89 protein-coding genes (1 of these 89 only partly in view) are annotated in these 115,343 nt (G+C 41.9%); 67 read left to right on the forward strand and 22 right to left on the reverse strand.

What is annotated here, in order from left to right:
* Window positions 1-717, forward strand: partial view of a putative Ig domain-containing protein gene (locus AC1DO4_RS13040; RefSeq protein ID WP_477416421.1) — the final stretch only. The gene continues 1,512 nt to the left of window position 1, outside the view; only the last 717 of its 2,229 coding nucleotides appear in the window; the start codon falls outside the window, past its left edge; the stop codon is at window positions 715-717.
* A gap of 204 nt (window positions 718-921) precedes the next feature.
* On the opposite strand, the gene AC1DO4_RS13045 is transcribed toward AC1DO4_RS13040, so the two are convergent.
* The 9 genes from AC1DO4_RS13045 to AC1DO4_RS13085 form a co-directional block, all read right to left on the reverse strand.
* Window positions 922-1,824, reverse strand: coding sequence for a YncE family protein (locus AC1DO4_RS13045; protein WP_477416423.1), 903 nt, complete (start codon window positions 1,822-1,824; stop codon window positions 922-924).
* Between the two features lie 168 nt (window positions 1,825-1,992).
* Window positions 1,993-2,820 carry a sterol desaturase family protein gene (locus AC1DO4_RS13050; RefSeq protein WP_477416425.1) on the reverse strand — a complete coding sequence of 276 codons (828 nt, stop codon included), beginning with the start codon at window positions 2,818-2,820 and terminating at the stop codon, window positions 1,993-1,995.
* Window positions 2,821-2,988: 168 nt separating this feature from the next.
* Complete coding sequence (locus AC1DO4_RS13055) at window positions 2,989-3,993, reverse strand: fatty acid desaturase (RefSeq protein WP_477402589.1); 1,005 nt, start codon at window positions 3,991-3,993, stop codon at window positions 2,989-2,991.
* A gap of 118 nt (window positions 3,994-4,111) precedes the next feature.
* Window positions 4,112-5,113 (reverse strand): YncE family protein, encoded by a 1,002-nt coding sequence (locus AC1DO4_RS13060; RefSeq protein ID WP_477416427.1) that lies wholly within the window; start codon window positions 5,111-5,113, stop codon window positions 4,112-4,114.
* Between the two features lie 55 nt (window positions 5,114-5,168).
* A complete protein-coding gene (locus AC1DO4_RS13065; RefSeq protein ID WP_477416429.1) occupies window positions 5,169-8,270 on the reverse strand; it encodes an efflux RND transporter permease subunit in 3,102 nt (1,033 codons plus the stop codon).
* A complete protein-coding gene (locus AC1DO4_RS13070) occupies window positions 8,270-9,223 on the reverse strand; it encodes an efflux RND transporter periplasmic adaptor subunit (RefSeq protein WP_477416431.1) in 954 nt (317 codons plus the stop codon). Before AC1DO4_RS13070 ends, AC1DO4_RS13065 begins: the two co-directional genes overlap by 1 nt.
* 2 nt (window positions 9,224-9,225) lie before the next feature.
* Window positions 9,226-10,461, reverse strand: coding sequence for a TolC family protein (locus tag AC1DO4_RS13075; protein WP_477416433.1), 1,236 nt, complete (start codon window positions 10,459-10,461; stop codon window positions 9,226-9,228).
* A 129-nt stretch (window positions 10,462-10,590) separates the two neighbouring features.
* Window positions 10,591-11,838 (reverse strand): sensor histidine kinase, encoded by a 1,248-nt coding sequence (locus AC1DO4_RS13080; protein ID WP_477416435.1) that lies wholly within the window; start codon window positions 11,836-11,838, stop codon window positions 10,591-10,593.
* Window positions 11,835-12,512, reverse strand: coding sequence for a response regulator transcription factor (locus AC1DO4_RS13085; protein WP_477402595.1), 678 nt, complete (start codon window positions 12,510-12,512; stop codon window positions 11,835-11,837). The genes AC1DO4_RS13080 and AC1DO4_RS13085 overlap by 4 nt, the downstream gene beginning before the upstream one ends.
* 189 nt (window positions 12,513-12,701) lie before the next feature.
* Here AC1DO4_RS13085 and AC1DO4_RS13090 point away from each other — a divergent pair, with 189 nt between their 5' ends.
* Window positions 12,702-13,115 carry an EamA family transporter gene (locus AC1DO4_RS13090; protein WP_477416437.1) on the forward strand — a complete coding sequence of 138 codons (414 nt, stop codon included), beginning with the start codon at window positions 12,702-12,704 and terminating at the stop codon, window positions 13,113-13,115.
* 240 nt (window positions 13,116-13,355) lie between these two features.
* Window positions 13,356-15,836: a TonB-dependent receptor gene (locus AC1DO4_RS13095; protein WP_477416439.1), complete on the forward strand. Its 2,481-nt coding sequence runs from the start codon at window positions 13,356-13,358 to the stop codon at window positions 15,834-15,836.
* A gap of 196 nt (window positions 15,837-16,032) precedes the next feature.
* Here the strand turns inward: AC1DO4_RS13095 and AC1DO4_RS13100 are convergent, their stop codons facing one another.
* Window positions 16,033-16,662, reverse strand: a complete 630-nt coding sequence (locus AC1DO4_RS13100) for a DUF47 domain-containing protein (RefSeq protein WP_477416441.1) — start codon at window positions 16,660-16,662, stop codon at window positions 16,033-16,035.
* A gap of 292 nt (window positions 16,663-16,954) precedes the next feature.
* Here AC1DO4_RS13100 and AC1DO4_RS13105 point away from each other — a divergent pair, with 292 nt between their 5' ends.
* The 9 genes from AC1DO4_RS13105 (at window position 16,955) to AC1DO4_RS13145 (ending at window position 26,789) form a co-directional block, all read left to right on the forward strand.
* Window positions 16,955-17,155 carry a hypothetical protein gene (locus tag AC1DO4_RS13105; RefSeq protein WP_477416443.1) on the forward strand — a complete coding sequence of 67 codons (201 nt, stop codon included), beginning with the start codon at window positions 16,955-16,957 and terminating at the stop codon, window positions 17,153-17,155.
* Window positions 17,156-17,256: 101 nt separating this feature from the next.
* On the forward strand, window positions 17,257-19,638 hold the full coding sequence (locus AC1DO4_RS13110) for an MG2 domain-containing protein (RefSeq protein ID WP_477416445.1): 2,382 nt from the start codon (window positions 17,257-17,259) through the stop codon (window positions 19,636-19,638).
* A gap of 264 nt (window positions 19,639-19,902) precedes the next feature.
* On the forward strand, window positions 19,903-20,421 hold the full coding sequence (locus tag AC1DO4_RS13115) for a DUF2911 domain-containing protein (RefSeq protein WP_477416447.1): 519 nt from the start codon (window positions 19,903-19,905) through the stop codon (window positions 20,419-20,421).
* Window positions 20,422-20,576: 155 nt separating this feature from the next.
* On the forward strand, window positions 20,577-21,668 hold the full coding sequence (locus tag AC1DO4_RS13120) for a DUF3810 domain-containing protein (protein ID WP_477416449.1): 1,092 nt from the start codon (window positions 20,577-20,579) through the stop codon (window positions 21,666-21,668).
* A 416-nt stretch (window positions 21,669-22,084) separates the two neighbouring features.
* The gene (locus AC1DO4_RS13125) at window positions 22,085-24,277 is read left to right on the forward strand and encodes a penicillin acylase family protein (RefSeq protein ID WP_477416451.1); all 2,193 of its coding nucleotides are present in this window, start codon (window positions 22,085-22,087) and stop codon (window positions 24,275-24,277) included.
* Between the two features lie 40 nt (window positions 24,278-24,317).
* Window positions 24,318-24,806: a hypothetical protein gene (locus AC1DO4_RS13130; RefSeq protein ID WP_477416453.1), complete on the forward strand. Its 489-nt coding sequence runs from the start codon at window positions 24,318-24,320 to the stop codon at window positions 24,804-24,806.
* Window positions 24,807-25,222: 416 nt separating this feature from the next.
* A complete protein-coding gene (locus AC1DO4_RS13135) occupies window positions 25,223-25,657 on the forward strand; it encodes a DoxX family protein (protein WP_477416455.1) in 435 nt (144 codons plus the stop codon).
* A gap of 148 nt (window positions 25,658-25,805) precedes the next feature.
* The gene (locus AC1DO4_RS13140; protein ID WP_477416457.1) at window positions 25,806-25,973 is read left to right on the forward strand and encodes a hypothetical protein; all 168 of its coding nucleotides are present in this window, start codon (window positions 25,806-25,808) and stop codon (window positions 25,971-25,973) included.
* 687 nt (window positions 25,974-26,660) lie between these two features.
* A complete protein-coding gene (locus tag AC1DO4_RS13145) occupies window positions 26,661-26,789 on the forward strand; it encodes a hypothetical protein (RefSeq protein ID WP_477406412.1) in 129 nt (42 codons plus the stop codon).
* Here the strand turns inward: AC1DO4_RS13145 and AC1DO4_RS13150 are convergent.
* Both AC1DO4_RS13150 and AC1DO4_RS13155 read right to left on the reverse strand, forming a co-directional pair.
* Complete coding sequence (locus AC1DO4_RS13150) at window positions 26,776-28,686, reverse strand: DUF3857 domain-containing protein (protein WP_477416459.1); 1,911 nt, start codon at window positions 28,684-28,686, stop codon at window positions 26,776-26,778. The two genes, AC1DO4_RS13145 and AC1DO4_RS13150, sit on opposite strands and share 14 nt — an antisense overlap.
* Window positions 28,686-30,665 (reverse strand): DUF3857 domain-containing protein, encoded by a 1,980-nt coding sequence (locus tag AC1DO4_RS13155; protein WP_477416461.1) that lies wholly within the window; start codon window positions 30,663-30,665, stop codon window positions 28,686-28,688. Before AC1DO4_RS13155 ends, AC1DO4_RS13150 begins: the two co-directional genes overlap by 1 nt.
* Window positions 30,666-30,797: 132 nt before the next feature.
* On the opposite strand from AC1DO4_RS13155, the gene AC1DO4_RS13160 reads away from it, so the two are divergent.
* Entirely contained in the window at window positions 30,798-31,844 is a 1,047-nt protein-coding gene (locus AC1DO4_RS13160; RefSeq protein ID WP_477416463.1) for an exonuclease domain-containing protein, read from the forward strand.
* Between the two features lie 349 nt (window positions 31,845-32,193).
* Here the strand turns inward: AC1DO4_RS13160 and queG are convergent, their stop codons facing one another.
* A complete protein-coding gene (gene queG / locus AC1DO4_RS13165; protein WP_477416465.1) occupies window positions 32,194-33,123 on the reverse strand; it encodes a tRNA epoxyqueuosine(34) reductase QueG in 930 nt (309 codons plus the stop codon).
* A gap of 156 nt (window positions 33,124-33,279) precedes the next feature.
* On the opposite strand from queG, the gene AC1DO4_RS13170 reads away from it, so the two are divergent.
* Window positions 33,280-33,645 carry a SpoIIAA family protein gene (locus tag AC1DO4_RS13170; RefSeq protein WP_477416467.1) on the forward strand — a complete coding sequence of 122 codons (366 nt, stop codon included), beginning with the start codon at window positions 33,280-33,282 and terminating at the stop codon, window positions 33,643-33,645.
* 25 nt (window positions 33,646-33,670) lie between these two features.
* A complete protein-coding gene (locus tag AC1DO4_RS13175; protein ID WP_477416470.1) occupies window positions 33,671-33,847 on the forward strand; it encodes a hypothetical protein in 177 nt (58 codons plus the stop codon).
* 3 nt (window positions 33,848-33,850) lie between these two features.
* Here AC1DO4_RS13175 and AC1DO4_RS13180 read toward each other — a convergent pair whose 3' ends face one another.
* Window positions 33,851-34,534, reverse strand: coding sequence for a hypothetical protein (locus AC1DO4_RS13180; protein WP_477416472.1), 684 nt, complete (start codon window positions 34,532-34,534; stop codon window positions 33,851-33,853).
* 60 nt (window positions 34,535-34,594) lie between these two features.
* On the reverse strand, window positions 34,595-37,396 hold the full coding sequence (locus AC1DO4_RS13185; protein ID WP_477416474.1) for an outer membrane beta-barrel protein: 2,802 nt from the start codon (window positions 37,394-37,396) through the stop codon (window positions 34,595-34,597).
* Window positions 37,397-37,532: 136 nt separating this feature from the next.
* On the opposite strand from AC1DO4_RS13185, the gene AC1DO4_RS13190 reads away from it, so the two are divergent.
* The 33 genes from AC1DO4_RS13190 to AC1DO4_RS13350 all read left to right on the forward strand — a co-directional run bounded on the left by AC1DO4_RS13190 (window position 37,533) and on the right by AC1DO4_RS13350 (window position 79,785).
* Window positions 37,533-38,099, forward strand: coding sequence for an acyl-CoA thioesterase (locus AC1DO4_RS13190; protein WP_477416476.1), 567 nt, complete (start codon window positions 37,533-37,535; stop codon window positions 38,097-38,099).
* Between the two features lie 150 nt (window positions 38,100-38,249).
* Window positions 38,250-40,157 carry a tetratricopeptide repeat-containing sensor histidine kinase gene (locus AC1DO4_RS13195; protein WP_477416478.1) on the forward strand — a complete coding sequence of 636 codons (1,908 nt, stop codon included), beginning with the start codon at window positions 38,250-38,252 and terminating at the stop codon, window positions 40,155-40,157.
* Window positions 40,158-40,403: 246 nt separating this feature from the next.
* A complete protein-coding gene (locus tag AC1DO4_RS13200) occupies window positions 40,404-41,483 on the forward strand; it encodes a fatty acid desaturase (protein WP_477416480.1) in 1,080 nt (359 codons plus the stop codon).
* Window positions 41,484-41,769: 286 nt separating this feature from the next.
* Window positions 41,770-43,254, forward strand: coding sequence for a hypothetical protein (locus tag AC1DO4_RS13205; RefSeq protein ID WP_477416482.1), 1,485 nt, complete (start codon window positions 41,770-41,772; stop codon window positions 43,252-43,254).
* Window positions 43,255-43,387: 133 nt separating this feature from the next.
* Window positions 43,388-44,299: a sugar phosphate isomerase/epimerase family protein gene (locus tag AC1DO4_RS13210; protein ID WP_477416484.1), complete on the forward strand. Its 912-nt coding sequence runs from the start codon at window positions 43,388-43,390 to the stop codon at window positions 44,297-44,299.
* Window positions 44,300-44,466: 167 nt separating this feature from the next.
* Window positions 44,467-45,021, forward strand: a complete 555-nt coding sequence (locus tag AC1DO4_RS13215) for a gluconate 2-dehydrogenase subunit 3 family protein (protein WP_477416486.1) — start codon at window positions 44,467-44,469, stop codon at window positions 45,019-45,021.
* A 3-nt stretch (window positions 45,022-45,024) separates the two neighbouring features.
* The gene (locus AC1DO4_RS13220; RefSeq protein ID WP_477416488.1) at window positions 45,025-46,740 is read left to right on the forward strand and encodes a GMC oxidoreductase; all 1,716 of its coding nucleotides are present in this window, start codon (window positions 45,025-45,027) and stop codon (window positions 46,738-46,740) included.
* A 184-nt stretch (window positions 46,741-46,924) separates the two neighbouring features.
* A complete protein-coding gene (locus AC1DO4_RS13225) occupies window positions 46,925-48,604 on the forward strand; it encodes a GMC oxidoreductase (protein ID WP_477416490.1) in 1,680 nt (559 codons plus the stop codon).
* A 23-nt stretch (window positions 48,605-48,627) separates the two neighbouring features.
* Complete coding sequence (locus tag AC1DO4_RS13230) at window positions 48,628-50,055, forward strand: Gfo/Idh/MocA family protein (RefSeq protein WP_477416492.1); 1,428 nt, start codon at window positions 48,628-48,630, stop codon at window positions 50,053-50,055.
* A 144-nt stretch (window positions 50,056-50,199) separates the two neighbouring features.
* Entirely contained in the window at window positions 50,200-50,766 is a 567-nt protein-coding gene (locus tag AC1DO4_RS13235) for a gluconate 2-dehydrogenase subunit 3 family protein (protein ID WP_477416494.1), read from the forward strand.
* A gap of 216 nt (window positions 50,767-50,982) precedes the next feature.
* Entirely contained in the window at window positions 50,983-52,134 is a 1,152-nt protein-coding gene (locus AC1DO4_RS13240; protein WP_477416496.1) for a Gfo/Idh/MocA family protein, read from the forward strand.
* 9 nt (window positions 52,135-52,143) lie between these two features.
* Complete coding sequence (locus AC1DO4_RS13245) at window positions 52,144-53,196, forward strand: sugar phosphate isomerase/epimerase family protein (protein ID WP_477416498.1); 1,053 nt, start codon at window positions 52,144-52,146, stop codon at window positions 53,194-53,196.
* A 106-nt stretch (window positions 53,197-53,302) separates the two neighbouring features.
* On the forward strand, window positions 53,303-54,610 hold the full coding sequence (locus tag AC1DO4_RS13250; protein WP_477416500.1) for an MFS transporter: 1,308 nt from the start codon (window positions 53,303-53,305) through the stop codon (window positions 54,608-54,610).
* Between the two features lie 176 nt (window positions 54,611-54,786).
* Window positions 54,787-55,227: a c-type cytochrome gene (locus tag AC1DO4_RS13255; RefSeq protein WP_477416503.1), complete on the forward strand. Its 441-nt coding sequence runs from the start codon at window positions 54,787-54,789 to the stop codon at window positions 55,225-55,227.
* Between the two features lie 30 nt (window positions 55,228-55,257).
* The gene (locus tag AC1DO4_RS13260) at window positions 55,258-56,508 is read left to right on the forward strand and encodes a nucleoside permease (protein ID WP_477416505.1); all 1,251 of its coding nucleotides are present in this window, start codon (window positions 55,258-55,260) and stop codon (window positions 56,506-56,508) included.
* 15 nt (window positions 56,509-56,523) lie between these two features.
* Window positions 56,524-57,414, forward strand: coding sequence for a hydroxypyruvate isomerase family protein (locus AC1DO4_RS13265; protein WP_477416507.1), 891 nt, complete (start codon window positions 56,524-56,526; stop codon window positions 57,412-57,414).
* A gap of 50 nt (window positions 57,415-57,464) precedes the next feature.
* On the forward strand, window positions 57,465-58,340 hold the full coding sequence (locus tag AC1DO4_RS13270; protein ID WP_477416509.1) for a sugar phosphate isomerase/epimerase family protein: 876 nt from the start codon (window positions 57,465-57,467) through the stop codon (window positions 58,338-58,340).
* Window positions 58,341-58,357: 17 nt separating this feature from the next.
* Window positions 58,358-59,128: a 3-keto-disaccharide hydrolase gene (locus AC1DO4_RS13275; RefSeq protein ID WP_477416511.1), complete on the forward strand. Its 771-nt coding sequence runs from the start codon at window positions 58,358-58,360 to the stop codon at window positions 59,126-59,128.
* A gap of 203 nt (window positions 59,129-59,331) precedes the next feature.
* Complete coding sequence (locus AC1DO4_RS13280) at window positions 59,332-60,114, forward strand: NIPSNAP family protein (RefSeq protein ID WP_477416513.1); 783 nt, start codon at window positions 59,332-59,334, stop codon at window positions 60,112-60,114.
* 299 nt (window positions 60,115-60,413) lie between these two features.
* On the forward strand, window positions 60,414-61,661 hold the full coding sequence (locus AC1DO4_RS13285) for an efflux RND transporter periplasmic adaptor subunit (RefSeq protein ID WP_477416515.1): 1,248 nt from the start codon (window positions 60,414-60,416) through the stop codon (window positions 61,659-61,661).
* 121 nt (window positions 61,662-61,782) lie between these two features.
* Complete coding sequence (locus AC1DO4_RS13290; RefSeq protein ID WP_477416517.1) at window positions 61,783-63,240, forward strand: TolC family protein; 1,458 nt, start codon at window positions 61,783-61,785, stop codon at window positions 63,238-63,240.
* 61 nt (window positions 63,241-63,301) lie between these two features.
* Window positions 63,302-63,967, forward strand: coding sequence for an ABC transporter ATP-binding protein (locus AC1DO4_RS13295; RefSeq protein WP_477416519.1), 666 nt, complete (start codon window positions 63,302-63,304; stop codon window positions 63,965-63,967).
* A 23-nt stretch (window positions 63,968-63,990) separates the two neighbouring features.
* Complete coding sequence (locus AC1DO4_RS13300; RefSeq protein ID WP_477416521.1) at window positions 63,991-65,214, forward strand: ABC transporter permease; 1,224 nt, start codon at window positions 63,991-63,993, stop codon at window positions 65,212-65,214.
* A 28-nt stretch (window positions 65,215-65,242) separates the two neighbouring features.
* A complete protein-coding gene (locus tag AC1DO4_RS13305) occupies window positions 65,243-66,427 on the forward strand; it encodes an ABC transporter permease (RefSeq protein WP_477416523.1) in 1,185 nt (394 codons plus the stop codon).
* 21 nt (window positions 66,428-66,448) lie between these two features.
* A complete protein-coding gene (locus tag AC1DO4_RS13310) occupies window positions 66,449-67,825 on the forward strand; it encodes a sigma-54-dependent transcriptional regulator (protein WP_477416525.1) in 1,377 nt (458 codons plus the stop codon).
* Window positions 67,809-69,155, forward strand: coding sequence for a sensor histidine kinase (locus AC1DO4_RS13315; protein WP_477416528.1), 1,347 nt, complete (start codon window positions 67,809-67,811; stop codon window positions 69,153-69,155). Before AC1DO4_RS13310 ends, AC1DO4_RS13315 begins: the two co-directional genes overlap by 17 nt.
* A 118-nt stretch (window positions 69,156-69,273) precedes the next feature.
* Window positions 69,274-70,944: an alpha-amylase family protein gene (locus tag AC1DO4_RS13320; protein ID WP_477416530.1), complete on the forward strand. Its 1,671-nt coding sequence runs from the start codon at window positions 69,274-69,276 to the stop codon at window positions 70,942-70,944.
* A gap of 541 nt (window positions 70,945-71,485) precedes the next feature.
* Window positions 71,486-72,796 carry a hypothetical protein gene (locus AC1DO4_RS13325; protein ID WP_477416532.1) on the forward strand — a complete coding sequence of 437 codons (1,311 nt, stop codon included), beginning with the start codon at window positions 71,486-71,488 and terminating at the stop codon, window positions 72,794-72,796.
* Window positions 72,797-72,802: 6 nt separating this feature from the next.
* Complete coding sequence (locus AC1DO4_RS13330) at window positions 72,803-73,732, forward strand: nucleoside hydrolase (RefSeq protein ID WP_477416534.1); 930 nt, start codon at window positions 72,803-72,805, stop codon at window positions 73,730-73,732.
* 95 nt (window positions 73,733-73,827) lie between these two features.
* Entirely contained in the window at window positions 73,828-76,035 is a 2,208-nt protein-coding gene (locus tag AC1DO4_RS13335; RefSeq protein ID WP_477416537.1) for an outer membrane protein assembly factor BamB family protein, read from the forward strand.
* 157 nt (window positions 76,036-76,192) lie between these two features.
* Window positions 76,193-77,245, forward strand: a complete 1,053-nt coding sequence (locus AC1DO4_RS13340; protein ID WP_477416539.1) for a hypothetical protein — start codon at window positions 76,193-76,195, stop codon at window positions 77,243-77,245.
* Between the two features lie 165 nt (window positions 77,246-77,410).
* Entirely contained in the window at window positions 77,411-79,369 is a 1,959-nt protein-coding gene (locus tag AC1DO4_RS13345) for a M1 family metallopeptidase (protein WP_477416541.1), read from the forward strand.
* 167 nt (window positions 79,370-79,536) lie between these two features.
* Window positions 79,537-79,785, forward strand: a complete 249-nt coding sequence (locus AC1DO4_RS13350) for a hypothetical protein (protein ID WP_477416543.1) — start codon at window positions 79,537-79,539, stop codon at window positions 79,783-79,785.
* Between the two features lie 6 nt (window positions 79,786-79,791).
* Here the strand turns inward: AC1DO4_RS13350 and AC1DO4_RS13355 are convergent, their stop codons facing one another.
* Window positions 79,792-81,072 carry a hypothetical protein gene (locus AC1DO4_RS13355; protein WP_477416545.1) on the reverse strand — a complete coding sequence of 427 codons (1,281 nt, stop codon included), beginning with the start codon at window positions 81,070-81,072 and terminating at the stop codon, window positions 79,792-79,794.
* Window positions 81,073-81,207: 135 nt separating this feature from the next.
* Here AC1DO4_RS13355 and AC1DO4_RS13360 point away from each other — a divergent pair, with 135 nt between their 5' ends.
* From AC1DO4_RS13360 to AC1DO4_RS13405, 10 genes are all read left to right on the forward strand, one after another.
* Window positions 81,208-81,849 (forward strand): hypothetical protein, encoded by a 642-nt coding sequence (locus AC1DO4_RS13360; protein ID WP_477416547.1) that lies wholly within the window; start codon window positions 81,208-81,210, stop codon window positions 81,847-81,849.
* A gap of 33 nt (window positions 81,850-81,882) precedes the next feature.
* Window positions 81,883-82,530, forward strand: a complete 648-nt coding sequence (locus tag AC1DO4_RS13365; protein WP_477416549.1) for a LamG domain-containing protein — start codon at window positions 81,883-81,885, stop codon at window positions 82,528-82,530.
* Between the two features lie 161 nt (window positions 82,531-82,691).
* Window positions 82,692-83,906, forward strand: coding sequence for a glycoside hydrolase family 88 protein (locus AC1DO4_RS13370; RefSeq protein ID WP_477416551.1), 1,215 nt, complete (start codon window positions 82,692-82,694; stop codon window positions 83,904-83,906).
* A gap of 23 nt (window positions 83,907-83,929) precedes the next feature.
* Entirely contained in the window at window positions 83,930-84,526 is a 597-nt protein-coding gene (locus AC1DO4_RS13375) for a TMEM175 family protein (RefSeq protein WP_477416553.1), read from the forward strand.
* Between the two features lie 180 nt (window positions 84,527-84,706).
* The gene (locus AC1DO4_RS13380) at window positions 84,707-85,351 is read left to right on the forward strand and encodes an RNA polymerase sigma factor (protein WP_477416555.1); all 645 of its coding nucleotides are present in this window, start codon (window positions 84,707-84,709) and stop codon (window positions 85,349-85,351) included.
* Window positions 85,352-85,441: 90 nt separating this feature from the next.
* Window positions 85,442-86,647 (forward strand): FecR family protein, encoded by a 1,206-nt coding sequence (locus AC1DO4_RS13385; RefSeq protein WP_477416557.1) that lies wholly within the window; start codon window positions 85,442-85,444, stop codon window positions 86,645-86,647.
* Between the two features lie 277 nt (window positions 86,648-86,924).
* Complete coding sequence (locus AC1DO4_RS13390; protein ID WP_477416559.1) at window positions 86,925-90,338, forward strand: TonB-dependent receptor; 3,414 nt, start codon at window positions 86,925-86,927, stop codon at window positions 90,336-90,338.
* Window positions 90,339-90,361: 23 nt separating this feature from the next.
* Window positions 90,362-91,867, forward strand: a complete 1,506-nt coding sequence (locus AC1DO4_RS13395; protein WP_477416561.1) for a RagB/SusD family nutrient uptake outer membrane protein — start codon at window positions 90,362-90,364, stop codon at window positions 91,865-91,867.
* Between the two features lie 86 nt (window positions 91,868-91,953).
* Complete coding sequence (locus AC1DO4_RS13400; protein ID WP_477416563.1) at window positions 91,954-94,239, forward strand: GH92 family glycosyl hydrolase; 2,286 nt, start codon at window positions 91,954-91,956, stop codon at window positions 94,237-94,239.
* 166 nt (window positions 94,240-94,405) lie between these two features.
* Window positions 94,406-95,200, forward strand: coding sequence for a PI-PLC domain-containing protein (locus AC1DO4_RS13405; protein WP_477416565.1), 795 nt, complete (start codon window positions 94,406-94,408; stop codon window positions 95,198-95,200).
* 1 nt (window position 95,201) lies between these two features.
* Here the strand turns inward: AC1DO4_RS13405 and AC1DO4_RS13410 are convergent, their stop codons facing one another.
* Window positions 95,202-95,816 (reverse strand): trimeric intracellular cation channel family protein, encoded by a 615-nt coding sequence (locus AC1DO4_RS13410; RefSeq protein ID WP_477416566.1) that lies wholly within the window; start codon window positions 95,814-95,816, stop codon window positions 95,202-95,204.
* Window positions 95,817-95,861: 45 nt separating this feature from the next.
* Complete coding sequence (locus AC1DO4_RS13415) at window positions 95,862-97,100, reverse strand: dicarboxylate/amino acid:cation symporter (protein WP_477416568.1); 1,239 nt, start codon at window positions 97,098-97,100, stop codon at window positions 95,862-95,864.
* Between the two features lie 121 nt (window positions 97,101-97,221).
* Between AC1DO4_RS13415 and AC1DO4_RS13420 the strand changes: the two genes are divergently transcribed.
* Complete coding sequence (locus AC1DO4_RS13420; RefSeq protein WP_477416570.1) at window positions 97,222-97,803, forward strand: HD domain-containing protein; 582 nt, start codon at window positions 97,222-97,224, stop codon at window positions 97,801-97,803.
* Between the two features lie 10 nt (window positions 97,804-97,813).
* Window positions 97,814-98,692, forward strand: coding sequence for a YitT family protein (locus AC1DO4_RS13425; RefSeq protein ID WP_477416572.1), 879 nt, complete (start codon window positions 97,814-97,816; stop codon window positions 98,690-98,692).
* A gap of 96 nt (window positions 98,693-98,788) precedes the next feature.
* On the opposite strand, the gene AC1DO4_RS13430 is transcribed toward AC1DO4_RS13425, so the two are convergent.
* From AC1DO4_RS13430 to AC1DO4_RS13445, 4 genes are all read right to left on the reverse strand, one after another.
* Complete coding sequence (locus AC1DO4_RS13430) at window positions 98,789-99,832, reverse strand: adenylate/guanylate cyclase domain-containing protein (RefSeq protein ID WP_477416574.1); 1,044 nt, start codon at window positions 99,830-99,832, stop codon at window positions 98,789-98,791.
* Window positions 99,833-99,835: 3 nt separating this feature from the next.
* Window positions 99,836-100,213 carry a response regulator gene (locus tag AC1DO4_RS13435; protein ID WP_477408579.1) on the reverse strand — a complete coding sequence of 126 codons (378 nt, stop codon included), beginning with the start codon at window positions 100,211-100,213 and terminating at the stop codon, window positions 99,836-99,838.
* A gap of 88 nt (window positions 100,214-100,301) precedes the next feature.
* A complete protein-coding gene (locus AC1DO4_RS13440) occupies window positions 100,302-101,687 on the reverse strand; it encodes a sensor histidine kinase (RefSeq protein WP_477416576.1) in 1,386 nt (461 codons plus the stop codon).
* 104 nt (window positions 101,688-101,791) lie between these two features.
* A complete protein-coding gene (locus AC1DO4_RS13445) occupies window positions 101,792-102,667 on the reverse strand; it encodes a helix-turn-helix domain-containing protein (protein WP_477416578.1) in 876 nt (291 codons plus the stop codon).
* Between the two features lie 148 nt (window positions 102,668-102,815).
* Here AC1DO4_RS13445 and AC1DO4_RS13450 point away from each other — a divergent pair, with 148 nt between their 5' ends.
* From AC1DO4_RS13450 to AC1DO4_RS13480, 7 genes are all read left to right on the forward strand, one after another.
* Window positions 102,816-106,046, forward strand: coding sequence for a DUF1553 domain-containing protein (locus tag AC1DO4_RS13450; protein WP_477416581.1), 3,231 nt, complete (start codon window positions 102,816-102,818; stop codon window positions 106,044-106,046).
* Window positions 106,047-106,052: 6 nt separating this feature from the next.
* Window positions 106,053-107,567 carry a DUF1501 domain-containing protein gene (locus tag AC1DO4_RS13455; RefSeq protein WP_477416583.1) on the forward strand — a complete coding sequence of 505 codons (1,515 nt, stop codon included), beginning with the start codon at window positions 106,053-106,055 and terminating at the stop codon, window positions 107,565-107,567.
* A gap of 194 nt (window positions 107,568-107,761) precedes the next feature.
* Window positions 107,762-108,871, forward strand: coding sequence for a twin-arginine translocation signal domain-containing protein (locus tag AC1DO4_RS13460; protein WP_477416585.1), 1,110 nt, complete (start codon window positions 107,762-107,764; stop codon window positions 108,869-108,871).
* A complete protein-coding gene (locus AC1DO4_RS13465) occupies window positions 108,868-110,202 on the forward strand; it encodes a DUF2231 domain-containing protein (protein ID WP_477416587.1) in 1,335 nt (444 codons plus the stop codon). Before AC1DO4_RS13460 ends, AC1DO4_RS13465 begins: the two co-directional genes overlap by 4 nt.
* 166 nt (window positions 110,203-110,368) lie before the next feature.
* Window positions 110,369-111,805 carry an alpha-L-fucosidase gene (locus tag AC1DO4_RS13470; protein ID WP_477416589.1) on the forward strand — a complete coding sequence of 479 codons (1,437 nt, stop codon included), beginning with the start codon at window positions 110,369-110,371 and terminating at the stop codon, window positions 111,803-111,805.
* A 206-nt stretch (window positions 111,806-112,011) separates the two neighbouring features.
* On the forward strand, window positions 112,012-114,060 hold the full coding sequence (locus AC1DO4_RS13475; RefSeq protein ID WP_477416591.1) for a BatA domain-containing protein: 2,049 nt from the start codon (window positions 112,012-112,014) through the stop codon (window positions 114,058-114,060).
* Between the two features lie 27 nt (window positions 114,061-114,087).
* Window positions 114,088-115,338 carry a dihydroorotase gene (locus tag AC1DO4_RS13480; RefSeq protein ID WP_477416593.1) on the forward strand — a complete coding sequence of 417 codons (1,251 nt, stop codon included), beginning with the start codon at window positions 114,088-114,090 and terminating at the stop codon, window positions 115,336-115,338.
* Window positions 115,339-115,343 lie beyond the last annotated feature (5 nt).

The raw sequence follows: 115,343 nt of genomic DNA on the forward strand, positions 1-115,343 counted from the left end.
AAGCCGGATTTAGCCGGATTGAAGAAGCCTTACCAGGTAATGCAGGCTTCATTGGGTAAAACAAACCGCGATATCATGTATAGCCTTTGCCAGTACGGCATGGGCAATGTATGGGAATGGGGCGCCGAAGTTAACGGCAACAGCTGGCGCACAACCGGCGATATACAGGATACATGGCAAAGTATGTCGAATATAGGTTTTAACCAGGGACCGGCGGCGCTGCATGCCCAGCCCGGTCATTTTAATGATCCGGATATGCTGGTAGTAGGTAAAGTAGGATGGGGGCCAAGCCTGCACAACACGCGCCTTACATTTGATGAGCAGTATACCCACATCAGCCTTTGGAGCCTGCTGGCATCGCCATTGCTGATTGGTTGCGATATGGGCCACCTGGATAGCTTTACGCTAAGCCTGCTTACCAATGATGAGGTACTGGCTATTGACCAGGATGCTTTGGGTAAAGGGGCCAGCCAATACATTAAAAAAGATGATTACCAGGTATGGGTAAAGGAACTAAAGGACGGTGGCAAAGCCATCGGCTTGTTTAATACATCAGATACATACCAAACCATCAGCCTTGATAAAAGTGACCCTGCAATAAGCGGCTATACCAAATTCAGGGATGCCTGGCAGCAAAAATATATTATTACTACCGGCAATACCTTAAGTGCCAAAGTTGCGCCGCATGGCGTATTGTTGCTGAGGGTGGAGAAATAATAGAATTTAATAAATATTAAAAATGGTTTGCCATATGTTGAAGGGGAAATGATACCGTTAAGGCCAAACTTACGAAGTTTCTAAACGGCGAAGCCCTCAACGAGGCCCAAAAACAATATTATTGCGAGTTAAACTTCGTAAGTTTTTGTGCAATCAGACAATCGCGCCATTGCAATGACGATTGTTTTTTATTTAGAGAAAAACCTACCGCGGGCTATCGTAATAATAAACAGGCGAAAATACACCCTCGCTTGTAGTATAATATCCTTTGCCGTCGGGTGTAAAACCTATGGCCTCGCCTTGCTTTTCGGCTATATAAGGTAGTTCACTTGGTTTTCTTACCATGGCATCCCACGCATGTTCATTGGACTGGCGGCGCCAGTAATAAACTTTCTCGTAGCTTTTTAATAGTATTTGCTGCCCGTCTTTGGAGATATCACCCGCCGTGATCCATTTAAAAGGTTTAAAGCCGGCGAAAAATAATGTTGCCCTTTTAGTCAGGGTAATTGTATCAATAGCAGCTAAATTTAGCGGCGATGTGTAAACACCCACCGAATCGCCACGCTTGCTGACTATGTATATTAGCTTTTCAACCGGGTCTACCATTAAAGTCTCCGCGTCTTTTGGCCCATCGGGATATCTTAAATGAAGGGCTTCAGGTATGGCATGGGTTGTTGTATCAACAGTCCATGCTTTGCTTTCCAGGAAACGGTAGATAGTAATACATTTCCTTGAATTATTATTATCACCTATGTCACCCAGGTAAACATAGCTTTTTCCTTTCTTCGGACCTGGTCCTACGGCAATATCCTCGCAATCCTGCACTCCAAAGCKTTTTTTTTTATCACCGTTAAAATAAATAGTAGTTTTTAGTTTTCCTTTGGAGTCTATAGAAAAAAAGCGACTTGTATCGCCACTGTCATTATGTACATAATAAGTATCCGGATTTATAGATGAAGCAGCAATACCGGATATTTCGTCCATTTGCTTGCTGTTAAGCGTCCCGCTAATATTTTTTTTATCAAGCAAGCGGTGCCGGGCATACGACCCTAAAAAAAGCAGCATGATCAGGGGCATCAGTATTTTTAATCTTTTTCTTCTGCTCATCAAAATCGTTAAGAATAATAACGCAAATAAATCATATTATTATGAAAATTGCATTAAATATATCGTATTTTTATGTATATGCGCAATAATGCTGCCAATAAGAATTTTCGTACGTTAATTTGACGGTTGTTAAACAAAAGTTGTATTTAGTGCATACTTGTTTAATGATCATCGCTGTTTTTGGGGATGATCGAACTTTTGGAAAGGGATTTTTAATACATTTAAAAATGTTCCGTTCAGGGTTTCGTCCATGTGGGTGTCAATGCCAAAAACGGTATCTTCTCTTTCTAAATTGGCGTAAGTGCCAAATATCCTATCCCATATGCTTAATACATCGCCATAATTACAATCGGTATAAGGTAATTGATAATGATGGTGTACATGGTGCAAATTGGGTGTAATAAATATAAGCCCCACAAATTTATTTAACCCTGGTGATAGCCTGAACTCGGTATGTGCAATGATGTTGGAGAAAGACTGAAAGGTTTGCCTTAAAATTAAAACCCCTATAGCCGGACCACAAATAAATACCCAAAGCATTAAAAAGCAGGTGCGGATACAGGTTTCGCAGGGATGCTCCCTTATGGTTGTTGATACATCTACCTTAAGATCGCTGTGGTGTACCAGGTGAAATTTCCATAGCGGTTCGGCCTTGTGCATGGTAACATGATAAATGTATTCGCACAGATCGAGCATCATAAATAGCGCTATGTAGTAAACCCAATGATTGGCATGAAAAGGTATTAAATTGATAAGCCCCCAATGGTGGGCGGTTGCCCAGCCCGATATTAAAACAACAAATGTTGTTAATAATAGCTGTATTGGTAAAGCGGTAAAAATAAATAGCGTATTGACTGATGAATGCTGCCATTTGGTTTTGATTCCATCATGTGATACCAGCATTTCGGCAAACCAAAGGCCTGTTATTACACCGGCGTACAAGAGTACCTGCGATAAATCTTCATGTTGAGAAAAAAATAAGCTCAGTTTGTGCATAGTTAAATTAATAGGGACTTAAAGGTAATAAATATGTTACCGCTATTTAAAGTCTATATTAATTCTTCATCATTTGTTCATTTTGCGGATACAAAAAGGGCCTTGGAGAAGGCCCTTTTTGTATTATCTTTTTGCTGATTTTATAAATCAATTATTTGCTTTAAGCTGTTATTTAATCATTTCCAGTTCTGCATCGGGTTTTGATACGTCTGTTAGTGCCACCCTTCCGCGATCTTTGCGCAGGATGCGGTTGAACAGGGAGATTTCACGATCAAAAAGAAACTGGAAAAATAACTTTGTCCATGAAGTATGGTAATACAGTGTATCATAATATTCAGGAGCGGTTTTCCGTATCAGGGGAAGTTTGTTCCATGGGATAGAGGGAAAATCATGATGTTCGTTATGAAAGCCTACGTTGAAGGCTACCACGTTAAGGTTACCATAGTAGCTATAAGTTTCCTGCTCAACACTATGAGTAAGGTAGTGCTCCTGTACCCAGCGTGCGCCAAGCGGGTGCAAACCTACAGAGAACGAAAAACTTAACAATAAAAAGGCAACTGAATGCCAGCCCATAAAGTAGGCTATAGCTGTAGTGAAAATCACTTGTAAAACAAAATTGGTAACTATCCAGCCATCAATAGGATGGATCTCCCGGAGCCTTGATAAACGAAACAACTGGAATACCGGGAAAAATAACAGCCAAAGCGCTTTGCCCAAAAACGAATTGCTGATTAGCTTGGCTTCCCATTTATTGGGCAAATCGGCATCCAGTTCATGAACCCCCTGGAAAGAGTGGTGCTTGATGTGGTATTTCTCGAAAGATATAGCGCTTGGCAATATTTGCGGTAAATTGGCAAACATAGATGCCCAGCGGTTGGCATTGCGGTTTTTAAACAGTAGCTGATGGGTACATTCGTGGATCATTACAAATAAGGCATGATCGGCAAAGGCACCTAATAAATAGGCCGCGCCAAAAACCCACCACCATGATTGATCGCGCAGAAACCATGCTAAAACCACTTGGAATGCCACTAAACCAATAATAGCAAAAACGGTATTGGGGTTTTTACCTATCAGCTGGCGTAATTGCGGAAACTGCTTTAAAATTTTTTTTGTACGGATACGATGTGGTTCAGACTCCTGGGAATAAACAAAATCAGTTCTCTTAATCATATGATATATAAACGTTAAAGATATCAATAACGTTTTAAAAATATCATTTTGTGGTCAAAATAAAAATTTTATATAAAATCTTCATGCTGTTTTCATGAAGATTTTATATAAAATTTATTTACTGTAGCTTGTAAACCAGTACTTTAAATGTATTAGGCAAGGCTTTGCGCGTGCCAGCTTCAAATTCGGCAACGCTTAAATAAATTTTATGGGTTTGGGTATCCAAAGCAAGGGTTCTGGCACGTACCGGAGTTTTTAGCACTTGTACAACACTGTATTCATCAGCCGATTTTTGTTTGATAATGGTAGTTGTACCATCGCCGCATGAGCAAAATATCAGTTTGGTTTCGGGGTCGTAGGCTACGGCATCAACACCCGCGCCAATGGGTAGGGTGGCGGTTACTTTACCTGTATTGATATCAACTACACTGACACCTTTATTTTCGCGGCAAACGGTAAACAGGCGCTGGTTGCCTGCATCCAATGCTAAACCCGTAGGGCCGCCACATGGCGCAAGCGGATAGTTTTTTATCACTTTAAGCGATTTACTGTCGATAACGTTCAGGCTGCTTTTATCTTCCAGGTTGTTGTAGATCTTACCCTTGCCATCCGATACTGCAAATTCGGGAGCACCGCCTAAGGCAACGGTACCTACCTGTTTCAAGGTTTTTGGATCTATAACAGATGAATTATTGCTTTCGCCATTAAAGCTGAAAATACGATCGGTATAAGGATCGTACATAATAGCATCCGGGCCGTTTGCATCTGTAAGGGCAATAGTAGCAATGGTTTTTAGTGTTTTTAAATCAAATGCTACAACCGCGGTTGATTTGCCATCGGTAATAAAGCCACGGTTTAGTTTATTTACAATGGCAATGCCATGCACGCCTTTCATATTATCAATTGAACCAACCGGCTGCTGGGTAGCCAGGTCGATAACATTTACCTGTGTACCATGTGATACGTATAAACGGTGGTTTACCTTATCAATAGCCAGGTAATCATAGCCGCCATCACCAGGCAGGGATATGGTTTTATCGGCTACATAAGTTTGGGCTTTTAGCGCAAAAGGTACTAAACCAATTGCCATTAATGCGAGAACTAAAATTTGCTTTTTCATTTTTAGGTTTGCTTTTTGCAATGAAATTATATCAAAAATCTGTAGAAATATTGTGTTATCCGGGATGATCTGTATGTTGTTCAACAACTATTGAAGTAAAGCCATTGCGGTATAAAATGCGCATCATACTTGGTAAAACAATTAAAAGCAATGGCAGCGCAACTAAAAAGCCGCCAATAACCGCAATGGCCAATGGCTGATGTAACTGGGCCCCGGCGCCAATACCTAAAGCCAGTGGGGTTAATGCAATTATAGCGCCTAATGCCGTCATTAATTTGGGTCTTAAGCGCGTTGATATCGAATAAACTATGGCTTCATTCACGCTTTTTTCTCTGGCGCTTTCCCTGAATTGTAAAAAGGTAAATATGGCATTTTCGCCTATGATGCCAACTATCATGATCAATCCGGTATAGCTGCCTACATTTAACGGCGTATTGGTGATATACAGCGCCAGGAAGCTTCCCGAAATACCCAAAACTGCCATTGCCAAAATTAATATTGCAATTCTGAACTGCTTAAACAAAAATAGTATCACCCCAAAAACCAACAGGCTCGAAGTGATGAGGATGATGAGCAACTCTTTAAATGATTGCTGCTGCTCGGCATACGCGCCGCCGTATTCTACATGGTAGCCCCTGGGTAAGTTTACCTTTTCGGCTATGTTTTTTTGTATGGCCGGTATTACTGTACCTAAGTCACTGTTCTCTAACCTGGCGGTGATAACGCCCATTGATTGCAGGTCCTGCCGTTCAATTTCGGCATCGCCGGCACTTATTGCAACGGTAGCCAGCTGACTTATCGGAATTAAATTACCGTTACCTAAAAATATATCCAGGTTTTTAATACCGGCTATATTTAATGACCTGTTGCCCGGATAAACCATACGGATAGGGGATAGCTGCTGAGTTTCGTACAAATTGCCAACCACATTGCCATCCAGGGCAGTTTGGGCCTGGAACTGCAGGGCGGCCGGTGTAATATTATACTGCGCCAGCTTTTTATAATCGGGTATAATACTTACCGAAGGGCCCGCGATCACAATACCATCAAACACATCGGCAGTGCCTTTAACCGCGGTAACTTCGGCTGCAATTTGTTTTGAAAGGTTTTGAAGGATATGCTGATCATTGCCAAAAACCTTAATTTCGATAGGCTGGGTGGAACTCATAAGGTCTCCTAACATATCGGTTATAACTTGTCCAAAATCTACCCGTAAGGCAGGTTGTGTTTTTTCAATTTCACTTCTTATGTCACTGGTTACCTCATCGGTTGTTTTTTCACGACTTTTTTTCAATTGAATAAGGTAGTCGCCGGTATTGGGTTCTGTGATAAAGAAACCCATTTGTGTTCCTGTACGGCGGGAGTAGGTTGCCACATCGGGATGTTTGGTGATGATCTTCTCTACCTCCCTTAACATGCGGTCGGTTTCCTGCAGCGAGGTGCCCGGCGGCGAACTATAATCCAGCACAATACTTCCTTCGTCCATAGACGGTAAAAAGCCCGTTTCTAATTTTGAAGGAATAAAAATGATCACCGCAATCAACGCCATCATGATAACAATGCTGATTATTGGCTGCATAATAAAAAAGGAAACCCAGCGCTGCCTTTTTACTTCATGCGTTTCTTCTTTCACATTTGCCGAATGCGCGTGTTGGTTACGGGTGAGGAACAGGTATATAACAGGCAAACCTATCCAGGTTACAAAAAACGAGCAGATAAGGGTAATGATCATGGTATTGGTCATTACCTTAAAATAGGCCCCGGCAACACCCGTCATCAGCAAAAAGGGAACAAAGATAACTATGGTACTTATAGATGAACCAAGCATTGCCGGGAACAGGTAATCGATAGCTTTTTTAAGCAGCCTGCTGGTTGGTTCTTCAGGGTGCTCTTCATGTGTGCGATGGATTTGCTCAACCACAACAATGGCATCATCAATGATGAGCCCTATTGCCGCGGCTATTGCACCCAGCGTCATGATATTGAAGGTGTATCCAATTATATAAAGCACAATGAGCGTGAGGCAAAGGGTAACAGGAATTGTAATTAAAATAGCGGCACTGGCTTTAAATGACCTGAGGAAAATAATAGCTACAACTATTGCCAGCAACAAGCCTATCCAAACACTATCGGTAACACTTTTAACCGAATCGTTTACAAAATCGGCCTGTACATAGTAGGGTTTTATAGTAACATCTTTGGGGAGTATTTTTTGCAGGGCCACAACCTTTGCCGCCATATCTGTAGATAAAGATATCAAATTGGCATTGGGTTGTTTTATCACCGCAATTAATACCCCATCGTGTCCGTTAGCGTTTATTTTGGTGTACTCAATTCCCTCACTTATTTGTACTGATGCAATATCCTTCACCTGGATAACCCTTTTGCTATTATTGCTGATCACCATATTCTCCAGCTGATCTTTAGCAGTTACTGTTGCATCGGTTACGGTGAGATACAGCATTTTATAATCAGACAGGTAACCTTCGGATTTTATGAAGTTGGTTTGGCTTAATGCGCTGCTGATCATGTCGGGCGTCAATGACAAGGCTGTCATTTTTTCGCGGTTAAGCACAAGCCAGTATTCTTTTGTTTTGCCGCCAATAACCCTTATTTCGGATACGCCGTTTATTTGTGATAAAAATGGTTTTACTGTAAATGTGGCTAATTGCTTTAACTCAATCGGCGATCGTTCATGACTCTCCAGGGTGTACCCGCTTACCGGTAAAATGGAAGGGTTCATTTTTTCCACAGATATATTTACTTCCGGCGGCAGGGTATTTTGAATTTTTGCTATCTGCGATTCTATTTGTTGCTTGCTGAGGTCAATATCAGCATTCCAATCCATATATGCCGAGATCTCGGCACTTCCCCGGCTGGTGGTGCTTCTTACTAATTGCAGGGCGGGTACCTGTTTTATCGCGTTTTCTAACGGTTTGGTTACCGTTATCATCATTTTGTTTACAGGCTGCAAACCGGCATCGGCAATTACCTTGATTTTAGGAAAAGTGATCTCGGGAAAAAGTGAAGTCTGAAGCTTTGTGTAGGCAAATATGCCCCCCATTAAAATAAGCGACAATACCAGCAGCAAGGGCTTACGATAAAAAATAAAAAAATTCTCTACCCTGTCTAATTTCGTTTTTGCAACTTTAGCCATTACAGTACAATTTTAACTTTAGCTGTATCTGCCAAACCATAGTTGCCACTTATAACTATTTTATCCAGGGCAGAAAACTTTGGGGATAGTATTTCTACCTTGCCACCGCTTTCAATCCCCTTTTTAACAGGTGTTTTAACTGCAGTGGTAGCATTAATCATTTTCATTACCCAAAACTCTGTTTGTGTTTCGTTTGACAGGATGGCCGAAGCCGGCAGGGATACGGTGTTTGTTTTAGTTGTTTTTACTATCCGTGCCCTGGCCACCAGGTTTTCGGGGATCTGGCTGGCCGAATTTACTTTGATTACGATGCCCTGTGTTTGCGATAGCGTATCAACAGCGGGCATAAATGATGTTACTTTCCCATTTAATTTTATCCCATCGGGCAGGGTTAGCAGTACATCCTGGTTGCCGGATACCGATGCGCGCAATTCATAAGGCAGCTGCATAATAAATGCAAAGCTTCCCCTGTCGCTTATCACGGCCAATTGTTCGCCATCCTGTACATAATCGCCTGGCTGGTGGTTTAGCTGGGTAATATAACCATGCTCGGCAGCTTTGATTTTATTTACGCCCGAAAATTTGAAGGTAGTATCAAGTATATTTATGCTATTGCCAATGCTTTGTGCTTCTTTGGTTTTTATGGTAAATAAAACCTGTCCTTTATTTACGTATTGACCAATTTGCGTATTTACCTTTTGTATGTAACCAATAGCGTTAGCTTTTACATAGTTTTTTTGAAGGAATGATGATGTGGCATTCAGCTCAATATAATCGGTAAGTGAGCTTTCATCAATTGTAGTTACCTGTACAGGTGTTACGGGTACAACTGCAGCAGTATCGCTTTCGGCATCGGCATCAGTATTACCTTTACATGAAGAATATACCGCAGCTATGGCTAAAATTATTAAAATGCTTCTTAAACGGGAACAGCCTGTTTTATATATTTTCATAATTATTTATTCCAGTAGTTTAATTGATTGATGAGCTGCAGCTTTGTTATGGTAGCTTGTGTAAGCAGGTTGGTTATGGTATAATAACTATTAACTGCCAGTATCAGATCGGCAATTTTTACATCGCCGGTTTGCATCAGCTGCGTATCAACCTTTATTAAACTTTCAGCATATTTTATCTGTTCTTTTACCTGGTTAACCAGGTTATCATTTTCGTTTATCTGCTGATTAAGCTGCGCGATTTGCTGACGGTATTGCGAATTAAAAAATGCTTTATAGTTTAAACGGGTCTCTTCTTCCAGTTTTAGCTTTTTGTATTGAAGTTTACGCTGGCCGCCATCATAAACAGGCATAGAAATACTAAAGCCAAAGCTGGTACCAAAGTGTTTATAGGCCTGGGCTGTAAAATCGGTATTATAACCACCATCGGCAAAAATATTGGCTTTTGGCCGGTAGCTGTAATCAATTAAGCTCCGGCTGTTAACAAGCCGCAAACTATCAGCTTTAAATTGCCTGAAAAATATACTCACCGAAGCATCTGGCGTTATTGTTTTTTGAATAACGGGCTCTTCCAACTCCACAGTTGCGGTATCAACAACACCGGCAATGTAATTAAGTGTAGCATAGTCATTTTTATATTGCAGTTGTGCCTGCAAAAGCTGTAGCTGCTGTTGCTTTAAAGTAACCAAAAAGGCAAGATATTCGCTTTGTTTGTAAACGTTGTTCCGGGTAAGCTTTTTAAGCAGTCCTTCCTCCTGGGTAAGTAATTTAACCACGTCGCGGTTAAATTTAACCTGCTGCAAACTGCCATAAGCGGTTATATACTGGCTGGTTACCGTCTTCTTTAAATCCTGTTCAGATACTGCCCCGCTATTGATGATAGAATCGCGCTGTAAATTTATTGCAGCCAACTGTGCATTTAAATATTGTTTGCCTATCAGCTGTTTGTTTACCCCCAAAAGGGCATTAAAGGTTTGTACATTAGTAATAGCTCCTGCATAGCCATAACCATTAACAACAGGTGCAAAATAGCCGTTGCTGTTTACATTTACCTGGGGTTTTAAACCAGCCCTTAATCTTAAGCTATCGAGTTGGCTTGCTGCAACCTGGTTCCTGAGATCCTTTAGCAGCGGACTGTTATTTTTTGCAAGTTCCAGGTAATGATCAAGCGTATATGTTTGTGCCCGGGCAGCAGTATAGGTAAATGTAAATAATATAAGGCCGAAAAACCACTTCATTAAACGGAGGTATAAATGCAATTTAAACATAGCTAAAGTATAGCATAATTCTGTAAAAATTTAGGATCGCTATAGGGGAATCACTTTTAAAAGACTTCAAGTCATGCCTAAGGATAGCTAAATGCCAATTTAAAATTTAACAATAAAAGTATGATGAGGGCTTTGGTATTGATAGCTAAGCGCGAACCCCAAATTCTCACAGATCTGTTTGCTGATGGTAAGCCCGAGGCCGCTGCCATCTGAGGTAGATGATTTATGGAAACGGGTAAATATTTTATCATCAGGCAGTGGGGCATTATTTCCGGTATTTTTGATGGTAAGGCTGCCGGGAGTTAATTTAATGATGATCTGGCCGCCTGCATGGTTATGCCTTACAGCGTTAATGATAAGGTTATTTAACAATATTTCAATTAAATACCTGCTTCCCAGGATCTCTTTATCCTCCAGGTCGGCCGTTACGGTTATCCTTTTATCAGCAAAAATATCTTCCAGTTGTACCAGCATTTCATCAATCAACTGTTCCAGGTTGATGTGCTGCTGATCGGTTAGCAGGCGGTTCTCAATTTTTACCAGCAGTAACAACGATTGATTAAGCCGGCTTAACCGTGCAACCGCGCTGTACAGATCGTTAAGCAGTTTGCTTTGCCTGTCATTAAAGTTTTCGGACTGTATTAATGTATCCAGTTTAGAGTTGATGACGGCTATAGGGGTAAGCAGCTCATGAGATGCATTTTCTGTAAAGGTTTTGAGTTCTTTGTAATCATATTTTGCCTTGGCTGTCATGGTTGCTGCGGCCCGATTTAGTTCTACAAATTCACTAATACGGGTGGTTGTTTGGGGTATCTCACGGCTATCGGTAATATTGAATAGTTTTATCTCGTGTAAAATAGAATAAAATGGTTGCCATAAACGGTTTAAAATTAACCGGTTAGCTATCACTAATACCAACAGTAAAAACAGAATAACGCCTATAGTAATGCCAAAAATGATCTGTATCAGGTCTTCCGTTTCCACTTTTGATTCTACAATGAGGATCTTATAATACTTGCCATTTACAGTAACCGAGCTTATCAATCCACGGCCTGATTCATATTCGTTTTCATCCCTGCGGTAACTGGTGTTGATAAATTCCCGCTTTACCGAATTAGGCTTTGCCTCACTAAAAGTGATCTGTTGATCTTTTGACTCAAATACCTGTGGTAATTGGTGATTAAGTTTTACATAATCAAAAACCTCTTCTTCTTCTACTTTTAAGGCCCTGTCGTTCTGGTCGTTCAGGATCCAGCTGATGGCCTGGTAGTAAATAATGCCGGTTATTACCATTACAATTACTGTGGTAATGATGTTTACGCGGTTATATAAGGTAAGCAGCTTCATTGGCTGGCAAATTTATACCCCATACCGTAAGCAGCCTGGATATAATCGTTAGCGCCGGCTTCCACCAGTTTTTTGCGGATGTTTTTGATGTGGGAGTAGATGAAGTCGAAATTATCGGCCAGGTCTATACCATCGCCCCAAAGGTGTTCGGCTATCGCGTTTTTAGAAACTACCTTCCCTTTGTTGGCGATAAAATAAATAAGCAGGGCAAATTCTTTGCGGGTAAATTTTAAAGGCTTATCATGTACGCTCACTGTTTTGGCCTGCAGATCGATGCTGATCTCGTTAAACACCAACAGGTTGCTGCCATTATACATTTTACGCCTGATGATGGCAGACACACGGGCCTTAAGCTCCGAAAGGTGGAATGGTTTTACAAGGTAATCATCAGCCCCAAGATCAAGGCCCTGCAACCGGTCATCGAGCGAGTTTTTGGCAGATATGATAAGCACGCCATCGGTAAAATTACTTTCTTTTATTTTTTTGAGTATGCTGATGCCATTGCCGCCGGGTAAGGTAATATCCAACAGGATACAATCATAGCGATATAGCTCAACCTTGGTGAGGGCGGCAGCATAGGTTGAGGCTGTTTCGCATATATTTCCGGCTTCCGAAAAATATTCCTCAATACTCTCGCGCAGGCCCTCTTCGTCTTCAATGATCAGTAATTTCATTATTAAATTTTAAGTGATGAGCTGTGCGTAATATTTGGATGAAGTTAAAATTAATGTTAAAATTCAAAGCTATAAACTCTTTTTGTACACATTTTGGATTTACAAACAGATGAATTTATTTTAAATGAAACAGAATGTATCCAAAATGGTAATCTACTTTTAACTTACATATAACTTATAACTAAAACCATGTGGTGGATTTACGCTTTACTATCGGCATTGTTTGCCGCGCTTACCGCAATATTTGCCAAAATAGGCATAAAAGGAGTTGATACCGACCTTGCAACTGCCATACGTACCGTAGTGATATTAATACTGGCCTGGGCTATTGTATTGTTTAAAGGCAGCAATAAAGGTATAGAAGGTTTAACCCGGGTAAACTGGACATTCCTCATCCTATCGGGCTGTGCAACCGGTCTTTCGTGGATCTGTTATTTCAGAGCCCTGCAATTGGGTAAGGTATCGCAGGTAGCCCCGGTTGATAAGCTGAGCGTGGCACTGGCCATTGTTTTAGCCGTTGTATTTTTGGGAGAACCACTCACATTAAAAAATGGTATTGGCGCATTACTTATAATTGCCGGCACCTTAGTGTTAATATTTTGATTAACAGAATATAGAATCACGCCTTAGATTACATAAAGTTTATCCTTCATCTTTTGTCTGAAAGTCCTGTGTCTGATAATCCTTCGTCTTAAAGTCCTTCGTCCTTTGTCTGAAAGTCCTTCATCCCTTATTGTAACAACTGTGTTGATAAATTAACCTTATTGTAACAAACACGCAAACATTCAGAATATATCCAAACTTTCTTTTCAAATTCGCCGCCAGATCACCTGTTCTAAGATAATGAAGGCGTATTATATATTATTTCTTTTTGTTCTGTTTACCATAATAAATGTACAAGCCCAGACTCCTGCGGGCAAGGGAAAAATCAGCGGAAAAATTACCGATGCTGTTACCAAACAAGGGGTTGATTATGCAACTATATCTGTTTATAAACAAGGTGCCGAATCGCCTTTTAATGGTATCAGCACCGATCCTAAAGGGAATTTTACAGTAGATAAGATCCCCCCGGGCGAATACAAAGTTACCGCCGATTTTTTAGGCTATCAGCGGGCCACTGTAGAGCATGTTATAATAAAAGATGGCACTGCCGTAAACTTGGGCGAAATTTTATTATCGCCCATGCCGCGCCAGCTAAAGGATGTAAACATTACAGCCACTGCGCCAACCGTTCAAAACAAGATAGATAAAATGGTTTACAACCCGCAAAACGACCTGAGCGCGCAGGGCGGGGTAGCTATTGATATATTAAAGAAGGTACCCCAGGTTACGGTTGATATTGATGGTAATGTTGAGCTGCAGGGCAACTCCAATATTCGCTTTTTGATAAATGGTAAGCCATCAAGTATTTTTGGCGCCAGCCTTGCCGATGCGCTGGCAAGTATCCCGGCCAGTCAGATAAAAAGCATTGAGGTAGTTACCAGTCCGGGCGCAAAGTACGATGCCGCAGGCACAGGGGGGATAATCAATATTATTTTAAAGGATAGCAGGGTTGAAGGTATTAACGGCAGTGTTAACCTATCGGCAGGTACCCGCCGCGAAAACGGATCTTTTAACCTCAACGTGCGTAAGGGGAATTTTGGTGTTAACGCCTTTTTTAGCGGCAATGCGCAAATCAACAGTAACTCGCCAAACACCAATAACCGTACATCCACCAATGACCTTGGCAATACAACAACATTTTTTCAGCAGGGAAGTAATAACTTCAGGCGTAATGGCTATCAATCGGGCTTAAATTTTACCTGGAACATCAGTAAGCACGATGACCTTACCGCAGCTGTAGGTTTTAATCATTTTGGTAACCATAACAAAGGCATCACCAACCAGGATCAGCGTATTGCTGATGCATCGGGCAGCCTGCTTTCTGATACCGCCAGCATCCGTAACTCCAGCAGTAAATTTAACGGAACTTCAACCGATGTGAGTTTAAGCTATAAAAAAACCTTTGAAAAAGAGGGGCAGGAGCTTGATGTATTGTATTCGTCGAGCTTTGGTAATAACAGTTTCAGCTCCTTTCAACGTACCGACTACACAAATGCGGGTATTTTACCCACAGGGATATCTAATAACAACCCGGGTAAAGACAGGGGAATGAATATTTCTGTTGACTATRCACAACCGGTAAGTAAAAACTTTACCATTGAAACCGGCGCCAAGCTCGATTTTAGCCATATCAACAACAACGTGGTTACCACTACTTTAGATACCACTGGCAATTTTGTGCCCAACGCCGGGCAAACCTATGGCTTTACTTACGATCGTAAAATATATGCTTATTACTTGTCTGCAAGTACATCGGTATTTAATAATTTCCTGGATATAAAGGCTGGGTTGAGGGACGAGTATACCATTACCACAGCCGATTTTAAGAATACCAATATCCCGAATTACAATATTTTAGTACCATCATTGGTATTTTCGCACAAATTTGATGAGTCGCAGTCGGTTAAACTAAGCTTTACCCGCCGGATAGAACGCCCTGATTACGGCGATCTTAACCCATTCCTCAATATCAGCGATACACATAACATTAATACAGGTAACCCCAATTTAAAACCAGAGCGTGGCGATAATTTTGAATTGGGTTACAATAAATCATTTGATAAGGGAGCAAACATCAACATCGCCGCTTTTTACCGAAGAAATACGGATGATATACAGCGGTTTACCACTTTTTACCAAACCCTTGTTTTAGATGGCATTACCTATACCAATGTATCGCTTACCCAACGCTATAATATAGGGTCCGAGATTCGTACCGGTATCAACATTTATGCATCATTGCCGGTTACCAAAGCGTTCAACCTGCGAACCAACATGATATTTTCTGACAGGACGAGTAACAATCCGGGCAGCCCAAGTGTGAGCGGTTTTGCTTATCGTTTAAACCTGAACGCTCAATACGATTTTGGCAATAACCTGAGCGCCGAATTTTTTGGAAATTATAACTCATCGCAAAAAGGAATCCAGGGAACCCAGCCTAAATTTGTTTTCTACAACTTCGCGATGCGTAAAATGTTCATGAATAAAAAGGCCAGTATAGGTCTTACCGCATCAAATCCGTTTGCTAAATATGTGGGCCAGCGCTCAACTACTTTTGGCAGTAATTTCAACCAGACTAATGTAAGATTAATACCTATCCAGTCATTCGGCATAAGCCTCAGCTATAAATTTGGTAAGCTCGATTTTAAGAAAGACAAGAGCAAAGAGAAAGAAGATAACGAAGGCAGGCAGGATGAAACGTCTGTTGATAAAGGGAAGTAAGCTTAAAGCATAAAGCTTCTTGCTTAGCAAGTGACAAAAAAAGCGATGGTAAAACCATCGCTTTTTTTTAGCCTTTAGCCTTTAGCCTTTAGCCTTTAGCCTTTAGCCTTTAGCCTTTAGCCTTTAGCCTTTAGCCTTTAGCCTTTAGCCTTTAGCCTTTAGCCTTTAGCCTTTAGCCTTTAGCCTTTAGCCTTTCTTACCCGTTCTTAATCAAAATGCTCTCAATTACCAGTGTAGCATCTTCGCAGCTATCGGTGGCTGTTTCCATTGCCATAAAAACATCAGTATATTTTATAAGCTGTATGGCATCGGTTTCGTTAGCCAGCAAATCGGCAAAGGCTTCGTTATAAACGGTATCTGCCTGGTATTCCAGTTTTTTAACATTATTGCAAAGCTCAAATATTTGTGCCGAATTGCTTAGGTTGTTCATGGCTTTAACCGCATCTTCAAGGCCTGTTGTTGTTTGCAGAATAATATCGGCCAGGTTAATGATAGGAGGGGTTATCTTAGGTACATCATACAGGTTTATCCTGCGGGCTGCCATGGCGATGCTATCAGCAACATCATCAATAGCGGCGGCCAGATCGCACATATCCTTGCGCTGAAACGGTGATATCAGCATCCTCCCGGATTCTGTAAATACCTGGTGGGTAATTTCGTAACTTTTTGTTTTTAGCTTATCAATATGATTAAACTGAAATTTTTGTTCGTAGGTATCGCTTGAGTTTACCGCAGTGTTAAGCAGCGTCGCCATTTCGGTAGCATTGGCAGCAGCGCGGTTAAATAAATCATAAAAAACCTGGTTTGAATTGGGGAATATCGACATTGACTTGAACTTTTTATGACTTTTTAAACAGCAATTAAGTTAAGAGCGTGTATGCTAAGTAATTAGCGCGCATTATGCACAAATATTTATGCGGCTAAATGTAGCCATTAATTTGGTGTGAAAAGTAATGCAATTGTTAACGCAGTGTTAATTAAATGTTATTAAATTATATAACGGTTGTATTAACAGATACGATACAATTACCCGGGTAAATAAATTATAATGTAACATTTGCCCGGTATTAAAACAATATCGCCGTTATGTTTATTATAACAGATATAAGCCAAGAGTCATGAAATCCGCTGATAAACATTATAAATTTATAAACAGTCAAACTGGTTATGCAATTTATTACCACTCATTAAGCAGCGACCTCAGCACCGAAGAGATCAAAAAACAATTGCAGGATGTAAAAAACCGTGTGGCAAGTCAAAATAGAATTTACTGCGAAACTGTTTATTGGGAGGAGATAAAAGAAAATGCTGATGCTTAACATAATAAATTCTGCACCTTTATTTTAATTTGCTTTTGTGCACAGAAATGTGGTACATTTAATTACCAGTTATAAACCCTTTTCTATTTGTCGTTTCCTGCATGAAAAAGTTATTATTTACACTTTTGTGTACAACATGCTTTTGTATCCCGGCTTTTTCGCAGGTGGCTAAGGAATCATTGTTGTTGGATGATGTTGTATCGCGTTTACAAACCTTATCAACAACCAAAGCCATTGAAAAAGTATACCTGCACTTTGACAGGACACTTTATAACGCCGGCGATACAGTGTTTTTTAAGGCTTACCTTACTCTTGGCGAACAACACCAGTTATCAAAACTAAGCGGCGTATTACATGTCGACCTCATGAATTCGAGCGATTCGCTGGTGCAAAATATATCCCTGCAAGCTGCCAATGGCATAGCCTGGGGCGATTTTGCGTTACCAAACAAATTGCCAAAAGGTATTTATCATATAAAAACATATACCAAATGGATGCTCAATAATGCCGACCCGGGGATTTTTGATCAGCCGATAGTAATTAACAGCGCTGTGCCTGCAACGCAGGTACTGGCTAACCGGCCGGCCACCATCAGCAACAATAAATTTGATATCCAGTTTTTTGCGGAAGGCGGAACTTTTGTAAACGATATACCTGCTAAACTCGCTTTTAAGGCCATGGGCCAAAATGGCCTGGGGGTGGATATAAAAGGTGTGGTTGTTGATAACCTGAACACCGAAGTAACTAAATTTGAAGCCAAACACCTGGGAATGGGTATTATTTATATTACCCCGGTTGAAGGCCGAAGCTATAAAGCAAAGCTTACTTATGCTGATGGCACAAAGGCCGTTGTTGATTTACCTAAGGCTGATAGCAAAGGGATGGCCTTGCTGGTAAACAATGATAAACCAGATAAGCTGATGATAGAAATAAATGTAAACCGGTCATATTATCTTGATAATAAAAATAAAGAAATTGGCGTGGTTATTTATTCAAACGGATCGGTGCGTTCACTTAAAACAACGCTTGATAACCAGGTGCTTGATATTAATCTGGATAAAAAAGATTTTCAAACCGGTATAGTACAGGTAACCTTGTTTTCGCAAGCCGGCGAACCTTTAAATGAGCGCCTTTCATTTATACAAAATAATGATCATATAAACTTACAAACCGTTTCTGATAAACCGGCTTACCCTACCAGGGGCAAAGTACACGTAACTGTAAGTGCAAAAAAGGATGTTAAACCGGTTACAGGTTACTTTTCGGCATCGGTTATTGATGCAACTAAAATACCTGTTAATGAAAGCGCCGAAACTACCATATTAACACACCTTTTATTAACATCGGCCTTACAGGGATTTGTTGAACAGCCCAATTACTACTTTTCCCATGCTACCGCTGATACCCGCGCAGATTTGGATATACTGATGCTTACGCAGGGATACCGCCGCTTTACCTGGAAACAATTGCTTGGTGATGATCCTCAAACAGCTGCAACTTACCCTGTTGAAAAAGGGTTGGATATATCGGGCACGGTGAAAACAACTGCAGGTGTACCTGTTGCTAACGGGAGCGTTACCTTGCTTACCCAAAACGGAGGCACCATGTTAAACCAGGTAACCGATGCCAACGGCAGGTTTAATTTTGCCAATTTGATTTACACCACCAATACCACGTTTGTAATTCAGGCTAAAACCGAAGGAGGGAAAAGCAATACACAGATCATAATGGATCAGCCCCGGAGAATAAATATTTCAACAGGTAATGGCCCAACGTTGGATAAGGGCGGTGCGGGTAATCCCGTGAGTATACCCGCTGTTGCAGCTACCTACCTGGCCGACGCAAGCGGGAAGTTATTAAAAGACGTAATTGTTAAAGATAAATTCTTGGATCCTGAGCATGCTACAATTAATCAGTTTAGTGATCAAACCGGGATATCGCGCGGCTTGGAGGGGCATTTACCCGGCGTTGCGTTAATGCGAGGGGTACCGTATTTAAGAGACAGAGTTGGTTTAACAGGAGCAGCCCCTATGCTGGTGATAATAGATGGCGTGCAATCCAGTTCAAATGTTGATGACTTAAGCGTATCCGATGTAGTAAGTGTTAAAATGCTTAAAAATGTTGATGCAGCTATTTACGGGTCGCAGGGGGCCAATGGTGTATTGCTAATTACCACGGCTAAAAATAAAACAGTGGCTGTAAATAAAAAGATTTCGCCGGGATTGCTTTCTTATGCCCCCAGGGGATTTTATAAGGCCCGCGTATTTTATTCGCCCACTTATGGCACATCGGCTACGCAAAGCAATAAGGCCGATGAGCGCAGTACCATTTACTGGAACCCTGATATTGTTACCGATAAAGACGGCAACGCCTCCTTTGATTTTTACAATGCTGATGGTAAAGGTAATTACCGGGTGGTGGTTGAAGGCATGGACGAAGATGGCAATATGGGCCGCAGTGTTTTCGCTTATAAAGTAGAGTAAAATTTATTAACAAAAAACCCCTGCCTTGCGGCAAGGGTTAAAAAAACCACAACAATTGTTTAACCTTTTGGCCATCTTAACCTTAAGGTCAATTCCTAACTGCAATATGGCTATCTTGTTAATATAACAATGCTGTTTATCAACTGTTTTTAATTGCTAAAACAATATTTTTTTAAACAATACCTAAGTTTTATTTGAACTTTGAATTGCTACCCAAACAAATTTCATCCTATATTTATACCAAACAAATCCATGAGAAGTATTATGAAAACATCTATTAAATTAAAAGCAGCATTGCTATTGGCATCTGCGCTATTTGTGAGCAGCCTTACATTTGCACAGGACAAAAAGCCGGCAAGTCCGCATGACAGCACAAGTGCTACTGTAGCCGGTTCACTAATCAAAATTAAATATGGCAGTCCTTACGTAAAAGGGCGTAAAGTACTGGGCGAACTGGTGCCTTTTGATAAGGTATGGCGCGCAGGAGCCGATTCGGCAACCAGCATTACTACCAGCAAAGCTATCAAAGTGGAAGGCAAAGCGCTTCCTGCCGGAAGATATGCTTTCTTCGTAATTCCATCTGCAAGTGGCACCTGGACACTTATTTTTGATAAAAACCCGAAACAATGGGGAGCCTATACTTACAAAGAAGCTAATGATCAGTTACGTGTAACGGTTAAAGGGAAAACCGTTCCTAAAAGCGAAAGCCTTAAATATACTATTACGCCAAAAGGCTTCAGCCTTAAATGGGATACTTTTGAGGTGCCTGTTTCAATAAAATAAGTATTTAAATTACCCAATTACATTAAAGCTCCTTCACCCGGAGCTTTTTTTGTATCCTGTTACTTGTATGAATAAAAAGCCGGGGAAAGACCGGAGGTTCTCTTCTATCTTAATTCTTATATCCCGGCTTTATTAATAAGCACTATATTTACTTAATGCGTAACCACATCAGCAAAAATCCCTTATTAAAAAGGATCATCGTTATATTGTTGCTGGCCTTAACTACTTTTATACTGATGCAGCTTGCCAGCCATCCCGCATTGGTTGAGCGTTATTATTCAAATGGATTTTACAAATTTATCTGCTGGATTTTTCACCCGGTATTAAACCTATTCCCTTTTAGTGTTGGCGATCTGTTATACATCGCAGTTATAGTTGCTTTAATTTGGGGGATAGTGAGGATAATTAAACTGTTGTTTAAAAAGCAGTTTAAAATTGCCGGTATGCATTTCCTCGGATGGATTATAGGTGTGCAGGTAGCTGTACTTATTTTTTATTTGTTTTGGGGGATGAATTATTTCAGGCCATCGGCAGCAGAGCGCCTTAACCTGAGAGATACCTCCTTCACTACAGCCGACCTGAAGGGTGTAACTAAATTACTAATAGATAGTGCCAACACCTGCCGCGCACGTATAACTGCTGCGGATTTGACTCAAGGCAACAGTGCCATTTATCAAACAGCTGTTAATGCGGTGAGTTCACTCTCTGCGGATTCTGTTAACTTCCGGGCTTTTCATCCGGGAGTAAAGCCTTCCATGATCAGCTTTTTAATGAATTATATGGGCACATCGGGCTATTATAATCCTTTTACAACAGAGGCGCAGATCAATTATGAAATGCCTGTGTTTAACCGGCCGTTTGTAGCTTGTCATGAAATGTCGCACCAGGTAGGTTACGGAGCCGAAGATGAAGCTGATTTTGCCGGGTTTATCATCGGCATAAAATCACGTGACCGCTTGCTGCGCTACTCGGCCTATCATTTAGCAGTTGATGAATTTATGCATACCCTAAGACGCAGGGATACCGTAGCTCATAAAGAATTAAKGGCAATGATATCTAAAGATGTACACCAGGATTTTGTAACCGAGCGTGCTTACTGGCTGGCTTACGAAAACAAGTTAAGCGCAATCAGCAGTATTTTTTATGATAATTTTCTGAAAGCCAATAATCAACCCCAGGGTTTGGGAACCTATAACCGTATGGTATTACTGGTTATGGCGTGGGAGAAAAAACAATGGGTTCATTAGTTCAGTGGTTCATTGGTCTTTGCAGGTGAGTAAACAAGAATTGCCAGGATTTAGGTTATTCACCAATGAACTAAAATAAAAAATGCGTTCCGTATCTCACCCCGGAACGCACTGCAATATCATCTCTCAAATGACATTGTATCAACTAAACCTCAGATCTCACGTAAATGAACATCCAAGCTCTTATATATTTACTGCAGTAATAACCAGTAAACAAAAAATTTATTACTTTGTGATTGTGCCAAAAACGCGGCAAAAAATTCGCGCTGCGTTTCAAAAATTATGAATAATTGAAAAGAAACGCAGGTGCAATGTAAATATTGTGTTTTAATGACCAAATTTACTTCATATTATTAATATATCATTACTAATTTTCAATCTAATTTGTTAGACGCAACGGTAAAATTATTGTTACCATGAAACATAATTTAATTTTCATTTTAATATTTTCTCCTTGTATTGTATTTGCCCAGGTATTTAACCTGGAGGAAATAAAACGGGCCGAAACACAGGCTAAAGCTGTAACAATTATTCGCGATAATTATGGCGTACCGCATATTTATGGTAAAACAGATGCCGATGTGGTTTTTGGGCTGATGTATTCGCAATGCGAGGATAATTTTAAAGGTATTGAGCGTAATTACCTTTACCAGCTTGGCAAACAAACCGAAGTTGATGGCGAAAATAACCTCGCTACCGATATACAACTCCAGTTGATAGCTGATACTGCCGACGCTATCAGGGATTATAAAAAAAGTGCGCCTGCTTTCAGGAAATTGATGGATGCCTTTGCCGATGGCATAAACTATTACCTGTATAAGCATCCCGAAATAAAACCTAAGGTATTTAAATATTTTAAGCCCTGGTATGCCTTAATGTTTACCGATGGCAGCGTGGCCGCAACCGAAACCGGCGGGATTAAGCTGGAAGAAACAAAAGCATTTTATGCAGATGGCGGCGAGAAGCTGGGCATCCTGATAAACCATCCCCCAAATAATTATGAATTTGTGAATGAACGGGAAACCGGATCAAACGGTTTTACTATATCGCCATCTAAATCGGCATCGGGTCATGCTTTATTGTACATTAACCCGCATGTGCCTTTTTATTTTCGCAGCGAAGTGGAACTGGTAAGCCAGGAGGGGCTGCATGCTTATGGCGCTGTTACCTGGGGGCAGTTTTTTATTTACCAGGGTTTTAACCAACATTGCGGCTGGATGCACACCAGCAGCTATGCGGATGTGGCCGACCTTTATGCCGAAAAGATGACCAAAAAGGATGGTAAGTGGTTTTATGAGTACGATGGGGCGCTTAAACCGGTAATCACCCGTAAGCTTGTCGTCAATATAAAAAACGGCGACAAAGTTGAGCAACGAACGATAACGGCCTATTACACACATCACGGGCCGGTATTGGGAAGCCGCGATGGTAAATGGTTAGCTTTAAAAGCCAATAACCGCTCATATAACGCCCTGCTGGAGTCATGGCAAATTACCAAAGCCAATACCCTTGCTGAGTATAAAAAGGCTATGGACCTGGTATCAAACGCAACAAACAACACTGTTTATGCCGATGATAAGGGCAATACCATTTTTTGGTACGGCAACTATATTCCCAAAAGAAATCCTAAATATGATTGGAGCCTGCCCGTTGATGGCAGCACACGTGCAACAGAGTGGCAAGGCGTTCATCAGCTTAAAGATATTGTTACAACTACAAACCCTGCTACCGGCTGGATCCAGAATTGCAATTCAACGCCGTATACTGCTGCCGGGGCAAGCAGTCCCGATAAAAGTAAATATCCCGTTTATATGGCGCCTGATGGTGAAAACTACAGGGCCGTAACTGCCATTAATATATTAAAAAATGCAGATCATCTTACGCTTGATGGCCTCATAGCCAAAGGCTACGATCATTACCTGGCCGCTTTTGATGATTTATTACCCGGTTTATTTAAAGCTTATGATAACGCCCCCGATTCGTTAAAAATCTCCCTTGCCGAACCTGTGAAGCTGTTGCGGCAATGGGATAAACGTACAGCCGTAAATTCGGTAGCCAGTTCGCTGGCCATTGAATGGGGTACTTTGATGTTAAAATTGCTTCCGCCGCCTAAAACAGACCAGCAAAGCACTTTTATAACGCAGCGGATAAAAACGCTTGCCGAACAAACTTCGGGCGATCGGCAACTTGTTCTTTTAACTGATGTTTTGAAAAACCTGCAAAGCCGCTTTGGCACGTGGCAGGTACAATGGGGTAATATGAATCGCTACCAGCGCCCTGCAGACGGCACAACGTTCGATGATAATTTACCCAGTATCCCGGTTGGTTTAACGGGCTCTGGATTTGGCCAGTTGCCGTCGTTCCAGAGCCGCACTATGAATACGTTGAAGCGGTATGGCTACTCGGGTAACAGCTTTGTAGCCGCTGTTGAATTTGGTCCAAAAGTAAAGGCTAAAAGTATCATGACAGGGGGGCAATCATTTGACCCGGCCTCAAAAAACTTTGGCGACCAGGCCCGGGGAATTATTGATGGCAGGTTTAAAGATGTTTTGTTTTATAAACAGGATGTGCTTAAACATGCTCAAAGAACTTACCATCCGGGTGATTGATTAATTGTTTAAAAAAGTATATTTGGATACAATAATAAAAATGAAGAAATACCTGTTTTTAGCATTACTATCGTTTTGCTGTGTTGATCTGTTCGGGCAAAGCATCACCATTAATGACCTTACCAATTTAACAAATCTATCAAACGGGGATGCCCATAATTATTTGGTTTTGACTAAAGGGTTTAAAAGAAAATATACCCAGGATGTTGATGGCAACACGGTGGAGAATTTAAATAAAATTGATATTGAGCATAAGGAAGAATCGGTTGCTATTGGTGTTGCCACCAAATTAAGTAGTGGTGCCACATTGCGTACAGTGTCTTATAAAACTGCTATCACCAAACATATTTTTAATTTAATAACCCAGGCAAAAAGTGCGGGCCTTCCTATGCGATTCCAGGGGGCCGATTCTGTAAACAATATTTATCTTTTTGATAACGACTTTTTTCATATCGTGATGCTCATCAGTCGTGATAATACATCTGGCTTTGTTGAGGTGAAGCAAAAAGAATATGTAGGATTTGATTAGTGTTTTGCGGGTGAATCACCTCCGGATCAGAAAAATTGCTTTAAAAAAAACACCACATCGTACCAATTTATTTCGGCATCCCATATGCAAGTAGGCAGGGATAGGTCGGCAAGAGGCAAGTCGACCTGGCAGGCGTGAATGAACAGCTCGTTTTCTATTATATGACCTGCCTATGGGTCCTTGTCTAATCGCGCAAAAACTTACGCAGTTTTTAAGACTACGTAAGTTTGCTCCTAACGGTATCAAGTCAGTTCTCCGGTGTTTTATAACTCCCTGAAAATTTGATAAATACCTCCATAATAATTTGCAATTGTAACAAGTTTATTACTATATTTATATAGTGCAAAAAAGCCATTTTAACCCAATAAGACCGCTGTTTGCCTAAAACCAATTTAACTGTTAAAAGGAGGCTTGTGATGAACGTGGTTCATAAAATTGAAAACTGGGGCGATACACATCACCCTAAAATCCTCGATATCGTACGTATAGCGCTTGGTATATTCCTGCTGTTAAAAGGTATCGCCTTTATGCAGAATACAGCGTACCTGAGGCACTTGATTGAAGGCCAGGATATAATAGATCTTTCGCCCGATGTGCTGATGGTTTTAGTTTATTATGTAACCTTTGCCCACATGGTTGGCGGTATACTGATAGCCCTTGGTATATACACCCGGATGGCATCCATCATCCAGATCCCGATTGTTATAGGCGCGGTATTTTTAACCAGTATTTTTAAAGAACCAATAAATACTTTAGCCTGGCCATCTATTACAGCCCTTGTCCTGCTTCTGCTATTTACCATCCTAGGCTCGGGGCCTATTTCTTTAGATAAATATCTGGCTGAGTGGTGAGTGGTCTATCAAATTGAGGGAGGCAATTTAGTCTTTTGTTCTTAATCTTTCCGTCTTTGCTCCTCATGATGTAACTAATTTATTTTCAGCGTGTCTTTTGGTTATCGATATGTATTTGTAAGTTTATATATCAGTAACTTAATTTGTTATGCCAGCTTTAAAACTTTGGCTATTCAGTTCAGATAAGCATTGCGCAATGCTTTTTGTGGTTGCTGTAACTGTGCTTGTTTCGGCCTGCGGAAGTATTAAGAAAACGGAAAAACCAGTGGTTAAACCCGATTATAACAATACCGCAAACAATATTCATAATACTTAGAAGCTGTATTAGAACCCAACAACACCATGTTATTGCGAGCGCAGCGCGGCAATCGCGAGTTGTGCAGATCCGCCCTGTAAAGCCTGCGATTGCTTCGGTCTTTATAATGACATTATCGTAAGTTGTTGATTATCAATGTTTGTTTTTTTTACACCTAAACCTCTTACCCGTCATTGCGAGTGGTAAAATCCGTGGACTCTGAAGGGGGAATGACGTATATCGCATGGCTACGAGTCGACTCACCCCGACGAGGCTACGCCCGTCTGCCCCTCTCTCCGCTTCGCGCATAGAGGGGCAAAAAAATAAAAAAATGAGCTTCACCCTCTATGCGGCGTAAGCCGGAGAGAGGGTCGGCCAGCGCAGCGTAGCCGGGGTGAGTCGTGGCCAGCGTTTAAGCGAATGTTTGTGTAAAACCAAACATGTCATGGGTAGGTACGAAGCAATTCCCAACTTAAAGAGCGACTGTGCAAATCCGATCTGTATCTTGGGGATTATTAATGTTGTGTTTTTGTTTTTATAGGTATTAATGAGCTCCCCGCGGTCGGTTATCTTCGTCGTATCTCCTCGCAACGACGGTCATGAGGCGGCTGGTCGGTACTCGTGTGACGATCTGTTTTTTATTTTTAGACAGCAACAACCGCATGGTTATTACAAACTGCATTAAAAAATGAATATTTTTGCAACCTTATGTCAAATCAAAAAGAAGAATACTCATTCTGGACAAAGTATAAAAAATTTGCAGGGAACGAAATTTTGCTGTACCTGGTCATGATCATTGGCATCATTCTCGGTATTGTAATATTTAGTTATTTTTAACCAGGGTTACGTTGCTGTTATCCGTTTCGCTTATCGCCTGGTAAAAGTCGACAAACTCCTGGTACAGATCTTTATTGTAAGTGCCATCAATTACCTGCAGCTTGCGTTTATATACCAGCTGATCGCCAATTATTAGGGTCGAAACAGAAAACTTTCCAAAGGGCTTTTCTATGGATATACTTGCCGGGCGCATATCAACATGGTAACCTTTAGGCAGGGTATACCTAATTTCATCTTCATCGGTATAGCCCCTGTTTATATATAAAGCGTTACGCCTGTTACGTACTTCGCGGGGTGTTCCTCCCGCCCGGTTAATGGCATTGGCTAAAAAATCTATCTTGCCGTTGTTTGCCGATCCATAATCGGGCGCGCTTAGCTTTATAGTTTCTGTAGCTACCGGGTTCAGGCTTTTATCCTGTTTAAATTCAAACTTTTCAATTTCGAGATTATTTATAGGGTATTCCTTTTGAAGGCTTTTTACCTGCTCTTTTGGGCCTTCCTGGATAATATATTCACGATTTTCATACTGCGTGCCTTTAAACGTGGTAAGCATATCGCCTGTTAACATCCCATCAGCATTTATGCTGAAACTGGCTTTGCAGTATTGCAGGTTATCCTGGGCTGTGTATTTAGGTGTATGCAGCAGTTTGCCGCCATCGGGTGTGCAGGCTAATACATAACGGTCATCAGTAAAATCACTTAAAAAGCCGAATGGTATTTTCTGGCTTGTGCATTCCAGGAAAGTGGTGTCGTTTTTAAACGGCAGGCACAGTATAACATGGTCAAACTGGTTCATGCTGGCAAAATCAATTAAAGGGCTTTGCTTGCGCGAGCCCGACTTAACAATACAATAGTAAGCATCGATATCAACCGCCTTAAGCAGCGCCTGGGTATAATTTACCAATGCTTTACAGTCGCCATAATTTTGCTGGTCCACATCGCTTGCCAAAAACGGCTGATAACCACCTATGCCAACCTGTACACTTATGTAGTGCGTTTTGCCCTGCATGTATTCATAAATTTTTTTGGCTTTCAATTTAGGATCGGTAATTCCATTGGTGATCTCCTTCATTCTATCGATAGTTGATACCGGGAGCGTTGTACGACTGGCCAGTAATTTATCATAGATCCATTTACCCATCCCGTTCCAATCATTAAATGATCCGGGTACGCCCAGGTATTCAAAGTTTTCGGGCGCTATTTTTACCCTGCTCAAATATTTATCGCCATTGGGGCTGTATGGCTCTTCCTTTATGGCTTTTAAATTTGTCAACTGCCAGGTGTACGTGCTCTCTCCCTGCTTATTGGTGCCTATAACTACCTTAACAGGAACATTTAACTCTTTATACCTGATCCTAAAACCGGGCTTACTGCTAAAAGTATAAGTGCTTTTTTCAACGGCAACACCTGTTGACGAGTTGGGTACCCAATCGGCGAAGTTGAGCGATTGCTTTGATTTTATGTCGTATTCATAAGCAACGGTATAGGGATAATCGGTAACTGCCGGGTTAAAATGTTTAACCTTGGTGTCATCAAATAGTGTCGACCGGCTCACCGCATCAACATCCTCAAAGTCGCTTTCAGAAAACTTACTTATTGGTTTGCCAAACTGGTTGTATACTATTCCCTTTATTCCTTTTATAATATTGGCTTTGTCATGAAACACAACTATTTCGGCTTCTTCGGCGCCATTTTTATTTAATATAGTTATAGCCTGTTTTATATGGTAAAAAGTATTATTCAAATCTTTTACTTCAATATTAAGCTCTTCATTGCGTACAACGGCGCCGGCGTAGGGCAGCAGATCTTTAGGTATCAGCGATACGTCATAGTTTTCCTGCGCACCTGCGCTTATGTTTAATGCCAGAATTGATAACAGCGTTACAAGTACTTTCATTATTTTTTCTTGAAAACCATATCGGCTTTTTCGGTAAGGATGATCTTATTATAAAGCTCTTTCAGGTAAGGATATTCTTCCGAAGTGTAAACAGGTTTGGTAAACTTTATTATGCTTGAGAATGTGAAAGCACTGCCAAGGCTGTCAAAATTACTTGCATACATACCACCGTTTCCGGGCATTTTAAATGCTACAGACTGTGGCGGCGTTTCAACTGTATAAGCATCGGGCAGGCGCATATTTAGTATTAAACGACTATCTGATGCCATTCCCCAGTCAACCGGATAGTCCCTTTCGGCAAGCTTAAATGGATTGGTTGTTATTTTATCCCATAAAAAGGGGTTAAATACCAGCCGGCTATGGTTCATGTTATCAAACGCATCAATTTCAACCTCAAAGGTTTCTCCAAGCGGCACATCCAGGCTATCTAGGTTTGAAATACTTGATTTCAGGATCTTTAGCTTTGGTAATTTTTCGTCCTGATTTTCTACATATTCATCAACCGAATTGAATTTTTTAATGGCTTTACGTTTTAAATAAGCATCGTAACCCGAATAATAATTAGTTATGGTGCCTTTAAGCTTACCATTATCAAGCAAAGTAAGATCAAGTGATTTTGTCGACGACTCCTTCTGTAACCCATTTAATTCAATCCAGTATGATGGTTTATCCAGACTGATAACCCGGCCTTTATCGTTAAGGCATTTGAGGGGGAGAAGGCCAAATGATAACAGCGGATCGGTAGCATCAAGCAGGTAACTTTTATCACCAATATTAACTTTGGCAATCATGTAATCAAAATCATTAATTACCGGGTAAAGCATGTTGATATTACCATTATTGCGGGTTGATAGTACAACCACTTCTGTGTTTAGGTCTGCTGCCCTTAACGCTGCAGCCAGGGCCAGGTTAATATCGCCAATGGTGCCAGTATGCGCCTCATATGCTTTTTTTATACCATCTGGACTGTAAATTGTTGTAATATCATTCCATTTAAACCATTTTTGCAGGTATGCGTAAATAGCTTTCGCTTTTTCCAGTTCATCTGTTTTTCCGGCAACCACTGTGGTTATCCTATCCTTCATCAGTTCTTTGCGCTTAAATTGAGAACCAAAAAACTCATCTGTTTTAAGCTGATGTTCAATATCTTTCCAGGTTTTTGAAACAACTGTTTTTACGCTGGTATACGGGTTGGTCCATTCAACCTCATCAAAGTAAATGGCGGCTAAAAAATTCTTAGGCGAGGTCATATAGTCTTCAGACACAAAAGCGGGGATATCCTTCATTTCATATGTGATGTGCGAGCAATCACATTTTGCGCCATGGGATGAAAAGCATTCGCGTTCAAGCTCCGAAGTGCTGTTTGATAGCTTTAAACTGCCACGCAGTGATGCATTAAAAACCCAGAAAGCGGGAATGTGCACCTCATATTTTGAATGCTCTTTTGGTATTTCATCCTGAAAATCCCAATTTCTAAACTCATTAAGGTAAGGCGATGTAAGCTTATACCTGAAATCGATAACACAACCCGGCCGTAAACCAGGTAAGGCAAATTTTACGGTGCTTCGGTATTTGTAATCTTTTACAGTATATACTTTTTTAACATCAAGGGGGGCGCTGCGCATAAGGCCATCATCGTCGCGATAGTATGTAGTGCCAACTATCTCGTCAACCTCTTCTGTTGTTTCGTTATTACTACTGTGATGTATAGGTATTTCAATAGTGCCGCTTTCAAGGCCTTTTGTATCAAATATTTTGATACGGGCATGGTAATTAAAAATCAGGCGCACATGGTCATCACTTACTACATCAATCCTGCTTTTGCCAAACTCATTTAAAAATAAGGCGTGGGCCGATGTATCTTTTGCATATTTTTTTTGGTCGAGGTCTTCGGTGGTTACACTTTCTTCAAAATCCTGGGCCTTTACAAAGTGTTGAATGCCAATAAATAAGATAATAATAAGTAGGTTTTTTTTCATACAATAATTGCAATAATTAGGGTGGTATCAATTTAATACATTAAAATGAATTATTAATTAAATTAAAAAATTTATTGTGCTGATTCTTTTTAGGACATTTGCGACCTTTACAGTATTACTGAATCATTTACAATGAAACTAAAATTAAAACGCCCGCTGGCCTTTTTCGATCTTGAAACTACGGGTACCAATATAGGAGCCGACCGGATAGTTGAAATATCAGTTATTAAGCTTCACCCCGATGGCAGTGAAGAGGTTAAAACATGGCGTGTTAACCCCGGTATTCCCATTCCATTGGAATCATCGTTGGTACACGGTATTTATGACGAGCATATACAGGACGAGCAGCAATTTAAAGCCCTGGGCAACGATATAGCCGAATTTATTGGTGATAGCGACCTGGCCGGGTACAACTCCAACAAGTTTGATATCCCGATGCTGATGGAGGAATTTTTACGCGCCGGCGTTTCGTTTACTTTGGATGAGCGCCATTTTGTGGATGTACAAAATATATTTCACCAAATGGAGCAGCGTACGCTTAAAGCCGCGTACCAGTTTTATTGTGACAAAAAGATAGAAAATGCTCACTCGGCCGAGGCTGATACCCGTGCCACCATGGAAGTGTTGCTGGCGCAGATTGAGCGTTATGAAAATATGCAATGGGAAGATAAAAAAGGCATTATTACAACCCCTGTTGTTGGTGATGTTGAGGCGCTGCATAAATTTACCAACCTGAGTAAACCTGTTGATTTTGCAGGCCGGATGGTTTACAACGAACAAGGAGAGGAAACGATAAACTTTGGCAAGCACAAAGGCAAACGGGTAGAGGACGTACTGAATGCCGAGCCAAGCTATTATTCATGGATGATGCAGGGCGATTTTCCGTTGTATACCAAACGCAAGCTCGAAGAAATTCACACCCGCTGGAACGCTAAGAAAAACGCTGAGCGCCAGGCAAAAAATGCTGCACAACATCAGCAACAACCAAAATCAGTTGAGCAAACGCAGGCGCCCAAGTCAGAAGTGCCAAAAACTGACTACCCTAAAAAGGAATTCCATAAACCGGATCATACCAAAACACAATATCCACCCAAACCTTTTAAAAAGAAAGACGAACCCGCTCAACCCGTTAATGATGATATGCTGGCACAACTGGCATTGAAATTTAAGAAAGGGTAGTTTGTTTAGATTTGAGATGTTAGACATGAGATTTGAGACTTTTTAATTAAATTTTTGTAAATTTGTATATAAACAAGCCGGGCGTTTATCCTGAAGGATAATCGCCCGGCTTATTTTAAGAATAAGAAGGCTCGTAAGATGCTATTTTAATAGTAACTATCTTATTTTAAGCTAAATAAGTATTATTAAAGCGCTATTAAAGGGTGCTCAAAGGTGTGTGGCAGGTATTGGTAAAGTGGTTCGAAAGGTGCGGGAAAGGTGCACGAACGGTGTGTTAAAAGAGATGTTTTTTGTTGGATATATTTCCACCAATTTCGCAGATAAATTCCCTGCAGATGACCGCTTGTATCTATGATTTCAGGAAATCTATATTTCTTTTTAAGCCGGTAAATTTGGTACGCTTTACAGCCGAGTTTTTGAATACCTTTTGAAAAACATCCTGGGTGATTTCCTGCCAGTCAGCAGCTTTTAGATCCAGCAGATCTGGGTGGGGGTTAAAAGCCGGTTCGTTGTTTAATATCGAGAAACGGTTCCAGGGACATACATCCTGGCAGATATCGCAGCCAAACATCCAGTTATCCATTTTGCCTTTAAATTCCGCGGGGATCTCGTTCTTAAGTTCGATGGTGAGGTATGAGATGCACCGGCTTCCATCAACCACGTAAGGGCCAACTATAGCATCGGTAGGGCAGGCATCAATGCAATTGGTACAGGTGCCACAATGGTCGGCAGTAGGGGCTATATCATATTCCAGTTCCAGGTCGATAATGAGTTCGGCTAAAAAAAAGAATGAGCCGTTTTTTTTGTTTAAAAGATTGGAGTTTTTACCTATCCAGCCCAGGCCGGCCCGTTTGGCCCAGGCCTTATCAAGCACCGGTGCCGAATCAACAAATACACGGCCTCCCACTTCGCCAATCTTCTCGTTAACAATCTGTAACAACTGCCTTAGTTTATCTTTTATAACAGTATGGTAATCTATCCCATATGCATATTTTGATATTTTGGGTGCCGAGGGATCAGTCTGTTTATGATCTGTATAATAGTTAATGCCTAATGAGATCACAGATTTTGCTCCATCCACCAGCAGGCGCGGGTCAAGGCGTTTATCAAAGTGGTTTTCCATGTATTGCATTTCGCCATGCATGTTCTTTTTTAGCCATGATTCTAAACGGGGAGCTTCTTCTTCAAGGAACCCGGCTTTTGATATTCCGCAAAACAAAAAACCAAGCTTTTGGGCTTCTTTTTTAATCAATTGGCTATATAGCGTCCTGTTTTGCATAACAAAAGCAAAGATACTATAAATTGGAAGCCCAAAAATGAACTTTTTGMCGGATAAATTACACCTGAAACCCTGTTGACGTATGAAAAAAGGCATTTTTTGCTAATTAATGGTGTGATTTTTGTGTCAATTATTATTAAGATACAGTATACATAAATGCTCGAACACTTAAAATATCTGCCGAAAAACATTTTAGGTATACATGCCGTCGGCGTGATGACTAATAAGGACTATAAAGCAGCCCTTGAGCCATTGCTTGACGAGCATATAAAAGAAAATGGAAAAATAAATTTTCTGCTGGTATTGGAGACTGTAATAAAAAACTTTGAAGCCGGTGCCTGGTGTGGAGATATTGGTATTGGCCTTAAATACTTTACCAAATGGGGCAAGCTGGCGATAGTTACCGATCAAAATGGGGTAAGGGAGTTTAGCCACCTGTTTAAATACATATTACCGGGTAAGTATAAGGGCTACCCTTTAGAAGATCTGGATGAGGCTGTCAAATGGATCACGGAGAAATAACAAAAAATAATTAACATATAAAATCATGAAACCCATCGATAATAAGAATGATGATTCGGATTTGCATAATGATGAAATAGGAGAAAATACCGGGGAAGATACCCTGCTTGCTGCGCAAGCCAAACTAAAACCCGGCGAAAAGATTGAATACGAGGTAGAATCATCAAACAAAGGAAAAGGCCCGGCAGGGGAGGATTTGTAGTTTTTAAAAAATCAAAGTCCCGTCATCATCAATAAAGCATTTTATTAGTAGCCGGCAGCCTATAGGTTCGCCATTCAGTGTTGCTGGTATAAATACCTTGTCTTCTTCGTTCAAAGCGTTGATATTCATGTTGAAGGTTTTTGAGAAGTTGCCGCTGTAAATGCTCACTTTAAAATAAGCCAGTCGGCCACCCGGGCTAACCAGTAATTCAATAACTGCGATAGAAACATCCCGGCTGATATCCATCAGGTTTGCCGGCAGCTTAAATAATTTTAAATAGGGAAGGTATCCATAGTATCTTCCACCTGCTTTAACCGGCTTGGTGGTATGATCGGTATCGGCCAGCTGTTTATCTACAAAATAACGCAGACTCGAGGTAGTATCCTCCGGAGCTTCATACAAAAGCTCCTTTTTGGTGTAATCGTAATTCTGCAGTAAACGGCCGGCAGGATCGTAAAAATGCCATATGCCAATTTTAAGATCCTTATGAAACTGACCGCTTGCTATCGCTATTTTTCTGTTATACACAGCCTGGTACAAACCCTGCCTTGTACTTTTGTCGCTTTTTAGCACATGCAGTTTCTCTGTAATATGATCATTAATTCTATGGCTGCGTTCAACAGTTTCCTGTGCATGTGCGGCATTCATAAAAAAAAAGAAAGCAATTAGCAGGATAATATTTTTCAAGTGTATTATTGATTTTGGGTAAATATATAACAGGTTGTTATCAATATCAAACCCATCGTGCTAAAATCGGTTTCTACCACCGCCACCGCCTCTTCTGCCGCCACCACCGCCATTGTAGCCATTACCACGAGGCCTGCTGCCCGCAAATTTTTGAAGCCTGATGGCAAATGATAGCATAAAATATCTGCCCAGCCTGTTGGTGCGGGTATCTATAATCTGGTTGCCTGCTATGCTGCGGGTTACACCTTTGTTTTCATCAAAAAGATCAAAGGCCGAAAATCGTATTGATGCGATATGTTTTTGCAGAAACTGGTATTCCAGGTAGGTGCTTAGCAGGGTGGGGTTGGCTTTTACAGTACTGCTAAAACCATGGTTGATGGTTTGCGTTAAATTGTATCCCAACACCCAGCTATAAAAAAAGTAGTTATGTCCATCCAGGCCCAAAGTCCAGGTACTGGCGTCGGTGTTTAATGACGATGGCAGGCTATAACGGGTGGTGTTGATACTGTAATTGCCGCTTACCTCGGTATCCATAATACTGTCAAGATCTATCCGCACTTTGGCTCCCTGGTTAAGTACCCAGTTTTTGCCGGTATTGCGCTCATTTTCAATATAGGATATATTATTACTGAAAGTACCGCCGCCGTTTAAGCTTACAGTAAATTTACGGTCAAGAAAAGGTTTCGAGAATGAGTAATTGCCATTAATGTTATAAAAACCATTGGTGTTTAGGTAATGCGTTTCTTGTATGGTATTATCATGCTGGGTTGCGGTACCGTTTGTTTGGGCGGTATTAAAAACGGGTTGGGTATTGGTTACAATTTTATCCTGGGTTTCTGAAAACGAGAGGTTTGTGAACAACGCGTTACCACTGGCTATATCAAACGCGTTGTAACGCAGGTTTAAATTATTGGTAAATTCTGGTTTTAGTTTCGAATTACCGTAAACCCTGTTCTGTGGGTTGGAGTAGTCGGGCTGATCCTGCAATTGGGTAAATGATGGTTGATTGTTCGATCCGCTGTAATTAACTGTAAAGGAATGGTTTTTTGAAAAGTTATAAATATATCTTGCGGTGGGTATAATATTAAAAGTGTTGGTAGTAGTATGCAGGGTAAGCGATTGGCCTTCAAGAGTTGATGGTTGTACAGCGATACCTAAAGTATAATTGTACTTTGCTGCTATACCACGGAGGTTTAACCCAAAACGATTGGTGATAAACTGGTAGTTATACAAAGTACTTAACGAATCAACATAAGTTTGTATGCCTGTTGCCGGATCAATACGATAATTGTACCGGTTATTATCCGTATTTGAATAGTTATAGGCATAATTAGCCTCCAGGTAAGTTGTTTTGCCGATGGGTTCGATATAGGATAAACGCACATTTGCCTTTTGCGAACTATTGTTGGAGTTGATTTGCTGGTAAAGCCGGGTTGTTACCGTATCCTGGTGAGTGGTATACTGATCATTAAGGTCCTGATCGCTTTTTGAAAGGGTTAAACCAGCGTTCACACTAAAATTACGACCCTTTTTATGGAATTTATGGTTATACAACACATTAACACTACCGCTTTGATTGCCTGAATTAGTTAAGGCCAGTTCATTACCTGTAACCAGGCTACTGTTGCGTGTATTGGTAAAAACATCGGTGCTTACATCATTAGATATGGCGTAGGAGTAACTTGGGTTAATTTTTAGATAATTAACCGTATCCATCTTATACTCCATATTAAAATCAAAACGGTGATTAATACCATGATTTTTATCATCACTATTATCGTTGTTAATCAGTGTGCCCGATTGAAACAGGTTTTGCTGCACAGTGGTGGTGTTTTGGTCTTTATCTTTATCAGCAAAGCTATAGCTGCCATAAACAGTCATTTTTTTACTCCAGTCGTCGCGGTAATTGCTACCGATGGACCGGTTAGTAGTAATGCCATTTGCCGTGCTCACCTGTGAGCTCGCGCCGCTACTAGCGCCGCCGCCCCGCCCGGCGCGACCGCCGCTGCCTCCTGCTCCGGCGAGGGTAAAGGAGTTGGTATTGGTGTTGTTTAAAGTGCCAATTAAAGCTATTTGCCTTGCGTCCATAAATGAATTTGCCGATAGGCGCGCCTGGTACCTGTCATCATCACCTATGCCCATACTGCCCTGGCCAAAATTGCCCCTGCTTTTTCCTTTTTGTATGGTAATGTTCAGGATTTTGTCGGGGTCGCCGGTTTTTATGCCTGTTAGGTTGGCCTGGTCGCCATAGTCGTCTATTACCTGTATGTTTTCCACAATATCGGCGGGCAGGTTTTGGGTTGCGGTTTGCACATCGCCTGTAAAATAATCCTTACCATTAACCCTTACCTTGGTTACCTGTTTGCCATGGGCGGTTACATTCCCATCCTTATCTACACTTACCCCCGGCAGTTTTTTAAGCAAATCCTCCACAGGTGATCCTTCGCGAACTTTATAAGCGCTGGCTTTGTATTCTACAGTATCTTCTTTAATGGTGATTGGGTTAACGGTACTTACTATACTAACGGTTTTTAAAAAATTGGTCTGAATAGCCAGTTTAACAGGATCGAGTTTTATCGGCCCGGTTTTGTTATCCATTACATATCGCCTAATCAACGTCTGGTATCCAATACCACTAAAAGTAAGTTTGAAGTTTTTGGAAATAACCGCCGGGAAACTGTATGTGCCATTAACAGCGCTGGCAGCAATCATGCTGTCTTTATCAGAAGTAAGCTTAATGGTTACACCGGGTACGGTACCTGTACTGTCAATTACGGTACCAATTACCGGGCGGCTTTGCTGGGCAAATAGTTGTGTAATTGATAGTAAAAGTGTAAAAGTGACCGATAGCTGTTTTTTCATAGTTTAGGAAAGCTACCCTATGGACCATTAAGGTTTAATGAAGTTTTATCATGTAATACTATTGTTGCAATAATGTAATACGCCTGTTGCATTAATAGTACGGGATGCTTAAACTTGTAACCACAATTCTTATTACATGACAGCCCACTCCGATCAATCTGATTATAAAACGGTAAGTTTTTCTGAAACTACTATTACCGAACTTATGATCCCTTCATATTCCAATTTTGGCGGAAAGATTCATGGGGGTATCCTGTTGTCGCTTATGGATAAGGTGGCTTATGTATGCGCCGCTAAACATGCAGGCAATTACTGTGTAACTGCATCTATTGATACGGTCGATTTTTTGCACCCTGTTGAGGTGGGCGAACTGGTATCATTAATGGCTTCGGTTAATTATGTAGGCAATACATCATTGGTAGTAGGTATCAGGGTTATATCAGAAAATATCAAAAATAGCTCTGTGAAGCACACAAACACCAGCTATTTTACCATGGTAGCCAAAGACGATAACAATAAGCCCGCTAAGGTTCCCGGATTGATATTAGAACAACGTGAGCAGGTAAGGCGATTTATAGAGGCACGCCGTCGTAAAGAAATTAAGCAAAGTTATATGAAGGAAGTGGAGCAAATAAAAATGCCCGATAATTATGAGCATTGTATTCAGATGCTTGAGGGAGAAAGATGTTTGGTGGCCGGATAAAGAATAAAGATTAAAAGAAGAAATCCTACCGTTCGTAAGCTAACGGCTCTGGATTCCACAGAACAGGTCGGCTACAGGCCGTACAGCCTTGCACGTGAGATGAAACAAGCTCCAGCATAACAAAGCATATACCCCCAACTCCCTAAATAAATGAGGCGAATTTTTAGCCAGTTACTATTGTTAGCGCTTATGTGTCGGGTAACCTATGCACAAAAACAAATTTCTAAAGAATTACCGGCAACTAACGCGGCTACAAAAATATATGTAGATAGGCTAAACATAACGGCAGATGATATATATGTACGTAATCCTGATTCTGCAAGGCGTATGGCCGAAAAAGCTTTGCTGCTCTCCGAAAAAATAAAGTACGATTATGGTATAGGTTATGGGTTTTTAAACCTGGGGCATGTGTATTGGTCACAGTCATATTATCCAATAAGCTTGTTCTATTTAAACAGGGCTTTAACTATGATTCCGAAAGACAGGCATGTTCTGTTAGCCGAGTGCTATAATTCTATTGGGCGTACCTTTCTCGAACTTAAAAACTACAATGAAGCTATCCGTAATTTAGATATTTCTTTAAAATATGCCGGCGCCAATACAAAGATGCTGGCAGAATTTTATAGTGAAAAAGCCTTGCTTTACATCAGAATGCATAATTATGATAAAGCAACAACAGCCAGCATGCTGGCTTTAAAATTTTGTAGCATGATTAATGACTTTGGAAATATAAATATTATATACACCCGCCTCAGCTCAATTCAACGCCTTCAAAACCAATTTGAACGATCAATAGCGTATGACGATACCGCTATCAGGATGAGCTTTAAAACCAATAACAAGCGGCTGCGCGCCAAAACATATATTGAATATGCGTATAACTACAACGGGCTTAAGCAATTTGATAAAGCAATTGAGTATGCGAAGAAGGGTGCTGCCCTATCAGATAGTATAGGTTTGATGGATGGGTTATCAGATGCATATAAAACCTTAATGTTCAGCTTTGAACAAAAAAAAGACCTGGCTAATGCGCTCGCCTATCAAAAAAAATACAGCACCGGGTTGAATAATCTTAACTCAACCAGCAAAATTCGCAATACCGAACTGATTCAGAATTATTTTGCCCTTAATACCCGGCTTAACGAGATTGAGACCATTCAGTATAAGGCCAGGGCAGATAAAGAAAAGATTCATTTTCAAAGTATCACTATCCTTACACTTATATCATCATTGGTTGCTGTGCTTATTGCTTTATACGTCACTTTTTACAATTATAACCAAAAGAGATTACTGAGTAATACACTGCACATGCAGCATGAGGCCCTGGTAGTTCAAAAAGACCTGATAGCCGAGCAATCCGCAAACCTTGAGGCAGTAAACAAGTTAAAAGATAAACTATTGGCCATTATAGGGCATGATCTGCGTACACCTTTTGCCAACCTCCGTAGTATTATAGGTTTGTTTGATAATAACAATTTAGACCTTGAAGATATGCATGGCCTGATGAAGAAAATGGAGCCGGTTATAAAAGGGGCCGAACTTACCTTATCCAATTTGCTGGAATGGGCGGGAAGCCAGATCAGGGGTATAAATATTAGTCCATCCGTTATCGATATATATTCCATTGGAGAAGAGATGGCACAAACCTATAGTTACCAGTTGCTCCAAAAAAACATCAGGTTTCACAATGCGGCTATTGCCGGCCACTGTGTAAAGGCCGATGAAAAGCATATTAAGGTGATTATGGGTAACCTCATCAGCAATGCAATAAAGTTTACCGATGATAACGGCGCTATTACCCTGAGCAGCACCGTTAACGATAGGGAACTCATTATCAGCATAAACGATACAGGTAAAGGTATTGCCACGGAACAGCAGCTCAAATTATTCAGCCTTAATTCGCGCTTTACAGAAAACGGTACTATGGGCGAAGTGGGCACAGGCATAGGCCTGTTTTTGTGTAAAGAACTGGTAGAATTTAATGATGGCCGCTTATGGGTAACATCCCAGGTTGGCAGGGGCAGTACCTTCAATTTTAGCCTTCCGTTGGCCGGCTAACAAAAAATATTCCACTTTTTGTTTAACTAATTAATAAGTTATTGTATCCTAAATAGTAAGTATTACGTAGAAATACTAAAATATATACTTTTTGATAAGTAATTTAATTATTAGGAAAGCGTTTTAAGGTTATTGGTGGATTTGGCAAACTCATCTAATTTCTATAAAATGATGAAATAGTAATTTTTTACTATCTTGTGACAATAATTTCATGCCGTATCAATTCAAATTAATCCTGATTATTTAATGGCTTTCTTAAACACAGTGCTCGAATCACCTTCATACGGTTGGGCAGATAAGGATGGTAACCTTATAAAACCTACCAATTCAGCAATAGTAAAAGAGTTTTTTTCCAGGCTTAATGTGTTTAAAGATAAAAAGAACTGGCTCTCGTTTTTAAGCTGGTTCCTGGTACTTTGCTTAGCGCCAATCCTGTTTTTGTTCATTTTTAAATATTTTAGTATCACCGGGCTCATAGTAGCTTTTGTTTACAGCATGATCATCATGGGTACACACGGCACCATATGGCACCACAGGTATTGTACGCACAATGCGTATACATTCCGTAATAAATTCTGGCGTTTTTTTACGCAGAATCTTACACTTAAAATTATCCCCGAAGAAATCTATGCCGTATCGCACCACGTGCATCATGCTTTATCTGATCAGCCCGGCGATCCTTATAACGCCCAGGGTGGTTTTTTGTATTGCTTTTTAGCCGATGTTAATCATCAGCCAATAGCCCGCAATATGAGCGAGGCGACCTACAAAAAATGTGTTAATTTAATGAAGCATGTTGGCGTAACACCAAATACTTATAAGCAATATCAAAAATGGGGTACCGTTGCCAACCCATACCGTACCATTGCGGGTATTATTCTTAACTGGGGTTTCTGGTTCACGGCATTTTACCTGTTGGGTGGCTTTCCGCTGGCTTGCGCTGTATTTGGCTCGGCTGGTGTGTGGGCTGTGGGCGTACGTACCTTTAATTACGAAGGCCATGGTAAAGGGCAGGATAAACGGCGTGAAGGTGTTGACCATAACCGGGAAGATATGTCGATAAATCAACTATGGCCGGGTTATGTTGCCGGCGAATGGCATAATAACCATCACCTGTATCCTAAAAGCGCTCGCTCGGGCTTTAAGCCTCATCAGTTCGATCTGGCCTGGTGTTATATAAAATTGATGAGCATGTTGGGTGCTGTAAGTTCATATCGTGATTCAAAAAAGGAATTTTTATTAACCTATTGTTCTAAAGCGCCGGTTGTACAGCTAACAGCGGTTAATTATGCCGAGGTTAAGCCCCTGATGGTAAGAGCGAAGTAATTTAAAAAAAGCCGTGCCGTATTATAGTGGCAGGCAAGTATATAGTGATAGCCCTAAATGTGGGCCGCTTTACTGTATTCATAACATTTAGCTGAATTTAAAAATGAGTGATACCAAAATGTCACTCATTTTTTTTTGAAAAGGCCTAAAAATGTTACATGTAGTACTTTTTTAATTACAAACGGAATTTATACCTTAGTAAGGCTAACTAATAGCGTAACTTAATCCCACCTAACAACTTATGCATATTAAAATATTCTGTTTGTCAGTTTGTTTGTCGTACCTGATGCTTTTTAATCAAGAAGTAAAGGCGCAGGGCCTGGGTATATTTGAAAACCAAACCGATGTAGGTACAGTTAAGCATAAAGGTGGCGCTCAATACAATGCCAAATTGCAGCAATATGAACTTACAGGTTCGGGAGAAAACATCTGGGCCACGCATGATGATTTTCATTTTGTGTGGAAACGCATGAAAGGCGATTTTATACTACGCACCAATGCCGCCTTCATCGGTAAAGGGGTGGAGTTACACCGCAAAGTAGGGTTGATGGTCCGCACAACACTCGATTCAAATTCAAAACATATCAACGCTGTTGTTCATGGTGATGGACTGACCTCATTGCAATACCGTAAAACCATTAGTGGTATTACCGAAGAGAAAAAAGCAAGTATCACGGCTGCCGATGTTATCCAGCTGGAACGTAAAGGCAATACCTACACCATGTCGGTAGCCCGCAAAGGCGATCTTTTTGTTACCGAAGAGGTGAGCGATCTTGATCTTGGCGATGAAGTGTATGTAGGTATTTTCATCTGCTCACATAATGATAATGTGAGCGAAAAAGCCACCTTTAGTAATGTACGTATAGTTACGCCTGCACCGGCGTCATTGGTGCCTTACAAACAATACCTTGGCAGCAGCATCGAACTGCTGGACCTGGAAACACAAAATAGTACCATAGTTTACCAATCGCCGCGTTCGTTACAGGCTCCAAACTGGATGAAAGATGGTAAATCGCTTATTTACAACAGCGATGGTTCATTATATAAATTTGATCTTAAAACCAATAAGCCTGTCGTTTTAAATACAAATCCGGCAAAAAATAATAATAACGATCATGTACTTTCTTTCGATGGTAAAATGTTGGTCATCAGCAGTGGTGATGGCGGGCCATCTATAGGGTATACGGTACCTTCATCAGGAGGAAATGCTAAAAGAGTGACTGCTTTGGGGGTTGGCGCAAGCTACATGCATGGCTGGTCGCCCGATGGTAAGTCCCTGGTATTTTGCGGACAACGCAATAAAGAGTTTGATGTATACCGCGTACCTTCTGACGGCGGACCCGAAGAAAGGCTGACCACAACCCCTGGTTTGGATGATGGCCCCGAGTATACTCCCGATGGTAAATACATCTATTTTAATTCTGTACGTAGCGGTTTGATGCAGATATGGCGTATGAAAGCCGATGGCAGCGAGCAAACACAGATAACCAATGACGATTATAACAATTGGTTTCCGCATATATCGCCCGATGGTAAATGGATAGTTTACATTACCTTCTATAAAAACGAAGTTGCCCCGGATGATCACCCTTTTTATAAACACGTATTTATCAGGATGATGCCGATAGGTGGCGGCCAGTCAAAAGTGGTGGCCTATTTATATGGCGGGCAAGGTACTATCAATACACCGTCATGGGCGCCTGATAGTAAGCATATTGCTTTTGTAAGTAACTCAGATCTTTTATTTCCTGTATTCCCGATAGGAAAGTAATTGTACAAAATAAAGTAGTAATATTGGGTTCGGGTTGCGGGTTACGAGGTTCGCGTAATTGAAACCAAATCACCAACTACATAACACGCAACACCAATCACGCAACACGAATCACGAACCAAAATAAATCAATATGCAAACCACACGCAGATCATTTTTAAAAACCGGTGCTTTAGCAGTTGCAGGCGCGGCCTTATTACCCGAAAGCCTGTTTGCCACAGAAAAGAAACTTCAAAGGGTAGGAGTACAGCTGTATAGCGTGCGCGATGCCATGAAAGTTGATCCGCAGGGAACGCTTAAAAAAATTGCTGATGCCGGCTATCATCACGTAGAGCATGCCAACTATATCGATCGTAAGTTTTACGGCTATACTGCAAAGGAATTTAAAAAGATATTGGACGATCTGGCGCTAAAAATGCCCAGCGGTCATACGGTAATGACGGCCCAGCACTGGGATGATTCAAAAAAAGATTTCACCGATGCATGGAAATATACAGTGGAAGATGCCGCTACCATGGGCCAGAAATTTGTAATAAGCCCATGGCTGGATGAAAAGGTAAGGACCGATACCGACGCCCTGAAACGTACGATGGAGCAGTTTAATAAATGCGGCGAGCTGTGTCAAAAATCATCAATGAAGTTTGGTTACCATAACCATAACTTCGAGATCAGTACCAAGGTTGGTGATATAACCCTTTACGATTATATTATCCAAAATACCGACCCTGCCTTAGTGGCGCAACAAATAGATATTGGTAACATGCTGACCACCGGTGGGCATGCGCTTGATTTTATTAATAAATATCCTGGTCGTTTTGAGTCAATGCATGTGAAGGATGAAATAAAAGTTCCTGTGCACGATGGCGATGATACTGAGAGCACCATTTTAGGCAACGGTATATTACCTGTTAAAGAAATATTAAAAGCAGCCAGTAAAAAGGGCGGGACTTCACTTTTTATCATCGAACAGGAAGCATACCAGGGCAAGGATCCGGTGGATTGTGTAAAAATTGATTTACAAATCATGAAAAAATGGGGTTATTAATAGTATTCGGGTAACTTGCCGCACTAAATTTAATCTCAAAGCCGTTACTTTTAAAACGGAAATTATTAAGTTTGAAAATCGTTTTTAAACCAAAGCAAACCGATAAGTTAAATTAACCTGTAAACCCCGCAGGTAATTAATCAGTGCTGCTAAAACAATTTACCTATATGCACAGGCGTACGGTCATAAAAAATCTGGCTTTAATTATTGGTGGTGCCGCTTTACTACCTGCCTGTGTGCGGGAAGAAGGTAAAGCATCCATTGCCCTTAAAAATGTTGAAATCAGTGCCGGCCAGGAAAAACTGGTGGGCGCTATTGCCGATACCATTATCCCCAAAACCAATACGCCAGGTGCAAGAGATTTAAGCCTGCATTTATTTGTGCTGAAAATGCTTGATGATTGTTATAAAAAGGCAGATCAGCAAGCGTTTATGAACGGCATGGAGCAGTTTAATGATGCTGTTAAAAAGAAATACGATAAATTATTTGCCGAATTAAGCGTTAAGCTGCGTGAAGAAATGCTGTTGAGCATTGAAAAGGATAAGGACCCTAAAAGTATTTCTATTCCGGCAGAATTAAAAACGTTTTATGGTATAGTAAAAGAACAAACGGTAAACGGCTATACGCATTCGCAATACTTCATGACCAAACAGGTAATTTATGAACTGATACCTGGCCGTTACAATGCACATTTTCCGTACAAACAAAAGCAAGCAGTATAAATAATGGCCAATTTAAATATAGATAGCGTTAAGGATAGAACATTTGATGCCATTGTTATAGGTTCGGGGATGAGTGGCGGCTGGGCTGCAAAGGAGTTTACTGATAAAGGCCTAAAAACCCTGGTATTGGAACGGGGCCGCGATGTAAAGCACAATAAGGATTACCCCACAACCAATATGTACCCCTGGGAGTTTGAGCACCGGGGCGAACTGCCCATGGCAGTACAGGAGGCCAACCCTATAGTTAACCGCTGCTATGCCTTTGGTGAGGATGCAGCCCATTTTTTTGTAAAAGATAAAGAGCACCCTTATGTTCAGGAAAAGCCATTTGATTGGATCCGCGGATACCAGGTAGGGGGGAAATCGCTGCTTTGGGCCCGCCAAACGCAGCGCTGGAGTGAGTTTGATTTTGAAGGCCCGGCCCGTGATGGTTTTGCGGTAGATTGGCCTATCCGTTATAAGGATATTGCACCCTGGTACAGTTACGTTGAAAAATTTGCCGGCATCTCTGGCAATAAAGATGGCATTGCCGAATTACCCGATGGTGAGTTTTTACCGGCTTTTCCGCTAAATAGTGTCGAGACTTATTTTAGTCAGCACGTTAAAAGTAAATACAGCAACCGCCATGTGATCAGCGCCCGTTGTGCGCACCTGTCAAAACCCAACCAGATCCATTTAGACCAGGGACGTGTGCAATGCCAGGAACGTATCCTTTGTCAGCGTGGCTGCCCCTTCGGCGGATACTTTAGTGCCAACGCGTCAACAATACCGTGGGCGCTTAAATCCGGTCATTGTACCTTGCGCCCGTTTTCTGTTGTGGAATCTATTATTTACGACGAAAAACAAGGCAAGGCTATCGGTGTGCGCATTGTTGATACAAATACAAAAGAAACTATTGAATACTACGCTAAAATCATATTTGTAAACGCCGCTGCCTTAAATACAAATTTGGTACTCCTTAACTCCACATCAAACCGCTTCCCCAACGGATTAGGTAACGATAGTGGAGTATTAGGTAAATATGTTGCCTTTCATAATTATTCGGCACATATCGGAGCAGAATATGATGGCTTTAAAGAGTGGACAACCGATGGCCGCAATCCTGCGGGTGGCGGTTACATTCCACGATTCCGTAATGTATATAAACAGGAAACAAACTTTTTACGCGGTTATGCATCCGGTTTTAGCGCATACCGTTATCAGCAACGCCCGTGGGATGGGGTTGGCAGTAGCTTAAAGGAAAATTTAGTTAAGGATAACCTGAGCGGCTGGAAAGTAGGATCGCACATGATGGGCGAAACTATCCCCAAAGAGAGCAATTATGTAGCTCTTGATAAAACACTGAAAGATCAGTGGGGCATTCCGCAGTTAAAGATCTCTGTTGAGTATGACGATAACGACGAGAAGATGAAAAAAGATTATGTTGAGCAATTAACAGAAATGTTCACCAGCGCGGGTTTTACCAATATAAAAGCCAGTACAGATAACAGGGCGCCGGGATTGGATATTCACGAAATGGGGGGTGCACGCATGGGTAATGATCCTAAAACATCGGTGCTTAATAAATGGAACCAAATGCATGCGGTTAAAAATGTGTTTGTAACGGATGGTGCTTGTATGACCTCAACCTCATGTCAAAATCCATCCCTCACGTACATGGCCTTTACCGCCAGGGCCGCAGATTATGCTGTGAGTGAAATGAAAAAGGGGAATATATAAGCCTCACCCAACCCTCTCCAAAGGAGAGGGCTTAAAAGTTTTTAGCTCCCTCTCCTTTGGAGAGGGCCGGGGTGAGGCCTCCTTCGTGTAAAAAAAACACACTGAAAATATTTGTAAAATAATTTTTATTCATACATTTAACGCAGTAACCAATTAATAAACAAAACAACTAATCATATATCGTATGTCTGCAAACACTTATGACGCTATAGTCATTGGCTCAGGAATTTCAGGCGGGTGGGCTGCCAAAGAACTAACACAAAAAGGTTTGAAAACCATCATGCTGGAGCGCGGCCGTGACATCAAGCATATAAAAGACTATGTGAACGCTAATAAAGATCCCTGGGAATTTCCGCACAGGGGTGGCCGTACACAAAAAATGATTGAGGATTATCCGGTGTTAAAACGCGATTATCCCTTGAACGAAGTCAATCTTGATTACTGGGCAAGTGATAAAGATAGCCCTTATACCGAAACAAAAAGGTTCGATTGGTTTCGTGGTTATCACGTAGGTGGCCGCTCATTAATGTGGGGCAGGCAATCATACCGCTGGGCCGATGTTGATTTTGAAGCCAACTTAAAAGATGGTATAGCTGTTGATTGGCCTATTCGTTATAAAGACATTGCGCCATGGTATAGCTATGCAGAGAAATTTGCAGGCATCTCTGGTAATAAAGATGGTCTTTCCATATTACCCGATGGCGATTTTATGCCGCCAATGGATTTAAACGTGGTTGAAAAAGACGTTGCAAAACGTTTAAAAGAATATTATAAGGATCTGCGCCCGCTGATCATTGGCCGTACAGCCAATATCACCCTGCCGCATAACGATCGTACAAACTGCCAGTATCGTAATAAATGTTGGTTGGGCTGTCCTTTCGGGGCATATTTTAGTACACAGTCGGCTACTTTGCCTGCAGCTATGGCAACCGGGAACTTAACAGTTCGCCCATGGTCTATAGTTACCAAAATATTGTATGATAAGGATACCAAAAAGGCAAAAGGAGTTGAAGTATTGGATGCCGAAACTAACCAAACCTATGAGTATTTTGCTAAGGTTGTATTCCTTAACGCTTCAACCATAAATTCGGCTTGGATATTAATGAACTCGGCAACGGATGTTTGGGATGGCGGTTTAGGCAGCAGCAGCGGCGAGCTTGGCCATAACCTGATGGATCATCACCTGGGAGTTGGTGCATCGGGCAGGATAGAAGGGTACGAGGATAAATATTACTTCGGCAGGCGTGCAAACGGCTTTTATATTCCGCGTTTCCGTAACCTTAATGGCGAAAAGCGTGATTACATCCGTGGCTATGGTTACCAGGGTGCTGCAAGCCGCGAAGGCTGGAGCAGGGATATTGCCGAACTGAACATTGGCGGCGCATATAAAGATGCCATTAGCGAACCAGGTTCATGGCAAATAGGCATGGGAGGTTTTGGTGAAACATTGCCATACCATGATAATAAGGTTACCATTGATAAAACTAAAAAAGATAAATGGGGCCTGTCTGTTGTAGCTATTGATGCCGAATTGAAGGCGAACGAGTTAAAAATGCGCATTGAGATAGAAAAGGATGCTAAAGAACTACTGGAAGCAGCCGGGGCTAAGGATGTGCAAACGCACAGCTCTAATCCGTATTTAGGTCGCGGTATTCATGAAATGGGTACGGCACGTATGGGCCGCGATCCAAAAACATCGGTACTTAACCAGTGGAACCAGGTTTGGGATGCCAAAAACGTATTTGTTACCGATGGTTCATGTATGACATCGGCTGCTTGCCAAAACCCATCGCTTACTTATATGGCGTTAACAGCCCGTGCTGCCAACTATGCTGTTGATGCTTTGAAGAAAAACGAGATCTAACAAAAACATCAAATATACTACCTATGTCTGAAGAAAAAGAAAACGTTGCCCCCAACCCATCGAGGCGGGATTTCATTAAAACCAGTTCGATAGCAGCCGCAAGTTTTATGATCGTTCCGCGGTTTGTGTTGGGCGGAAAGGGTTTTGTTGCGCCAAGTGATAAATTGCTGATTGCCGGTGTTGGCGCGGGCGGTAAAGGCCAAAGCGATATTGCTAACTTTTACAAAAGCGGAAAGGCTGAGATAGCTTTTTTGTGCGATGTTGATGATAGGCGTGCAGCAAAATCACGTGCCGATTTTCCGAAAGCAAAATATTATAAAGACTGGCGCGAGATGTTTGATAAGGAACATAAACACTTTGATGCCGTATCTGTCTCAACCCCCGATCATAACCACGCTATCATTACTTATCGCGCCATGCAGTTGGGCAAGCATGTTTACGTGCAAAAGCCATTGACGCACGATATTTGGGAAGCCCGTTTATTAACCGAAGCAGCTAAAAAATATAAAGTAGTTACGCAAATGGGTAATCAGGGATCGTCAAACGACGGTACCCGTTTACTTTCTGAATGGTACGATGCTGACCTGATTGGTGATGTACATACTGTTTACTGCTGGACAAATCGCCCGGTATGGCCGCAGGGCATTCAATGGCCTGCACCGCAGCCAAATATCCCTAAAGAATTAGATTGGGATCTGTGGTTGGGCACTGCACCAAAAAAAGACTATGTAGATAAACTTGTACCGTTTAACTGGCGTGGATGGTGGGATTATGGTACCGGCGCACTTGGCGATATGGGCTGCCACCTGGTAGAAGCACCTTTTAGGGTATTGGGCTTACAATATGCCAAGGATGTACAGGCAAGTGTTGGCAGTGTTTATGTTGATGAGTTTAAAGAAGGGCATTTTCCTGAAAGCTGCCCTCCGTCAAGCCATATTACCTTAACTTTCCCTAAAACCGATAAAACAAAAGGTGAGGTTACCCTGCATTGGATGGATGGTGGTATACAACCCGAAAGACCGGCAGAATTATTACCAAATGAAAAATTTGGCGACGATGGTAACGGATCATTATTTATTGGTACAAAAGGCAAAATGATAGCCAGCACCTATTCTGAAGAACCATTGCTGTTGCCAACTGAACGTACTAAAACAGCCAAAGCGCCTCAAAAATGGCAGCGTGTGCCTGGCGGTTCCAACGGTCACTATGCACAATGGGTTGAAGGTTGTTTGGCTGGTTACGGTAAAACCGAACTGAGTTCATCATTCGAGAAAGCCGGCCCGCTTACCGAGGCTTTGTTAATGGCCAACCTGGCTGTGCGCGGCCATGAACTTAAAGGAGGTCACATAAAATTAGTGTGGGATAATTCGGCAATGAAGGTTACCAATTTTGATGATGTTAACCAGTACATTAAACGCGAATACCGTCAGGGATTTGAGCTAAAAGCATAATTAATTGGTGAATTAGCGGGTTAGTGAATAGTGATTGAAGAATTTAAAAATTCAGATAATCAAAAATCATAAAACTCAATAACTCACAAAATCAACAAATAAAAGATTATTAATAGCTAATTCACTAAATCAATAATTAGAAAAATGAATAGAAGAGATGCAATTACCAGGGTTGGTTTAATACTGGGGGGCACGGTGATAGGCGCCGAGTTTTTCATTTCAGGATGTAAATCAACTTCTAAAAAGGTAAACGAACTGTTTGATGAAGACAATGTTGCTTTCCTGAATGAGGTTGGCGAAACCATTTTACCGGCTACTTCCTCTCCGGGCGCAAAAGCGGCCGATGTAGGCAGCTTTATGGCCTTAATGGTACAGGATTGTTATAAACCGGCAGATCAGAAGATATTTGTAAAAGGTATAGCCGATCTGGATGATGCCAGCAAGAAAAAGTTTGATAAGAAGTTTATGGAGGCTGATGCAAAGCAGCGCACCGAATTACTTACCGCGCTTGATGCCGAGCAAAAAGCGTATACCAAAACCAAAAAGCCGGAAGACCCTAACCATTATTTCAGGATGATGAAAGAATTAACCCTGCTGGGTTTCTTCACCTCGAAACCTGGTGCAACACAAGCCCTGCGCTATATTGCTGTACCCGGAAAATATGATGGTAATTTTCCATACAAAAAAGGCGATAAAGCCTGGGCAACCTAAAGAATTGGTTTGTGGTTGATTGGGTTGATTAGGTGAGTGGTTGAAATAAGGATTTGTATCCCTGTTAACTATTCACCTAATTAACCCAATCAACCATTCACTTTATAAATTGGTTTTAAGTTGAGCAGGCGGGTAGTTGCATTATGTAAACTGTTTCAGTTTTCGATAATTAACCACTCACCTAATCAACCCAATCAACCACTCACTTAAAAAACAATGAAATTAAGATTAGGAATGATCGGCGGTGGGCAAGGTGCGTTTATTGGCGCTGTGCACAGGATTGCTGCCCGCATCGATGGTGAATATGAACTGGTTTGCGGCGCTTTTAGCAGCAATGCCGAAAAATCAAAAGCAAGCGGTGTACTGCTGGGTTTACCTGCCGATCGCGTTTATAGTTCATACACCGAACTTATAGAAAAAGAAAAACAATTGCCCGAAGATGAACGTGTACAGGTAATTAGTATTGTTACTCCAAACCATGTACATTTTGATCCTGCTAAAGCTGCGTTAGAAAATGGTTTCCATGTGGTTTTGGATAAACCAATGACCTTTTCTTTGGCCGAGGCTAAAGAACTGGATAAAGTGGTGAAAGCAAGTGGCAAGCTATTTTGCCTAACCCATACTTACACCGGTTATCCAATGGTGAAAGAAGCCAAGCAACTGATAAAAGCCGGTAAGCTGGGTACCATCCGTAAAGTTTATGTAGAGTATCCGCAGGGATGGCTCAGTAGTTTTTTAGAGGGCGACGATAATAAACAAGCCTCGTGGCGTACCGATCCCGGTAAAAGCGGGATTGCTGGTGCTATGGGGGATATAGGTACCCATGCCTTTAATTTAGTCGAGTATATTACCGGTTTAGAGGTAACACAGATCTGTGCCGATATCAATGTTGTGGTACCGGGGCGTAAACTGGACGATGATGGTGCTGCTTTGTTAAAATTCAATAACGGTGCGAGTGGGGTGCTTACGGCAACTCAGATTGCTGCCGGTGAAGAAAATAATGTGAAAATAAGGGTTTATGGCGAGCAGGGTGGCTTGGAATGGCACCAGAGTGACGCGAACTCATTAACCCTGATGTACACTGATAAACCTATGGAAGTATGGCGCACAGGCGGTGGTTACACCAGCTCGTTTGCGCAGCATAATACACGCACACCTGCCGGTCACCCGGAGGGATACCTGGAGGCATTTGCCAACCTGTACCGTAACTTTGCTTTAACTGTGAAGGCTGGGTTAGAAGGCAGGGATGCTACACCCGAAGAAAAGGATTACCCCGGTATTGAAGAAGGCCTTCGTGGCATGGCATTTATTGAAAATGTGATTGCATCGGGTAAATCAGATAAAAAGTGGACCGAATTTTCTATCTAAATAAAAACTATGACTACCATTAAAGGACCTGCAATATTTATAGCACAATTTATAGGTGATACCGCACCTTTTAATAGCCTGGATTCTATTTGTAAATGGGCTGCCGGCCTGGGTTACAAAGGTGTTCAGCTGCCAACACTGGACGCCCGTTTTATCGACCTGCAAAAGGCTGCCGAAAGCAAAACCTATGCCGATGAGGTAAAAGGCATTGTAAACAGCCATGGATTGGAGATCACCGAACTTTCTACCCATTTACAGGGACAGTTAGTAGCAGTAAACCCGGTTTATGATACACTATTTGATGGTTTTGCGCCAGAGCAATTGCGTAATAACCCCGCCGAAAGGCAAAAATGGGCTGTTCAGCAATTAAAGTATGCTGCACAGGCATCAAAAAATTTAGGTCTGGCGGCGTCAGTTACTTTTAGTGGTGCGCTGCTCTGGCCAATGCTGTACCCATGGCCGCAACGCCCTGCCGGTATAGTTGATACCGCTTTTGAGGAGCTGGCCAAACGCTGGGTACCTATCCTTGATGTTTATGAGGATAACGGTATCGACCTTTGCTATGAAGTTCATGCCGGGGAAGACCTGCATGACGGTATTACCTTCGAGATGTTTTTGGATAAGGTAAAAGGCCATAAACGGGCTAACCTGCTGTATGATCCTTCGCATTTTATACTGCAATGCCTGGATTATTTAGAGTATATTGACCTGTATCACGAGCGTATAAAAATGATGCACGTGAAGGATGCAGAATTTAACCCTACCGGAAGACAAGGCGTTTATGGCGGCTACCAGAATTGGGTTGACCGTGCAGGCCGTTTCCGCTCGCTGGGCGACGGGCAGGTTGATTTTAAAGCGATATTCAGCAAGTTAACCCAATATGATTTCCCGGGATGGGCCGTGTTGGAATGGGAATGTGCGCTTAAACACCCTGAAGACGGGGCCCGCGAAGGCGCTGAGTTTATCAAAAATCACATCATTCGGGTTACCGAACGTGCTTTTGACGATTTTGCAGCATCAGGCGCCGATGACGCACTGAACAGGAGAACGCTGGGGATATAAGACATATAGTACAAAGACTTACGAAGTTTTTAGAACTTCGTAAGTCTATAAATACAAGTTGAGAAAAATGCCAATTAACCAATTATCATAACCTAAAATAATTTAAATGCAAACTATTAACCGTACACAGCTTTTCAGAGCCAGTTGCCTATCCTTGCTGGTAACATCATTGTCATTCGGCATCCGTGCCGGTATACTAAACGATCAGGGGGTAAGATTTCATTTAAATGGATCAGAATTGGGCACAATTGCAGCTACTGCTTTCTGGGGATTCCCATTGGCAATAATTGTAGGTGGTTTTATAGTGGATATCATCGGTATGAAAAAGCTGCTTGTATCGGCTTTTATTTTTCATTTGATTGGTATCTTGTTAACAATTTTTGCCAACGGATATTGGACATTATTCCTTTCAACGCTGATGATCGGGATTGCCAATGGTACGGTTGAAGCATCTTGCAATCCGTTAGTAGCCTCCATGTACACCGATAATAAAACCACAAAACTGAACCATTTTCACCTTTGGTTTCCGGCGGGGATTGTAATAGGAACCCTGGTTGTATTTGGGTTAGATAATACACTCGCAAATGGTGCATCTGAAAAACCTTACTGGGTCTCGCAGATAGAGATCGGTTTTATGTTGATACCAACATTAATCTATGGTTTCCTTTTCTCTAAACTGGATTTTCCGGTTACAGAACGGGTGTCGGCTGGTGTAAGTACAAAAGATATGTATAAAGCGCTTCTCAATCCTCTGTTTCTTTTTATGATTATATGCATGTTTGGTACCGCCATTACAGAATTATTTACAAATCAATGGACAGATGTATTGTTTAAAACAGTTACGCATAACGCCATTTTAATCCTCACTTTTGTCGCATCCGTCCAGGTTTTGGGTAGGGCTTTTGCCAGTCCTATAGTACATCGCCTTGCGCCGCAGGGAGTTTTACTTATCTCTGCAATTTTATCAGCTCTGGGAATCTACCTTATGATTCACTTACATGGTGATGCCATTTACCTTGCAGCCGTTGTTTTTGGATTGGGTGTTGCCTTCTTTTGGCCTTGTATGATTGGATTTGTAGCAGAAAACCTTCCTCGCACCGGTGCAGTAGGATTAAACCTAATGGGCGGAGCAGGTATGTTTGGTGTGTCAATTTACATGATATTTATGGGAGGATACTACGATGGAATAATGGCTCAAAAACTTCCTGCGGGCGCCAATATAGATGCTTATCGCTCGGCGGGAGCAGGAACAGATATGGCTAAGGCTTTTGATGCCGCCAGATCTGCGGCTGGCCCGGAAGTTCTTAATACTACGCTATTGATTCCCCTTGCATTAATAGTAGCCTTTACCGGATTGGTATTTTATATGCGTGCCAGGAAAAAAACTGCACCTTTGACTACAGTAGTGGCATAATAGTCGATTTTTTTAGAATAAAATTGTATTTTTCACGATAATTATCAACACAATTAAAAAACAGTATCACCCATCAAAATAATAAATAAAACAGATAAAATTTTGATGGGTTATACACATTAACCAACAAACTATTTACGTGAGGCGCAAGCTTCATAACATTAAAAAACTATTAAATGAAAAAGGCTTTTTTTATTCTTGGTATTTGTGCAGTAGTATCTGCTTGCGGAGGTAATTCATCAAACAAGGGAGGCAGTGATAGCACCGCAGCAGCAAATCAAACTGCAAAAGCAAGTAACTCTGATGCAGATACCAACGCTACTAAAACCGGCACCGAAGCGGCAGGCGGTTCAGCAGGCTCTGCAGCAGGCGAAAAACTATTAGCAAATAATGATTGCGGTACTTGCCACAAGGTTGATACCAAGGTTATTGGACCCGCTTTTCAGGATATTGCAAAAAAATATGATGCCTCACAGGCTAATATCGATATGCTGGCCAAAAAAATAATATCAGGCGGCAGCGGTAACTGGGGCACTATGGCAATGACCGCGCACACCGCACTTTCAGAAACTGATGCAAAAGAAATGGTACAGTATATCCTGTCGTTAAAAAAATAACCGGGATTAATTTTTTCTAACCCAATAATTATGACCGTTGGAATAAGGGTAAAGCTTTCTGCAATGATGTTCCTAGAGTTTTTTATCTGGGGGGCATGGTTTGTTACTATGGGTACCTATTTAACTGTAACGTTAAAGGCTACAGGTACACAAAATGCCGGAGCTTATGCAACGCAATCATTAGGCGCCATTATTGCACCCTTTGTTATCGGGCTTATTGCTGATAAATACTTTTCGGCGCAAAAAATATTAGGCGTTTTACACTTGCTTGGTGCAGCTTCGCTTTTTTATGCAACTACCATTACCGGTTTTGAAAAGTTTTACCCGAATATATTATTCTACATGATCATATACATGCCAACCCTGGCATTGGTAAACTCGGTTTCATTTAAGCAGATGCAAAACCCAAGTAAGGAATTTCCGCCAATACGGGTATTTGGTACTGCCGGGTGGATAATTGCCGGTTTGCTTATAGGTTATCTTGGATGGGAAAAATCAGGCTCGCTGGTACTTACGTTTAAAATGGCAGCGGGAGCTTCTTTAATATTAGGTTTGTTAAGTTTTACCTTGCCTGATACCCCTCCTGTTAAAAAAGGTCAGAAAACATCTTTTGGCGATATTATTGGGTTAGATTCTATAGGGTTACTTAAAAACAGGTCATACCTTACATTTTTCCTGGCATCAGTAGCTATCTGTGTTCCGCTGGCGTTTTATTATAATTTTACCAATCCTTTCTTAAATGAAGTAGGTGTAACAGCCGCCGCGGGTAAACAATCTATGGGGCAAATGTCCGAGCTATTGTTTATGGCCTTGATGCCCCTATTTTTTGTAAGGCTGGGCGTTAAAAAAATGCTTGCAGTAGGTATGTTAGCCTGGGTACTGCGTTATATACTTTTTGCTTACGGCGATGTAGGCTCCAATTATTGGATGCTGATTGCCGGTATTGTAATGCATGGTATCTGTTACGATTTCTTCTTTGTAACCGGTCAGATCTATACCGATAATTTAGCGGGTGAGCGTTTTAAAAGTGCCGCGCAGGGATTTATCACTTTGGCTACTTATGGCGTTGGGATGCTTATCGGCTCGTATATTTCGGGGCCGATAGTAGATCATTGGCAAACTTCAACTACTTCACACAACTGGCAAACCATATGGCTTATTCCGGCCGGAATTGCCGCTGTGGTGTTAATATTTTTTCTGTTGTTATTTAAAGATACAAACGATATAGCAACTAAACCTGGTTTGGATATACAGGAACCATCTGCACAAACCGAGATATAAACCCAATTAAAAAACATGGCATCAAATCAAAACAGACGATCGGCTATAAAAAATATAGTTACAGGCACTGCTGCTATCACAACAGCAGGTATGTTATCGTCATTTAAATCCGAAGAAAAAGAAATGAATGTTGATACTGCTTTAAAAGGTAATATTAATCATGCCGTATGCCGCTGGTGCTATGGCGATATGTCTGTAGAGCAGCTTTGTATAGCTGCAAAAGAAATTGGCATTAAAGGGATCGACCTGGTTGGACCTGCCGACTGGCCTACACTTAAAAAGCATGGCCTGTATTCGTCAATGTGCAATGGCGCCGAAATTAACCTGACGGATGGTTTTGGTGATACCCAATTTCATGCCCAGCTGCAAAAAAATTATTCGGAGATGATACCTAAAGTTGCAGCGGCCGGCTATAAAAACCTGATCTGCTTTAGCGGTAGTCGCCGGGGTAAGGATAATGAAACCGGCTGGAACAATTGCGTGGAAGGACTAAAACCATTGGTTGCCCTTGCCGAAAAACATAACATTGTTTTGGTAATGGAATTGTTGAACAGTAAGATTGATCATAAAGATTACCAGTGCGATAGGGTGGAGTGGGGAGCCGAACTTGCTAAAAGGATAGGTTCGGAACACTTTAAACTGTTGTTTGATATATACCATATGCAGATAGATGAGGGTGATGTGATCCGCAATATTCGCCAGTATCATCCCTACATTAATCATTATCATACCGGTGGTGTACCCGGCAGAAACGAGATAGACGAAACACAGGAGCTTTATTATCCGGCTATTATGAAAGCCATTGTAGAAACAGGGCATAAAGGTTTTGTGGCGCAGGAGTTTATTCCCAAACAAAAAGATAAGGTTGCCTCACTACGTAAGGCGGTTCATTTATGCGACGTTTAAACCTTATCTTCAAAATATACTCAAACAAAGCATAAACCAAACAGAAATACATGACAACCAGAAGAACATTTTTAGCGCAGGCCGGTCTACTTTCGGCAGGTGCTATGTTAGCGCCATCTTTATTATCGGCAAAAGAAAAAAACGGGGCAGGCCTGCAATTATATAGCTTGCGTGATCAATTACCTGCTGACGTAAAAGGTGTGATAGGTAAAGTTGCAAAGGCAGGTTACCAGGAAGTAGAAACTTTTGGTTATAATAAAGATACCGGCTATTGGGGCTTAAAAAGTAAGGATTTTGGTCAGCTATTGAGAGATAACGGATTGAGTAGTCCAAGTGGCCACTATGGTTTGGATTCGTATTTTGGCGAAGGGAAAACCGACGACCTGAAAATGTACATGGATGTGGCCAATGCCATTGGGCAAACCTATATTATTGTGCCATCATTAAACCATAACTTTATTAAAACGGTTGACGACTGCAAAGGTGTTGCCGAAAAAATGAATAAAGCCGGCGAAATTTGTAAAGCGGCTGGTTTAAAATTAGGCTACCATAACCATAATTTTGAGTGGGCACCGGTAGGTGATACTACTTTTTACGATGTGGTGCTTAACAACACCGATCCTAAATTGGTGAATATGGAAATGGATCTTTACTGGGTAGTACGTGCAGGCCAGGATCCACTGGCTATTTTTGAAAAGCATCCGGGCCGCTTCACTTTTGTGCATATTAAAGATAGGGATAAAACAAACCCTAACCTTAACACCGAAATAGGTACAGGTGATATCGATTTTAAGACAATTTTGGGTAAAGCCAAACTTGGAGGGGTGAAACACTTTATTGTTGAGCAGGAAAATTATACCAATATTGATCCTTATGTAAGCATCACGCAAAGTGCTGCATACTTAAAAAACACGCTTCACATTTAATAAAACCAATTATAAAAATGAGATACTCAATAATATTAACCACTATTTTAGCCGGGAGTTTTTTTATGGCTAACGCACAAACAGCGAAACCAGAGGATACCGAAACGTGGGAACCGATACCAAAAGTTGTTGTTCCGGGTAAAGTGTTGGGTGATGCCCCGTCAGATGCTATTGTTTTGTTTGATGGCAAAAACCTTGACGAATGGGTTTCTACCGAAGATAAAACGCCTGCCAAATGGTTGGTTAAAGGTGATGTACTTACCGTTAACAAAAGTGTTGGGAATATTGAAACCAAAAAAGCATTTACCAATTACCAGTTACACATTGAGTGGAAAGTACCTGCAAATATAACCGGTACCGGCCAGGCCCGTGGCAACAGCGGTATATTTTTAGCATCAATAGGTAAAGGAGATGCAGGTTATGAGCTACAGGTTTTAGATTCATATAATAACAAAACCTATGTTAATGGCATGGCCGGCAGTTTGTACAAACAGGTTATTCCGTTAGCAAACCCAGGCCGCAAACCAGGCGAATGGAATGTTTACGACGTAGTATGGACAGCTCCTGTATTTAATGAGGACGGCACACTAAAATCGGCGGCAAGGGCAACTGTATTTTTCAATGGTGTGCTTGTTGAAAACAACTTTGAACTGCTTGGCCCAACTCAATATATAGGCAAAGCTTCTTACGAAGGCAAAAAACATGGTGCTGCACCAATTAAACTACAAGCCCACGGAGATAAAAGCGAGCCGCTTAGTTTTCGTAATATTTGGGTAAGAGAACTTTAATATAAATTCTTTATTATTTAGAAAGCCTGCCGACTAATACCAGCAGGCTTTTTGTTTTATCAAGCAAATTGTTACGTTGTATATTGGAATAGGCATCACTTTATTTTTTATTTTCGAACGGGTTTGAAGGCTTTTTGTGCTTCATCCTTTGTCTTCACTTTCGACTCTATTTTCCATTATATTTACAAAACTTTAAGCCAATTATGAAAACATCACCTATCCGTATAATTACTTTTATTTTAGGGTTTTTACTCTTTGCTTCCGGCCTTTCGGCTTCTCCCAAAAGATATTATTACGAGCTTAAAATTTACCATTATAAAACCCTTGAACAGGGAACCAGGATAGAGCGTTATTTGAAGGACGCTTATTTACCGGCTTTACACAGAGCAGGTATACCCAATGTTGGCGTATTTAAACCTGTAAAACAGGATACTGCCGATATGCTTATTTACGTTTATACACCATTTACTTCGTTGGATAAACTTACCGGTATCGACAAAAAATTACAGGCAGATACGAAGTACTTTACCGATGGTGAAGACTATATGAATGCGGGCTACAAGGATGCACCCTATGCCCGTATTGAAATATTAATACTGCATGCCTTCCCTGGTATGCCAGCCCCGGCAGTACCCCAGCTTACAGGCAACAAAGCCGATAGGGTGTATGAGTTACGTAGTTATGAAAGCGCCACCGAAAAATACAACTACAACAAAGTACGTATGTTTAATGAGGGTGATGAAATAGGACTTTTTAAAAGACTTGGCTTTAACGCGGTTTTTTACTCTGAAGTGGTATCGGGCTCACACATGCCAAACCTAATGTATATGACTACCTTTAATAATAAGGATGACAGGGATAAGCACTGGGACGCATTTGGAAAAGACGCTTACTGGAAAACCTTATCAGCTAAGGCCGAGTTTCAAAACAATGTATCACATATTGATATCACCTTCCTTTATCCGGCCGATTATTCGGATTATTAGTAGTGATATGCTGTCTTAGATCAGAAAACAGCGTTTTCTGATCTTGTTTTTACCTCGCATCCGGATGTTTAACTCATATATTTGTCCGAAACGCAAAAAAGGCTGTGCTTTCTCTCTTTTAGTCCTTTGTCTAAAAGTCCTTGCTCCTTTGTCCAAAAATCTCCAAAAAAACTTGTTCATTATCACAAAATCTGTCCGATATCGATCACTTTTTCGAAATTATAAAATTGTAAATATCTAATAATCAAATTATTATAGTTGGTATAGCTCTTGCAAAACCTTATGCAAATTATATCACAATGGATAAGGAAATTACGCTCGAGGTATCATATCAAAAAAGGAAGAAAGGGGCATTGGTAGCTATTATAAGTATTGCGGTTTTGGTACTGCTGATAGTTGCACTTCGGGGATTCATCAAGTCATCAGTAAAAAAATCAGAGATTACCACCGCAGTTGTTGAGGTGGGAGATATAGAAAATACCCTTAATGCTACAGGTGAGGTTTTACCCGAATTTGAAGAGATCATCACCAGCCCGATAAACGCATCGATACAAAGTGCACTTATGGATGCCGGTAATAAAGTTCAACCAGGCCAATCTATACTCACATTAGATAAATCGGCCACACAAACAGAATTTGATAAACTCAATTTTACGCTTGAATCAAAACGCAACGAGATCAGCAAACTAAAGCTTGATCTTGGTAAAAGTTTTTATGATATCCAGTCTAACAACGATATCAAACAACTGCGCATCAGCAACCTTGCCGATGCTGTTGAAAATGCCAAACGCCTGTTTAAAGCAGGTGGTGGTACCCGTGAAGGGATAGAACAGGCCGAGCTTAATTTGAAAGTAGCCCAGTTAGAAAAGAAGCAACTGGAAAACGAGATCAAAAACAAGCAGAAAACAATGCAGATCGAGATCAGGGAAGCCCAGATAGCCGCTGATATCCAGGTTAACGATCTGAATGCTTTACGGCGTAAATTAAACCTGGCTAATGTAATTGCTACCCGGGCGGGTGTAATTACCTATGTAAACAAAAATATAGGCGCCAATGTGCATGAAGGAGAGACCCTGGCCCGTATTGCCAACCTGGGTAGCTTTAAAGTATCCGGCAGTATTTCAGATAACTCAATGGATCAGCTGCACAGTGGGATCCCGGTTATTATCCGCATCAATGATACTCAACTGCGCGGACACGTTACCAATGTATCCCCATCGGTACAAAACAGCATTATTTCATTCGATATTCAGTTAGATGATCGCGCAAACAAACAGCTTCGGCCAAATATGAAAGTGGATGTGTTTTTGGTGACGGCAACACATAGCAAGATCATGAGGGTGGCTAATGGTCCGGCGTTTAAAGGGCCGGCTGTTCAGGATGTTTTCGTGGTAAATAATGGAAAAGCGGAGAAGCGTACTGTGCACATCGGGCTCACCAATTTTGATTATGTAGAAATACAGGACGGTGTAAAACCCGGTGATGTAATTGTAACATCGGATATGACGGAATTTAAAAACTCGAAAGAAGTAACGATTACGAATTAAGTTAAAATAAGCCTCATAGGAAGTACGAAGCAATCCCACAGAGTGGATTTGCACAGCTACTCTGTAGGTAGGGGATTGCTTCGTGCCTCGCAATGACGATTGAAATATAAAGGAAAACAGAATGAAATTTTTATACTCCATATTATTATTAACCATTGGCACAAAGGCATTTGCAGATGGTAGCATCGATACGCTGCGGTTAACCTTGCAGCAGGTGGTGGAGATGGCTAAGGCCAATTCAATAGCCGCCAAGCAGGCAGCAACCGTGCGCGAAACCAAATATTGGGAGTACCGTACCTACAAATCAAATTACCAGCCACAGCTGGCGTTAAGCGGGATATTGCCCGGCTATAGCAAAACATTTACACAGGTGCAGCAGCCCGATGGTACTATCCAGTTTCAGCCTATACATAATGATAACTCATCGCTGGCATTAAACTTTAGCCAAAGTATTACAGCTACAGGCGGTACTGTTTATGGCACTACCCAACTACAGCGGTTTGACGATTTCGACAGGCATAATGTTTTATACAATGGTATCCCTTATGGTATTGGCTATACCCAGCCGCTCTTTCAATTCAATAGCCTAAAGTGGGACAAAAGGATTGAGCCCTTAAAATATAACGAGAGCAAGCAGACTTACATTGAGGCCCAGGAAAAGATTGCTATTGATGTGGAAGGTTTCTTCTTCGATTTGCTATTGGCTCAGGTGAACTTAAAAATTGCCGAAACCAATTATACCAACACACAAAAGATCATGAATATTGCCAATACCAAATTTGAGTTGGGCAAGGTTTCAAAAAACGAGATATTGCAATTGCAGCTGGAGCAGATCAATGCAAAAAAAGCGGTTGGTACCGCTAAGCGCGATATGGAAATAGCTACCCTAAACCTTCGTAGCTATACAGGGCAGGAGGGGGAAGAAAAGATAGTACTGGTAGTACCGCAACATATCAGCCAGATGCAGGTATCATCAGATAAAGTACTGGCCGAGGCTTTTGCAAACAGGTCTGATGCCATTGCGTTTTTACGTCGTGTTGCCGAGGCTAAGCGGGATGTTGCAAAAGCTAAAGGTCAAAATGGATTAACCGCTACATTAAATGCCAATCTTGGTTACTCAAACACAGCAACCACTATTCCGGGTGTTTATAAAAATCCGCAAAACCAGCAGGTATTGCAGGTGCAGTTGGCTGTACCTATATTGGACTGGGGGCGGTCAAAATCGCGCATCAAAACGGCTTTGGCTAACCAGCAATTTACCGAATATGCGGTAGAGCAGGATAAACAAACCTTTAAGCAGCAGATTGTAACCCAGGTGTCGCTTTTTAACGTGATGAAAGAGCAACTGGTATATACCGCCGAGGCCGACAGCATCGCATCCGAAAAATACCAGATAGCCCGCGAACGCTATGTTTTAGGAGATCTGAGCATCACCGACCTCGGCATAGCCTTCCGCGAGAATGACCAGGCCAAGCGCGATTATGTAGCATCGCTCCGGGATTTTTGGGGTGCCTATTACCAGTTACGCTACCTGTCGTTATACGACTTTGAAACCAACAAAAAGATCACTTATCAATAATTTAAATAGTTCAATAATTAATCAAACAACTCACTATTCACCATTCACAACTCACTTAAATATGATCCGTTTACAAAACATCGAAAAAGTGTACCGCACAGACACTATAGAAACCCTGGCCCTGAACAGCATAAGCCTTGATATTGCCAAAGGCGAATTTTTATCCATCATGGGCCCGTCGGGCTGCGGTAAAAGTACGCTGCTGAATATCATGGGTCTGTTGGATGCGCCATCAAAAGGGAATATAAAAATCGCCGATAAATCAACTGAAAAACTGAACGATAAGCAGTTGGCGCAGTTTCGTAACAAAACCCTGGGCTTTATTTTCCAAAGCTATCACCTGATAAACGACTTGCAGGTGTTAGATAATGTGGAACTGCCCCTGCTATATCGCGATACTACAGCCAAAGAACGTAAAATGCTGGCTACAGAAGCGCTGGAAAAAGTAGGTTTGGCAAACCGTGTTAAACATTTCCCAACCCAGTTGTCGGGTGGGCAAAGACAGCGTGTGGCCATAGCAAGAGCAATAGTGGGCAAACCCGACATTATTTTGGCTGATGAGCCAACCGGTAACCTGGATAGCGCCATGGGTAACGAGATTATGGAGATCCTGATCAATCTGAACCGCAACGAGGGCACCACGATAGTTATGGTGACACATGACGAGAATATGGCTCACAAAACCCACCGTTTAGTACGCTTATTTGATGGTTCGCAAGTTCAATAATTAACCGCCTAAAATTAAAAGTTATGCTTAAAAATTATTTTAAAATAGCCATAGCGGTGTTAAGGCGAAGGAAGTTCTTCACCTTTATCAGTTTGTTCGGTATTAGCTTTACGCTTACCATACTTATGGTGTTAACGGCCTTTATTGATAAGGTTATTGGCGATAACTACCCTGACAAAAAAAGGGACAGGTTGTTATACATTAACCGTATTGAACAGAAGGGCAAAGACGATATGACATCTGGCACCTTGTCGTACTATTTTCTGAGCCATTATACCGGGATGATGAAAACGCCGGTTAAAGTGGCTATATCATCCGGCTTTAACGGTACCAACACCTATGTGAACAATAAAAAGATAGCTGTAAGTTATAAATATACCAATGCCGATTACTGGGATGTAATGGATTATGATTTTACAGAAGGTAAACCATTTAATAAACAACAGGTAGATAATGCCGAGCGTGTTGCCATCATATCTGAAGATATGAAGAAACAGTATTTTGGAGATGTTGGGCCGGTTGTAGGTAAATACATTGAGGCTGATAACGTGAATTATCGTGTATTGGGCGTAGTTAAAAATGTGCCTGTAACGAGTTATATGTTTTTTAGCGACATCTATCTGCCTTACACCGTATCAAAAGCTGATTATAAAAGTAAAAGTTATGGCGGCGGTTATATGGGAGTGCTATTGGCGGCTTCAAAAGATGATGTACCCAAAATGCAGGCCGAATATGAGAGCATGATGAAAAGGGTGCCTGTTGAAAGTAAAAACTATCAACATTTATACAGCCATGCTAACAGTTTTTTCAGAAGTTATGTTGATACCGGTAATGAGTCTTCCTCCGGTGTATTCATCGTGGTTACAGCTATCAGCATCTTTGTATTCATATTTATGCTATTACCAACCTTAAACCTGGTAAATATCAACATTACACGTATTATGGAGCGCTCATCAGAGATTGGTGTGCGTAAAGCATTCGGAGCATCGTCAAAAACGCTTGTTTACCAGTTTATAGTCGAAAATTTAATTCTTACCATGTTGGGTGGTATCATCGGTACCCTGTTATCAGTAGTCGCGCTTTGGGCCATCAATAGTGTCGATCTGATAGCCAACCTGGAGTTGAGTATCAACTTTACTGTGTTGTTTATCGCCTTGCTGGTGTGCCTTGTTTTTGGCTTGCTGTCGGGCGTATATCCGGCCTGGCGCATGTCAAAACTTAACGTGGTTACCGCGCTTAAGGGTTAATAATTATTCATCATTAAATTAAAAAATTATGTTCAAGCATTTATTTAAGCTCATCTGGAACAAAAAGAAACAAAACTTTTTGCTCATGACCGAGATGCTGGTATCCTTTATGGTACTATTCGCGGTGTTTACGCTGATGGTTTATTATTACGATAACTACAAAAAACCTATGGGGTTCAAATACCAGGATGTTTGGGTTATCAATATCAATAACTCGTACCAAACAAAAAATACCGACTCGCTCGATCTTTACTACGAAACCTTGAGAAAAACCATCAAAGCATTGCCCCTGGTAAAAGAGCTGAGTTTTGTGAGCGGAAACGTTCCGTTTTCCAACCGGGTTAACCAGAGTGGTTTAACTTTTAAAGGTAAACATATTGATCATCTAAATAATTTTACAGCAGAAGACAGTTACAAAGAAACAATGGATCTGGATGTTTTGGAAGGCCGCTGGTATAACAAATCAGACGCCGTATCTAAATATAAACTTGTAGTGATTGATGCCGATTTGAAGGAAGCTACTTTTGGAAAAGAACCGGCCGTAGGTAAGCTGTTAGGTAATGATGACGATAAAAACAAAATGAAGGTGATAGGAGTGATCCAAACGATTAAACGGAACGGCGACTATGTGAAAGCCGGTCCGGGTTTTTACTTTCGGGCCGACACAGGCTCATTCCGCTGGTTAGATAAAATACTGGTTAGGGTTAGCCCCGGCGCCGATGCCACCTTTGAAGGTAAGCTATACAAAACCATGGCGGGCTACATGAAAAACTCCAATATTGAAATTGAGCATTTAACTAACAAATTAAAAGACACTAACTACTTTGCAGTGATTCCGATGATCGTGTTGTCGATAATAAGCTGCTTCCTGGTTATCAATGTTGCCCTTGGCTTGTTTGGGGTGCTGTGGTACAACATCAACAAACGTAAAGGCGAAATAGGTTTGCGCAGGGCGATAGGTGCATCCGGAAATTCTGTATCATCGCAACTGGTAGTGGAATCTATGATATTGGCTACGCTTTCACTCATTATAGGGACATTTTTTGCTATTCAATTTCCATTACTTAATGTGTTTAACCTGGAAGCGGGCATTTACATTGCCGCCATTTTTATGGCTATAGGGTTCGTTTACCTGCTGGTACTGGTTTGCTCATTGTACCCTGGCAGGCAGGCGGCGGCTATTTATCCGGCAGTTGCTTTACACGAAGAATAATTACGATATTAACCTGCAATTATGATATTGGTTATTGATGATGATATTGCTGTACGCACCTCGCTTTTGCTGCTGCTAAAAAGCGAAGGGTATGAGGTTTTGAGTACCGAAGAACCAGCGGATGCTTTAAAGATCATAAAGAAAAGCAAACCCGAACTAATTATTCTCGACCTGAATTTTTCGATAGATACATCGGGACAGGAAGGTATGGAACTGCTCGAAAAGATAAAACAGCAGCATAACGGAGCCATCCCGGTGATCCTGATTACCGGCTGGGGCAGCATAGAACTGGCTGTAAAAGGTATGAAGCTTGGTGCTAATGATTTTATCAATAAGCCCTGGAATAACGAACACCTTTTACAGTCGGTTAAAACCCTGATAGATCTGCGGGATAAAAAAACCGAGCACCGTACCCGCAAACAATTGGATAAAACCTACAACTTTCAGCACATTATAGGCGAAGACCCTAAAATGCTGGATATACTGGAAACCATCGGTAGGGTAGCTACCACTGATGCATCCATCCTCATCATGGGCGAAAGCGGAACAGGCAAGGAGCTGATAGCCGAGGCTATTCACCAAAATAGCCAGCGCCGTAATAAGCCATTTATTAAGGTGAACCTGGGTGGAATTTCCACTTCATTGTTTGAGAGCGAGATGTTTGGACACATCCGCGGGGCCTTTACAGATGCAAGGTTTGACAGGATTGGCCGTTTTGAAATGGCCCATAAGGGCACCATATTTTTAGATGAGATAGGCGATCTGGATGCCAGCAGCCAGGTAAAACTACTACGCGTATTGCAAGACCGTACTTACGAAATGTTGGGCAGCAGCCGTACCAAAACGCTGGATACCAGGGTGGTTTGCGCCACCAATAAAAACCTTAACGAAATGGTATCGCGCGGTACTTTTAGGGAAGATCTGCTGTATCGTATTAACCTGATTACCGTTTACCTGCCCGCCCTGCGCGAGCGGCCGAAGGACATTCCTTTACTGGTTGATTTTTTTATCAATAATTTAAAAGAGATTTATAACCGGCCTAAATTATCTGTTGCAGCGTCGGCCATGAAATGGCTGCAAACCCTACCTTTACCCGGTAACATCAGGCAATTGAAAAACCTGGTGGAACGATCCATACTGGTGAGTAAAAAAGATGAGCTGGGTATTGACGATTTCCGTTCGCAACTGGAGTTATCACCTGTAAAAAAAGGCAATATGCAGCTGCCTGGTGTTGGTACTTTAACTTTGGAAGAAGTAGAGGTGGAGATGATAAAACGTGCCATGGATCATCATAAAAACAAGATAAGCAGGGCCGCGGCGGCTTTGGGGCTCACGCGCAGCGCCCTGTACCGACGGCTCGACAAATACCAGATACCATACGATGAAGCTGAGGACTAAATATGTTTTATTTGTTGTAATACTACACCTGGTAACCCTGGTGCTTACTTATTTTATTTTTAACCAAAACAAGATCTTCTTTATTATATCAGAGGTATTTGTGCTCATTTCGGTTGTGGTAGCTGTACAGCTTTACCGCCAGCTGATAAATCCTTTAAAGCTATTGATGCAGGGAGTTGATGCCATAAAGGACAAGGATTTTAATGTTAAATTTTTATCAACCGGCAAACACGAGATTGACGCGCTGATTGATGTTTATAATCAGATGATGGATGAGTTGAGAACAGAGCGTACAAGGCAGGAGCAACAGCATTTCTTTTTAGAAAAACTGATCTATACTTCGCCAACGGGCATCATTATATTGGATTTTGACGATCATATACAGCAAGTGAACCCAAAAGCTCAGCAGCTTTTGTCAGTTACCGAAGACAAACTTCATGGATATTCCATTCAGGAACTGGAACACCCCATATTTGAGCAGATGAGGCTGCTTAAATCAGGCGAAACAACGGTAGTAAAGCTGGACGGAGTAAGCTCATTTAAACTCCAGAAATCGCATTTTGTGGATAGAGGATTTTCGCGCCATTTTATTATGATCGAAGACCTGACCGCCGAAATACTGGCCGCCGAAAAAAAGGTATATGGCAAGGTGATCCGCATGATGGCGCATGAGGTGAATAACACCATCGGTCCGGTTAATTCCATCATGCAATCGGCCATGAAAACCGACCAGCTTTGGGAGGGGCACAACTTTGATATTTTAAAAGATGCCCTGCAGGTGGCCATGGACCGCAATCAAAACCTCAACCTGTTTATGCGCAACTTTGCCGACCTGGTGAAGCTGCCACCCGCCAATAAACATCCCGTAATACTTCAAAAGCTTATCAACTCAGTAGCCACGCTAATGGCCATCAAAGCCGAAGAAAAAGGAGTAAGTTTTGAGTTTAATTTGCCCGATGATGCTGTGAGTATCATGGCCGATGAACAGCAACTGGAGCAGGCGCTCATCAACATTGTAAAAAACGCCATTGAGTCCATTGACGATAAAGGCTCGGTAAAATTCACCCTCATCCCTGAAGAGAGAAAACTTATTATCAGCGATACAGGTAAAGGCATCACTGCCGAGCAAAGCGTTAACCTTTTTTCGCCATTCTTCAGTACCAAAAAAGACGGGCAGGGGATAGGGCTTACCCTTGTGAGGGAGATTCTGCTTAATCACGGTTTCGAATTCAGCCTAAAGACTGTTGCGGAAAGGCAAACAGAGTTTGTGGTGTGGTATAAGCCTCAACCAGCACCTTCTAAAGGAGAGAGCTTTACCGCGAGCGAATAATAGCCGGCAGAAAAATAGTCTGAAACCGTAAAGAACCATATTTGCTCCTTTAATATTATTTCATTTTAATTCCCTGAAACCTTTTAGTAATGTTGTAAATCCAATTCAGAACATTACTATGCAAAGGCGACATTTTTTAAAACTTACTGCAACTACCGGCGCGGCCGTGTTGTTCAGCCGGCTTACTTATGCAACATCAACCCAAACATCGGCTATTAATGCTCCGGATGAAGTCTGGGCGCAATCTGGCAATGAATGGTTTAAGCTGAAGGTTACCAATGGTAACAAATTTATTTATAAGGATATAGAGGTTACGGTAAAAACCAGCGGAAATGCAAAAGGAGTATATATCCAATCGCCAACACAGCAGCTCAATTCGGTACGTTTAAAATGGAGGCATAACACAGCTTCATCAGCAAAATACCTTGGTGATCATTGGGAGCGTTCTTATGGCGACCTGCAATGGAAAACCGGCTTTGATAGTGTTAAAAACCCCTGGTACGTAATAATACACGATGCAAAGCAAACCGCCTGCTTCGGCGTAAAAACAGGAGCAAATAGTATTTGCTGGTGGGGTTTAGATGCTGATAGCCTGGAACTTACTTTAGATACTCATTCGGGTGGCAATGGCGTATTGTTAGGCAATCGTACTTTGCATGCTGCAGATATCATTGCCAGTCATGGTTTGCCCGGTGAAACGCCCTTCCGTACCGATCATCGCTTTTGCGGGATGATGTGCGAAAAGCCCCGCCTGCCCAAACAGCCAATTTATGGGATAAACGACTGGTATTTTGCCTACGGCAATAACAATTTCGACCTGATAAAACAAACCACCGCAATGATGAGCGAGTTGGTTACTGATACCGACAATAAGCCATTCTCGGTAATTGATGCAGGCTGGGCAACCTATTCGCCATTGCTGCCCGGCGACGGTGGCTGGAATGATGATTTCAGTAAACCCAATGATAAATTTAAAGACATGCACCTGCTTGGTGATGAGATAAAAAAACTGGGTATGCGCCCGGGTTTGTGGATGCGCCCGCTTTGCGCCCGTCATGATGAAAAAGCGAGTTTACTGGCGCCGAAGATCCCCGGCAGGGACGATCCTAAAAACCCAACGCTCGATCCTACCATCCCGGAAAACATTGAACGGATTAAACGCAACTTCGATTTTTACAGGCAATGGGGCTACGAAATGGTAAAGCATGATTTCAGTACCTATGATATAACAGGCCGCTGGGGGTTTGAAATGAAGAACAGTATAACCATACCCGGCTGGAACTTTAATGACAGGAGCAAAACCACTGCCGAGATTATTCTTCACCTGTACCGTTCAATCCGCGAGGCGGCCGGAGATGGCATTTATGTGATTGGATGTAATACCATGAGTCACCTGAGCGCTGGGATCTTCGAGATGTGCCGCATAGGAGATGATACCAGCGGCAATGAATGGGCCCGAACCCGAAAAATGGGTGTAAATACACTGGCTTTCCGCCTGCCGCAGCACAATAAATTTTATACTGTTGATGGTGATTGCGTTGGACTTACCACCAAAATTGAATGGAGCAGGAACAAACAATGGCTGGAGCTATTGGCCGAAAGCGGTGCGCCGTTATTTATCTCGGCCCAGCCCGAAGCTATGGGCGAAGAACAGAAAGCAGCTGTTAAAAAAGCATTTGCCCAGGCAGCCAAAGTACTGCCTTTAGGCGAACCATTGGATTGGATGGATACCATGCTGCCCGAAAAATGGAAGCTTAATGGGAAAGTAGTTGAGTTTAACTGGGCGTAACAACCTTCACAACGTTCTTTCTTTCATTGAGCTACAAGCGGTGAGCCTCATCTAAATCTCTCGTAGTAGGGTTACGGTGTGTACACAAGTTTTAGGAAAAACCCCGGAGGGGTTAAATGTCGGTAGAAAAAGATCAAAATAGCTTTACGTGCCATAGGTACGTCACCAATGAACTTTTCAGGTCAAATGAGTATTGTATAGCCACATTTGGTGGTTAGTTTCGTACCTATGGCACGAAAAGGGCGGGCTGTTTAATTATTCTACCGACATTTCACTCCTAACGGAGTGGCTTTTTAAAATTACTATCTCATATAAAAATGTGTATACATAGTAGCCGGTAGGGAAGACTTTTTGGTCCTCCGGTTTTTTAAAACCCTCCCTTCCGGGGAGGGTTGGGGGGCTTATTGCGTCATCCCCTGCAATGGTGGGTTGGGAAGGCTTAAGGCTGATAAAATTACAAGCTAACATTTTCCACAATTCCCTCTGTAAACAATGTAATCATTATCTTGTTCCACATTTACTTTGAATAGGATAATTTAACATGAAGAAACTACTGCTATTTATACCCATACTTTTTATATTGGCCTGTGGGCACGACCCGGCACAGCAGCTGGAAAACAAGAAGCTTAACAGCCTTGCTGTTGAGTATGTGAGGCTTGGCCTTACTATTGGTCAATATGACACCGATTTTGTGGACGCCTATTATGGTCCTGATTCGTTAAAACCGAAGCCATCACCTAAAAAAGAATTCCCAAAGGATAGTCTACTTGCAAATACCAATATTTTGATGAATGAGTTGAAAATTATTTCGACTAACTCACAAATCGACACTAATAAAATACGGGCCAACTGGATGATGGATCAATTGGTGGCATTCAGCAGGCGAATCCGGATTTTTTCGGGCGAGGAAAGACCCTTTGACGAGGAATCAAAGGAGCTTTTTGGTGTAGCCGCGCCGATATATGATGAAGACCATTTTAAAGCGCAGATAGCCTTATTGGATAGTATCCTGCCGGGAAAGGGCCGGGTAAGTGAGCGTTTTCAAAAACTGGCCAATAAATTCATCATCCCTAAAGATAAGCTCGACCCGGTGATAAAAGCCGCCATTGCCGAAGCCCGCAAGCGCACCATGGCCCATTACACATTGCCCGCAGGTGAAGCTTTTACGCTGGAGTATGTAACCAATAAACCATGGAGCGGTTATAACTGGTACAAGGGTAACTATAAAAGCACCGTTCAGATCAATACCGACCTGAAGATTTTTATAGACCGTGCTATTGATGTGGGCAGCCATGAAAGCTATCCTGGTCATCATGTGTACAATATGTTGTTGGAGAAAAACCTGTACCATGATAAAGGCTGGGTAGAGATCTCGATGTATCCGTTGTTTAGTCCGCAAAGTTTGGTTGCCGAGGGGAGCGCCAATTATGGTATCGAGGTAGCTTTTCCGGGGGACGAGAAGGTGAAGTTTGCCAAAAATGTATTGCTGCCGCTGGCCGGTTTGGATACCGCGGGTATCGATCTGTATTTTAAAGCCCTTGCAATAAAAGGTAATTTAAATTATGCCCGCAACGAGGCGGCAAGAGGGCTGATTAACAACACCATGTCGCGCGATAAGGCTACCAATTATCTTACCAAATATTGCTTGATGAATGATGAAACGGCTGCTAAATCCATCAGCTTTATTAAAAAATACCGCAGCTATGTAATTAATTATAATTACGGGATGGATATGGTAAAAACCTATATCGAAAAAAATGGAGGCACCGCTAAGGACCCCGTGAAACGATGGGAACTTTTTGGTAGATTGCTGAGCAATGAAGTAACTACCGACGAGTTGCTCAAAAAATAAACCGCCATGTTCAAAAAAGTTATCCCGGTCTGTTTGATCGCTATACTAATAGCCTGTACCGGCTATGCTCAAAAAAGAATAGTATGGCTTGATTCGGATACGGGTAATGAAATGGACGATTTGTATGCCATTGTTTATCTTTTAAAAGATAAGCAGGTAAATATTGTTGGGTTAAGTTCGGCCCATTTTAATAATGCCGATATGCTGGTTGGTGATAAATGGCATTACTACCCCACAAAAAACATCAACACAGTACAACTAAGCCAGGACCTGAATGAGCAGTTGCTGCAGCTTACTTCCAGAACCGACATTCCCCATCCGCTGGGTAGCAGGGGAACTATCGGGCATTCCTGGGGTGGAAAGGAGCCTGTTATTTCTGATGCCGAAAAAGGGATAATATCCGCGGTACACCAGCTTAAGGACGGCGAAAAACTGGATGTGCTGTGTATTGGAGCTGCGTCAAACATAGCGTCGGCTATTCAGCTTGATACTACCATCATTCCTAAAATAAGGGTTTATGTGCTGGCAGCACGCTATTTCAGCGATCGGAAGGTGTGGGATAAAAGCGAATTTAACGTTCGCAACGATCTGAATGCATTTGATCTGTTGCTCAATTGCAAAGGGCTTGACCTTACCGTTATGCCCATTAACACCGCCATTGCTTTGAGGTTTAACCGTGCTGTTTGCCGTAACAATTTAAAGGGCAAAGGTAAATTAGGTGAGCTGTTATATAACCGCTGGGATTTTGTGGAAGCTAAAGAAACCTGGGTAATGTGGGATCTTGCCCTTGTAATGGCTTATCTTGATCCGGCAAAAGCCGAAAAAATAAAAGCCGATGTGCCGCCCGAAAACGGACCGCGTGAAATATCAGTATATAAAACTATCGATGCCAAAGCCATGGAGCAGGATTTCTGGAACAGGATGTTAAAAGAGTAGTAGATTAAAAAAGCAAGTTTGGCATGACTCTTTCTTTTATCTTCCGAATAATGGAACAGATTGGACCAATTTAATACTAAACAGAACCAATGATAATGAAGAACAGGTTTTTAACCGCCCTTTTTTTTACTGCGGGCGTTTATGCATCATGTAAAAATCCAAAACCTAACCAGGCCGACGCAGCTTACACCGGCTGGGGTACTTATGCCGGTTCAAAGGAAGGCAACCGTTATTCATCAAACCAGGAGATCAACCTAAGTAATATAAGTAAGCTAAAAGTAGCGTGGACGTATAGCACCAACGATAAAGATTCTGCCAACCGCAGTCAGAACCAGTGTAACCCCATAATGGTTGATGGTATACTGTATGGAACCAGTCCTAAATTGAAATTATTTGCACTGGATGCCGCCACAGGCCGGCAAAAATGGCTTTTCGACCCGGCAAAGGCTGATACCACTAACAGTGGCGACCCGATGGCTTACTACAAAGTGAGCAGGGGAGTTATCTACTGGCAAAATAAGGATGGCGGCGGGAAGCGGATTTTTTATAGTGTCGGCATTAAGACTTTCGCTATAAATGCGGAGACCGGTACTCCAATTATGACCTTCGGCAAAAACGGCTACATTGATCTTACCAAAAACCTTGGCAGGGATACCAAATCATTTGTGGCTGGTACCACGCCGGGCGTGGTATATCATAATTTGCTGATTGTTGGAACCCGTGTAGCCGAATCTGCCGATGCGGCGCCGGGGCATATCAGGGCTTATGATGTACGTACGGGAAAACTAAAGTGGATTTTCCACACCATTCCGCATCCCGGCGAAAAAGGTTACGAAACATGGCAGGATACTGCCGCTTACAAAAAGTTTGGCGGAGCCAACAGTTGGGCGGGTATGGCGCTGGATGAAAAGCGGGGCATAGTTTATATCCCAACCGGATCTATAGGCGGTGATTTTTATGGCGGTTTCCGTAAGGGGAAAAATCTGTTTGGCAATTCGTTGCTCGCGCTGGATGCGGCTACCGGGACGCTGAAATGGCATTTCCAGGTAGTGCATCATGACCTGTGGGACCGTGACCTGCCCGCTAATCCCAATTTGGTAACTATCACTCATGATGGTGAAAAAATTGATGCTGTGGCCCAGATTACCAAGCATGGTTATGTTTTTATGTTCGATAGGGCCAATGGTAAGCCCATATTCCCGATAGTGGAAACACCGGTACCCACCAAAGCCCTGCCGGGCGAAAGGCCATGGCCAACACAGCCAATACCGACTTTACCGCAACCTTTTGCAAGGCAAATATTTAATCCCGAAGATGTAACCAACCGTACACCCGAAGCGCATAAAGAGATGCTGGAAAAATACAACCAGGTTAAAAACCGCCTGATGTTTACTCCACCCAGTAAAAAAGGTGGCTGGATCTTCCCCGGCTTTGATGGTGGAGGCGAGTGGGGCGGCGCAGCGGTTGATAAGGAAACAAACATCATGTATATCAGCTGCTCCGAAATGCCCTGGGCACAAGTAATGATCGATGTGCCAAAGGTGACCAATGATAATTCGCTTAAGGGGATGGGACAGGTGATCTACAATAAAAACTGCATTGGCTGCCATGGGCCGCAGCTAAAAGGTAATGGCACATCATATCCATCGCTGGTAAACATTGGAAAAAAGTACAAAGAAGAACAACTAAGCCAGGTAATTGCGAATGGCCGCAATATGATGCCGTCCTTTAAACAGATAGCATCACAGGATAAAAAAGCGCTGCTGGCTTTCCTGCTAAAGCTGCCGGATGCCAAAGCGAAAAAAACGTTAGATAAAGAACCAACTACCGACCGGACTGCCAGCACCAAAACCGAAAAGAAGGTGGTTGACGAGATTCCATACACCATGACCGGCTATAACAGGTTTTTGGATAAGGACGGCTACCCGGGAATTAAGCCCCCGTGGGGTACCCTCAATGCTATCGACCTTACTACAGGCAAGCTGTTATGGAAAGTGCCGGTAGGCGAATATCCCGAGCTTACCAAAAAAGGCATCCCGGTTACAGGTACGGAGCTGTATGGCGGTCCGCTGGTAACCAAAGGCGGGTTGGTGTTTTTAGCTGCCACTAAGGACGAAAAGATTCGCGCTTTTGATAAAAAAACCGGTAAAGTGGTTTGGCAGGCGCAGCTGCCCGCAGCCGGTTATGCTACCCCGGCCACTTATGTTATAGATGGTAAGCAGTACGTAGTAATAGCCTGTGGGGGCGGGAAGATTGGCAGTAAGTCGGGTGATGAGTATGTTTGTTTTGGGCTGGGGGAATAATGAGGGCCCGGCCTGCGCATTCCCCATCACGGTCAGTGTAACAACACCCACTACATACCGGTAATTGACAATATCTGGGTATATTTGACATGCAGCCAGTAAAATCACGACGCTGTTAAATTGACTCCTGTTTACCAGTTAATTAAATTATAAAACAATGAAGAAGGTCTTGTTATCTATCTTTTCTGCCATTATATTTCTGACTATCCTATCCTGGGCATTTCCTGGTAAGGATACCATATCAGCAGGAAGTCAGCCGCAAATTAGTACTGATAACAAGGGCATTATCAGGGTGGTATATGGAGATAAGGATAATATATTTTGCGCTACCTCAGATAACCGGGGTGTAACATTCTCAAAACCGGTGCTCGTAGGCCATGTGCCAGCTATGCACTTAGGGATGTCACGAGGACCTCAGTTAGCCAGCTCGGCTAATTATAGTGTGGTAACTGCAATTGATAAATCCGGCAATATTCATTGGTTTCAATTAAATCATTTATCCCAAAAATGGAAAAATATGGGCGTTGTAAATGATAGTAAAGGTTCGGCACCCGAAGGGCTAATGGGTTTGGCAGCCGATAAAAAAGATAATTTTTATGCGGTTTGGCTTGATACGCGTACGGGAGGCAATAACCAGGTTTATTTAGCCTCCCTGCCGGGAAAAAAGGGCGCCTGGTCAAAAAATATTTTGGCATACCGGTCACCTGATGGCCATGTATGTGAGTGCTGTAAACCAAGTATCGCTGTAAAGGGCCCTAAAGTGGCTATCATGTTCAGAAACTGGCTTAACGGCTCAAGAGATCTGTATGTAGTTAAATCTTTGGATGGGGGTAAGGTGTTTCAGGCGGCTCAAAAAATGGGCATGGATACCTGGAAACTCAATGGCTGTCCGATGGATGGCGGCGGCATCGTTATTGATGGCTCAAACAGCATTCACACGATATGGCAGCGTAAAGGAAATATATATTATGCAAAGGCAGGTGAGCCGGAAACGTATATGGGAAAGGGAAGATCCTGCGCTATTTCAGAAGCCGGTGCTAATACGATTATCACCTTTCAAAACAGCGATACGCTTAAGTTAATGTCGATAAAAAACAAAGATCAGGTAATCGTGGGTAAAGGTGGGTTCCTGAAATCTGTTATTCTGCCCGGCAATAAAATACTATGCGTTTGGGAGCAGGATAATATGATAAAGTTTAAAAAGATCTGAGTTTACTCTTCATAATTATAGTAAAACAGTTTTTTAAAATTTACAAAGACATTTCGCCGTTAAGAGCATAAAGTATATAAAATCCTTTTTACCTATGTTAAATTGTCCTGTTTCCTTTTATCTTAGCGATAACAGCAACAAAACTAATCTTAGTCAATTAACGGCATGCAAAAACCATTACACCACGTAAAGTTTATAGTCACTTGTATATTGTTTCTTATCGGTCATTTATCCTTTGCCCAATCCAAATATCATCCTGCCGAATTATTTCCCTCTTTGCCGCTTTTACCCCCCGGCACCGGATATCGTACCGCTACCGGCGAGCCGGGCCCTGCGTACTGGCAAAACCAGGCAGATTATGTGCTTGATGTGGCACTTGATGATAAAACCAATATTATAAGCGGAACAGCTACCATTACCTATACCAATAATGGTCCTAAAGCGCTTTCATCTTTGTGGATGCAATTGGAGCAGAATGTATTTAAAAAAGATTCAAGAGGAATCCAATCCAAACTATTTCTTTACAAAAATCCGGCTGAACAGGTGGCTGATGGCGGTTACGAAATTGATGGCATAAAACTTACGGTCGATAATGCCGGTGATATTAAATATCATGTGTATGATACCCGGATGCAGCTGGAGTTGCCGCAACCATTAAAAACCGGTGAAAAACTAACCTTCAGTATCCGGTATCGCTATAATTTCCCGGTTAATTATAAAAATGCCGATTTCCTGGTTAACAGAACGGATATCCTGCCCACAAAAAACGGTAATATTTATGCCATGGCGCAGTGGTACCCGAGGATGTGTGTGGTAGATGAGGTAGAAGGTTGGAACACGCTGCCATACCTTGGCAATGGCGAGTTTTACCTGGAGTATGGCAATTTTGAGGTGAATATTACAGTACCGTCATCGTACATAGTAGAAGGCTCGGGCGACCTGATAAATCCTGACGAAGTTTTAACCCCAGTACAGTTAAAACGTTGGCAATTGGCCAAAGAAAGTTCGCAACCTGTGCAGATCAGGTCAGCCAAAGAGGTTACAGAATCATCTTCAAGGCCTGCAAAGCCAACCTGCACCTGGAAGTTTAAGATGGATAATACAAGGGATTTCGCCTGGACAGCATCCAAATCATTTGTTTGGGAAGCCTTAAGTTTTCAGTTAGCCGATGGTAAGCACGTTATGGGCAGCTCATTATACCCTGTTGAATCGGAAAAGCAAAACAGCTGGAAGCGGTCTTCGGAGTATATCAAATTTACACTGCAGTATTTCTCAGATAAGTGGTATCCCTATCCCTATAACAAAGCAGTTAACGTAGCATCTAATTTAGATGGTATGGAATACCCCGGTATGGTATTTTGCTCGGCAAAAGATACCGGTAATATGTACTGGGCGGTGGTGAACCACGAATTGGGCCATACCTGGTTCCCGATGGTGGTAGGCAGCAACGAGCGTAAATATGCCTGGATGGACGAGGGCTTTAACCTGTTTATTGATAACATGGCTACCAAAGCATTTAATAAAGGGGAGTTTATAGGCTATGCCGAAATTGATAGTCCGCTTGATTCGCTATTTTCAGAGAAATTATTGCCCATTGTAAGCCGCCCGGATGCTATACCCGGTAACCAGGTTTATCCGCTTCAATATCAAAAAGTGGCCTACCTGTTAACATTATTACGTAACCAGGTATTGGGGCCGGATAGGTTTGACCGGGCTTTTAAAAAATACATCCGCGATTGGGCCTATAAGCATCCAACACCCTGGGATTTTTTCAGGAGTATAGACAGTTCTGCCGGAGAAGACCTTACCTGGTTTTGGAAGTCGATGTTTTTAGAGAATTACAGGCTCGATCAAAAGATAGTTCAGGTGGCGGGGACGGCAAATACCCAACCGCAGATCACCATTGAAAACCTTGAAAAAGCAGCCATGCCGCTGGTAGTTGAAATAACGTATACCGATGGCTCAACGGAGCATCGCGAGTTCCCGGTAGAAATATGGGAGTATAGCGATACCTATGTTTTAACGGGCAATAAAAAAGTCGCCATAGCCAAAATAGTTATCGATCCCTCAAAACTTTATCCTGATGTAGATAGGACCAACAATGTTTATGAGTTAAAAAAGTAACGGAACGATGAACCAATTATTCATCTTTTTAAACCAGATTTTTGGGTGATAATCGGGTTGGCGCGGGCATTTTTTTAAACGCCTGGCCCCAATCAATAACAATAAAATAATATACAGTTAAATGAATGTTTATGCTTGCCTGTTAAATTTAAGGAAGCAAAAAACTGATGACCCGTATCGCGTTTCCCCGAAGTAATTTTGATGACCTTCGCATTTGTCCTATAGATAAATTGGAGGAGGGTATATCCCGGACGTCTATCCGGTTAAAATTACAGAATAATCCTAAAACTGATAACGACCGCGAACACTACCAAAAAGAATTGGATAAGCTGAGTGTATTTAAATATATCAGCCAATTAAGAAAAGGCAAATTAAGCTACGATGATTTTATCCAAAAGGTAGAATTAATACGTTGAACCCTCTCAAAATTTCTCCTCATAAGCTTGTGCTCCCGGTGTTTCCAGCTTATAATGTTTTACCTGGCCGGAACCTTCAAACTCAAACCTGATGCCTACAACACGGCCAATGCTGTGTTTTTGCTCTACATCCATGATCTGTTTATTATTAAGGAAAATTTTTAAGCGATGGTTTTTTACACTGCATTTTAAGTTTTGGAACTGAGTAAAATCACAACCGAAGGCGCTAAGGTCATGATCTTTGCCGTCTATCCAGTTATAGCCGGTTAAAATACCTATATCGGCAATGCAGCCTTTGTTTACTATGGGTATTATAATAGCTGCTCCGGCTCCTAAAATTGTCAGGTCGGCTTTACCGCAAACAGATTGCCCTGTGGTTGAGGTGTTGCGCAAAGTACATTCGAGCACAAAATCATCTGCCCTGATGCCGGGGAATTCGCGCACGTTCGAAAACTTTACCCAGGTATTGTTAAACACAGGTACGCCAAGCTTTTGCTGCATAACCTCACCCGAAATACCCATATAACCTTGTCCTTTTATTTCGCCTGGCGATAGGTATACCGGTACGGGAAAATGGTCAACAATGCCTATCCAGCCCTTGGTTTTGATGAATACGGTGCTTTCTTTTTTAATCTGATTATCCACTATCAGCTTTGCTAAAAAATAACCGGGATGATAATAGATGGATGTATACTGTTTACCATTTCCGGGTACCCGTTCGCGCCGGCTGGGATCCCAGGATTGCTGGATAAAAACATTGTCCGAATTAAAAGCAGACGCATCGTACTGAAATACTACAGAGTTTGGCAGCCCATCGGATACCTTTTTACTGCTGAATTTTACGCCTGATAAGTCGATAGGTTTTTTCCTTTTCATGCTGATAAAATAAAGGCTGCCAAGTACAAGCAGGAAACTCCCTATAAGCCAGACATATTTATATGGTTTTTTTGGAGAAGTTATTATGATTTCCTGGCCGGTTACGATGGGTGCTGCAGGCTGTTCTATAACACCGTTAACCTGGTGATGTTGCCTGAAATCGCGCCAGCTGGTATAATCAAGAAAACGGGCCAGCGCGTTGAGAGTAGCTGCCGTAGGGAAGCTTTCGTAACGCACTTTTCCCCAGATGCGTTTAAGGGTTGATATGCTTAACTGCACTTTGGTTTTTTCAAATATCTGTTTGCTTAGCTGTTCAAAATCGCTGTTACCCCAAATATTGCTATCTCCCCAGTTCAAGGCTTGTTCAATTAGCTGCCGGCATAACAAAAGCAATTGTTTTTCTTTTTCCATAGGTTTTTCAGGTGGATGATGCGGTATCTAAAAATGCAAAAAAGGTTTGAACAAACTTGAACAAAACTTGAAATGCTTATGAAGCTTTATTATGAGCGCAATTTGCAAGTTTTGCTAAAGTTAAAATCTAAACTTATGAAGAACAACATTTTATTCGCACTCTTTTTACGCATTACACTCTTTTGTAATGTTGGTTATGCACAGCAAAATGGCACCTATAGTCTTAACAACTTATTAAAGCAAAATGAACTGGTAATAACTCCCCGCCAAAGGGTAACCGAACTGGCCGATGGCACCAAGCAGGGCCTATCCTGTAATGGCATTGTATGGCTTAAGGGGGCCAGCTTTAAAACCGGGACAATTGATGTTGACCTGAGGGGCAAGGATGTTTTCCAGCAAAGTTTTTTGGGCATTGCCTTTCATGGTATTGACACCATTACTTACGATGTCATTTATTTCAGGCCATTTAATTTCCGGTCGCCGGATACATTGAGGCGAAAGCATGCTGTTCAGTACATGAGTATGCCCGATTATGCCTGGGACAGGCTGAGAAAGGAACATCCCCTGGTATATGAAAATGCCGTAAACCCATTCCCGCTTGCAACAGCCTGGTTCCATGCGTGTATTGTGGTAAATGCTGATGAAATTGTTGTTTATGTGGATCACTCTACCAGCCCCTCCCTTACAGTTAAAAAGCTAAACAACAGGCAGGATGGCCTTATCGGCCTATGGGCAGACGGATTAACAGGCGACTTTGCCAATCTTGTGATTAAATAAAAACCAATACAAACCTCATTAAAATTTATCATTATGAAAAAGCTATTACTGCTATTTATTCTGCTTGTATCTATTAAGGTATTTGCCCAGCAAAAATACCAGGTACACAATTTGTCTGTTATCAAACCCAATGAGTGGGTCATTCCCAAAAATGATACGCTTGATTATGAATTTGGTGCATACCTGGGCCAAAAGGCACTGTTAATAAAACGGAAGATTGGTAACTACAAATCAGCCAGCCTTGCTTATCCTAAAAACTTAAACTTCAGGGATGGTATCATCGAGTTCGACCTGGCATTCGCGGGCAAAGGGAATGGTTATATTGGCCTTGCCTTCAGAATAAAAGATGCCCATCATTACGAAACCGTGTACTTCAGGCCTTTATCATCAGGTACTATCAACGCTATACAATACATGCCCGAAAAGAAGGCCGAGTTTAACTGGTGGGATTATGAAGCAAATAAATACCAGGCCAATGCCATACTGCCGCACAATGACTGGTTTCATGTAAAAGTTGTGGTTAAAGACAGCAAAATGGAGGTGTATGTAAACAATGCAGCTAAACCATCAATGACATATGCCTCGCTCGATCCATCTTTAAAAAGTGGTTCCGTAGGTTATTGGCATGGCAACTCATCTTTGGGTGCTTACAAAAATTTGATAGTAAAGGCGCTTAAATAACGAGTTATGTATGGCATTTTACATGGATTATCAGGTTTTCTGAATTAGTAAAATATTGTAGCAGGAATTAAAGTAACCTTTGTTCTTAGGCTGGTGTTAAATTATGTGCTAAAAATCTCAAGCAAAATTTGCAACTTTAGCACCAGCCAAATTTACATCTGATGAAATTYAAAATCCTGCCAGTATTGTTATGTACTGTATGCTTTAGCGGTATAAGTTTTTTAAGCTTAGCCCAGTCAAATTTCAAACCCCAAAAGGAGCTTTTAGCTACCATTAAAAAAAACTTTACCAACGCCGGCGCTCAATATAAATTCCTGGCGAAGCAGATAGGGCCGGAGGAATTTCCTAAAACCTATCACCCAAATACAAACAAGCAGGAAAATAGCAATTCGGATTGGTGGTGCAGTGGGTTTTATCCGGGTAGTTTGCTGTATTTATACCAGGAAAGTAAGGACCAGGCTTTGCTTACCGAAGCAAACCGGGTTATGGGTGTTTTAGCTAAGGAACAGTTTAACACGCATACACATGACCTGGGCTTTATGATGTACTGCAGTTTTGGAAATGCTAACAAAATTGAGCCAAAGCCGGAGTATAAACAAATACTAATTAACAGTGCTAAATCTCTTTCTACAAGGTTTAACCCAACAGTAGGCTGTATCAAATCATGGGATTCAAAACCGGGCGATTATTTGGTAATCATTGATAATATGATGAACCTGGAACTGCTGTTTTGGGCAACGCGTGAAACCGGCGATTCCAGCTATTATAAAATAGCGGTTACCCATGCCAATACTACCATGAAAAATCATTTCAGACCGGATTATAGCTCATACCATGTGATTAATTATGATGCTCAAACAGGAGCTGTAAAGGAAAAGAAGACCGCCCAGGGTTTCGCCAATGAATCGGCATGGGCAAGGGGCCAGTCATGGGGCCTGTATGGCTACACCGTGATGTACCGCGAAACACATGACAAAAAATACCTGGATCAGGCTCAAAATATTGCCCATTTTATATTGACTAACCCCAATCTGCCAGCTAATAAGATTCCATATTGGGATTATAATGCCACTAACATTCCTGATGCACTTAAAGATGCTTCGGCAGCATCTGTTATGGCTTCGGCCTTGCTGGAGCTTTGCAGGTACAGCGACGTAAAAAACGGGGAGGATTATTTTAGTGTAGCCCAAACCATATTGAAAACGCTTTCTGCCCCGCCTTACATGGCTGCTGCCGGCACCAATGGTGGTTTTATTTTACAGCACAGCGTAGGCCATTTCCCTGCAGGCACAGAAATTGACGTGCCTTTAACCTATGCAGATTACTATTTTATAGAGGCCATGCAGCGTTACCAGGCATTCGGCACCAAAAAATAACTTAAATTTAGCTGGAAAAGAAAATGGCATTAGGCAAGGGTAGGTTAGAAGCTTTCAGCGATGGCGTTATTGCCATTATTATTACCATAATGGTATTGGAGATGAAGGTGCCGCATGGCGATAGCATTGAATCATTAAAGCCACTTATACCTGTTTTTATAAGCTATATTTTGAGCTTTATTTACGTTGGTATTTACTGGAATAATCATCATCATATGTTTCAGGCTGTACATTCGGTTAACGGTGGGATTTTATGGGCCAACCTGCATTTGCTTTTCTGGCTGTCGTTAATACCATTTGTTACAGGCTGGATGGGCGAAAATCATTTTGCCAGGGGGCCGGTAGCTTGTTATGGTTTTGTATTAACAATGAATGGCATCGCATATTCTATTTTAGTACGAAAACTTATCCATCACCATGGGGGGAATTCTTTGATTGCCGAGGCCTTTGGCGAAGATTGGAAAGGAAAGATATCTATCGGCGTCTATGCGATAGCTATTGGTGTAAGCTGGCTAAACACAATAGCCGCCTTTGTAATGTATGTTATTGTGGCCGGCATTTGGTTTATTCCCGATAAAAGGATTGAAAAGAAACTTGCTCAACAGGATGCGGAGAGTTAATTTTAACTATTAATTATAATTACCTCTGTTTCAGAAATAATGTAATTTAAACATGCTTTATTGGTAAAAAAGTATAAACTATTTTGCAACTTCGCGGTTGTAGTAGTGTTTTTGCCTAAGTTATATTGTGTTGTAAGTTTAAATTTTTAACCATTATTTGCCACTACTTTACGTTTACTTATGTTGGATATTGCTTATGATCATAAGCTCGAATTGCTTGCAAAGGCAAATAAGCTTCATCATGAAAACGAATTGCTTTTAAAGGTAGCAGCCGGTGATGAGCACGCTTTTCGCCGGTTGTTTACAGCATACCATCAGCAATTGGGTATTCATATTTATCGCATTACTAACTCTGCCGACCTGGCTGAAGAAGTTGTACAGGATGTGTTTTTAAAAATATGGATGACCCGCGAAACCCTTGGTAATATTGACGATTTTAAGGCTTACCTTTTTGTTATATCCAAAAATCACGCGCTCAACTGCCTTAAAAAACTGGCGAAGGAACGAATACAAATAAAAAGACTGGAGCAGGGCTGCATAGGAATGCTAAATGCAGAGCAGGATTCGGGTATGTATTATAATTTACTGGATGAAGCCATTGATCACCTGCCTCCGCAACAGCAAAAAGTTTACTTACTAAGCAGGCATAACCGCCTTAAATATGCCGAAATAGCCGATCAGCTTAAACTTTCCCGCGAAACGGTAAAAAAATATCTGCAGATAGCTACCACATCAATCACCGATTATGTACGCACCCACCTKGAGGCTTTTACGCTGATTTTAATAGCGATAAAAACTTGTTTAATTTTTTTTAAAAACCAATAGCCCCTTTTTTACAGGTTTTGTTGTCTTGTATGCGAGTTCGACCCAAACTCCTTTTACCAATTTAAAATTTATGAACTAACATCTACCTGTATGAGTGCATTTAATGCAAGGCTTACCTACCTTTTTAATAGTTATTATAATCAAACCGCTACACAGCAGGAGCAGGATGAGTTAATGGAGATCATCCACTCATCTGTTAATGATGCGGAAATAACTGCACTCATTCACGAGGCCTGGGATAACCTCGAAATTGATGCACCACTTTTTGATCGTACAAAAAGTATTGATATACTAAACAACATTCTTCAAAGTAAATCCAATCATGATGAAGATTCTCCAATACGTCCTCCGGATAAAAATCAGGTGTGGCTAAAATTAGGAGTGGCGGCAGCTATGATGGTTTTTGTTGGCTTTGGAGCATATGTTTTCATGAAGCAAGATAAAAATACGGTCGCTAAAAAAAATATAGCCAAAGCAAAACCTGCACATGATGTTTTGCCGGGCGGTAATAAGGCGGTTTTAATCCTGGCTAATGGCAAAACCATTACACTTGATAGTGTCAAAAATGGACTGTTAGCTAAAGAAGGGTCTGCACACATCCGTAAAACGCGTGATGGTCAATTGGTATACCAAACCGGTAATGACGATGATGGCACTTCGGCTGATATGAACACGGTATCAACCCCAAGAGGGGGGCAGTATCAGCTGGTATTAAACGATGGAAGCAAGGTATGGTTAAATTCAGCGTCGTCACTAAGTTTTCCGGCTGTGTTTAAAGGCAAAACAAGAGAAGTTGAAATTACCGGCGAGGCTTATTTTGAAGTAGCTAAAAATGCCCATATGCCATTTAGGGTGAAGGTTAACAACACAGTAGTTGAAGTTTTAGGTACCCATTTTAATATTATGGCCTACAACGATGAGGCCGTAATGAAAACCACCCTGTTAGAAGGCTCGGTTAAAATAAGCAATAACCAAAATACCAGTATGCTAAAGCCAGGTCAGCAGGCCCAGCTAAATCAAAACGGACCTATAAAAGTAATTGATAACCCTGATGCCGATGACGCTATAGCCTGGAAGGAGGGGATCTTTCAGTTCAGGGATGCTGGGATTGAAGCTGTTATGAGGCAGGCTGCCCGCTGGTACGATGTACAGGTAAGCTTTGCCGGAAAATTGCCCTCCAAAGAATTTACCGGGAGGATCTCGCGCAATGTAAAAGCATCAGAATTAATGGGGATGCTTAAATATATGGGTATCAATTTTAAAATAGAAGACAGGCACATTACGGTATTGCCTTAGCACACACCGTCCAAATAAAATCTAAATAATAAACAACCAATTGTTCACTTTAAACAACCCCATGATGGAAGAAATACAAAAAATAAGTTAGCCCAGGGAGGGATCCATTGGTAAAACGGTTTATCAAATGTTGCAACACGCAAGTTGACGACGCCGAAAATCCGGCCAAAAAGAAACCGGGAAGTATTCGCAGTACTTACCCGGCTAAAGATCTGGGTCCCAAAAAAATACAATCCATGAATCGAAAGTAAATGTTTAACCCAAACTCTACAAACTTATGAATTTTAATTCTAAGGCTACGCCTTTGGTATGGCCCCAATTATCCAAAATAATTTTAGCTATGAAGCTAACGGTTATTATTATGGTAGCGGTACTTACCAACGTGAGTGCCAAAACCTACAGCCAGGTGGTTACCCTGCATCAAAAAAATGCAACGGTCGAAAAAGTCCTGAGATCAATAGAAAAACAAACCGGTTATCATTTTATGTATGATAAGCAGGATGTTTCCAAAGCCACATCCATTAATATCGAAGTCTCGGGTGTATCTCTTGAGCAGGCGCTTGATATGGCTTTTAAAGATCAGCCTTTGACTTACAAAATATTCGACGAAACCATCGTGGTTAAAAAGAAGGATATGGTTATCGCTGCAGTTGCTGATATAAAAGTATCCGGCACTGTATCCGACGCTAAAGGCCCCTTGCCTGGCGTAACCGTTAAGATCAAAGGATCTAATGTTGGCGTGCAAACCGACGTAAATGGTAAGTACACTTTAAATGTTCCCGAAAACGGAACCTTGGTATTTAGTTTTGTTGGTTATACAAGTCAGGAAGTTCCTGTGGGCGGAAAAACGACTTTAAACGTTTTGATGGCCGAGTCGCCAAAAGCCTTAAGCGAAGTGGTTGTTGTAGGTTACGGTACCCAAAAACGTGTTGATTTAACGGGCTCTGTTGGTAGTGTAGGTTCAAAACAATTGCAGGAAAGACCACAAACCAACCTGGAGCAGGAATTATCAGGTAAAATTGCCGGTGTTAACGTTTCAACCAACTCCGGGGCACCTGGAGGTAATACCAAGATCAGAATCCGTGGTTATAGTTCTATCAACACCAGGACAGATCCATTATATGTAGTTGACGGAGTTATTTGGACAGAGGGCGGTAATGCAATTAATCCCAATGATATCGAATCGGTAGACGTGTTAAAAGATGCATCGTCAACCGCAATTTATGGTACACGTGGTGCAAATGGTGTTATCCTGGTTACTACCAAACGTGGTAAAAAAGGAGAAGGTTCTGTAAGTTACGATAGCTATGTAAGCGTAGGCCATATAGCCAAGGAATTGCCTGTACTAAACTCCGCGCAGTTTATGGCTGTTGAAGACTTATCATATGCCAATATTAAAAAATACGACCCTACCGGTTGGGCATCTGGTAAATATGCCGACCAGGATCCGGTTAAATTGCGTACCGCCTTAATAGGTAAGCTATTTGACTCAAATCTTAAACCATTGTATGACGTGGATTGGCAAAAGGCTACTACCCGCAACGCGGTAAGTCAAAATCATAACTTAACATTTACGGGCGGCACAGATAAATTAACTTATGGTTTCTTTTTAAACTACGCTAATGACCAGGGTATTATTTTAAATAGCTATTTAAAACGTTACAATGCGCGTTTAACTATCGACAACCAAATTAAATCATGGTTGAAGGTTGGTGCCACTTTAAATTACAACACCCAGGATCAGCGTACTGCCGATGATGGTACAGGTGGTAACAACATTCCGCGTATGTTGATTGAAATGGTTCCGTTCATTCCTATTAAATATCCGGATGGAACTTATGGTAAACGTACCGATTATCCAAATTTAGAAGGTGGCGATAACCCGGTAGCACAAGCAAACGAGATACAAGCCCTTTACAGAAAACGTATTTTTAGCGGTAATGGCTATCTTAATGTAAACATTATACCAGGCCTTGAATTTCGCAGTACTTTGGGTGTAACAACATCAGCCAATTATAATCCTCATTTTCAAAGTGGTTTAGTTGGTGGCTCTGTGGCCAGTCAAACAAAAAGTTCTGCATCTATTGATGAGCAGAATAATACATTTTGGCAATGGGAAAATCACTTTACCTATAATAAAACCTTCAATAAGGTTCACAATATTAACGTTGTTGTAGGTACAGAACAGCAAAATTTCCAACAAACAGGTTTAGGAGCCTCTACCAGCAATTTATCCGATAATTATTATCAATATTATAATTTGGGTGCCGGTTCAATTCCTGGTCTCCCTTCATCAAATTATGATGCGTGGCAAATGCGCTCATATTTTGGACGTTTAAACTATAACTATAAAGAAAAATACCTGTTAACAGTAACCGGCCGTGAGGATGGTTCATCACGTTTTGGTACAAATGTTAAAAATGGTTTTTTCCCCTCAGCCGCTTTCGCGTGGAGAGCCTCGCAGGAGGATTTCCTGAAGGATAATAAAACTATTTCTGATCTTAAATTCAGGTTAAGCTATGGTTTAACCGGTAACTCCGAAATTGGTGAGTATCGTTCACAAGCACAAATTGGTACAGTTAACTATGTGTTGAATGGTACGCAGGCTATTGGTACGCAACAAACAACAATTGGTAACGAAAATCTTTCATGGGAAAAAACTGCAGAGTTTGATCTTGGTTTTTCAGTAGGTTTATTCAACAACCGTGTCAACATTGAAGCCGATGCTTATTTAAAGAAAACCAAAGCTTTGCTGCTTAACGCGCCATTACCGGAAACAAGCGGTTTTAACAGTGTTTACAAAAACATTGGCAGGTTGCAAAATAAAGGTTTGGAGCTAACTATCAGTACACAAAATATCAAAACTCAGGATTTTACCTGGAACACCTCATTCAATATCTCATTCCTTAAGAATAAAATATTGGCTTTAGGGGCATCTAATGACGATATATTTTTATCACCTACATTCTTGTCTCAATTTAACCTGATGCGCGTAGGTTTGCCTGCCGGTAGTTTTTATGGCTACAAAGTTTTAGGTACCTGGGGTTCAGCCGAAACATCACAAGCTGCTGTATTTAATAAATTGCCTGGCGACTTGAAGATTCAGGATACAAATAATGATGGAAAAATTACAGCTGCCGATAAAGTGATCCTGGGTAAGTCAATACCAGATGGCTACGGAACGTTAAATAACACATTCAGCTACAAAAACATCGATTTGGGTATCGATTTGCAATTTAACTACGGTAACCAAATCATGAACCTAACCCGTCACTCAGGTCAGGACCGTACCGGCCAGGCTAACAGTTATGCCACTGTACTAAACGCATGGACACCAAACAATCAAAATACAAGCATTGCAGAAGACAGACCGGCTTATGTGTATTACCAAACAGAGATCTACTCAACCAAGGTAGAGAGCGGTAATTTTATTCGTGGCAGAGCTATAACGCTTGGTTACACTTTCCCAACCGCTACAATATCTAAAATAAAATTGAGCAGGTTAAGGGTGTACGCTCAAGCACAAAACGTGTTTGTGATAACTAAATATACTGGCTATGATCCTGAAGTTTCTACCTATGGTTACGATCCTAAGAATCCTAACAATAACAGCAACTTTAATCAAAGCATACAGTTTTATGATTATCCAAAACCAAGAACCTTCCTGCTTGGCCTAAATGTTAGTTTCTAATTTAAATGTTAAAACATACTATTATGAAGTTTAACTTAAAAAAATACCGAATTGGTTACTTATTACTGATTCTTACTATAATGGTTAGTAGCTGCAAAAACGAACTTGTTGAAAAAAACAAAGGAGGTTTTGTAAAAAGCAATTATTTTACCAGTGCAAACCAGGCGCGTATATTTGTTAATGGTATTTACCAAAAGCTTTACCTGTTTCAAAACGGTGATGCATATGGCGAAAGCCCTTTCATTACCATTGAGCTTTTTGCAGGTCATGCAACATCATTGGGCCAAAGTGTTAATAATAATAATGTTATTAACAACCGTACAGATGCAGTTAACCCCGGTTTTGAGGATGTATGGCAAAATAGCTATGCGGCTATTTCAAATGCTAACATAGCAATTGCAAATATCCCTCCTATATCTCCAATGCCCGATGCTGATAAAAAAGCAATATTGGGCGAGGCCTATTTTTTAAGAGCATTCTTTTATTATCACCTGGTAAGGTTATACGGCGATGTGCCTTTGATTACCGCTCCGGTAACCATTAGTAGTCCAGATCTTTATCCATCACGTAGCGCTACAGCTGCCGTATATGATCAGATCATCAGCGACCTTAAAGCCGCCGAGGCATCGGGCTTACCCGAATCAGATAAAACCGGCAGGGTATCGTTGGGCGCGGTGCGTACTTTATTAGCCAGTGTTTATTTAACTACAGCAGGCTTCCCGCTCAAAAAGACCGAAAATTATGCTTTAGCGGCTGCAGAAATTTTACCGGTTATAAATGGTACTGCTTACACCCTGTTTGATAAGTATGATTATTTGCATGACAATGCACACAAAAACCAGGGCGAACTTATATTTCAATCCAACTACCTGGTTGGTGTGGCTACAAATGCAATCCCGCAGTTAACATTGCCTTTTAACTTATTGGTTGGTTCATATGGTGACCATCTTGGAGCGATGATCCCTACTAACGGGTTCTTTAACAGCTATGCAACGGGCGACTTACGTGCCCAGGAAAGACAGTTTTATTTTTCAAGCTATCCATCATTTAAGGATGGAAGCATTATAACTTTTGGCGAGCACGCGCTTTATAAATATTTTCACGTAGAGAGCGCTTTAGGTAATGGTCAGAGTGATGAAAACTGGACCTTTTTACGCTTGCCGGAAGCTATGCTGATTTATGCAGAAGCAAGCAACGAAGCAGAAGGAGCACCTAATACTTTAGCTATAGCACAACTTAATAAAATAAGGGCCCGTGCGCAACTGGCGCCTATAGGCGCACTAAGCCAGGCTGCTTTCCGTGCTGAGGTTTGGAAAGAGCGCTACCACGAGTTGGCTTATGAAAATAAGGCCTATTTTGATATTCAGCGTACCCACATGATTTATGATGTAACCAATAATACATTTGGCGACGCAACATCTACAGCAAACGAGCAAGGTGTTACCATGAAGGCCCAGTATTACTTATGGCCTATCCCGCAACGCGAGATCAGCACCAATAGTAAGCTTACCCAAAATACCGGGTGGTAATAAATATAATACAATATAAAAGACCGGCCATTAAAGCTGGTCTTTTATATTTACAGTTAAAATTGAAAAACGTTTAATAGCTAAGCATGAAGAAAAAATTTATACTTATTGGTTCATTTTTTATAGCTGTCACATCTGCATTGGCACAACAGGTAAATAAAGTAACCGACCCTGTTGAGTATATTAACCCTTTAATGGGTACCGACTCGCATTACGACCTGTCAAACGGTAACACCTACCCGGCAATTGCCTTACCATGGGGCATGAATTTCTGGACTCCGCAAACCGGCGTAATGGGTGATGGATGGGCTTACACCTATGATGCTCATAAAATACGCGGCTTTAAACAAACTCACCAGCCATCGCCCTGGATGAACGATTACGGGCAGTTTGCTATAATGCCGGTTACCAAACATTTAAAAGTATCGCAAAATGGCAGGGCAAGCTGGTTTTCGCATAAGGCCGAGATTGCCAAACCATATTACTACAGCGTGTATCTTGCCGATCATGATGTAACTACCGAGATCACCCCGACCGAAAGGTCGGCCCAGTTCAGGTTCACCTATCCTAAAACCGACAGCTCATTTATTGTGATCGATGCGCAAAATAAAGGCTCGTATGTAAAGATCATCCCCGGTGAGAAAAAGATTGTGGGTTACTCTACCAAATACGCCCGTGGCCCTTTAAAAAATTTCAAAAACTATTTTGTTATTTATGTAGACAAGGCAATAACCCTGGCACAAACCTACAGTGATACCACATTAAGCGACGGGCTTGAACTGAAGGCCGAACATGCAAGCGCGTTGATCGGCTTTAAAACTGTACATGGCGAAAAGGTACATTTAAAGGTAGCTTCATCATTTATTAGTATAGAACAAGCCGAGCTAAACCTTAAAAGAGAAGTTGGTAACGATAGTTTTGATGTTACCGAGCAAAAAGCAAAAAACGTTTGGAACAAAACCCTTAGCCGCTTAACCGTTGAAGGTGGTACTATCGATCAAACGCGAACCTTTTACTCATGCCTTTACCGCATGGTTTTCTTCCCTAACAAATTGTATGAGATAGATGCTGATAATAAAATTGTGCATTACAGCGCGTCGACAGGTAAAGTGTTCCCGGGATATAAATTTGCCGGTACAGGCTTTTGGGATACCTTCAGGGCTTTATATCCTTTCCTGAACCTGGTTTATCCATCTATCAATAAAGAGATGCAGGAAGGCTTGATTAACGATTATAAAGAAGGAGGCTGGCTGCCCGAGTGGTCGAGCCCCGGATATTCTGCTGTAATGATCGGCAACAACTCTGCCTCGGTAGTATCCGAAGCTTATTTAAAAGGTGGCAAGGGCTATGATATCAATACATTATACGAGGCCTTGATCCATGGCGCTAATAACAAAGGCCCGGCAGCCACAGGCCGCGAGGGTGTGGAGTATTATAACAAACTGGGATATGTACCCTACGATGTAAAGATCAACGAAAATGCCGCCCGTACACTGGAGTATGCCTATGACGATTTTACTATTTATAAATTAGGCAAAGCCTTAGGTAAGCCGGCAGCTGAGACTGATGTTTATAAAAAGCGCAGCATGAACTACCGTAACCTTTTTGACCCCACTACCGGGTTAATGCGCGGTAAAAATAAAGATGGTTCATTTGAAACACCGTTTAGCCCGCTAAAATGGGGCGATGCCTTTACCGAGGGTAACAGCTGGCATTATAGCTGGAGTGTTTTTCATGATATCCAGGGCTTGATTAACCTTATGGGCGGAAAAAAGCAGTTTATAACCAAGCTTGATTCTGTATTTACCCTGCCGCCAATTTTTGATGACAGCTATTACGGCGAAACTATTCATGAGATCCGCGAGATGCAGATTGTAAATATGGGCCAGTATGCACATGGTAACCAGCCCATCCAGCACATGATTTACCTGTACAACTACGCAGGTGAGCCCTGGAAAACCCAATTGCATGTGCGCGATGTAATGAACAAGTTGTACAAAGCAACACCAGATGGCTACTGCGGCGATGAGGATAACGGGCAAACGTCGGCCTGGTACGTGTTCTCGGCAATGGGTTTTTACCCTGTTACCCCTGCAAGCGATCAGTATGTATTGGGAGCGCCACTGTTTAAGAAAATTACTCTTAAGCTCGAAAACGGTAAAACGGTTGCTATAAACGCAGCTAATAACAGCTATGCCAACCGGTACGTTAATACCGTGAACTTTAATGATAAGCCTTATGATTTTACCTGGTTGAGTCATAAGGAATTATTAAAAGGTGCTACCATCAATTTTAACATGGCTCCGCAACCTAATAAAACAAGGGGGATAAAGGATAGCGATGTGCCATATTCGTTATCGAATGAGAAATAGAAGCCCCCTAACCCCCTAAAGGGGGAATTTTAAATGAAACCCGAAGTCATGCCGAACTTGTTTCGGCACCCCATCTGCAAAGTGTACGGCATAACGGTCACCTGCCCTGTGGGATCCTGATCCGACCGGTTGGCGGACAGGATGACTTAGTGCTACATAAGAAACCATGAACAAACTACTAAAAATAACAATCACATTGGCGGCGTTTCTTAACGCTGCCAATGTTGTTTTTGCGCAAAAAAAGCAAATCTATACAGTGGCCGACGCCCATGCGCATAACGATTATGTAAATAAGAACCCGTTTTATGGGGCCTATGATAAAGGTTTTGGTTCTATTGAGGCAGATGTGTTCGCCGTTAAGGGTAAACTGATGGTTGCCCATTCCGAAAAAGAGATCAGGGCAGAACGTACATTGAAAAAAATGTATATCGATCCTTTGGTAAAAAAACTCAAGGTGGATACCGCGAGGCAGTTAAGGCTCCTGATTGATTTAAAGGTAGATTACCATATCCTGATGCCTTTGATTATAAAGGAACTGGAGCCATTGATGGATTACGCTGTGGTTAACGGATTGCCTGGCAGGTTGCATGTAGTAATAACCGGCGGGGTACCGCCAGCGGCCGAGCTTGCTAATTACCCAACCTGGCTCACCTTTGATGTTGGTCACATAACAGGATTTACCCCGCAGCAATGGCAGCGCATAAGTTTGCTGAGCTATAATTTTACCAAATACAGCCAGTGGAAGGGCAGGGGTAAAATCTCCAAGGCTGAGACTGCCAAATTGCTTGGTGTAATTGATAGCGTACACAATGCCGGTAAAATGATCCGCTTTTGGGAAACGCCGGATAACAAAACCGCATGGCATGCCTTAATAGGCTTAGGCGTTGATGTGATAGGCACAGACAAAGTAGAAAAAATGGGCAACTTTTTAAATGACAGGAATAAAAAGGCGCTAAAATAGCCTAATGCCATTCCTCGCGGTAAACAAATTTGGGCATTTGCCAATTGTATTTGATGGATAATAAACGCAGCGCAAGGCCAATGGTGCAGGCTATAATAATAGCGACACCTGCAGGTGCGCCCAAATATTCTATACCCAGATATGCCGCCCCGGTAACAATAGCAGCACTGGCGTAAACTTCTTTGCGAAACAACAGCGGCACTTCGTTACACAGTACGTCGCGCAATACACCACCTGCGCAACCCGTTATCATCCCGCTTAATAGAATGATGGTAGCAGGCAGGTTTATTTCCTGGGCTATCTGGCAACCTATAATGGTAAACACTACCAAACCCAAAGCATCAAGATACAGGAAAAGCGTTTTCATTTTGGTCATGAGCCTGGCTATTACAGCAGCCAGTATAGCGGCCCCTGCGGTTATCAACAGGTATTCGGGGTGTTCAACCCAGCTCATGGGGTAATGGTTAAACAAAATATTACGCACAGTACCGCCTCCTAATGCGGTAACCCATGCTATAATACAAACGCCTACCCAATCCATGTCCCTTCGCCCGGCAGATAGGGCAGCAGTCATGGCTTCGGCAATAATAGCTATGATGTATAAAATGTGCAGCATGGATGATGTATTAAGGCTTGTTTAACAAATATAATTATTTGAGGACTACTCACTTTCCAGTTGGCGGGGGCGCGCAGACAACCAATTTTTCCCATCTACAAAACGGGAAACCAGCATCGCGGCTACAGTATCGCCTGTGGCATTTAGCAAAGTTGCCATAGGATCAACCAATGTCCCTATGATCATGGCCGGGGGTAGGGCCTCGGGCGGGAAACCGTAGGCTGATATGAACAGCAATTCGCCAATATAGCCACCGTTGGGGATGCCGCCTTCTACCAAACTAACCAAAACCGTCATGGCCAGGGCAATAGCTATGGTATCGGCACTGTTAAAACTTTTACCAAACAAGGCAAACACCACAGCCATTTTTACAATGGATGAGATGCTTGAACCATCTTTATGCAGCGTACCACCCAGCGGGATGGTAACGTTGGCAATAACATCTGAGATGCCCATTTTTTTTGCCGCATCAAGGTTTGCCGGTATGGTGGCAATGCTGCTGCAGGTGCCCACCGCTGTTGCCGATGGGATAATGTTATTACGCCAGTATCTTTTTACGGCAGTTACGCCGCCTGCTATAAACGCGTAAAGACTAAATATCACCACAAAATAAAATGCACCAACACCATAGTACAAAGCCATTGAGCGGGCATATCCTCCAAATAATTGCGGACCGAATACACCAACCTGGTAGGCAAAATAGGCCCCCAAACCAATTGGGCCCAGTTTCATGATAAGGATAAATATATTTTTAAACACCTCGTTACCGCTATGTAGAAAACGTGCGAAGGCAGCACCTTTTTCACCCGAGCGTAGGGTGGCAAAACCTATCAGCACCGAAAATATGATCATGGCCATCATGCTTTTACGGGAGAGCAGCTGGTAAAATTCGCTGGTAGTGAACAGATTGGTTAATTGATCGCCAAGTGGTTTTTTAACAATGGCCTCGGTGATTGGGCTGGCCACCAAATGCTGGTGTATGGGGAAGATCCAGATGGCGATAATAGTTATTATGGCTGCAACAAGTACGGTGCCTACAAATACAAGCGAAGTAATACCCAATAATTTACCCAGTTTATTAGAGCTATCCAATCCCGCAATGGCCGAYGCGATAGCGAAGAAAACCAGCGGAACAACCGCTGTAAACAGCAGGTTAAGGAAAATATCGCCTATGGGTTTGATGATGTTAACCTTATCACCCAAAAATATACCGGCAATACTGCCGGCTATAATGCCCCCTATCAGGAATATGATGCCTTTATAACTCTTAAACCAACTATTCATTTAGCTAATATAATAATATAGGGCATATGTGGTGTGGCACTGTCAAAAAACAAAATGCAGAATCACATATTTGCGTCTCGCGTATGGCAATTTGTTATATTAGCAGCCAATTTTTATATAAATGCAGATTGATAAGGCCGGGGAATTTATACTGAATAAAATAAACCGGGAACTCCCGGCTCATTTTTATTACCACAATGCCATACATGCCGAAGATGTTTACGCAGCGGCTAAACAAATTGCATTAGAAGAGGGGATAAGCGGGGAGGATACAGCCTTGTTGTTAACAGCCGCCCTGTTTCATGACGCTGGTTTTCTGGTGCATGGGCAGCAAGATCATGAAATCAATTCCTGTAAAATTGTACGTGAATACCTGCCGGGGTTTGGTTATTCAACTGAAGAGACAGATCAGATCTGTGATATCATTATGGCCACTAAGCTGCCCCATGACCCGAAAAATAAACTGGGCGAAATTATTTGTGATGCTGATTTGGATTATTTAGGCCGGAATGATTTTTTTATACTTAGTAAAAGGTTATTTTCGGAACTTGTAATAACCCAAAAACTGGATAATAAACAGGAGTGGGATAAACAACAGGTAAGCTTTCTAAAAAGTCATCATTACTTTACCAAAACAGCTATCGGTTTAAGGGCGGCTACCAAGGAAAAGCATCTGCAGGAAATAATTAAAACATTAATTTAAAACACTATACATGTCTAAACCGGAGCATAGTTTACCTGAAATAATTAAGGATGTAGTTACCGTAATTATAGGGATCTTATTTTGCGGCTTTGCCTTAAAAGGCTTCCTGGTCCCCAACAAATTTTTTGATGGCGGAGTAACCGGTATTTCCCTGCTCATTCATGAGCTTTACCATATCAATATCGCATTTGTTATTGTAATTGCCAATATCCCCTTTATCATCATGGGGATGTTCCAGGTAAACCGGGCATTCGCATTTAAAACCTTTGCCTGCGTTGTTGCATTGGGCATTTGCCTGCATTATGTGCCTTACCCGGTTATCACATCTGATAAGCTGCTGGTATCTATATTCGGTGGGGTGTTTATGGGCCTGGGCGTAGGGCTTTCCATCCGTGGAGGCTGCGCACTTGATGGTATCGAAATTTTGGCTCTTTACACGCTTAAACGCAGCAGCTTTACCATCAGCGAGATTATTTTAGGTATCAATATCATTATCTTTTTAATCGCCGCCTTTGAACTCGGGCTTCCAACGGCATTGTACTCTATATTAACCTATTATACCGCTTCGCGTACCATAAGTTTTGTAATTGATGGTTTAGAAGAATATACCGCCGTTAATATCATATCCGGCCAAAGTGAGATTATTAAAGAAAAACTGGTTATGGAGCTTGGCCGCGGTATCACTGTTTACAAAGGCGAGCGCGGTTTTTTAAAAGAAAGCTTTGATGTACACCAACCGGTTGATATCATTTTCACCGTAATAACCCGCTTTGAGGTTCGCCGCCTAAAAAACCTGGTCCACAGTATAGATCCCAAGGCTTTTGTATTTACAAATAGCATTAAGGAAGCAGCAGGCGGGGTGCTAAAGAAAAGGGTAAGGGAACATTGATTTGAAGTGAGTTGTGAGTGGTGAATAGTGAGTAGTTAATTCAATATGCTTAAACATACAACTACTCACTACTCACAATTCACCACTCACCATTCACTAACTCACTACTTCATAAATTTCCACCGCTTTCGCCTTGTTTTTCAGACTTACTTCGCCAATCTTTTTTAATTCGAATGATTCTTTGGCTTTGTGGTACACTTCTTCGGTTACAATGATCTGGTTGGCCTGGGCTACCCCCTGCAGGCGCTGGGCCAGGTTTACCGCATCGCCAATTACCGTATAGTCCAAACGTTTTAACGAAGCCGAACCAATATTGCCCGAGATCATCTCGCCCGAATTAATGCCGATGGATACTTCGGGCTTAAAGGTTTTATTACCATATTTAATTGCTTCGGTAGCATGCATTTTTTCGCGCACGGCAAGGGCGGCATCTATGGCGCGGTCAAGGTGGTATTCTCCGCGAAATATAGCCATTACTGCGTCGCCCATAAATTTATCAATATGGCCGTTTTGAGCAATAATTTCTTTAACCATCACGTCAAACAGCTTGTTCAGCAGGTTTACTACGGTATTAGCAGGTACATGCTCGGATATAGCCGTAAAGCTGCACACATCAATAAATAATACGGTGGCATCTATCGTTTCGTTACTCAGCAGGCTGTTCTCAAATTCCTTGGTAGTCATAAAGTTGAGCACATTCTCATCTACATACATTTTAAGAATGTTATTCTCCTTAATGGCCTGCATGGTTTTCTTCAGTTCTACAACATGCAATAAAGTTTTTTCGATGGTGATATCCAGGTCGTCAAAGTTTACCGGCTTACACACAAAATCAAAGGCGCCACGGTTCATGGCGGTACGGATGTTATCCATATCGCTGTAGGCCGATACCATTACCGCTTTTAGGATAGGGTTGCACTCGGGCAGTTTGGTAAGCAGGGTAAGGCCATCCATTTCGGGCATATTGATGTCGCTCAATACCATATCAATATCAGGTTCCTCGGCAAGTTTGATTAATGCTTCAAAACCATTGTGGGCGAATACAAAATCATACACCTTTTCGCGGATCTTTTTCCTGAATTTTTGTTTTATGAGTAATTCCAGGTCTAATTCGTCATCAACCACCAGTATCTTGGCCATTATTTATTGTTCTATGTGTTTTAGTTTTTCCTTTAAATTATTAAAATCAAGCGGTTTGGTTAAAAAATCGTCGGCGCCCAATTCCATCGACCGCTTATAATTCTCGTCATCGCCATAAGCGGTAATCATCATCACAACCGGTGGCGGTTTTTCATAAGTATGCCTTATTTTATCAAGAAGCTCCAGGCCGGTCATCCCGGGCATGTTGATGTCAGATAAGATCAGCACCACTTCAGAATGATTAACTGCCAGAAATGCCATCGCTTCCTCGCCTGATAGCGCAAAATTAAACTCAGTTTCCCCGCTTTTTATCTCTTTGCGAAAACGTTGCAAAAACAGTGGTTGTACATCCGCCTCGTCATCAACAACAAGTATCTTCATATGTAAATATAATCCAAAGTTAAATTTTGTGTTTATTTATTAAAGATAGTTAAAGCATAATTCTTGTCAGCTTGTATGCTAAATACTATTAATTAGCTTTTATATCAGGAATGGTAATGATGAACCGGGCAAATTCACCTTCTGCAGTCTCAACCTTCAAGTCGCCGCCATGGCCTTTGGTGATGATGTCATAACTCATAGATAAGCCTAACCCGGTTCCCTGCCCGGTTGGTTTGGTGGTAAAAAACGGCTGGTATATTTTATCCAATACCTTTTGTGGTATGCCGGTACCATTATCGCTTACCGTTATTTCAACCGCGCTTAAGCCCGCCGGGTTTTTAATCTTTTTGGTGACTACGCTTACAGTAGGTTCATAACCGGCAATGTTCTGCTTTTTCTTTTCGGCAACGGAATAAAAAGAATTATTAAAAAGATTGAGCAATACCCTGCCCAGATCCTGCGGAATGGCCTCAATTTTACCAATGCTTTCATCAAAGCTGGTTTTCATGCCGGCATTAAACATTTTGTCTTTAGCCCGCAAACCGTGGTAGCTTAAACGCAGGTATTCATCGGCAAGGGCATTTACATCAGTAGGTTCTTTTTTACCGGTAGTAGTGCGCGAGTGTTGCAGCATGCCTTTTACAATGGCATCGGCACGTTTGCCATGCTGGTTTATTTTGGTAAGGTTTTGGGTGATATCGCTTATGATGTCATCTGCTTCCTGCTTAACATCATCGGGCAATTTGCTAAATACCTCATCCTTTAACTCATCCAATAATTCAATACTTACCTCGCTAAAATTATTTACAAAATTTAAAGGGTTTTGAATTTCATGGGCTATACCAGCGGTAAGCTCACCTAATGAAGCCATTTTTTCCTGCTGTACCAGTTGTGCCTGGGTGCTTTTAAGTTCGGCGAGGGTAGTTTGTAATTCCTCTTTTTGGTTGGTAAGCTCGGCAGTGCGTTGTTTTACCTCACTTTCCAGGTTAACTTTCATGGCCGCCATCATCCGGTTTTGCTCCTCCTCATTGCGGCGTTTTACGCGCTCGGTTTCAAGTGCTTTGGCCTGCTTGCGGTTTATCCACCACATGGCAAAAACCCAAAGCATAGTAAAGTTTATAAAGTTGTTAAAAAGTTCTTCGTGATTCTCATGAAATTTGGGTACAACCAGCAATATAAGGTCGCTTACAATAACAGCGGCAGCAAAAGGAAGCACCCAGTTAATGATGGACCTATTTTCTTTAAACTCAGGCCTTGTAAAGGGCAACGAAATTAGCCAGACTAACAACACGTGACCTGCCCATCTGATGAGTCCTTCTTTTTCAAGAAAAATGCTCCCCATCATTATGGCAACCGCGCCATATAAAACATACATCAGGTACTTATCCCATTCGCTAACAATACCCCTGTCTTTTAAACTTTTGCGTAGCTGGGTACAAAGAAAAATGGTTACAGCGGGTTCTACTCCTATCATAAAGAATCAAATTTTCAATTTGCGCCGGATGTTTAGGCAAACAGTTTTAAAACTAATATTTTATTTGCATTAATCAGAATTTAATAGAGAAATCAGGAAGCCCACTACATCACCAGGCTGTTTTTTTTATACGATCCGGGTGTTTGCCCGGTAATATTCCTGAATACCCTTGAAAAATAGGCAAGGCTTTCAAAACCGGTTTCGGCGGCTATATCATAAAAAGGCAGGTTGGTTGTGCTAAGCAACAATTGCGCCTGCTCAATACGTTTTGATTGGATATAAGGTAATGGCCGTTCTCCTGTATTTTCAAAAAACAGGCGCGAAAAGTAGTCAGTATTATGATTGGCCCGCTTGGCAAGGTGGGCTACGGTAATGTTTTGTTGCAGGTTGGTTTGTATGTAATTTATAGCATCTGATATTTTAGAATGAATGATGCTTTTATCTTCCATTAAAAAAACATCCGGTTTTAAAAACATCGATACCAGTTGCAAAAGCAATCCATAGGTTTCCATATAAGCATGGGCATGCATTTGTTCGTTCAATTCCTCAAAGGTTTTTTGTACCGGGCGCTTCTCATACACCTTTGGATTGTAGGATATATACAAAGTCCGGTTGGGGTTTAAATGCAGTATGCGTTTAAAATATTGCAATGCATTATCTGTAGCTTTTATTTTAAATAACTTGCGGTTGGATGAAAATAGAGATGCCCCATCAATCGATTCTTCGGCAAAGCAGATATAGTACTGACTTAAATAGTTATCACAATAATAATTGCAAGTAGTAAAGCTTGGTATAAGATATACAAATTCTGGTTCCAGTTTAATGCTGCTGTCGGCATTATATAGTAAACCTTCGCCACCATCAATATAGTACAGTCGGTAAAAGGTACTGGTCACGTTTTTATAGTTCCAGTTTTTGTTCAGCTCTACATGGTCGGTATTCAGCAAACTAAAAGTCGATCTTAAAATGCTTCTGTTCATTAGCCTATAATGATTGCAATGTAAACAAAAATTATAGACAAGCAATTTAAAAAAGTCGGATTTGTGCTAACTTAAGTTGTGTTTGTGAAATTTTTATCCGATTACACCATGTAGATTTATCTTAATTATAAACCAGGTAATTTACTTCATGCGAAGACCATTTTTTATACTGCTTAGTGTTGTATTGGTATCAGGAATTGCATTATACTTTTATTCATCGTCGGTTGATTTGCCGCCTGATGTGAAGGTGGCCTATGATGCATTACCCGGCAAACTTGATTATAATATCGACGTAAAACCCATCCTTTCTGATAAATGTTTTGCCTGCCACGGCCCCGATAAAAATAAACAAAAAGCAGGGTTAAGGTTAGATATCGCGGAATTCGCTTATGCCGAACTGCCCGAGGATAAAGGTAAAGTGGCCATTGATCCGGGCAATTTGGATGGCAGTGAGTTTTTTCACCGCATCTTGTCTGATGATCCTAAGTACATGATGCCTTCACCCGAATCGCACCATACCCTTACAGCTAATGAAAAGGCCGTGCTGATTAAGTGGATTAAAGATGGGGCGGTATATAAACCCCACTGGGCATTTGTAAAACCCGTAAAACCGGATGTGCCCGATGCAGACGGTAAGGTTAACAACCCTATTGACAATTTTATACAGGCTAAGCTAAAACAGCAAAAACTTCAACCGTCTAAAGAAGCCGGTAAGGAATTGTTGTTGCGCCGTGTATCGCTCGACCTTACAGGTTTGCCTCCAACATTGGAGGAGATAGATGATTTTTTAAAGGATACCTCACCCAATGCTTATGAAAAACAGGTAGACCGCCTGCTGAAATCGCCACATTATGGTGAAAAAATGGCTGTTGACTGGCTGGATGTTGCCCGTTATGCCGATTCGCATGGCTATACGGTGGATAGGATCAGGGATATGTCGCCCTACCGCGATTGGGTGATCAAAGCTTTTAACACCAATTTTAGTTACGATAAATTTATCCAATGGCAACTGGCCGGCGATTTGATGCCGCACCCCACGCGCGATATGATCATCGCCACTGCATTTAATCGTAACCATCAGCAAAATATGGAAGGGGGAATCATCGAGGAAGAATTTCAAACCGAATATGTGGTAGACCGCACAAATACTTTCGGTAACGCGGTGCTGGGGATGTCGGTAGGTTGCGCCAAATGTCACGACCATAAATTCGACCCTATTTCGCAAAAGAACTATTACGAACTGTTTAGCTTTTTTAATAATGTGAAGGAGGCCGGGCAGATATCTTATGACGATGCACTGCCAACGCCAACGCTGATGTTACCTACAAAACAAAAGGAGAAGATTTTGCAATATATTAATAACAATATAGTGCAGGAACAACACATTATTAAGCAAACCCAAAGTAAGGCGACAACCGGTTTTGATAAATGGCTTACTGATGGCAACTATAAAAAGCTTGCTGCCGATAAGATCCCCGGTAATGGTTTGCAGGCTTATTACACATTTAATAATGGCGACCTGGTAAATAAGGTTAATCCTAAAGATATCGGTGTAATGAAACGCGAAACAGGCCAGCCCGGTGATGCTGCTGTGTTTGAAAACCGGGGCAATGGCAAAGCATTAGTACTAAATGGTGATACCTGGTTTGATTTAAATAAGGCAGGTATTTTCAGGAGATCGCAGCCATTTAGTATCGGCATTTGGGTAAATATCCCCAGGCAACTTACAGAGAGCGTAATATTCCATAAAAGCAGTGCAGAGCGTTTATATAATTTCAAAGGATATCACCTCTACCTAAAAAATAATAAGCTGGAACTGAATATGACGCATACCGGTCCTTCAAATGCTATCACCAGGGTGAGTATCAGCGATGTTCCGCGCGATAAATGGATCCAGCTGACGGCAACTTATGATGGTTCATCAAAAGCTGGCGGTTTTAAACTGTACCTGGATGGCACCGAAATGAAGATGGAAACCACTATGGATGAGCTTACAAAAGACATCCTGTTCACGGGCGGATCGCAACCGGGTTTGCAGATAGGAGCATGGTGGCGGGGCCGTGGATTTAAGGATGGCAAGGTGGATGATATTACCGTTTATAACCGTACCCTTACACCGTTTGAAGTGAAAACCCTGGCACAAAAGGCAAACTGGGCACAAATTGCAGGGAAGGATAAAACTGCATTATCACCGGCCGAGGTTGCTGATCTGAAAACGTATTACTTAACCGCTGTTGATCCCGGTGTGCTTGCCGAAGATAGCAAATTAACCGCGCTAAGAACTACTTTATCCGACTCGACCGAGAATATTGAGGAGCTTATGGTGATGCGGGAAATGCCAAAGGCTAAAAAAACGTTCCTGCTTAAACGGGGTAATTACGATATGCCTGGCGAACAGGTTTATCCTAATACGCCGGAAGCTATATTGCCTTTTCCTAAGGATTTGCCTAAAAACCGATACGGATTGGCGCAATGGGTTACTAATCCAAATAATCCTTTAGCGGCGAGGGTAGCAATGAACCGTTTCTGGCAGAACTTTTTTGGTACAGGAATCGTGAAAACCGCTGAAGATTTTGGCAACCAGGGCGAAATGCCAAGTCATCCCGAACTGTTGGACTGGCTGGCCACTACCTTTGTTGAATCGGGATGGAATGTGAAAGCTTTAAATAAGATGATCGTAATGTCGGCAACTTACCGGCAGGATTCACGTGCTACAAAGGAGGTAGCGGAGAAAGATCCGGAGAACCGTTATCTGTCTCATGGTCCCGCGTATAGGATGCAGGCCGAGATGATTCGCGACAATGCATTATTAGCCAGTGGATTGCTAAATACCAGGATAGGTGGAAAAAGTGTAAAGCCATACCAACCTGAAGGTTTATGGGAAATAAACAATACCAGTTATACACCCGATACCGGTAAAGCGGTTTACAGGCGCAGCTTGTATGTAATCATCAAACGATCAGTACCAAACCCAACGCTTGCAACATTCGATGCCTCATCACGCAGTTATTGCATTATGCGCAGACAAAAAACCAATACTCCGCTACAAGCACTGGTTACTCTAAACGATCCCACTTTTGTTGAAGCTGCCAGGGTAATGGGCGAGCAGATGGCGCGTTCCGGCGATAGTCGTACAGCTATTACTGCCATCTATCGCAAATTAACAGGGCGAAAGCCTATGCTAAATGAAGTTAACCTGTTGCTTACCCTGCAGCAAGTGGAGTTAAAGAAATTCAGAGAACATCCCGAAAAACAAACGGGGTGGCTAAATGCCGGTCAGTATAAGATAGATAAAAAGCTTGATACTGCTTTAATTGCGGCCAACACAGTTGTTGCCAGCACGATATTAAATTCAGATGCATCATTAACCAAAAGATAAAAGAATATGCCAGATTTTCACCATGATGAGGAGTTTAGGCTTCATACGCCCGAATTTAATGAGCTCAACAAAAAACTCGATAGGCGGAACTTCCTGACCAAAACCTCGCTGGGTTTGGGGGCGTTAGCTGTCGGATCGTTATTTGGGAGCAGTCTTTTTGGTAATTCGCCTAAAGCAGCACCTGGTTCATCTGGCGATCTGGAGGCTGACATTTTAAAAGCCTTGCCGCACTTTGCGCCAAAGGCAAAAAGGGTAGTATACTTGTTCCAGAGCGGCGGGCCATCCCAGTTTGAAACTTTTGACTATAAGCCCAGATTAGCTTCGATGCTTGGCCAAAACCTGCCCGATTCGGTGCGTAAGGGACAACGACTTACAGGGATGAGCGCCAACCAAAGTGCCCTGCCCATGGTGCCGTCGTACTATAAATTTAACCAGCATGGCCAAAGCCAAACGTGGATGAGCGAGCTGATGCCCTTTACGGCGCAGGTAGTTGATGAGTTATGTATCGTAAAATCAATGCATTCAGAAGCTATTAATCACGATCCTGCAATTACCTTTTTTCAAACAGGTAACCAGTTGCCAGGTCGTCCTTCTATCGGTTCGTGGATTAGCTACGGTTTGGGATCGGATAATAATAACCTCCCAACTTTTATTGTCCTGGTATCCAAAAATGGGCAAAAAGACCAGCCTTTGTACGCCCGTTTGTGGGGTAATGGATTTCTGCCATCCAAACACCAGGGAGTTCAGTTCAGGGCAGGGAAAGATCCTGTTTTGTTTCTCAATAATCCCGATGGTTATGATGGGAAGGACAGGAAAGAGATGCTTGAATATTTATCCAAACTAAATCAGATGCAAAATGCGGCCTACGGTGATCCGGAAGTGGAAGCAAGAATAGCTCAATACGAAATGGCCTATCGCATGCAAACATCGGTACCCGAAGTAATGAGCACTGCCGATGAGCCTGATGAAGTTTTTGAAATGTACGGCCCCGATAGTCGCGACTCGGGTACCTATGCAGCCAATTGTTTGCTTGCGCGAAAATTGCTTGAAAAAGATGTGAAATTTGTGCAGCTCTACCACCAGGGATGGGATCAGCATTCAAGCCTGCCTTCGGCAATTGCAACGCAATGCAAAGCTACCGACCAGGCAACCGCCGCCCTGATCAAAGACCTGAAACAACGCGGATTGCTGGAAGATACCCTGGTAATCTGGGGAGGCGAATTTGGTCGTACCGTTTATTCGCAGGGTAAATTGACAGCCAATGATTATGGCCGCGACCACCACCCGCGCTGCTTTACCATGTGGATGGCCGGCGCCGGGGTAAAGCCCGGTATAAGCTACGGCGAAACCGATGACTTTAGCTATAACATAGTGAAAGACCCGGTGCATGTGCATGATTTTCAGGCCACGCTGATGCACCTGATGGGGATAGATCACGAAAGACTTACCTATAAATTCCAGGGAAGGCGTTTCAGGCTTACGGATGTGGAAGGAAAAGTTGTGAAAGATATATTGGTTTAGTGTCAGGTAGTTAGTATCAAGTATTCAGTAGCAAGTAGGATTCTGCATACGGCTTTTCAAACTTGCTACTGAATACTTGATACTAAAACGTATTTGTACATACAAATGAGAAAAATAAACCTGATATTAGAATCTATTAATCAAGTCAAGGCCTCTGCCTGTCTTGATACCAATTACTAACTACTAAATTAACCATGGAGAACTCAAGAAGAGATTTTATAAAAAAAACGGCCATTGCATCGGCTTTGGTTGCCGCATCGCCGGTAAACAGCTTTGCTATTTTACACAAGGATTTAAAACCGGATGATCAAACCATCGGTCAGGGTGGTTTTACATACAAAGTTGATAGAGGATGGGCCAAAATCAGCGTAAACAGTCACCCGCTGGCCAACTGTCATGAAATGGTTCAGGATAGTAAAGGTCGTTTGATTATGCTGGGTGATCATACCCAGAATAACATCCTGATATTTGATAAATCGGGCAAACTGCTGGATTACTGGGGAACTGCCTTACCGGGCGGTCATGGCTTAACCATAAGCAAAGAAGGGGGCGAAGATTTTCTTTTACTTACCGATTGCGGCTGGGCAGTTGATAAAACCGGTAATTCTTACGGGCAATCGGGCCAGGTATTGAAAACCACGGTTGATGGTAAATTGATATTTGCCATTGGTCACCCACGCACCATTGGTGTTTATAAAGATAATGAGCCCTTTAAACCAACTGAGACTGCTGTAGCCCCCAACGGTGATATTTATGTGGCCGATGGTTATGGATCTGATTATATTATCCATTACGATAGCAAAGGGCAGTACATCCGTCATTTCGGCGGGCATAACAATGCAAATAAAGAGCATAACCTGGTAAACGCGCATGGTATCACTGTTGATACCCGCGATAAAAATAATCCTACATTGATCTGTACCTCCCGCGAGGAAAATTGCTTTAAAGTATTTACCATGGATGGCAAGTTCATTAAACGGATTGATATGCCGGGTATGTACGTATGCCGTGCGGTAATTAATGAACAGAATATTTATGCGGGAGTTTGCTGGTCAAAAAATAGCAGCGGTCAGCGCTTTGATTATTCGGGCTTTGTAACGGTGCTTGATGGAAACAATAAAGTGATCTCAAATCCTGGTGGCACTGCGCCTGTATACAAAAATGGTGTTTTGCAGCCAACCTTACAGGCGGCGAACCCCGTTTTTCAGCATGGCCATGATGTTTGTATTGATGAGGACAAAAATGTTTATGTATGCCAGTGGAATGCTTATCATACGGCCCCGGTAAAATTAACCCGTGTATGACGTTAGCTAACATCTTTACTTTTGCCGGCCACCTGCATCCGCTTATTGTGCATTTACCTATTGGCTTTATTTTGCTTGCGGCTGTTTTTAATATTTTATCCTACAAAAAAAAGTATGAGAATTTAAAGCCTGCTGTATCTGTAACACTCCTCATCGGGTTTATATCGGCAGCAACGGCCTGCATATTTGGTTATGTGCTTTCCCTGTCGGGCGATTATGATAAGGCGGTATTAAGTCACCATAAATTTTCGGGGATTGTACTAACACTCATCTCCGGATTATTGTATGCCATCACTACCGATAGGTTTAAGAAAGAGCTATCCATGCCAGGTATGCTGTTTTCTTTTATGCTGATAGGTTTGGTGGGCTTGATGAGCTATAGCGGACACCAGGGGGCAAATCTAACCCATGGAAATGATTATCTTACTGTGCGCACACTAATGCAGGAGGTACGTGATAAACCAGTCAGCGTTCAAAGCGCTATGATATATGAAGACGTAGTTGGACCTATACTTCAAAAAAAATGTTCCCAATGCCACCAGGATGGCAAATTAAAAGGTAGATTTTCTGTAGAGAATTTGCAAACCTTATTAAAAGGCGGCAAAAATGGCCCTGCTGTAGTAGCAGGTAATCCAGTCGAAAGTGAACTTTACAAACGCGTTACGCTTGGTGCAGACGATAAAGATTTTATGCCGGCCGATGGTAAGCCGCCATTAACCAAAACCGAAATAAAGATCATCAAATGGTGGATAGAGAAAGYCGGTGCGGTACAAGGGAAAAATATGGCACAGCTTAAAAATACCGATTCAATAAAACAACAGATAGGAGCGTACCTTGGCTTTATTAAAGATGAAGGCAGCGAAGGAGAGGAAAAGGGTTTTATACAAGCCGTTAACCCGGATATTCCTTTAAATGTTGATACTTTAGCTATCGGTCGTTTACGGGCCAAAGGGTTAATGGTAAGGATGATGCTGAAAAAACCGGCTATGCTTGATATAACTTTGCCCGAAAAATCGGGGCTGAAAATAGAGCAGATCAAAAATGACCTGGTGCCGCTGGCAAAAAACGTAGTTTGGCTTAATTTATCAGGTAATGACTTTACTGATAATGATCTCGTTATCCTCAGATCATTTGCAAACCTCGAGAAATTACGCATMGGGAAAAACCCGGTGACAGATGGCGTTAGTAACAACCTGGCATCGCTTAAGCATCTTGAAGCTGTAAACCTGAATCAAACCAAAATAACCGATCTCGCAGTAAATAATCTGAAAAAAAATCCGGCCATAAAAAGAATCTACACCTGGGGTACGGCTGCTAAACAAGCAAATTAACCCAATACTAAATTATTGTATACACATTAATCAATGTTTTACAGTAAAATAAGCTTTTTGTCCATTACGGTAAATGATAATCCATTTCAAATAGTCTTTTGAATAGTCATTTTTACGAAATATTACGTAAACTTAACCGGTTACCATAACAGCAATAAAACTGACGATGAACAATCCTATTACAAAACAAACTATCATCTTGAAAAAGAAACTGATACCTTTTTTTATGTGTGCTGTTATTTTAAGCACATTAAATGCAATTGCTCAAAGCACATCAAAAACGCAAATCCCGCTTTCAGAATTACAGCAAAAATTTGTCGATCTGAGATTTGGCATGTTCATTCACTTTAATATTCCAACATACCAGGATGCCGACTGGCCTGATCCAGAAACACCTGCTGCTGCATTTAACCCAACAAAACTGGATTGTGTACAGTGGGCAAAGGCTGCAAAATCGGCCAATATGACTTATGGTTGCCTTACAACAAAGCATCACAGCGGTTTCTGCATATGGGATACCAAAACAACTGATTATAACGTGATGCATAGTCCGCTGAAGAGGGATGTGGTAAAGGAATACGCCAAAGCATTCCGCGATCAAGGTTTAAAGGTGATGTTGTATTATTCAATTTTGGATACCCATCACCGTTTACGCCCTAATATGATCCAGCCAAAGCATATTGATATGGTTAAAAAGCAAATTACGGAGTTGCTTACCAACTATGGACAGATAGAAGCCCTGATAATTGATGGATGGGACGCGCCATGGTCGCGAATCTCTTATGACGATGTACCGTTTGAGGAAATTTACAAACTGGTAAAATCGCTACAGCCAAACTGCTTGTTGATGGATCTTAACGGCGCCAAGTACCCGGCCGAAGGTTTATATTATACTGATATTAAAACTTATGAAATGGGTGCAGGTCAGCGTGTATCAAAAGAAACCAACAAAATGCCGGCACTGGCCTGCTTGCCTATACAAAGCAGCTGGTTCTGGAAAACTAATTTCCCTACAACCCCGATACGCGATGTAAACAAGCTGGTAAACGATGTATTGGTACCGCTTAATAACGCCAGCTGTAATTTTATCCTTAATGTGGCCCCAAACACCGATGGTTTAATGGATGATAATGCGCTTGCAGGCTTAAAGCAAATAGGTCAGCTATGGAAAAATGAAGGCCCGGTGGCTAAGTTAGGCGAAACCGGTGCGCCCATAATATCACATAACCTGGCTAAACATGCAGCAGCTAATTCAAGCTGGAGCGACGACTCGAATATTATGGACTTTGCCAATGACGATGATTTTGGATCATCCTGGCAATCAAACCCAAGGGTAAAAAGCCCATGGTACGAGGTAACTTTAAAGCCTGGTACCCCTTTTAACACAGTGGTAGTTTTTGAGAGTAAGCCAAACATAAAAAAATACAAGCTGGAGTATCTTGATGGTGCTACCTGGAAAACAATTTTTGAGGGCGAAAATCTTAGTAGGGTAAAAGTGAACCGCTTTAACCAGGTAAAAGGCGATAAGGTGCGCATGTCTATCCAAACATATGATAACGCCCCAAGTATTGCGGAGTTTGAGGTTTATAACGAAACGAAGTAGATATGCAGATGTACAAATTACAGATGTGAAGATCTCGTTTGAGTAATCAAATACTAACCCATTAAAAAACATAGCCTCATTTTTCAAAAATTTGAGGCTATTGTTTTATAACCTTTATAATAATTTATACAGCTGAAATTTGAAATCTGCACATTTGGCTCCCGAAATCTGCATATTTGCACATCTGAAATCTGAAATCCGCACATATGCATTTCATCTATCCGGCTTTTTTATTTGCATTACTTACGTTAGCCATTCCTGTACTTATCCATTTATTCAACTTTCGTAAGTTTCAGAAGGTAAATTTCAGCAATGTTCAATTTTTAAAGGAGATCCAGGAGCAGCAATCATCCCGCAGAAATTTAAAGGAAAGATTGATTCTTGCATCAAGATTACTGGCATTGGCTTTCCTGGTTTTTGCTTTTGCACGGCCTTTTATCCCTGCTCAAAACACTGCTAACGTGGGAAGGCTGAATACTGTAAGTGTTTTTGTTGATAATTCGTATTCTATGCAAACCCTTAACCGCGAGGGTTCGTTGCTGGATGATGCCAAACAAAAAGCCAAAGAAATAGCATCGGCATACAATATAAATGACCGTTTCCAATTGCTTACGCAGGATTTTGAAGGCCGCCACCAGCGCTTGCTGAGCCGTGATGAGTTTAATGACGAGGTAGACCAGGTAAAGATCAGCCCCCAAAGCCGTACCCTGCAGCAGATCGTTAGCAGGCAGCAGGGTTTATTAGAGACACAGCCGGGCGCCGCTAGATCAGTCTATATCATATCCGATCTGCAAAAAAACATGGCCGGTAAGCCTTTGAAAACCGATAGTGGCATAGTTATCAGTTTAATACAGCTTAAGGCGGGCAACCTGCCCAATGTTGCTGTTGATTCTGTTTGGCTGTTAAGTGCCATACATCGCCCCGGAGAAAGCGAAAAGCTGGTTGTTCGCCTGCATAATTATGCCGCCGAAAAGGCAGAGAAAATTCCACTTAAAGTATTAATAAACGGTGCCCAAAAAGCATTGGGCAGCTATACCCTCGCAGCACGGTCGGTACAAAACGATACATTGTCATTTATGGGCCTAAAGGCCGGCTGGCAACAGGGTGAAGTGCAATTACAGGATAATCCTGTAACTTTTGATAATAAGTTTTATTTCAGCTTTAATGTGGCGCAGCAGATGCCGGTTTTGTTGATAGATGGAGGTATATCCAACCCATATCTTAAGGCTGTTTTCGGGGCCGATCCATTTTTTAAAATCCAACGCACACCCGATGGTAATGTTGATTACGCTGCATTAAATAGCTACCCGTTAATTGCCATAAGTGATATTAAAGCCATTTCTTCGGGACTGGCCCAGCAATTAAAAACCTTTGTATCCAAAGGAGGCACACTGGTTATTTTTCCCCCGGTTGATATCGATCTGGCAAATTATCGCTTGTTTCTGCAAGTTATGAATGCTGCCTATCCCGAAAAACTAATAACCGAAGTAAGCAAGGTATCCGGCCTTAACCGCCAAAGCCCTGTATTTAAAAACGTTTTCGAAAGCTTTCCCGCAAACCCCGACCTGCCCGCGGTTAAAAAATATTACCAGTTAAGTACTTCGCACGGTACTCCAGATAACCTGATGACTTTAGCTTCCGGTCAGCCTTTTTTGGCTGGTTATGCCAGCGGGCGGGGCAAAATTTATGTATCTGCAGTGCCACTTCACGAGGATTTTAGCAATCTGCCAAGGCATGCCCTTTTTGTGCCGGTATTGTTCAGAATTGCTTTATTGAGCGGGCATGATCTGCCGCTGTTTTACACCCTGGGGCAGGATGAAGCTTTGGAAATACCACCTGTACAGATTAGCGAAAAGCAATTGCTTAAGCTAAGTAAAGGCGAACAAACCAGCATCCCGGACGTGCGACAGCAGGAGGGAAGCACGCTGCTTTATGTATCAGATCAGTTGCATCAGCCCGGAATTTATACTTTAAAAAAGCAGGATAGTACGCTGGCCGCGCTGGCCTTTAATGATAACCGCAGCGAATCTGACATGAGCTATCTTACTTCTTCTGCTTTAAAAGAATTTATGCCTAAAACAACCGCCTTAATTACAGGTGGTAATGCATCTTTAAAAGGTATTGTTACCGAAACAAATTTAGGTACACAATTATGGAAACTTTGTATAATTTTGGCATTGATTTTTCTGGCTGCCGAAATTTTGCTCATCAGGTACTTTAAACCCGATATGCAGGCTGCAAAGCAATCAGTTTAATCAACAAAAATCCTTAAAGCAGTGCTAATGAATTTGCTTATCAAATCTGCCACTATCCTTGATCCCGGATCACCTTTTCATCAACAAGTTGCCGATATTTTAATTAAAAACGGGGTTATCTCCCGCATTGCCGAAGATATTGAAGCCGATGCTGACCTGGTAGATGGCGAAGGTAAATATGTATCCCCCGGCTTTTTCGATCTTAACTGCAACATTGGCGAATTAGGGTTGGAAACCAAAGAGGATATGCGTACAGGTACCCGGGCAGCAGCCGCCGGCGGTTTTACCGGTGTGGCCATGATGCCAAACACCGTGCCGCCTGTACATTCAAAAGCCGAAATTGAGTACCTGCTTAATCGTGCAAAGGGCAACCTGGTAGATGTGTATCCTTTAGGAACCATATCGCACAAGCGCGAAGGAAAGGATCTGGCCGAAATGTACGATATGTATTTAAGCGGGGCCAAAGCCTTTACCGATGGCAACCGCCCTGTACAGGATGCCGGCCTTATGGAGCGTGCGTTGTTATATGCCCAGGGATTTGACGCGCTGGTTTTCTCGTACCCCGAAGATACCGCTATAGCAGGTAAGGCAAAGGTGAACGAAGGAGAGATCAGCACGCTACTGGGTATGAAAGGAATTCCTTCGCTGGCCGAGGAACTGATGATAGCCCGTGACCTTTATCTGGCCGAATACACGGTATCAAAAATACATTTCAGCACCATATCAACCGCCCGCTCTGTTGAGCTTATTCGCGAGGCTAAACGTAAAGGCCTGGAAGTTACCTGCGATGTGGCTGCCCATCATCTTGTGCTCACAGATGAAGCCTTGCTGGGCTTTGATAGTCAATATAAGGTAAAGCCTCCGCTGCGTACCAAAGATGATGTTAAAGCGCTTATAAAGGGCTTAAAGGATGGCACAATTGATGCCATTGTATCGCAGCATACCCCACACGAAATTGAGTTTAAGGATGTGGAGTTTGAGGTGGCCGAGTATGGTATAATAGGCTTCCAGACAACATTGGCGCTGGCCCTGTTATCAGGCTTGCCAGTGGAGTTATTGGTTGAGAAACTTTCCATCAACCCCCGGGAAATTTTAGGGGTGGAGGTGCCGGTAATTGCCGAAGGAGAAAAAGCCAACGTAGTGCTTTTTGATATAAATGCATCATGGGAATATAACAGCAAAAACAACCTGTCTAAGTCGATAAATTCACCCTTTGTGGGGCAGAACTTAAAGGGCAAAGTGCTGTTAACCTATAACAATCAACAAATACTTAAATAGAAAAA

This window comes from Mucilaginibacter sp. P5_A6 (assembly GCF_056400585.1).

Bases quoted from the DNA above. Each gene is read 5' to 3' on its own strand.
- AC1DO4_RS13050 (WP_477416425.1), bottom strand. From the start codon at position 2,820: ATGCACAAACTGAGCTTATTTTTTTCTCAACATGAAGATTTATCGCAG.
- AC1DO4_RS13055 (WP_477402589.1), bottom strand. From the start codon at position 3,993: ATGATTAAGAGAACTGATTTTGTTTATTCCCAGGAGTCTGAACCACAT.
- AC1DO4_RS13060 (WP_477416427.1), bottom strand. From the start codon at position 5,113: ATGAAAAAGCAAATTTTAGTTCTCGCATTAATGGCAATTGGTTTAGTA.
- AC1DO4_RS13065 (WP_477416429.1), bottom strand. From the start codon at position 8,270: ATGGCTAAAGTTGCAAAAACGAAATTAGACAGGGTAGAGAATTTTTTT.
- AC1DO4_RS13070 (WP_477416431.1), bottom strand. From the start codon at position 9,223: ATGAAAATATATAAAACAGGCTGTTCCCGTTTAAGAAGCATTTTAATA.
- AC1DO4_RS13075 (WP_477416433.1), bottom strand. From the start codon at position 10,461: ATGAAGTGGTTTTTCGGCCTTATATTATTTACATTTACCTATACTGCT.
- AC1DO4_RS13080 (WP_477416435.1), bottom strand. From the start codon at position 11,838: ATGAAGCTGCTTACCTTATATAACCGCGTAAACATCATTACCACAGTA.
- AC1DO4_RS13085 (WP_477402595.1), bottom strand. From the start codon at position 12,512: ATGAAATTACTGATCATTGAAGACGAAGAGGGCCTGCGCGAGAGTATT.
- AC1DO4_RS13090 (WP_477416437.1), top strand. From the start codon at position 12,702: ATGTGGTGGATTTACGCTTTACTATCGGCATTGTTTGCCGCGCTTACC.
- AC1DO4_RS13100 (WP_477416441.1), bottom strand. From the start codon at position 16,662: ATGTCGATATTCCCCAATTCAAACCAGGTTTTTTATGATTTATTTAAC.
- AC1DO4_RS13105 (WP_477416443.1), top strand. From the start codon at position 16,955: ATGAAATCCGCTGATAAACATTATAAATTTATAAACAGTCAAACTGGT.
- AC1DO4_RS13110 (WP_477416445.1), top strand. From the start codon at position 17,257: ATGAAAAAGTTATTATTTACACTTTTGTGTACAACATGCTTTTGTATC.
- AC1DO4_RS13115 (WP_477416447.1), top strand. From the start codon at position 19,903: ATGAAAACATCTATTAAATTAAAAGCAGCATTGCTATTGGCATCTGCG.
- AC1DO4_RS13125 (WP_477416451.1), top strand. From the start codon at position 22,085: ATGAAACATAATTTAATTTTCATTTTAATATTTTCTCCTTGTATTGTA.
- AC1DO4_RS13130 (WP_477416453.1), top strand. From the start codon at position 24,318: ATGAAGAAATACCTGTTTTTAGCATTACTATCGTTTTGCTGTGTTGAT.
- AC1DO4_RS13135 (WP_477416455.1), top strand. From the start codon at position 25,223: ATGAACGTGGTTCATAAAATTGAAAACTGGGGCGATACACATCACCCT.
- AC1DO4_RS13140 (WP_477416457.1), top strand. From the start codon at position 25,806: ATGCCAGCTTTAAAACTTTGGCTATTCAGTTCAGATAAGCATTGCGCA.
- AC1DO4_RS13145 (WP_477406412.1), top strand. From the start codon at position 26,661: ATGTCAAATCAAAAAGAAGAATACTCATTCTGGACAAAGTATAAAAAA.
- AC1DO4_RS13150 (WP_477416459.1), bottom strand. From the start codon at position 28,686: ATGAAAGTACTTGTAACGCTGTTATCAATTCTGGCATTAAACATAAGC.
- AC1DO4_RS13155 (WP_477416461.1), bottom strand. From the start codon at position 30,665: ATGAAAAAAAACCTACTTATTATTATCTTATTTATTGGCATTCAACAC.
- AC1DO4_RS13160 (WP_477416463.1), top strand. From the start codon at position 30,798: ATGAAACTAAAATTAAAACGCCCGCTGGCCTTTTTCGATCTTGAAACT.
- queG (WP_477416465.1), bottom strand. From the start codon at position 33,123: ATGCAAAACAGGACGCTATATAGCCAATTGATTAAAAAAGAAGCCCAA.
- AC1DO4_RS13170 (WP_477416467.1), top strand. From the start codon at position 33,280: ATGCTCGAACACTTAAAATATCTGCCGAAAAACATTTTAGGTATACAT.
- AC1DO4_RS13175 (WP_477416470.1), top strand. From the start codon at position 33,671: ATGAAACCCATCGATAATAAGAATGATGATTCGGATTTGCATAATGAT.
- AC1DO4_RS13185 (WP_477416474.1), bottom strand. From the start codon at position 37,396: ATGAAAAAACAGCTATCGGTCACTTTTACACTTTTACTATCAATTACA.
- AC1DO4_RS13190 (WP_477416476.1), top strand. From the start codon at position 37,533: ATGACAGCCCACTCCGATCAATCTGATTATAAAACGGTAAGTTTTTCT.
- AC1DO4_RS13195 (WP_477416478.1), top strand. From the start codon at position 38,250: ATGAGGCGAATTTTTAGCCAGTTACTATTGTTAGCGCTTATGTGTCGG.
- AC1DO4_RS13200 (WP_477416480.1), top strand. From the start codon at position 40,404: ATGGCTTTCTTAAACACAGTGCTCGAATCACCTTCATACGGTTGGGCA.
- AC1DO4_RS13205 (WP_477416482.1), top strand. From the start codon at position 41,770: ATGCTTTTTAATCAAGAAGTAAAGGCGCAGGGCCTGGGTATATTTGAA.
- AC1DO4_RS13210 (WP_477416484.1), top strand. From the start codon at position 43,388: ATGCAAACCACACGCAGATCATTTTTAAAAACCGGTGCTTTAGCAGTT.
- AC1DO4_RS13215 (WP_477416486.1), top strand. From the start codon at position 44,467: ATGCACAGGCGTACGGTCATAAAAAATCTGGCTTTAATTATTGGTGGT.
- AC1DO4_RS13220 (WP_477416488.1), top strand. From the start codon at position 45,025: ATGGCCAATTTAAATATAGATAGCGTTAAGGATAGAACATTTGATGCC.
- AC1DO4_RS13225 (WP_477416490.1), top strand. From the start codon at position 46,925: ATGTCTGCAAACACTTATGACGCTATAGTCATTGGCTCAGGAATTTCA.
- AC1DO4_RS13230 (WP_477416492.1), top strand. From the start codon at position 48,628: ATGTCTGAAGAAAAAGAAAACGTTGCCCCCAACCCATCGAGGCGGGAT.
- AC1DO4_RS13235 (WP_477416494.1), top strand. From the start codon at position 50,200: ATGAATAGAAGAGATGCAATTACCAGGGTTGGTTTAATACTGGGGGGC.
- AC1DO4_RS13240 (WP_477416496.1), top strand. From the start codon at position 50,983: ATGAAATTAAGATTAGGAATGATCGGCGGTGGGCAAGGTGCGTTTATT.
- AC1DO4_RS13245 (WP_477416498.1), top strand. From the start codon at position 52,144: ATGACTACCATTAAAGGACCTGCAATATTTATAGCACAATTTATAGGT.
- AC1DO4_RS13250 (WP_477416500.1), top strand. From the start codon at position 53,303: ATGCAAACTATTAACCGTACACAGCTTTTCAGAGCCAGTTGCCTATCC.
- AC1DO4_RS13255 (WP_477416503.1), top strand. From the start codon at position 54,787: ATGAAAAAGGCTTTTTTTATTCTTGGTATTTGTGCAGTAGTATCTGCT.
- AC1DO4_RS13260 (WP_477416505.1), top strand. From the start codon at position 55,258: ATGACCGTTGGAATAAGGGTAAAGCTTTCTGCAATGATGTTCCTAGAG.
- AC1DO4_RS13265 (WP_477416507.1), top strand. From the start codon at position 56,524: ATGGCATCAAATCAAAACAGACGATCGGCTATAAAAAATATAGTTACA.
- AC1DO4_RS13270 (WP_477416509.1), top strand. From the start codon at position 57,465: ATGACAACCAGAAGAACATTTTTAGCGCAGGCCGGTCTACTTTCGGCA.
- AC1DO4_RS13275 (WP_477416511.1), top strand. From the start codon at position 58,358: ATGAGATACTCAATAATATTAACCACTATTTTAGCCGGGAGTTTTTTT.
- AC1DO4_RS13280 (WP_477416513.1), top strand. From the start codon at position 59,332: ATGAAAACATCACCTATCCGTATAATTACTTTTATTTTAGGGTTTTTA.
- AC1DO4_RS13285 (WP_477416515.1), top strand. From the start codon at position 60,414: ATGGATAAGGAAATTACGCTCGAGGTATCATATCAAAAAAGGAAGAAA.
- AC1DO4_RS13290 (WP_477416517.1), top strand. From the start codon at position 61,783: ATGAAATTTTTATACTCCATATTATTATTAACCATTGGCACAAAGGCA.
- AC1DO4_RS13295 (WP_477416519.1), top strand. From the start codon at position 63,302: ATGATCCGTTTACAAAACATCGAAAAAGTGTACCGCACAGACACTATA.
- AC1DO4_RS13300 (WP_477416521.1), top strand. From the start codon at position 63,991: ATGCTTAAAAATTATTTTAAAATAGCCATAGCGGTGTTAAGGCGAAGG.
- AC1DO4_RS13305 (WP_477416523.1), top strand. From the start codon at position 65,243: ATGTTCAAGCATTTATTTAAGCTCATCTGGAACAAAAAGAAACAAAAC.
- AC1DO4_RS13310 (WP_477416525.1), top strand. From the start codon at position 66,449: ATGATATTGGTTATTGATGATGATATTGCTGTACGCACCTCGCTTTTG.
- AC1DO4_RS13315 (WP_477416528.1), top strand. From the start codon at position 67,809: ATGAAGCTGAGGACTAAATATGTTTTATTTGTTGTAATACTACACCTG.
- AC1DO4_RS13320 (WP_477416530.1), top strand. From the start codon at position 69,274: ATGCAAAGGCGACATTTTTTAAAACTTACTGCAACTACCGGCGCGGCC.
- AC1DO4_RS13325 (WP_477416532.1), top strand. From the start codon at position 71,486: ATGAAGAAACTACTGCTATTTATACCCATACTTTTTATATTGGCCTGT.
- AC1DO4_RS13330 (WP_477416534.1), top strand. From the start codon at position 72,803: ATGTTCAAAAAAGTTATCCCGGTCTGTTTGATCGCTATACTAATAGCC.
- AC1DO4_RS13335 (WP_477416537.1), top strand. From the start codon at position 73,828: ATGAAGAACAGGTTTTTAACCGCCCTTTTTTTTACTGCGGGCGTTTAT.
- AC1DO4_RS13340 (WP_477416539.1), top strand. From the start codon at position 76,193: ATGAAGAAGGTCTTGTTATCTATCTTTTCTGCCATTATATTTCTGACT.
- AC1DO4_RS13345 (WP_477416541.1), top strand. From the start codon at position 77,411: ATGCAAAAACCATTACACCACGTAAAGTTTATAGTCACTTGTATATTG.
- AC1DO4_RS13350 (WP_477416543.1), top strand. From the start codon at position 79,537: ATGACCCGTATCGCGTTTCCCCGAAGTAATTTTGATGACCTTCGCATT.
- AC1DO4_RS13355 (WP_477416545.1), bottom strand. From the start codon at position 81,072: ATGGAAAAAGAAAAACAATTGCTTTTGTTATGCCGGCAGCTAATTGAA.
- AC1DO4_RS13360 (WP_477416547.1), top strand. From the start codon at position 81,208: ATGAAGAACAACATTTTATTCGCACTCTTTTTACGCATTACACTCTTT.
- AC1DO4_RS13365 (WP_477416549.1), top strand. From the start codon at position 81,883: ATGAAAAAGCTATTACTGCTATTTATTCTGCTTGTATCTATTAAGGTA.
- AC1DO4_RS13375 (WP_477416553.1), top strand. From the start codon at position 83,930: ATGGCATTAGGCAAGGGTAGGTTAGAAGCTTTCAGCGATGGCGTTATT.
- AC1DO4_RS13385 (WP_477416557.1), top strand. From the start codon at position 85,442: ATGAGTGCATTTAATGCAAGGCTTACCTACCTTTTTAATAGTTATTAT.
- AC1DO4_RS13390 (WP_477416559.1), top strand. From the start codon at position 86,925: ATGAATTTTAATTCTAAGGCTACGCCTTTGGTATGGCCCCAATTATCC.
- AC1DO4_RS13395 (WP_477416561.1), top strand. From the start codon at position 90,362: ATGAAGTTTAACTTAAAAAAATACCGAATTGGTTACTTATTACTGATT.
- AC1DO4_RS13400 (WP_477416563.1), top strand. From the start codon at position 91,954: ATGAAGAAAAAATTTATACTTATTGGTTCATTTTTTATAGCTGTCACA.
- AC1DO4_RS13405 (WP_477416565.1), top strand. From the start codon at position 94,406: ATGAACAAACTACTAAAAATAACAATCACATTGGCGGCGTTTCTTAAC.
- AC1DO4_RS13410 (WP_477416566.1), bottom strand. From the start codon at position 95,816: ATGCTGCACATTTTATACATCATAGCTATTATTGCCGAAGCCATGACT.
- AC1DO4_RS13420 (WP_477416570.1), top strand. From the start codon at position 97,222: ATGCAGATTGATAAGGCCGGGGAATTTATACTGAATAAAATAAACCGG.
- AC1DO4_RS13425 (WP_477416572.1), top strand. From the start codon at position 97,814: ATGTCTAAACCGGAGCATAGTTTACCTGAAATAATTAAGGATGTAGTT.
- AC1DO4_RS13430 (WP_477416574.1), bottom strand. From the start codon at position 99,832: ATGGCCAAGATACTGGTGGTTGATGACGAATTAGACCTGGAATTACTC.
- AC1DO4_RS13435 (WP_477408579.1), bottom strand. From the start codon at position 100,213: ATGAAGATACTTGTTGTTGATGACGAGGCGGATGTACAACCACTGTTT.
- AC1DO4_RS13440 (WP_477416576.1), bottom strand. From the start codon at position 101,687: ATGATAGGAGTAGAACCCGCTGTAACCATTTTTCTTTGTACCCAGCTA.
- AC1DO4_RS13445 (WP_477416578.1), bottom strand. From the start codon at position 102,667: ATGAACAGAAGCATTTTAAGATCGACTTTTAGTTTGCTGAATACCGAC.
- AC1DO4_RS13450 (WP_477416581.1), top strand. From the start codon at position 102,816: ATGCGAAGACCATTTTTTATACTGCTTAGTGTTGTATTGGTATCAGGA.
- AC1DO4_RS13455 (WP_477416583.1), top strand. From the start codon at position 106,053: ATGCCAGATTTTCACCATGATGAGGAGTTTAGGCTTCATACGCCCGAA.
- AC1DO4_RS13460 (WP_477416585.1), top strand. From the start codon at position 107,762: ATGGAGAACTCAAGAAGAGATTTTATAAAAAAAACGGCCATTGCATCG.
- AC1DO4_RS13470 (WP_477416589.1), top strand. From the start codon at position 110,369: ATGAACAATCCTATTACAAAACAAACTATCATCTTGAAAAAGAAACTG.
- AC1DO4_RS13475 (WP_477416591.1), top strand. From the start codon at position 112,012: ATGCATTTCATCTATCCGGCTTTTTTATTTGCATTACTTACGTTAGCC.
- AC1DO4_RS13480 (WP_477416593.1), top strand. From the start codon at position 114,088: ATGAATTTGCTTATCAAATCTGCCACTATCCTTGATCCCGGATCACCT.